The organism is Micromonospora sp. LOL_014 (assembly GCF_048060245.1).
Classification (GTDB): Bacteria; Actinomycetota; Actinomycetes; order Mycobacteriales; family Micromonosporaceae; genus Micromonospora_E.
In genome coordinates this window covers 1-114,421 of sequence record NZ_JBHMIP010000024.1, presented here as the reverse complement: position 1 = coordinate 114,421, position 114,421 = coordinate 1, and the positions used below count along the sequence as shown (strand labels likewise).

Genomic DNA, 114,421 nt, shown 5'->3' with positions numbered 1-114,421 from the left:
CAAGGACATCGCCGGCGCCGCCGAGTACCTCGCCGGCCGGGCCGAGTCGGCGGGCGACACCGTCGGTACGGTCGGCTTCTGCGCTGGCGGTAGCCTGGCGCTCTGGTCGGCCACGCTCACCGGGCGGATCGTCGCCACCGCCGGGTTCTACCCGGCGTTGCCGTGGGAGCGGATGCGTCCCGACTGGGCGGGCTACGCCGGCAAGTCGGCGATGATCCACTGCTCGGAGCAGGACGGCACCTCCGCCGCCGACGGGATCCAGCAGGCCAAGGGCTACATTGAGGCGGCCGGCGGCGGCTGCGTAATCTACGACTACCCTGGCACCCGGCACGCGTTCTTCAATGACGACCGGCCGGAGTCGTACGACGACGACGCGTCGAAGCGTGCCTGGGCGCGGACCTTGGAGATGTTCCGGACCCGACTCGGCTGACGTCACGGCCGGCCGGCCGGTCTCGGTCTCGGTCTCGCGGTGCGCCGTCTGCTGGCCGACCGACGTCGGAAGGAGCCGTGGTGACCGGTACCGCAGCCCACGTGACCAGCGCGGCCCACGTGACCAGCGCGGCGGCGCGGGTGCCGGACCTGCCGACGCTGGACCACACGATTGCCGGCTGCCGGGCCTGCCCGAACCTGGTCGCCTGGCGGGAAGAGGTCGCCGCGACAAAGCGCGCGGCGTTTCGTGACCAGACCTACTGGGGCCGTCCGGTGCCCGGCTTCGGGCCGCCGGACGCCCGGATCGCGATCCTCGGGCTGGCACCGGCGGCGCACGGCGGCAACCGCACCGGCCGGGTCTTCACCGGCGACCGCTCCGGCGACGTGCTGTTCGCCGCCCTGCACCGCGCCGGGCTGGCCAACCAGCCGACCAGCGTCGCTGTCGATGACGGTCTGCGGCTGTCGGACACCCGGGTGGTGGCCGCCGTCCGCTGCGCCCCGCCAGCGAACCGGCCCACCCCGGCCGAACGGGACACCTGTGCGCCCTGGCTGCACCGGGAGATCGCCCTGCTGAGACCGACGCTGCGGGTGGTGGTCGCGCTCGGCGCGTTCGCCTGGGCCGCCTGGTGGCCGGCGATGACCCGGGTGTACGGGCGACGACCGCCCACACCCCGGCCGGTGTTCGGCCATGGGGCACACTGGTCGGGCGGCGGGGCGGTGCCCGACGTGCTGGGCTGCTACCACGTCAGCCAGCAGAACACGTTCACCGGACGGCTCACTCCTGCCATGCTCGACGAGGTGTTCACCGAGGTGAATCGCCTGGCGGGGCGGATTTGACCGGGCCGAGACGACCACTGGAGGACCCGAGGGGGCACCCGCCGGCAATGGATTCCGCGGCTATCCGCAGGCTGTGGCCACTCGCCGCCGTCGCCGTACTTCTCGCGCTGACCGCGGTCGCGGCGGCGAACTCCACCCTGCCGGTCGGCCGCACCGACGCCACCGTCGAACGGGACATCCCCGCGCTGCCGGACTACCAGCAGCCGCAGACGGCGCCGACGTACCAGCCGCCGCCGGACGACTTCGCCGCCGCCGACCAGCAGCAGCTTCCGTCCTGGGTTCCGCTGCTCGCCGGGGCGCTGTGCGGCCTCACCGTGCTGGTTGTCGCCGGCCTGCTGCTGTGGACCCTGCTGCGTGACGTGGTGCGGCGCCGGCCCCGGCCGAACCCGGTCGGTATCCGCCGGCGGAGCACCACAGGGCCCGGCCCGGCCAGCACCGCCGAGGTGGTCGCCGCTGTCGACGCCGGCCTGGTCGAGCTCTCCGCCGCCGACGCCGACCCGCGCCGGGCGGTGATCGCCTGCTGGGTACGGCTGGAGCAGGCCGCCGCCGCAGCCGGCACCCCCCGCCAGATCGGCGACACGTCGACCGACCTGGTCACCCGGCTGCTCGCCGGGCACGAGATCAGCGCCGAGGTGCTGTCGGCGTTCGCGGGCGTCTACCGCGAGGCCCGCTACGCCCGGCACGACGTCGACGAACGGACCCGGGAGCAGGCGCGGTGGGCGCTGCGTCGGTTGCGTACCGAGCTGACCGCCGCGGTCGGCCCCGGCGAAGGCGGGCCGGCCGGTGAGTGACCCGCAGACCAGCATCGACGACCTGCTCTACCACGACGAGGAGGCGCCGCCCCGCGAGCGTCGCGCCCCCGGCCGGGTCCGGTCCTGGCTGACGGCGCTGGCGCTGGCCGCCGCCGGCACCGCTGCCATCCTGCTCGGGCTGCGGCTGTTCGGCCTGACGGTGCCGATCGAGGCGGTCTTCGCTGGCTGCCTCGCGCTGGTGGTGCTGCGCCGCACCGTACGGTCGGTCGCCGCCCCGCCCCCGGTCAAGCTGCGCCGGGTCGGCTCCGACCCGGAGGACGGCAGCTACGTCTTCGGTGGCGAGGACGGCCTGCGGGAGGCGGTCGGCCGGTGGGAGCGCCGGCTGCGGGCCGGTCAGGGCGACGCGGGCCGGTTCGCCGAGGTGACCTTGCCGGTGCTCGGCGAGCTGGTCGACGAGCGGCTACGGCACCGGTACGGGCTGACCCGGGCCACCGACCCACAACGGGCCCGGGAGATCTGCGGGGACGAACTGTGGAACTTCCTGAACACCCCGGCTCGGCGTAAGTCGTCGGCCAAGGACTGCGCGGTGTTCGTCAGCAAATTGGAGAAGATATGAACGACGTGGTGGCAGCCCCGACCACCGAGGTCAGCCGGCTCGCGCACGCCGTACTGGACTCGGTCGGCACCGTGCTGGTCGGCAAGCGGGACGCGCTGGAGTTGGTCCTCGCCGGCATCCTCGCCGGTGGGCACGTGCTGCTGGAGGACCTCCCCGGGCTGGGTAAGACGTTGACCGCCCGGTCGTTCGCCCAGGCGTTGGGGCTGGACTTCCGTCGGCTGCAGTTCACCCCCGACCTGCTGCCGGCCGACGTCACCGGTTCGTTCCTCTACGACCAGCGCAGCGCCGACTTCACTTTCCGGGCCGGTCCACTGTTCACCAATTTGCTGCTCGCCGACGAGATCAACCGGACACCGCCGAAGACCCAGTCGGCGCTGCTGGAGGCGATGCAGGAGAAGCAGGTGTCGGTCGAGGGGGTGACCTACCGGCTGGAGGCGCCGTTCCACGTGCTGGCCACTGCCAACCCGATCGAGTACGAGGGGACCTACCCGCTGCCCGAGGCGCAGCTGGACCGGTTCCTGCTGCGGGTGTCGTTCGGCTACCCCACCCACGAGGAGGAGTGGGAGGTGCTGCGTCGGCGTATCTCCCGCCGCCAGGAGGAGACCGAACTGGCCGCCGTGGTCGACGCGGCCGGGCTGCGGGCCATGCAGGCGGCGCTGGAGAACGTGGTGGTCGAGGACTCCATCGGCCGGTACATCGTGGCCCTCACCGCAGCCACCCGGGACCACCCGTCGGTCCTGGTCGGAGCGTCGCCCCGGGGTTCGCTGGCGCTGCTGCTGCTGGCCCGGGCCAGGGCGGTGCTCGCCGGCCGGGACTTCGTCGTGCCGGAGGACGTCAAGGAGGTCGCCGCCCCCGTACTGGCACACCGGATCACCCTGCGGCCGGAGATGTGGCTGCGCCGGGTGGATCCGTCGTTCGTGGTCGGCGAGGTACTGGCGCAGACCCCGGCCCCGGCCAGCGGCGCGCTGCCCAGCTACGGCGGCGGGTTCGGCCCACCGGGCAACGCGGCGGCCGGCCGCCGCGGGGCACCGTGACCGGCGGCACCTGATGACCGCCACGCGATGGCAGCCGACCCGGGCGCTGGGCCGGGCGGTGCTGATCACCGGGCTGCTGCTGATCACCGGGGTGATCCTCGGTCGGGTCGATCTGGTCGCCCTGGCCACCCCGTTCGCGCTGGGCACCGCGTACGCGCTGCGCCGCCGGCCGGTCGCCGCGCCGGTGCTGGACCTCGGGGCGGTCGACGCCAACCTCGTCGAGGGCGGTCAGGTCGGTGCCCGGGCCGCCACCGCCAACCCGGCCGACGCCGACTACGACCTGGTGGTGGTACGCGCGTTGGTGTCGCCGTGGCTGCGCATCGACGAGGTCGGGGTGCTGGCGCCGATCTCGATCGACCCGTCACCCGGCGGCGGCCAGCTGCTGGTGCTCGAACGGTTGGCGGCGGCCCGACCCCGGCCCAGCGGTGGGGTGCCGGACCGCCCGTTCGGCCTGGCGGTGCCGACCGGCTCGGCGGCCGGTTTCGAACTGTCCGGGGTGGCGCTGCGCTGGGGCCGGCAGCCGGTCGGGCCGGTCGCCGCGCGGGCGATCGCCTGCGACGGGCTACTGTCCTGCCGGCCGGTGGTCGCCGAACCGGTCCGGGTGCCGGTCTACCCGGTGATCGACCCGTTCAACGCCGACGAGGCGATGCCCCGCGCCGCCGGGCTGGTCGGCGGGCACCGGTCCCGCCGGCCGGGGGAGGGCGGTGAACTGGCCGGGGTGCGCATCTTCGGCCCCGGCGACCGGCTGCGCCGCATCGACTGGCGGGTGTCGCTGCGGGCCCGACAGCTGCACGTCGCCGCGACCCTGTCCGACCGTGACGCCGAGGTGGTGCTGCTGCTCGACGTCCTCACCGAGGTCGGCCGCTCCGGTGGGGTGTCCGGCGGTGCGTCGGTGCTGGACACCACGGTCCGGGCGGCGGCCGCGATCGCGGAACACTACCTGCACCGCGGTGACCGGGTCTCGATGCTGGAGTATGGGCCGACGGCCCGCCGGCTCCGCCCGGCCACCGGCCGCCGGCAGTACCTGACGGTTCTGGAGTGGCTGCTCGACGTCGAGGTGCGGCCCACCCCGTACGAACCGTACGACCAGGTCTTCGGCCCGCAGCTGCTCTCCTCTGACGCGCTGGTCGTGGTGCTGACCCCCCTGGTGGACCCGCGTTCGGCGGAGATGCTGGCCCGGATGGCCCGGTCGGGCCGGATCGTCGTCGCCGTCGACACGCTGCCCACCACGGTGGCGCCGCCGCCCCGGCAGGGTCAGTGGACCGAGGTGGCGTACCGGCTGTGGCGGCTGGACCGGGAAAACACCGTCGGGCAGCTGCGCGAACACGGCGTACCGGTGGTGAACTGGGCCGGGGCTGGAAGCCTCGACCAGGTGCTACGGGACGTGGCCCGGCTGGCGTCGGCGCCGAAGGCGGTGCTGCGATGATCACCGCGACCCGGGACCGGGTGGCGGCGGTGCGCACCGGATTCACCCGGGTCACCCTCGCGCCGGTACTGCTGCGGGGCGTGGTGGCGGTCACCGCGCTGCTCGCATTCGGGCTCGCGTACCCGGCCGAAGTCTTCCTCGGCCGGGCCGGGCCGGTGCTGCTCGCCGTTGCGCTGCTGCCGGCGTTGGCGCCGCGCGGGCACGCGCCGACGGTGACGATCCTGGTCGGGATCGGCGGCTGGGTGCTCGCCACCACCTGGTACGGGACCCCGGTGCAGCTGTGGCGGCTGTCAGCGGTCGGCGCGCTGCTGTACCTGACCCACAGTCTCGCCGCGCTGGCCGCCGCCGTGCCGTACGACGTGGTGCTGGCCCCCGAGGTCGTGGTGCGCTGGTCCACCCGGGTGGCGGCGGTGCTGCTCGCCTCGGCGGTGCTGGTGGTGCTGCTGATCACCGCAGCCGGCCGGACCGCCGGCCAGCCTTTCCTGCTCGCGGTGCTGGCCGGCTTGGTGGTGGCGGTCGGCGCGGTCGCCCTGCTCGCCACCCTGGGCCGGCGCCGCTGACGTCCGGCGGCGGCCCAGCCGGCTGGCGTGCGGCGGCTCACACGGGCGTGCTCGGTCACATATCTGGCTTTCGAGGCGGCGTCAAGAGGCAACCGGGAGGAAGATGGGCTATGTGAACAGGCAACGGATTCTTGTCGTCGGTGCCGGGCATGTCGGTCTTTACGCCGCCCTGCGCCTGTCCCGCAAGATGCGCCGGGGCGAGGTCGAGGTGATCGTGGTCGACCCGCAGCCGCACATGACCTACCAGCCGTTCCTGCCGGAGGCGGCGGCCGGCAACATCTCACCCCGACATTCCGTCGTGCCGCTGCGCCGGGAACTGCGCCGCTGCCACGTGATCGCCGGGGCGGTGACCAGGATCGAACACGCCCGTAAGGTCGCCGAGGTGCAACCCATCGTCGGTCCGCCCCGGGAGATCGGCTACGACCATGTGATCGTCGCCCCCGGTTCGGTGTCCCGTACCCTGCCGATCCCCGGCCTGCGGGAGCACGGCATCGGGTTCAAGACCATCGGCGAGGCGATCTACCTGCGCAACCACGTCCTGGAACGGCTCGACGTGGCGGCGGCCACCGCCGACGAACAGGTCCGCCGGACCGCGTTGACGTTCGTCTTCGTCGGCGGCGGCTACGCCGGCATCGAGGCGCTTGCCGAGATGGAGGACATGGCCCGGGACGCGCTGCGCTACTACCCCGAGCTGAAGCCGACGGACATGCGCTGGGTGCTGGTCGAGGCGACCCAGCGGGTGCTGCCCGAGGTCGACCGGGACATGGGCGCCTACACGGTGCAGCAGCTGGTCAAGCGGGGGATGGACATCCGGTTGGACACCCGGCTGGAGTCCTGCGTCGACGGGCTGGTGCGGCTCTCCGACGGCGACAGCTTCCCGGCCGACACGATCGTCTGGACGGCCGGGGTGAAGCCGTCTCCGATGCTCGACGCCACCGATCTGCCCCGCGACGAGCGGCGGCGGATCAGCTGCCGGCCGACGCTGCAGGTCGTCGACGGCGACCGGACGGTCAACGGGGCGTGGAGCGCCGGTGACTGCGCCGCGGTGCCGGACCTGACCGGTCCGCCCGGGGCGTACTGCTCGCCGAGCGCCCAGCACGCGGTGCGCCAGGCCCGGACGATGGCCGACAACATCCTGGCGGTGGTCCGTGGGCGGCAGCCGGTCGAGTACCGGCACAAGCACGCCGGCAGCGTGGCCAGTCTCGGCCTGCACAAGGGCGTCGCCCAGGTGTACGGGATCAAGATGACCGGGCTGCCGGCCTGGTTCATGCACCGTACGTACCACATGAGCCGGATCCCGTCGCTGAACCGTAAGGTGCGGGTGATCGTTGACTGGACACTCGCGCTGGTGCTCAAGCGTGAGGTGGTGGCGCTCGGGCAACTGCACGACCCGCGTGAGGAGTTCCTCGGGGCGACCCCGCAGCTCAACCAGCCAGGTGCCGCGCCGGCCCGGGTCAGCTGACCGGCCAGGTCCAGGCGTCGGCCACCCGCTGGCCCGGCCCGAGCAGGTCCTCGGTGGTCTGCCGCAGCTCGGCGGCGTGCGTGGTGCCGTCCATCAGCACCACGCAGTCGGCACCCCAACGGGTCAGGTCACGACGGGACCGGGCACGTTCCTCGTCGGTGATTTCCGGCACCTCGCCGGTCCGGGCCACCTCGGCGAGGATCTTCGACGTCGGCAGCTTGAACGTGCCCATCGAGGCGTCGCCACCCGGGGCGTACGGGCCGATGAAGAACCCTTCCGGCATGCCGAAGTCGATCGTCGTCGCGGTGGCCCAGGCCATCGGCCACGGCTGCGGCGGGGTGGCGGGCGGCACCGGCACCAGCACGCCGCCGGACGGTACGCAGCTCCGCCAGTGGCCGCCGACGATGAACTCCGGCAACGGGTCGCGGTCCATCGCCGGCAGCGGGGCCGGCACGACCGGGAGCAGCGCCACCGCGACGACGGCTGGGACGGCCAGCCGGGCCGGTCGCCAGCCGAGCCGCAACGCCCGGTCGACGGCGAGGGTCAGGATGACGGCGATCAATGGGATCACCGCGAGGGCGAACCGCATCGGCAGCGCGCCGTCCACCACCGGCATCCCGTCGAGCAGGGCGTACGGCCCCGGTACGCCGGTCTTGGCGCCGTCGACGACGATCCGTGGACCGAGTGAGAGCCCCGCCATCAGCAGCGTCCCGGCGGCGCAGGCGACGACCACCGGCCGCCGGATCAACCAGGCGGTGGCGGCGGCCGTGACCAGCAGCAGCGGCCAGCCGAGGAAGGTGTTGTACTCGGCCGGTCCGGTGGTCAGCTCGGCGGCGGCCGCCGAACCGGCCACCGACAGCTCGGACACCGCCGGCCAGCTGGCCAGATCGGCCGAGAAGTACGCCGGGTCGAACACGCCGTCGGAGACGCTCTGCGGCCCGGCGAACTGGAACCACAGCGGGTACCCGAGCAGCACCACGCCGACGGCCACGGCGACCAGCATCCCGGCGACGAAGTTCGGCAGGATCCGCCACACGTACCGGGGTGCGGTCGCGGCGAACGCCGCCGCCATGATGATCAGCGTGACCGCGGTGAGGAAGAGTACCTCCTCGCCGACGAACACCTGGACCGCGACGACCACCCCGAGCCAGCCGCCGGAGGTGACGATCCGGCGGCGGTCGGGCCGGCCGGCCGGCCCGAGGATCCGCCCGTCGGGTGTCGAGCCGGTCGGATCGGCGGCCCGCATGATCCGGATGAGCAGCCACATCATGACCGGGATCAGCCACAGCGCGGTCATGTGCAGGTGGCTGTTGCTCTGCGAGACCATCCCGGGGGCGAACCCGCAGAACGCGCCGCCGGTAGCGGCGGCCAGCCGGCGAGCGCCGAGGGGCCGGGAGAACAGGAAGTAGAACGCGATCGCGCTGGCGGCCAGGTTGCCGGCGACCAGCAGCGCGAAGCTCACCGGTGCGCCGAAGAGCACGGTGACCGGGGCCATCAGGAAGCCGAGCGCGATGACCGTCGTGTTGGCCATCAGATTCACCCCGTCCGGGGCGTTCAACCGGTCGCTGAGCAGACCGAAGTCGCCGAACAGGACCCGCGCGTCGCTGGCCAGGAACCACTCGTACAGGGTCTGGTCCTCCGGGTTGAAGGCCAGCAGGTGGGCACCGGGCGCGGGCCAGAGCCGGTGGGTCAGCACGCCGGCGAACAGGACGAAGAACAGGCACACCACGGCGTCCACCCGGTGTCCGCGAGCCGCCGCGGCGATCCGGGACCACCGGGAGCCAACCGTCGATGGTCGGCCGGGCCGGGGCGGAACGGGGCCGGTGTCCTGCGCTGCGGTTGCTGAGCGGCTCACGGTTCGCACCCTAGTGCCGTGGGCCGGCCGGGCTGCGTCCGGCTGGGCACGACCCGCTACCGTGACATCTGCCGTCGCGTACCAACGCGTGGCGTGTCGGCGATCGGTCCGACCGGGCGCAGCCCGGCCGACCCGCCGGCCCGGGTGGTGGAATGGCAGACACGGCTGCCTTAAAAGCGGCTGCTGAAAAGCGTGCGGGTTCGATTCCCGCCCCGGGTACCTCGGTGTCCCCTGGCGCCGTTCGGGGCCCAGTGCCAGCGGCCGGAGTCCGCCTGTGACCGGCGGTCCTGCACAGCGTCGATCGAGCCGTCTACCCTTGACCTCACACCATCGTGTGACAACCCCCTGAGGGAGGCTGGACAGTGAAGACATCCAACCCGGTCCTGGCCCGGCTCGGCCAGGCGGCCGAGCGGGAGCGGGCCACCGGGTACGCCCCTGCCGGTCCCTACGGGCAGCCCGGCACCGGGCAGCCATATCCGACGCAGGCCGGCTACCCGGCCGCGCCGCCGACCGTCGCGCCGATGACGGTCGACGACGTCGTCGTCAAGACCGTCACCCTGCTCGGCATCACCGGGCTGTCGGCGGCGGCGGCCTGGATCCTGGTCCCCGACTCGCTGCTGTTCGGCGCCTGGATCGGCGCCGCGATCGTCGGTCTGGTGCTGGGGCTGGTCATCTCGTTCTCCCGGGTCGCGAACCCGGCGCTGGTGGTCACCTACGCCGTCGTCGAGGGTGTCTTCGTCGGCCTGGTCAGCAAGTTCTTCGAGGTGGTTGCCGGCTACCAGGGCATCGTCCTGCAGGCGGTGGTAGCCACCTTCGGCGTCTTCTTCCTGATGGCCGCCCTCTACAAGATGAAGGTCATCCGGGCCACCCCGAAGTTCACCCGTGGCCTGATCGCCGCGATGGTCGGTGTCTTCGCGGTCATGATGATCAATCTGGTGTTGTCGCTCTTCGGCGTCGACACCGGGCTGCGTAGCGGCGGTCCGGTCGCCATCATCTTCAGCCTCATCTGCATCGTGGTCGCCTCGCTGAGCTTCGTGTTGAGCTTCCACGAGGTCGAGGAGGGCGTCCGGCTCGGCCTGCCGCAGCGCTACTCCTGGACCGCGGCGTTCGGCATTCTGGTCAGCCTGATCTGGCTCTACATCGAGATCCTGCGCCTGCTCAGCTTCTTGCAGGGCGACGACTGACCGTCCGTCCGCGCCGCGCCGCGCCGCACTGTCGGCGCGGCGCGGCCGTCGTCGCGGGCACTAGACTGTGGCGGTGGCCGCAGCGCATCTGACCCGCCTGGTCGACCTCCTGGTCCGGCAGGTGGCCCACTGGGAACAGCCCCGATGGGCGGCGGGTGACGGCCACCGAGCGGACGAGTTCCACGACCTGGTGCAGTACCTTGCCGACCTGGGCGCGGCTGCCGAAGGGCGGCCCGGCCGGCAGGTACCCCGGCTGAGCCGGGACACCGCGCTGCCCGACCAGCTGCGGGTGGTCGCCGCCGACCTGATGCGGGCGGCACCTGACCTCGCGGTGCTCGAATCGGCGGCGGCTGCGGCGCAGCGGCTGCGCGGCCGGCTCGAAACGCTCTGACCCGCCACCGGCAACGGCCCGTCGACCGACGCCTGACCCAGGCCGGCACGGCAGTGGTCCGCGGTGGGTCAGCGGTGCGGGGCGGTGTTCGCCGCCGCGAGTACCGCCGGAAGTAGCGCGTGCGCCCAGATCCGGTAGCCGTCGGCCGACGGGTGGTAGCCGTCGTGGCAGTAGGTGTTGGGGTCGGCCCGGAACACCGCCCCGGTTTCGCCGGCCAGGTCGACCACCCTGGCGCCGGCGTCCCGGCCGGCGCGGGCCTGGGCCTGGGCGGTCCGCCGCCCGAGCAGCCCGGCGAGCTGACGCAGCGGCGGCGCGATCGCCCGGGCTGCGCCGAGATCCGGGCAGGTGCCGACCACCACCTCCGTACCGGCGCTACGTAGCCGGCGTACCGCTGCGGCGAGATGAACCGCCGACTCGCCGGGCCGACGCAGCGCGGCCGCGTCATTGGTGCCGATCAGAACGACCGCGACGTCCGGCCGTTCGCCCAGCAGCGCCCGGGCGACCTGGGTGGCCAGGTCCCGTGAGCGGGAGCCGGCCACCCCGACGCTGGACAGCAGGACCCGGCGTCTGGCGACCGCCGATCCGCCCTCGTGCTCGGCGAGCAGCCGGGCCAGCTGGCCACCGACCGTGTCGGCCACCCGGTCCACCCCCACTCCGAGGGTCACCGAGTCGCCGAGCAGCACCAGCCGCAACGGCGCCCCGCCGGCCGGACCGAGCGCCACCCGGACGACCAGGCCCAGCTCCGGCTGGGCGTACCGGCGGTGACGGGCCAGCACCGCCTCCCCGACCAGCAGCGTGGCGCTGCCCACCGCACCGGCGACGAGCGCGGCGGCGGTGACCTGGCCCATCCGTACAGCGATATTTCTCGACGTCACGGCGGTCACCTTCCGTCGGTACGGTTGCGGTCGCGCACGGATCAGTCCTGCGGTCCGGCGGTGGACAGGCCCACCCGCTGATCGGAGGATACGGCCGACTTGCGGTGGTCGCCGTCCCGATCGCCGCCCGGCGGACCGAACAACCAGTTGAGCGCGGCGGTCTGCCAGGATCGGCCGGCGAATCTCGGCCTACGCCGCAGCCGGGCCCAGCGGCCGGCCGGACCGCGTTCCCGGCCGGCCACCCGGGTGCCGCGGACCTCGGTGCCGGCGTGGCGGACGGCCTCGTGCGCGGCCTGGGGCAGCGTCCGCACCTTCTCCCGGCCGGCGACGCCACCACGCGAGGCGGTGCTGGCACCGAGCGCGCCGAGTGCCGCCGGCAGCAGGACGGCGGCGGCCATGGCGTACCCCTCGGCCGAGGGGTGGAACCGGTCCCAGGAGTAGAGCCGGCCCGGTTCGGCGGCGAACCGTGGACCGAGCAGGTCGCCGAGGGAGACCGTCCAGCCGCCCGCCTCGACCACCGCGACGGTCTGCGCTGCGGCGAGTTGTCGGCTCCACCGACGGGCCAGCCAGCGCAGTGGCGGTTTGATCGGCTTGATCGCGCCCAGATCCGGGCAGGTGCCGACGACCACCTCGGCCCCGGCCGCGCGCAGTTGCCGTACCGCGTCGACGAGGTGCCCGACCGCGACCTCCGGCGGGGTGCGGTGGGTGACGTCGTTGCCGCCGATCAGGATGACCGCGAGGTCCGGCCGTAGCTCCAGCGCCGCCTCCACCTGCGGGACCAGGCCGACCGACCGGGCGCCCACCACCGCCAGCCGGTGCAGCCGGACCGGTCGCCGCTGCCGGCGGGAGATGCCGGTGGCCAGCAGCGCGCCGGGGGTCTCCCGGGGGCGGTGCACGCCGTAGCCGGCGGCCGACGAGTCGCCGAGCACCACCAGGGTCAGCGGCGGCCCGGGCAGCCGGGAACCGTACATCCCGTCGCCGCGCGGCGGCGGTGCCTCGGCCAGCGGGATGATCCGCCGGGCCTGCTTTGCCTGCCCGTAGAGGGTGCCGGCGGTGGCCACCGCGGCCGCCGCGGCGGCACCGGCTCCGAACGCCACCAGCCGGAGGGCCCGCGTCGCCACGGTCCAGTCGGTCGGGCGTTTCCCCGCGCCACCCGTGCCCATCGCGCCCCCCGACTGCGACTCGCTGCTGCCGTCGTGCTCGGTCCTTCGAGATTATCTCGGCCCGCGGTTTCGGGCTCAGCCCGATTCTGGCCGGGGTCCACCGGCCTGGGGACGCGTGTCCGGCGACAGTTGCCGATCCCGGGCATCATGGAGGGCAGGGCGCCACGGATCGACGGCCGGGGTACGGTCGGCGGCCGGTGGGCACACACACATCCGGCAGGCCCGGTGACGAGGAGGTGGCCGCGATGGCCAGGACACTCAAGCGGGCGGCGGCGTTCGCGGCGCTGGGGCGGGCACTGACCGCAGGCGCCCGCGGTGGTCCCTCACTGGGGCGGCGGTTGGCGGCGCTGCCCCGGATGATCCGGGCCACGATGCGCGGCGACTACGACGGCGGCCTGCGGCTGGCGTTGATGACCGCTGCCGTGGCCTACGTCGCGTCCCCGTTCGACCTGGTGCCGGAGGCGATGCTGCTGATGCTCGGCATCGTCGACGACGCGCTCGTGGTGACCTGGCTCGCTGGCAGCGTGCTTGCCGAGACCGAACGGTTCCTGGACTGGGAGGCCCGGCGCGAGTCGGTGGTGCCCGGTCAGGTGGTCGGCTGACCGGCCGTGCACCAGTAGGCTGACCCCGACATACTCCACCGCCGGCAGCGGGCTGTTGTCGGCTGACGACCTCAACCCGACGATGGCGCCTCGCCGGCGTCAGTAGAAGGGCACAACGAGGTGCGTTACCACGACAGCGTTGTCGATCTCATCGGCGACACCCCGCTGGTGCGGCTGCGCAACGTCAGTGCGGGGATCTCCGCGACGGTGCTGGCCAAGGTCGAGTACTTCAACCCGGGCGGCTCGGTGAAGGACCGGATCGCGCTGCGGATGGTCGAGGCCGCCGAACAGGCCGGGCTGCTCCGGCCCGGTGGCACGATCGTCGAGCCGACCAGTGGAAACACCGGCGTCGGTCTGGCGCTGGTCGCGCAGCTGCGCGGCTATTCGTGTGTCTTCGTCTGCCCCGACAAGGTCAGCGAGGACAAGCAGAACGTGCTCCGGGCGTACGGTGCCGAGGTGGTCGTCTGCCCGACGGCGGTCGCGCCGGAGGACCCCCGCTCGTACTACCAGGTGTCCGACCGACTGGCGGCGGAGATCCCCGGCGCGTGGAAGCCGGATCAGTACGCGAATCCGGCGAATCCGCAGTCGCACTACGAGGGCACCGGGCCGGAGCTGTGGACACAGACCGAGGGGCGGATCACCCATTTCGTCGCTGGGGTGGGCACCGGAGGGACGATCTCCGGGGTGGGCCGCTACCTGAAGGAGGTGTCCGGCGGCGCGGTGCGGGTGGTCGGCGCCGACCCGGAAGGCTCGGTCTACTCCGGCGGATCAGGGCGGCCGTACCTGGTCGAAGGGGTGGGGGAGGACTTCTGGCCGCAGACCTACGACCGGTCGATCTGTGACGAAATCGTGGAGGTCTCCGACCAGGAGTCGTTCGAGTTGACCCGCCGGCTTGCCCGGGAGGAAGGGTTGCTGGTCGGTGGCTCGTGCGGGATGGCCGTCGCGGCGGCGCTGCGGGTGGCCCGCCGGGCCGGGCCGGACGACGTGGTGGTGGTGCTGCTGCCGGACGGCGGACGTGGCTACCTGTCGAAGATCTTCAACGACGAGTGGATGGCCAGGTACGGGTTCCTGGGGGTCGAGGCGGCTGAACCGACCGTCGGTGATGTGCTGACGGCGAAGCCGGGCGGCCTGCCGGAGCTGGTGCACGTGCACCCGACCGAGACGATCCGCGACGCGGTCGACTACATGCGCGAGTACGGCATCTCACAGCTGCCGGTGCTCAAGGCGGAGCCGCCGGTGGTGACCGGCGAGGTGGCCGGGTCGATCGCCGAACGGGATCTGCTGGACGCGCTGTTCAGCGGCAAGGCGCAGCTGCACGACATGATCGAGCGGCACATGGCGCAGCCGCTGCCCATGGTGGGCGGTGGCCAGCCGGTACGCGAGGCGGTGGCGCTGCTGGCCGGCACCGACGCCGCCCTGGTGCTGGTCGACGGCAAACCGCGTGGGGTGATTACCCGTCAGGACCTGCTGGCACATCTGGGAAAGTCCGGTCGATAGTCGCACAGTGTGTCCGGTTGATCGCTGGTAGCTGGGGTTGACTAGGGTCATGGAAGCGCTGCCCCGGCACGGTTCGCCACCGAGGCAGGCGACCATGGTGCTTCACCACCGCGGTGACCCTGGGCGCCCGCCAGCATCCCGGGGTCCCGCACTGTTGCCCGCCCACGCCGATCAACCGGCACGCCTCCGCCGGTTGAGCGCCTTCGGCCAGGCGTTTTCCCCCGGTTAGGGCGGGCAGTGCCGGGCGAGAGTGCGGGGCTGGACGGAACCCCCGCAGCAGCGGTCCCGTACTCTCGCCCGGCCGTCAGCCCGGTGTGCGGCGCGGCGGTCAGCCCGGTGCAGCGGCCGGTGTCGTCGGCCGAGCTGCGGCGACCGTGAGGTCGCGCGCGTAGCGCAGCTGCGGAGTCGGCACCGGCCCGAGCCAGCCGTCCCGGCCGACCCCGTCCGGGCGCCAGCCACCCGCTTCGTAGAAGTCTCGGGCCCGGTGGTTGGCTGCGTACACCCAGAGCACCGCGCGACGACACCGGCGTTCGCGCATCTTGTCGAGCGCGTCGCGGATCAACGCCCGGCCGACGCCGCGGCCCTGGTGCCCGGGATCGACGTGGATCGCGTACAGCTCACCGGTGGCCGGCTCGCCGTCCTCGTGCGGGCCGACGTAGGTGAACCCGATCAGCAGCCCCTGGTGTTCGGCGACGGTCAGGCGGTGCGTGTCACGTTCGTGGCTCCACCGCTCGATCCACCACCGCGCCGTGACGTCAGCGCCGTAGGTCTCCAGCGCGGCGTCCGGCACGATGCCCTGGTACGCACTGAGCCGGGACCGGTGGTGCAGGTGACCGACCGGGGCGATGTCGTCGAGGATGGCCGTGCGCAGGGTGACCGCCACCCGACCGAGCCTACCGGCATGAAACGACCCCCGGGGCTTCCGCGTCTTTGACGCGGGCCGGCTGGACTGGGCCGGCACCCCGGGGGTCGGGTGGCTGTCGTGGATTCGCCGCACCGCTGCCACACGGTCTCGACGATCGGAGCTGTCAAGGACAGCGGCTAGCGGGCAGCCACCTCACGAGTCCTATAGCTATACAACGCTGGACCACCTCCTTTCCCGTGTACGGCCACGCTAGCCGGCCGCTACAGCCGCCGGCAACGATTTTTCCGCCGCCGGGGCGACGGCGTGGACCCGCCCGGCCGGGGCTGCGGCGTCGCCCCGGCGGCGCGGCTCGCGGGCCAGTCCAGTCGGTGGAACCGGCGGTCGGTCGCACCCGGCTGGCCCACCACCCGAAGGTGACAAATGGTTACCTTGCCATTACTTTGAGTGGTTGATGATAATGATTGATTATGGTCTTAGTTTTGTCCGGCCTCGGGTATCGCGCCACTGGAGATCGGATGAAGTCTGCTCGGACTTGTCCAGCGCGGCCGACATCTGCCATCGTCTTTTCCAGGTGGTGTACCTACCCCTAGAACGTTGGTGTACATGGTGGTCCGTCGCTGGCATGCTGGTCGATGGGCCGCGAGGTCGGCGGGTTGTTACGCCGAATCGGGGTAGGTTCGGTCCAACGCGTCCACGCGCCATCCCCGCGGCCTCTGGTCAAGAGCGTCAGGGGCAGTCGAAGGTCAGGAAAAGCGCGGCTGAGTTTTCAGCAGGTCTTCAATACAGGTGGGCAGGCGGAATATGAGTGACATGGGTGAGACCCTGAGGAAGGCCCGGGAATCCGCTGGTGTCAGCCTGGCGAAAATGGCCGCGCTGAGCCACTTCAGCAAGGGTCATCTGTCGAACGTCGAGGCTGGGCGGCGGACAGCGACGGCCGATGTGGTGACCGCCTACGAACAGGTCTTGGGGGACCATATGCAACGTCGGGGTCTGATCACCGGACTCGCCGCCGCAGTGGTGGCACCGGCAGCCGTCTCCGAACTCATCCACTGCGGCTTCACGGCTGCGCTCGGTGACCCGGCGGCCGAGGACCAATGGCAGGAACGGGCCGCCAATCTCGGCCGGGACTACATGTCGGTAGGCGCCGGTGAGCTGCAGGACCGGATCGCCAGTGACCTCGTCGTGCTGCAACAGCAGCTCGGCACTCCGGTGATGTGGGGGCTGGCCGCCCGTTTCCTCAGCGTCTACGGCAAGACCACCGGGATGGCGCAGGAAGCAGTCCGGTGGTACCGACTTGCTGCGGTCAGCGCGGATCGCAGCGGCGACCGGACCGTGCAAGTCTGGGTCCGGGGCCGCGCCGCGCTGGCCCTCGGCTACGAGGGCGCTGCCCTCACGGCCGCGCAGGACCTGGCCGATCAGGCCCTCGCGTTGACCGACCGACCATCGCTCGGGCGGCTCAACGCGTTGATGGCCAAGGCGCACGTCGCCGGCGTCCGTGGCGACCGGATCAGCGCATTGACGCACCTGGACGAGGCCCGCCGGGTCTTCGACCTGACCGGTTCCGCCGAGCAGATCTCCGACTTCGCCGTGCCCGAGTGGCGGATGGCGATCTTCACCAGCATGCTGCTCTCCCGCCTCGGCGACTCGGCCGCGGTCGACGCCCAGGAGTGGGCGGACCGGACCCGGCCGACCAGCCTGGCCCGGTTCGCCACCCACATCGAGCTGCACCGTGGGCTGATGCTGGTCAAGTCGGGCGACCGCGTCGAAGGGCTGCGGCACGCCCGATCGGCACTGGCGAGTCTGCCACCGGCCAAGCACAGCCAGTCGCTGCGGTTGATGCTGCGGGAGGTGGAGCGGGCCGCCGCCTGATCGGCGACGGCCGGCTCCGGTTCAGTATCGGCGACGGTCGGCTTGTCAGTCGGCGCTCCGGGCGACGCCCACCGGGCAGGTCATCCCGTTCGGCCCGTGGTTGCAGTAGCCGCCGGGATTCTTGTGCAGGTACTGCTGGTGGTGATCCTCGGCGTAGTAGTACTCGCCCAGCGGCCGAATCTCGGTGGTGATCCCGTCCCGGCCGGCCGCGGCCACCACCGGAGCGAACGCCGTCCGGGAATCGGCGGCCTCGGTCGCCTGCTCGGCGTCGGTGGTGTAGATCGTCGACCGGTACTGCGTACCGACGTCGTTGCCCTGGCGCATGCCCTGCGTCGGGTCGTGGTTCTCCCAGAACACCTTCAGCAGGTCGGCGTAGCCGATCCGGGCCGGGTCGTAAACCACCTGAACGACCTCGGCGTGCCCCGTCCCGCCGGAGCACACCTCCTCGTACGTGGGATTCGGCGTCTCGCCGCCGGCGTACCCGACCGAGGTCGACACGACCCCGGGCAGTCGCCAGAACAGCCGTTCGGCCCCCCAGAAGCAGCCCATCCCGAAGACCGCCACCCGGGTACCGGCCGGCCACGGGCCGGTCAGCGGCGTACCGAGCACGGCGTGCCGGTCCGCCACCGGTATCGGCCGGTCCCGGCCGGGCAGGGCCTGCCCAGGTTCAGGCAGATTCGCTTTCATCGGTCGCAGGAACACCGTGCGACTCCTCTCGTTCGTGGCCTCTCGGACAACACCGGCGGGGGCCGGCTCGTTCCCGTCGGGGTACCCGCAGGTCAGGCGGGCATCCGTCCCACCGGCGGTGGCGCTCGGACCGATGGCCTAGCCTCGTGCCATGACATACGGGTTCGACACGGTCGCCATCCACGCCGGGCAGGAGCCGGAGGCCCGGACCGGAGCGGTCGTGCCGCCGATCTACCAGACCAGCACGTACGCTCAGGACGAGGTGGGCGCGCCCCGGGCCGGGTACGAGTACAGCCGGTCGGCCAACCCGACCCGGGACGCGCTGCAGGAATGCCTGGCCGCGATCGAGGGTGGCCGGGTCGGGCTCGCCTTCGCCAGCGGTCTGGCGGCTGAGGACACGCTGCTGCGCACCGTCTGCCGGCCCGGCGATCACGCGATCATCCCGGATGACGCGTACGGCGGCACGTTCCGGCTGTTCGCCAAGGTCGCCGAGCGTTGGGGACTGACCTGGACCGCCGCGCGGATCTCCGACGTCGACGCGGTCCGGGCAGCGGTACAACCCGGCCGTACCCGGATGATCTGGGCGGAGACCCCGACGAATCCGCTGCTCGGCATCGCCGATATCGCCGGGCTGGCCGCCCTGGCCCGTGACGTCGCGGCGCGGCTCGTGGTGGACAACACCTTCGCCTCGCCATACCTGCAGCAGCCGCTGGCGCTCGGCGCCGACGTGGTGGTCCACTCCACCACCAAGTATCTCGGTGGACACTCCGACGTGGTCGGCGGCGCGTTGGTCACCGACGATCCGGAACTCGCCGCCGAGCTGGCCTTCCACCAGAACGCCATGGGCGCGGTCAACGGACCCTTCGACGCCTGGCTTACCCTGCGCGGAATCAAGACCCTGGGCGTACGGATGGAACGGCACTGCGACAACGCCGAGCGGATCGTCGAATTCCTCGACCACCACCCGGCGGTACGCCAGGTGCTCTACCCCGGACAACGCGACCACCCCGGTCACGAGACGGCGGCCAAGCAGATGCGCCGGTTCGGTGGGATGGTCTCGTTCCGGGCGGCCGGTGGTGAGGCGGAAGCGGTGCGAATCTGCAACCGGGCCCGACTGTTCGTACTCGCCGAATCGCTCGGCGGGGTCGAATCGTTGATCGAACATCCTGGACGGATGACCCACGCTAGCGCCGCCGGCTCGCCTCTTGAAGTCCCCGGCGATCTCGTGCGACTGTCTGTCGGAATCGAAACCGTGGACGACCTGCTGGCCGACCTGGATCAGGCGCTCGGCTGAGGATCCGTCGGCGAGATCCGACGGGCGGGCCCACTCCGGGCCGGCCCGACACCCGGGCGGGTCCGGCGACGGGTCCGCACAGCGACGCGAACCGCGTACCGGCTGCCTGGAGGTGCCGTGCACGACATCGTACCGACCTGGGTCGGGACCACCGCCCGGCAGATCGCCCGGGCCGTTCGCCGGGGTGACACCTCGGCGACCCGGGTCGTTGCCGACCATCTCGATTACATCGCCCGGGCCGACCCGGAGCTGTCCGCCTTCCGAGCGGTCCGTGGCGGCGAGGCCATCGTCGAAGCGGAGAAGGTCGATGAACAGGAGGACCTGGCGAACCTGCCGCTGGCCGGGGTGCCGGTGGCCATCAAGGAGAACACCCCGGTCGCCGGGCTGCCGACCTGGCGCGGATCGGCCGCCGCGCGGACCCCGGTCGCCGAACACGACCACGAGATCGTCCGCCGGATGCGCGGTGCCGGCGCGGTCGTCGTCGGGGTCACCCGGATGCCGGAGCTCGGGCTCTGGGCGACCACCGACGACGCCACGGCAATTAGCCGCAACCCCTGGCAGCTGTCGCGTACCCCGGGCGGTTCCTCCGGTGGCGCGGCGGCCGCGGTGGCCAGCGGCATGGTGCCGATCGCACACGGCAACGACGGATTCGGCTCGATCCGGATCCCGGCTGCCTGCTGCGGTCTGCTCGGGCTCAAACCGGGCCGCGACGTGGTTCCGCGACAGCTCGGCACCGAGGACTGGTTCGGCCTCACCGAGCACGGCATCCTGACGACCTGTGTGGCGGACGCCGCGACCGGCTTCGCGGTGCTCGCTGGCCGGCGACCGGAGAAGCTTGTCCAGCCGGGCCGGCTGCGGGTGGCGGTCTCGCTCACCTCGCCGGTGGCCGGGCTGCGGGCAGATGCGGCCAACCGGGACGCGGTGGCGGCGACGTCGCGCCGGCTCACCGAGGCCGGGCACGACGTGGTCGGCACCGCGCTGCACTATCCGGCCTCGCTGGGGCTGCGGGGACTGGCCACCTGGTTCGCCGCCGCGGCCGAGGACGCCGCCGCCGGCCGGGCCGGCGGCCGGGAACTGCAACCACGGACCCGTCGGCACGTCGCGCTCGGCCGGTGGGCACAACGGCGCGGGTGCGTCCGGGAAGCCGACCGCACCGCCTGGCGGGACCGGATGACCGGGTTCTTCACCGACCAGCGCGCCGACGTGCTGCTGACGCCGGCGCTGGCCAGTACCCCGCCGGCCGCGACCAGCTGGGCGCGCCGGTCCTGGACGGCGAACATGTGGAGCTGTGTTCGGTACGCCCCGTACGCCGCGCCGTGGAACATGGCCGGACTGCCCGCGTTGGTGGCGCCGGCCGGGCTGCGCCCGGACGGCTTGCCGGTCGGGGTCCAGCTGGTCGGGCCGCCCGGCTCGGAGCTGCTGCTGCTAGCGGTGGCCGGCCAGCTGGAGATGATGGCGTCGTGGCCCCGGCACGCCCCGTCGTGGCCGAGAGTGGACAGCCCGGTATGACGGAACTGGTCGGACTGCCGGACGTCCTCGCCGCCCGGGACGTTTTGTCGGACGTGGTACGGGTGACTCCGCTGGAGCCGTCCCGCCCGTTGACCGCCCTGCTCGGCGGGCCGGTCTGGTTGAAGTGCGAGAACCTGCAGCGGGCTGGCTCCTACAAGGTACGCGGCGCGTACCTGCGGATCTCCCGGCTGACCGAGCGGCAGCGTCGGCGCGGGGTGGTCGCGGCCAGCGCCGGCAACCACGCCCAGGGCGTGGCGCTCGCCGCCGGGCTGCTGGACATCGGCGCGACGGTGTTCATGCCGACCGGCGCTCCGTTGCCGAAGGTCACCGCGACCAGAGGGTACGGTGCCGAGGTCGAGTTCGCCGGCACCACCGTGGACGAGGCGCTGGAGGCGGCCCGGGAGTTCGCCGACCGGACCGGTGCGGTGCTGATCCACCCGTTCGACCATCCGGACGTCGTCGCCGGCCAGGGCACCGTCGCGCTGGAGATCCTGGAGCAGTGCCCGGAGGTCACCACCATCGTCACTTCGGTGGGTGGCGGCGGGTTGATCTCCGGGATCGCGGTGGTGGTCAAGGCACTGCGCCCGGACGTACGGGTGATCGGTGTGCAGGCGGACAGCGCGGCCGCGTACCCACCGTCGCTGGCCGCCGGTGCCCCGGTGCGGTTGGCCGACTACCGTACGATCGCCGACGGCATCGCCGTGGGACGCCCCGGTGACCTGACGTTCGCGCATGTCAGCAAGTTGGTCGACGAGATCGTGACGGTCTCCGAGGAGGACCTGTCGCGGGCGCTGCTGATGCTGCTGGAGCGGGGCAAGCAGGTGGTTGAACCGGCCGGCTCGGCCGCGGTGGCAGCGCTGTTGTCCGGCGCGGTGCGGCCGGCCACCCCGACGGTCGCGGTGCTCTCCGGCGGCAACATCGATCCGTTGCTGCTGTTGCGGGTGATCGAGTACGGCCTGGCCGCCGCCGGCCGGTACCTGCGGTTCACCGTACGGTGCGGCGATCGGCCCGGTGAGCTGGCCGCGCTGCTGGCGCTGATCGCCGAGCAGCGGGCGAACGTGGTAGACGTCGATCATCAGCGGCGCAACCCGCATCTGCGGTTGGGTGAGGTCCAGGTCGGCCTGTCGGTGGAGACCCGCGGCCCGGAGCACTCGACCGAGCTGGTCGAGGTGCTCCGTGATCGCGGCTACCAGGTAACGTTCGCCGCCGCTGACTGACCCACCGCCGCTGTAGCGGCCGCAAACTCAGCCGGCGAAGGGCTCGAACTTGTCGACAGTGACCTTGATGTCCGCGCCGCTCGGCGCGGTGTAGGTCACCGTCTGACCCTGTCGACTGCCCAGGATGGCCTGGCCGAGCGCGGACTCCGGGCTGTAGACGGTCAGCTCGGTCGTCGAGGAGATCTCCCGGGAGCCGAGCAGGAAGGTCTCGGTGTCGGCGGGGTCGTCGTCAAAGTGGATCGTGACGACCGTGCCGGGCGCGACGCTGTCCGCGTCCGGTGCCTCGCCGACCTTGGCGGTACGCAGCAGCTCCTGCAGGTAGCGGATCCGGGCCTCCTGCTTGCCCTGCTCCTCGCGGGCGGCATGATAGCCGCCGTTCTCCCGCAGGTCGCCTTCCTCCCGACGGGCATTGATCTCGGCGGCCATCGCCGTCCGTCCGGCGATCAGCTCGTTGAGCTCGGCCTGGAGCCGGTCGTAAGCGTCCTGGGACAGCCAGGTGGTGGGCGCCTCGCGGTCGGTCGTGGACACAGACGATCTCCTTGTGGGCTTGCGGGCGGTCGAGGTCGAACTACCAACGTACCAGCGTTCCGCACCGAGGTGCCGGGGTTGCAACGGCTCGGGTGTGCCGGCCGCCGGATCGCCACCCGCATCGGCGGGTGTGGCGAGGGTCACGGTCGGCTGGTCAGTCGGCGGGTCGGCAACGTGGCACCTCGCCCAGGAACGCGACTCGTTCGGTGGCCAGCCGGTACGTGGTGCGGACTTGTCGTTCGCCCGGTTCGGCCCGGACGGTCACCTCGGACCGGCCCACCTCCGCCCCGTCCCGCGACCGGGCCCTGACCAGGCACGTCGTCGCACCGCCGGGGGGCACCGTGACGGCGAAGTCGATGGTGATCCCGTCCTCGGTGGCCTCGGTGTAGGTGATCACCTCGGGCTGGTGCAGCGGATCGCCGTAGAGCGTGTAGAGCCGGCCGGCGATCGCCGTCCCGACCAGCACCGCCACCGCCGTGAGCAGCGCGACGAGCCACGGCCGGCGCGCTCGGGGCGCGCGTCGCCGTCCGTACCGCCCGGGTGGGAACATGACGGCGGTCGGGGCGGTTGTGGCGGACGTGTCGGTCACCCGGGACGGAACTCCTTGGCGGACGTGTCGGTGGGGTCGGCGAGAATGGTTGACGGGCCCCATTGTCGCAGCCGGGCCCGGACGCCGCCGGCAGGGGATGTCAGGCATGGGATGAGGGAGCGTTTTCGTTGGCTGAGCAACTGCGTCTGATGGCGGTGCACGCCCATCCTGACGACGAGTCCAGCAAGGGTGCCGCGACGATGGCCCGGTACGTCGCGGAGGGTGCCCAGGTGCTGGTGGTCACCTGCACCGGCGGGGAGCGGGGCAGTGTGCTGAACCCGAAACTCGACCGGCCGGACGTGTGGGAGAACATCGCCGAGATCCGCCGGGCCGAGATGGACGCCGCCCGGGCGATCCTCGGTGTCGAGCAGGCCTGGCTGGGCTTCGTCGACTCGGGTCTGCCCGAGGGTGATCCGCTGCCGCCGCTGCCGGACGGGTGTTTCGCCCTGGAGCCGATGGAGGAGGCAGCCGGGCCGTTGGTGCGGTTGATGCGGGAGTTCCGTCCGCACGTGGTGACCACCTACGACGAGGACGGCGGTTATCCGCACCCGGACCACATCATGTGCAACCGGGTGAGCGTCGCCGCGTTCGAGGCGGCCGGTGACCCGGCGCGATACCCGGGTGTCGGTGGTGAGCCGTGGCAGCCGTTGAAGCTGTACTACTGCATGAGCTTCACCAGGGCGCGGATTCTCGCGCTGCACGAGGGGATGCTCGCGATCGGTCGGGAGTCGCCGTACCAGGAGTGGATGGACCGGTGGGAGGGGCGCCCGGACAAGGGCGACCGGATCACCACCCGGGTCGACTGCGCCGACTACTTCCCGGTTCGCGATGACGCGTTGCGCGCGCACGCCACCCAGGTCGATCCGGACGGCTTCTGGTTCCAGGTGCCGATGGAGGTGCAGCGGCAGGCCTGGCCGACCGAGGATTTCGAGTTGGTCCGGTCGTTCGTCGATAGCCCAAAGCCGGAATCCGACCTGTTTGCCGGGATTCGCGAGGGGCTCGGCCACTCCTGATCCGCCGGGCGTAACGTGTAGTCGACGTCAGCGACGCAGAGGGGTCCGATCGTGCTGAGTGCTGTCCATGTCCTGGCGGTGAACAACTTCGGGGACACCCGCAGTGGTGGTCTGGCCGGGCCGATGGGGCTGTTCCTGCTCCTGGTGCTCGCCGCCGCGACGGTGTTTCTGATCAGGAACATGAACTCCCGGCTGCGTCGGCTGCCCGAGCGGTTCGACGACGCGGCGCCGGGCAGCGGGTCGGCGGCGGCGGAACGCAATGTCCTTGATCCGACAGAAGGCGACTCGCGTCCCGGATCCCCTTTGTAAGCGCTTACGTGCGCTCTCACCAGGGACTTTTCTCCCCTCCAGCGGGCCTCCGCCGGTAAACCGGCCCAGTGGCCCCTGTTGCCGGAATCGGCTTTGGCTTAGCCTTCCGCCGGGGACCTTCAGTTCCTCCGACCGCGCGCGGAAAGGGGCGACCATGGATCGCACAACTGTCGTCCCTGGTCGTACGGAACGGACGCGAGGGATGCTCATCATGGTCGGTCGTCCGCGCCGGGCGTCGGTCCACGGCCCGGCGGTCACCGGGAGTGATCCGTGACGCCGGCGCGGACGGAACCGGCTGCGACCGCGCACCAGGCGACGATCGAAACCCTGGACGGCGGGGGCCGGTGGCGGCTGCCCGTCTTCACCGTCGCCGTTCTGGTGGCCGCCGTCGCCACCATCGCCATCGGGCTGCTCGCCGGGTCGGCCCCGCAGACGTCGGCGCTCCCGCCCCCGGCCGGATTCGCGATCGTCGCGGCGCTGCTCGGCGTCGCGCAACTCGCCCGACTGCGGTTCCGCATCGGGACCGGCACGGTCAGCTTCACCTGGGGCGAGGCCGCCCTCATCGTCGGGCTCTACGTCCTCCCGGCCGGCTGGCTGCCGGCCGCCGCCGCAGTCGGCGTTGGCATCGCCTGGACCCTGCTGTCGATCTTCTCCGAGCCCCGTACCGTGCCGGAGATCCTCCGGGTCACCGCGTCGTTGACCGTCGCCGTCGCGGCGGCCGGCGTCGCCGCCCGGGCGGTCGCCGACCCGTACGCCCAGCAGCTCACCCCACTGCTCGCCGCCGCCATGCTCCTCGGCGGGCTGGTCTATCTGCTGATCACCGCGGTCCTCGCCACGGTCGCCCTGTCACTGCGGCACGGTCGGCCGTTCGGTGCCACCCTGCTGCACGCGCTGCGCAACAAGCTGCTGATGTTCGTCGGCAACGTCCTGGTCGGGCTGGTCACGGTCGGGATGCTCGGTCACGATCCGCGCTGGCTGCTGCTGCTGCCCCCGGTGCTGTGGCTGCTACAGCAGACCTACGGCCACCGGTTGCGGATCGAGGACGAGCGTCGGGCCTGGCAGGAGTTCGCCCGGGCGACCCGGGCGCTCAACCAGCTCGACGAGCCGGCCGTCGTCGGCGCCGGAGTCGCCGGCGGGCTGGCCCTGTTCGGTGCCGAGCGGGTCGAGATCGACGTCCGGCAGGTCGACGGCAGGCTGTGGCGCTACGTCGGCGACGCCGCCGGCGGGCTGCGCCGGTCGGAGCCACCGGCCGATCCCGTCGACCCCGTCGCGGCGGCAGAGGACGTCGCGGACGACGCAACCGACCAGATGCTCGTCCACCCGCTCACGGTCGGCCGGACCGGCGTCGGTGAACTGCGGATCCACCTGCCGGCCAGCACCATGCCGAGGTCCCGGGACCGCGCCGCGCTCTCCGCCTTCGGTGACGCGCTCGCCGCAGCCCTGCACGACGCGGCGACCGAGCGGGCACTGCGCCACCTCACCGACCGGACCATGCACCGGTCGATGCACGATCCGGTGACCGAGCTGCTCAATCGGGCAGCGCTGCTCACCAAGGGGGACGCCGCTCTGCACCGGCTGGAGCACGATCATCCGGTCGCTCTGCTGCTGCTCGACATCAAGGGCTTCAAAGAGGTCAACGACACCCTGGGCAACGCCGCCGGTGACGAGCTGCTGCAGTCCGCCGCCCGGCGGCTCAGCAACCGACTCCGCCCCGGCGAGCTCCTCGGCCGGCTCGGCAACGACGAGTTCGCCCTGCTCCTGACCTCGCTGAGCCCGGCAGCGGCCGGTTGCGTCGAGCGGACCTCGCCGACCGGGGTGGCGATGCGCCGGGCCCGCGAGTTAATCGCGATGCTGGCCGAGCCGACCGAGGTCGCCGGCGTGCGGATGTCGGTCGAAGGCGCACTCGGCGTGGTGGTCGCCGGTGCCGGCACCGCCGACATCAACGAACTGCTCCGCCGGGCGAACATCGCGATGAGCCAGGCGAAGACGATCGGCGGTAGCGTCGCCGGCTACGACAGCGCGAAGGACGCCGCCAACACCGACCAGTTGGCACTGCTGGCCGAACTGCGCGCCGCGCTGGACGTCGACGACCAGCTCGAGCTGGCCCTGCAACCGGCGGTCGACCTCGCCACCGGCGGGCCGACCGGGGTGGAGGCGCTGATCCGGTGGCGGCATCCGCGACGCGGCCGGCTCACCCCGGTCCACTTCGTCAGAGCGGTCGAGGGCAGTGAACTGCTCGCCCCGTTCACCCGGTACGTCGTCGACCGGGCGTTGTCGGCCGCCGCCGAGTGGGCGGCGCACGGCATCGACGTACCGATCTCGGTCAACATCTCGGCCCGGAGCCTGCTCGACCCGCAGTTGCCGGCCGAGATCGGCGAGCTGCTGCGCCGCCACCAGGTCCCGGCCCACCGGTTGGTGCTGGAGATCACCGAGACGGTGGTGATGAGCGAGCTGGAGATCATTGACGAGGTGCTGGCCAGCCTCCGGGAGGTGGGCGTCCAGCTCGCCGTTGACGACTTCGGCACGGGGTTCTCCTCACTGGCCTTCCTGACCCGGGTCACCGTCGACGAGTTGAAGGTCGACCGGTCCTTCGTGGTCCGGATGGCCGACTCGCCACGCGACGCCGCCATCGTGCGACACACCGTCCGGCTGGGCCGGGAGATGGGCCTGCGGGTGGTCGCCGAGGGGGTGGAGACCGCCGACCAGCGGGCCACCCTGGCCGCCCTCGGCTGCGCCGCCGCCCAGGGCTACCACTTCTTCAAGCCGATGCCCGCCGACAAGGTACTCGCGGTGCTCCGGTCCCTGGCGGACTCCGCGCAGGCCCAGATCTACCCGCTGCGCGCGGACGGTGCATCGTGACCGGCGGGCCCAGCGGTGCCGTCCGGGACTGGCTGGTCTTTGACTACGGTCAGGTCATCTCGCTGCCGCAGCCGTCGGCCGCAGTGGCCGCCATGGCCCAGCTGGCCGGTTTACCGCAGGCCACCTTCGACGAGGGGTACTGGCGGCACCGGGACGCCTACGACGCCGGCTGGCCGGCCGACCGCTACTGGAGCCACGTGGTCGGTCGGCCGCTATCCGCCGACGATCCGCTCGTGGCCGAACTGGACCGGGCCGACATCGCCAGCTGGTCGCAGCTGAATCCGCGTACCGTCGAACTCGTCACCGGCCTTGCCGCCGACGGACACGGCCTGGCGCTGCTGTCCAACGCCCCCGAGTCCATCGCCACGGCGATCGACTCGGCCGACTGGGCGGCGGTGTTCCACCACCGGCTGTTCAGCTGCCGGCTGGCGTTGACCAAACCCGATCCGGCGATCTTCGCGGCGCTGCTGCACCGGCTCGGCGCGCCCGCCGACCGGGTCACCTTCGTCGACGACCGCCCGGAGAACGTCCAGGCCGCCGCCGAGGCGGGCCTCACCGCGCTGCGATACCCGGACGTTCCGGTGCCGACCCGGCGGTGAGCCGCCCACCGACTGGCTATGGTCGGAACGTGCGACCCCCACCGTCGGAGTCGTGCCACGACCCCGAGGAGCGACCCAGCGTGAACCGGCTCGGTGAGGCAACCAGCCCGTACCTGCAGCAGCATGCCGACAACCCGGTCGACTGGTGGCCGTGGTGCCCGGAGGCGTTCGACGAGGCCCGCCGCCGGGACGTGCCGGTGCTGATCTCGGTCGGGTACGCGGCCTGCCACTGGTGCCACGTGATGGCGCACGAGTCGTTCGAGGACGACGCGGTCGGGCAGTTGATCAACGACAACTTCGTCGCGATCAAAGTGGACCGGGAGGAACGCCCCGACGTGGACGCGGTCTATCTGGCCGCGACCCAGGCGATGACCGGTCAGGGCGGCTGGCCGATGACCGTGTTCGCCACCGCCGACGGCACCCCGTTCTTCTGCGGGACCTACGTCCCGCAGGCGAACTTCGTCCGGCTGCTCCACTCGGTCGGTGCCGCCTGGCGCGACCAGCGCGACGCCGTGCTGCGCCAGGGGGCCGCGGTAGCCGAGGCGGTCGGCGGCGCGCAGGCGGTCGGCGGGGCGACCACGCCGTTGACCGCCGACCTGCTCGACACCGCCGCGGCGACGCTGGGCAAGGAGTACGACCCGACGCACGGCGGGTTCGGCGGGGCACCGAAGTTCCCCCCGCATCTCAGCCTGCTCTTCCTGCTGCGGCATCATCAACGCACCGGCGCCGCCGACAGCCTGGAGATCGTCCAGCACACCTGCGAGGCGATGGCCCGGGGCGGCATCTACGACCAACTCGCCGGGGGCTTCGCCCGGTACGCGGTGGATGGCACCTGGACGGTGCCGCACTTCGAGAAGATGCTCTACGACAACGCGCTGCTGCTGCGGGTCTACACGCTGCTGTGGCGGCTCACCGGCGACCGGATGGCCGGTCGGATCGCCCGGGAGACGGTCCGCTTCCTCGCCGAGGCGCTCGCCGTACCCGGTGGCGGGTTCGCCTCCGCGTTGGACGCCGACACCGGCGGGGTCGAAGGCGCCAGCTACGTGTGGACGCCGCAGCAGCTGATCGAGGTCCTCGGCGAGGCCGACGGCCGGTGGGCGGCAGACCTGTACGGGGTGACTGGCGACGGCACCTTCGAACACGGCACCAGCGTGCTTCGGTTGGCCCGCGACGTCGACGACACGCCGCCGGAGCAGCTGGACCGGGTCCGGGCGGCGCTGCGGCGGGCCCGGTCGGGCCGGCCGCAGCCGGCCCGCGACGACAAGGCGGTGACCGCCTGGAACGGCCTGGCCGTCACCGCACTGGTCGAGTTCGCCACCGCCACCGACGCCCTGACTGGTGCCGACGCCCCGGCTGGTGCCGCAGCCGGTACCGACGGCGACGTTGAGCTGGCGGCCGAGCTGGCGGTCGCGACCGGGGCGTATCTGGCCCGTACCCACCTGGTCGGCGGGCGGCTGCGCCGGGTCTCCCGGGACGGTCTGGTCGGCGCGCCAGACGGGGTGCTGGAGGACTACGGCTGCCTCGCCGAGGCGTTCTGCGCGCTGCACCAGCTCACCGGGGAACGCCGATGGCTGGATCTCGCCGGCGAGCTGCTGGACGTCGCGTTGGCCCGGTTCGCCGCCGACAACGGCGGCTTCTACGACACCGCCGACGACGCCGAACAACTGGTCGCCCGGCCGGCGGACCCGACCGACAACGCCACCGCGTCCGGGCTGTCGGCCACCGCCGCCGCGCTCACCGGGTACGCGGCGCTGCGCGGCGCCCCGCAGTACCGGGCCGCCGCCGAGGCCGCGCTGGCCACCGTCGCGCCGGTGGTCGCCCGGCATGCCCGGTTCACCGGCTACGCCGCCGCCGTCGGCGAGGCGTTGCTCTCCGGTCCGTACGAGATCGCCGTGGTCACCGAGGACCCGACCGGTGACCCGCTGCTACGGGCGGCGCGGCGGCACGCGCCGCCCGGTGCGGTGGTGGTGGCCGGCCGTCCCGACCAGGCCGGCGTACCGCTGCTGGCGGACCGGCCGATGATCGGCGGGGCGTCGACCGCGTACGTCTGCCGGGGCTTCGTCTGCGACCGGCCGGTCACCTCCGTCGCGGACCTGGTCGCGCAGCTGGGTTAGGCTGTCGCCGCCATGGATACCCGTACCGGACTGCCCGTCGTCGGCATGGTGGGTGGTGGGCAGCTCGCCCGGATGACCCATCAGGCCGCGATCGCGCTCGGCCAGTCGCTGCGTGTGCTGGCCCGTACGCCGGAGGACGGCGCCGCCCTGGTCGCCGCCGACGTGCAGTACGGCGAGCACACCGACCTCGCCGCGCTGCGTACCTTCGCCAAGGGCTGCGACGTCGTCACCTTCGACCACGAGCACGTGCCGGGTGAGCACATCCGGGCGCTGGCCGCCGACGGGGTGCGGATCCACCCGGGGGCCGACGCGCTGCGGTGTGCCCAGGACAAGGCGGTGATGCGGCAGCGGCTGACCGAGCTGGGTGCCCCGGTGCCGCGCTGGCGGCGGATCGGCTCGGTCGACGAGCTGGCCGAGTTCGGCACCGAGGTCGGCTGGCCGGTGGTGGTCAAGACCGCGCGCGGCGGCTACGACGGCCGCGGGGTGTGGTTGCTGGACACGCCGGACGAGCTGGTCGCCGCCGGGCTCGACCCGGCCGGCCCGTCGGCCGACCCGGCAGTGGAGCTGATCGCCGAGGAGCGGGTGAAGCTGGTCCGCGAGCTGGCGGTACAGGTGGCCCGCTCGCCGTTCGGTCAGCTGGCGGTCTACCCGGTGGCGGAGACCGTGCAACGGGACGGCATCTGTGTCGAGGTGCTGGCGCCCGCTCCGGCCCTGCCGCAGTCGCGCGCTCTGGCCGCCCAGCAGCTGGCTATCGACCTGGCCAGCGCGCTCGGCGTGGTCGGGCTGCTGGCGGTGGAGCTGTTCGAGGTGCCCGGTGGCCTGGTGGTCAACGAGCTGGCGATGCGGCCGCACAATTCCGGGCACTGGACCATCGAGGGGGCCCGTACCTCCCAGTTCGAGCAGCATCTGCGGGCGGTCCTGGACTATCCGATGGGTGACACCGGGCTGACCGCCCCGGCGGTGGTGATGGCCAACGTGCTTGGCGGCGCGGATGGCGGGATGGGCATCGACGAGCGGCTGCACCACCTGTTCGCGACCGACCCCGGCGCCAAGGTCCACCTGTACGGCAAACAGGTCCGGCCGGGCCGCAAGATCGGCCACGTGACGGCGCTCGGCGAGGACCTCACCGACGTCCGGATCCGGGCCGCCCGGGCCGCCCGCTGGTTACAGGAGGGCCGATGATCGGCGTCATCATGGGCAGCGACTCGGACTGGCCGACGATGCGAGCCGCCGCCGAGGCCCTCGCCGAGTTCGACGTCGAGCACGAGGTGCGGGTGATTTCGGCGCACCGTACCCCGCACGGCATGCTCGACTATGCCGGCGCCGCCGCCGACCGTGGCCTCCAGGTGATCATCGCCGGGGCGGGCGGCGCGGCGCACCTGCCGGGCATGGTCGCCTCGGCGACCCCGCTGCCGGTGATCGGGGTGCCGGTGCCGTTGAAGCACCTGGACGGGATGGACTCGCTGCTGTCGATCGTGCAGATGCCGGCGGGCGTGCCGGTGGCCACGGTGTCGATCGGTGGCGCCCGCAACGCCGGTCTGCTGGCGGTACGGATCCTCGCCGCCACCGACCCGGGGCTGCGCGCCCGGATGCTCGCCTACCAGCAGGAGCTGGTCGAGCTGGTCGCCGCGAAGGACGCCGCGCTGCAGGCGCAACGCGGCGGCACCACCTAGCCCCAGCCGAGTCGGCCCGGCCGGGTCTCGGCGGCCGGCCTCAGCGCATGCCGCGCAGGGCGCCCCGCACCCGCTCCTGGGTCTGCCGGCGCCACTCGCTGCTGGCCCCGAGCGCCAGCAGCACCAGCCCGACCGGGATCAGCACCAGCCACGGACCGAAGAAGGTCAACGCGTGCAACGCGGTCACCGCGCTGACCACCGTACCGACCACCACCGGGGCCTGCTGCTGACTCATCGCCCCGACCAGCAGGGTGCCGACCGCACCGAGCAGCAACAGGACCTGCCGGAAACTGTTCTCCCCCGAGCTGATCACCAGTACCAGGGTGGGCAGGAACGCCGCGGCCAGTGCCGGCCCGTACGCCGTCCAACTGCTGAGGTCCGGCCGGTGCCGCAGCTCGAGGACCCCGACCAGCAGGGCGAGGACGGCGAACGGCAAGGTGTACGCCTCGGTGAGCGCCACGTCGGTGATCCGCATCAGCATCCACCAGGCGGTGATCTCGCAGCCGACCGCCAGCCAGAACAGCACCCGGCGCTCCATCGCACGGCGGCCAGGCCGGGTGGCCGTCACCCCGAGCACCGCACCCCAGGCGGCCAGCAGCCCGGCCAGATGCGCGGCCGAGTTGTACGCCAGGGCCAGCGCGAGCAGCGCGGCCGCGTAGCTGCTCCACTCGACCACCGCCGCCTCGCGTACCGCCTCGGGGTGGCTGAGCCGGGGCAGTCGGGTCGCGGACAACAGCAGGCCGGCGCCGACGGCGAGTACGCCGAACGCCGACCAGCTCGGCGGGAAACCGGCGACGAGGCCCATGGTCAGCACGAACATCTGCGCCATCACCGAGGCGAACAGCCAGCCGAGGATCCGGGCCGGCTGGCTGCGTCCGGCGTACGCGGACACCGCTCCGACGCACACCGAGCTGCCCAGCGTGAAGACGGTCAGTTGATCGTTGGCCAGCGCCCCGGCGAGTCCGGCGCCACCGGCGGCGAGGCCGATCAGGAACAGCAGCCGGCGGGCGATGCGCAGCGGCCGGTGCCGCTCGGTGTCCGGCGGCGGTTCGGTCAACGCCAGTCCGACCATGGCGACCGCGAAGACCAGTAGCGCCGCCATGGTGCCCGCCGGCCAGCCGACGCCGAACGACATCGGGGTGATCAGCAGGGTGATCGCCACGCCGGGCAGTACCACCGGAACCGCCTGGCCCGGCTGGCCGGTGTTGAACCCGGTCGCGGCCAGCGCCGCCGCGACGGTGAGCAGCAGCGCCGCGAGCACGTTCGTCGGATCCACGGCGGCGGCCGGCGGGTCGAGCAGCCTGGCCGGTGGCCCCTGCCAGATTGCGGTCAGGGTGCGGTACGGCTCGACCAGTGCGGCGGCCAGCGTCGGCGCCACCGCCGCGACGGCCAGCGCGGTGGGCAGCGCGGCGGCCGCCAACGCTCCCTTGACCGGGCTGATCGCCCACTCCTGGCCGATCTCCAGCGGCCCCGGCTGGCTCCACCGGCCGCCGAGTCCGGACCATCGACGACTCGGCCGGGACAGGTCCACCGGCGGTGGGGTGGCGGCCCGGAGCAGTTCGGCGAGTATGCCGAGCAGTGCGGCTCCGGCGGCGTACATGCCGGTCGGCAGGCTGGTCGGGAGCGAGGCGAGGGCGGTGACCGTCGCGCCGGCGGCCAACCCGACGGTGGCGTACGGCAGGTAGTGCGGGACCCGGCGGCGGACCATGGCCAGCACGGCGACGCCGAGCGCCGAGGCGGCCAACGCCCCGGTCAGCACGATCTCCGTGGTCCAGCCGAGCGCGGCGGCCAGCGCGGCGACCCCTCCGGGCAGTGCCAGCAGCGCGGCCCCGGTCGCCGCGCCACCGATCTTCGCCAGGTGCGCCGGCATCGACTCCCGGTCGGGGACGGGCGGCCCGGTACCTGCCTGGTCGGCCTGGTCGGCCTGAGCAGATCGATCGGCCAGCGTCACGGTGGCGACGACCCGGGCGAGTACCGCCACCACCACGCACGTCAGTACCACGACACCGAGCGCGGCGGCGGTGGTCCACGGACGGACCAGGCTGGCACCGATGGCGTACAGGGCGACCGCCACGGCGACGCCGGCCCGGGCGGTGGCGGCCTGTGGATCGTTGGCGGCCACCGAGACGATCCCGTACCCGATCGCGACCAGGCAGCCGACCACGATCGGCGACCACCAGGGCAGGCCGAGCGCCGCCGGGGTGCCGACGGTGGCGAGCGCGACCAGCACGCCGGCGGCGTGGAACGACCAGGGTCGGGGCAGCGCGACGGCGGCGGCCAGCGCGAGCAGCACCAGGGCCAGCGGCACCTGCCAAGAGTTGGCGGCGACCTCGGTGGACCAGGCGGTCAGGTCCGCCTGCCAGAGCTGGCCCGGAGTGGCCAGTGCCTGGACGCCGCCGGCGACCGCCGTGTAGCCGGCGAGGACGGCGATGACCCCACCGCTGACCGCGGTGCCCAGGACCGGTCCGCGTCGCCAGTGTTCGGGCAGGGCGCGTACGGCGACCGCCACCAGCAGGGTCAGCGCCGCGCTGGCCACCAGTTCGGTGCCGGGTACCACGATCGCGCTGACCCTGGCCAGCGTGCCGACCAGCGCGGCGGTGGCCGCCGCCGCGGCGTAGTCGGGGCCGTCGAGCAGCCGGTCCGCCCGCCGGCCGGCGTCGATCGAAGGCGCCATGAGCAGCAGCCCCGCGGCGACCAGCAGTCCGACGGCGACCCACACGTCGGCGATGGCCGCCCCGGGCGAGCCGAACGCCGCGGCGGTGACCGCGAGCGCCCCCAGCCCGGTGCCGATGGTCAACGGTCGGGGGATCTGCCGTTCCGCCACCTGCGCCAGCGTCGAGTAGCCGAGCGTGCCGCAGACCGCGAGGAAACCGGCGGCCAGGATCGGGGCGGTCGTCTCCTGGACGGCCAGTGCGGTCGGCCCCGGCGGCGGCACCAGAGCGGTGACGAACGCCGCCACCCCACCGGGCAGGGCGAACGCGGCCCCGCCGGCGGCCCAACCCCCGACCGCGTCCCCGGCGGGCCGGCGGCGTACCTCCGGCAGCGTCCCGGCTACGGCGATCAGTACGCCGGCGGCGGCCAGCACCAGCAGGGCGGCAGCGGTGGAGCCGGGTCGGGCCAGCGCAGCGCCCGCACCGGCGGTGCCGAGCACCGCCGCGCAGATCACGTGCACCCGGGCGGCCCGGGTGGTGTCGGTGAGGAAACCGGTGCCGGCCACCGCGACGGCGGCGAGCACCGGCAGCCACGGCGCGGCGTACCAGGGCAGGGCGAAGGACGCCGGTACGGCCAGCGCGGTCAGCGTCACGCCGACGACGGTCGCCTCGCGACGCCAGTCGACGGGCATGGCGACCGCCGCCGCGATGGTGATCAGCAGCGCGGCCAGGGCGAGCTGCCAGTCGGCGGGCCCGGCGTAGTCCACCAGGCTCTGCTGGTACCCGGCCAGGTCGGCCTGCCAGGCGGGTAACGCGGCGCGGACCGGTGCCAGCGCCGCCCGCAGCGCACCACCGGCGACGAGTACGCCGAGCACGGTCAACGCGGCCGCCGCCGCGAGCTGCGGGCCACGGCGGACCTGCTCCGGCAGGGCCCGTACGCCGATCCCGGCGACGGCGACCACGGCAGCGATCAACAACAGCGCCGGGCCCGGCAGGGCGACCGCCGCGACCCGGCTGGCCGCGCCGATGACTGCCAGGGCGAACACGCCGGCGGCCAGGTCCGGCAACGGCGGGTGGCCCAGGGTGAAGCCGCCGACGAGCCCGACCCCGGCGGCGATCAGCAGCACCGCCGCCGCGACCAGCGTGGCGGGCACCGTGTCGGCGCGCAGCACCGCCACCACAGCGAACAGCAGCGCGGCGGTGACGGCCAGCCCGTGCATGGTCCAGATCAGGTCGCGTAGCCAGAGGACGGCCGCCGTGGGTGCCGGCGGCAGCCAGCCCGGCTGTCGGCCACCGTCGCCGCCACCGGGAGGCTCGCCCTCGACGACGGCGTCGGCCTCCTCCGGCGCGCTCTCCGGCCGGTCGGAGCCGGTGCCGGACGGTGCCGGCCCGCTGGCCCGGTCGCCGGGCCGGTTGCCGCCGTCCGGTCCGGCCGGCGCGTCCGGCCGGGGTCGTGCCACCGTTGGCGGCCCGGACCGCCAGCTGGCGCCGAGCTTTCCGGAGCCGCTCAGCAGCCGGACCAGCAGCAGGTCGAGCACGGCGACCGCGGCGAGCGCCGACGCCCACCCGGCCGGCCCTCGGATCAGGTCCTGACCGAGCAGCGGCACGACCGGCTGGATCGCGAGCACCATGCCGTACCGGGGCAGCCGCAGCCCGGTCGTGGCGGCGTATCCGGCGGCGACCAGCGCGGTGACGGCGAAGGTGAGGCCGGCGAACGCCGACGGGCTGACCGGGCCGGCCCGGACGGCGTCGGTCGCCCAGATCGCGTAGCCGTCGATCGGGACTAGGACCAGCGCCACGGCGGCGATCGTCTCCGCGGTGGAGGTGAGCCCGCGGGCGGCGACCGCGGGCGGGGCCGCGAGCAGCAGTAGCGTGCCGGCGAACAGCACGCTCAGCCGGGTGACGTCGGGCAACGCGCTGTTGGCGACGGCGGCGAACACCACCACCGCCATCAACGCGCCGAGGCCGAGCAGGACGTTCTGGATCGACTGGGCGGACGCCTCCGGTCGGGTGCCGTCCGACGACAGGACCTGGGTTGGATCGTCGTCACCGGCGGCCGGCGGGTAGCCGGGCGGGCTGGAGGCGGGACGCTCAGAGCCCGGTGGTGGCCCGGTCGGTGGCGCGTCGTCGTCGGCGGCTAGGTTGGGACTCTGCCGGGGGAACTTCGGCGGGGCGGTACCCTGGTCGGCGGTCGGCGGTCGGCGCCCGGCCCGGCGGCGGACCGAGACCCGGGGCCCCGGGCCACGCCGACCGGCGGCACCGCCGGTGGACAGGATGTCCCGCTGGAAGATCGCCGCCTGCAGATCGCTGGCCATCTGCTTCTGCTCTTTGGCCAGCGCGAGTTCGCGGGCCTTCATCTCGGCGATGGACCGCTCGATGCGGGCCAGGTCCTCAGCGAACTGCGGCTGCTCGGCACCGCACCGCGGGCAGGTCGCCGCCGCCGGCACGGTTCGCCCGCACGAGGCGCAGCGGTACGGCGTACTCATGGCACCCTCCTCCACGCCCGGACCACACTGTGGACCACTTCCTACGAAGCATGCCTAAACCAAGCAACTGTTGAACAGCCCCAGGCGGCGTGGAGATCGGAGAAAAACCGGTCGTGGGTCCGTCACGGCCCCACAACCGGCCGGTTCGGCGCGGGCGGTGCCGGGCTCAGGGGCGGCCCATACCGCGGTACTGCCAGCCGGCGCCGGTCCACAACGTCGAATCGAGGCAGTTCCGGCCGTCGATCACCCGTCGGCCGGCGACCAGCTCACCCAACGCCACCGGGTCGGCGTTACGGAAGTCGGCCCACTCGGTCAGGACGCAGACCAGGTCGGCGTCGCGGACCGCGTCGACCATCGACGGTACGTAGGTCAGGTCCGGCTGGGCCCGCCGGGCGTTCTCCGTGCCTTCGGGGTCGAAGACCCGCACCTGCGCGCCGGTCTTGGCCAGCATCGCAGCCACCGCGAGCGACGGCGCGTCGCGGACGTCGTCGGAGTTGGGTTTGAAGGTCGCCCCGAGCACCGCCACCGTCGTGCCGGACAGATCCGGCCCGGCCGGCCCGGACCAGCGGCCCAGCAGCTCGGCCGCCAGCTGCACCACCCGGGACCGTCGCCGCTGGTTGATCAGATCCACCTCGTGCAGGAACCGCAACGCCTCACCCGCGCCGAGCTCCTGCGCCCGCGCCTGGAACGCCCGGATGTCCTTCGGCAGACAGCCACCACCGAACCCGACCCCGGCTTGCAGGAACCGGTTGCCGATCCGCGGGTCGTAGCCGATCGCCCGGGCCAACTGGGTGACGTCGCCGCCGGCCACCTCACACACCTCGGCCATCGCGTTGATGAACGAGATCTTCGTGGCCAGAAACGCGTTCGCCGCGACCTTCACCAGCTCGGCGGTGGCGAAGTCGGTCACTACCAACGGCACCTCCCGGTCCTCGGTGGCGGCCAGGTCGAACACCCCTTTGTGTGCGGCGTACAGCATGCCGTTGGCCCACTCGCTGCGTACCCCGACCACGATCCGGTTCGGCCGCAGCACGTCCTCGACGGCAAAGCCCTCCTGCAGGAACTCCGGACTCCACGCCACCTCGACGCTCAGGTCGGCCGAGGCGTGCTTGCCGACCAGTTGCTCGATCCACTCGGCGGTGCCGACCGGCACGGTGGACTTGCCGACGATCAACGCCTTACGGGTCAGGTGTTGGGCCAGGCCGGTGACCGCCGCCTCGACGTAGGACAGGTCCGCGCCCATCGCGCCGGCCCGCTGCGGGGTGCCCACACAGATGAAGTGCACGTCGCCGAAATCGGCGGCGGCGGCCATGTCCGTGGTGAACCGCAACCGCCCGGCGGCCAGGCTCCGCTTGAGCAACTCGTCCAGACCCGGCTCGTGGAAGGGCACCTCACCTGCGGACAGCTTGGCAATCTTGTCGGCGTCGACGTCGTAGCCGATCACCTCGTAGCCGAGTTCGGCGAAGCAGATGGCGTAGGTCGCGCCGAGGTAGCCGGTGCCGAGGAAGGTCAGGCGCGGGCGGGGGGCGCCGGACGGCGGGGTCACCGCCGCGATGGCCGGGACGGGCTGGATGTTCGGGTACGGGATGGTCACGCCTTGATTCTCCGCTCGCGCTGGCGGCGCTGTGGTCGCGTCGCACTCGGTGGTCCGGTGCCGGGGGGCTCGACACCAATCATCGTGGTTTTGACGTTCGCGGCATACCGCTTCCGTGGGGACCGACCCGGCTGGGAGCCGCCGATCGGCTGCCCGGCAGACGATAGTCCGTATGTCTGGGTGGGGGCGACCGACGTCGGCGTTACTCGCCGGTATCCTCGCACTCGAGCAGGATATCGAGGGAACACTCCAGGCGAGGGAGGGCGTGATGACGTCCGGGCCGGCGTTCGATGTCTATCAGTTACCAGAGGAGCACACGGCGATCCGGGAAGCGGTTCGGGAGGTGTGCGACGCGAAGGTCGCCCCCAACGCCGCCGAGGCCGACGAGACCGCACAGTTTCCCACCGCGTCCTACGACGCGTTACGGGCGGCGGACTTCCACGCCCCGCACGTCCCGGAGCAGTACGGCGGGGCGGGTGCCGACGCCCTCGCCACCGCGATCGTCATCGAGGAGGTCGCGCGGGCCTGCGCATCCTCATCGTTGATCCCGGCGGTCAACAAGCTCGGCACGATGCCGTTGTTGCTGGCCGGCTCGGAGCAGTTGAAGGAGCGCTATCTGCGGCCGGTGGCGTCCGGGGCGGCGATGTTCTCGTACTGCCTGTCCGAGCCGGAGGCGGGCAGCGACGCGGCGTCGATGACCACCCGCGCGGTGCGCGACGGCGACCACTGGGTGCTCACCGGGGTGAAGCGGTGGATCACCAACGCCGGTGTCTCGGAGTACTACACGGTCTTCGCGGTCACCGAGCCGGGTGCCCGGTCACGGGGGATCTCCGCGTTCGTCGTGGAGAAGTCCGACCCCGGGGTGAGTTTCGGCGCACCGGAGAAGAAACTCGGCATCAAGGGGTCACCGACCTGCGAGGTCTACCTGGACAATGTCCGGATTCCGGCGGACCGGATGATCGGCGAGCCGGGCACCGGGTTTGCCACCGCGATGCGCACCCTGGACCACACCCGGGTGACGATCGCCGCCCAGGCCGTCGGCATCGCGCAGGGCGCGCTCGACTTCGCCCGCGGGTACGTGCGGGAGCGCCAGCAGTTCGGCAAGCCGATCGCCGACTTCCAGGGCGTCCAGTTCATGATCGCGGAGATGGGCATGAAGCTGGAGGCGGCCCGGCAGATCACCTACGCCGCCGCCGCCCGGTCGGAGCGCGCCGACGCCGACCTGACCTTCTTCGGGGCGGCGGCGAAGTGTTTCGCCTCCGACGCGGCCATGGAGATCACCACCGACGCGGTGCAACTGCTCGGCGGGTACGGCTACACCCGGGACTACCCGGTCGAGCGGATGATGCGGGACGCCAAGATCACTCAGATCTATGAGGGCACGAACCAGGTGCAGCGGATCGTGATGGCGCGTCAGCTGCTGACGCCCTGACCTGACCTGAGGCCGGACCTGAGGTTCCGGGTCCGGCCTCAGCTCGGGGACTTCCCGGCATCGCCGGGACGGGCCGGCAGCACCGTCGTGGTCTCGTCGGCCTGGTCGATCCGCTCCGTCTGGTCCGACTGGCTGATCTGGGTGGTCTCGTCCGGGTCGGTGGTGGTCGGCTGGCTGATTCGGGTGGTCTCGTCCGGGTCGGTGCCGGTCCCCGCCGGACGGGGCGGTGCGAACGCCGCCGCCTGGGGCAGTACGACGGTCGGATCGTCTCGCCGGTGCCCCGGTGGGGTCAGCCGCATCGTGTCGTGCTCCGAGTCGGTCCCGGCACCCGTCGCCGATCGGGCTGGCCGCAGCGGCGGGTTGGCGGCAGCCGGGAACGCGATGGTCCGAGCCGGATCGCCGGTCGGCGGCTGGGCCGACCACGGCGACGGTCCGGCGTCGCCGCCGTATCCGCCCGGGTCGCCGTACCCGCCGGGGCCGGGCAGTGGGGCGGTCCGCGTCACGTCCTGCGGTGGTGGTCCGCCGGCATACAGCGCCACCGTCCGCTCACCCCGCCAACGACGCGGGCTGAACACGGTGGCCAACAACGGGACGGCCAGTACCACGGCGAGCCCTTCGGCCGGCGCCGTGAGGACGAAGTCCGTGCCGAGCAGCCGGCGCGGCATCGTGTCGTAGAACCCCACGATGTCGACGGTGGCCCACACCGACACTGCGACGAACGACGCCCCGGCCAGCACCGGCCCGACCGGGGACAAACGGGGTAGCAGCAACAGTGCGTACGACACCCCGCAGACCGCGAGCGCGGCCAACCCGATGAACACGTCGAGCGGTGGTTCGCTGTACGCGTCCCGTCGGGCCAGCGCGTACTCGCTCAGGCCGAGCCCGGCGAGGAACCAGATCACCGGTGCGAGGAGCAGGGACAGGATCAGCGAGCCCAGGTGCCGCATCTGACCTCCTCGCGGGGATGGTGCCTTCCGGCACGGTACCCGCCGGTCGCAACGTCACCGACGATGTTCGGTGGGTCAACTCAGCGGATCAACCGACTGGACCGGGGGATGCGCCGGGCCGGCCGTAGCCCGTCGCCGTCGGGTCGAACGTCTTTGGCCGGCGCGGCCAGTGTCGACTTCGTCTTCGTGGTCAACGACGCCGGCCAACCTGCGTCGGCCCGGTCCGGGCCGGTCGGCGCGCCGGCGGATTCGTCCGACGTCGTGGTGCTGCCGCCCGGCAGTGACCAGAGCGACGGATCGAACTCGCCGAGCGGCCGGACCGGCAACGGCTCCGCCGCCGTCGCATCGGAGCCGGCCTTGTCGCCGGAGGTGCTGTTCGCCGCGGGCCGGGACCGCCACCGCTGCCGGCTCAGCACCGCGGTGCTGAGCAGCACCCCGAGTAACGCGAGAGTGCCGTTCTCCACCGGCTGCAGCAGTACCACCGGTTCACCGAGGAGCCGCCACGGCGTACCGATACCGATCAGGTCGCGGGCACCGAACGGGTCGACGAACATCGCGACGTACGGGGTGGCCAGGGCCAGCCCGGCGGTGAGTGGACCGAGCGGGGAGAACCGTAGCGTGCCCAGCAGCCCGAGCAGCAGCCCGGCGGCGAACACGAACGCGGCCGGTGCCAGCAGGGTCGCCGGGTGGTAAGTGCCGTCGGTCACCCAGCCGGCGATGGTGCGGGCCGATGTCGTCTGGCCGACCGCGATCAGCACCCAGCACAGCGGTGCCACGGCCAGGCCGCTGAGGAGGCTCCAGAGATGACGCATGGGCAAACCGTACCGTTTCGGGCGAGGATGCTTGAGCCGGGGCGCAACGGGCGGCGAACTTTTTCCGGACGCTTCGGTATCCGTCGCAGCCTGTGCCCGTTGCGCTACCTGCCGACGACAGCTTGTGTTCACGGCACGCTCCGTTGCGCCCCGGTTGGCAGGACAATCGATCAGCGGCACCGCCGCCGGCGGCGCGCGACGTGAGCGAGGATGGAAGTGGACGGCCACACGCGGTCCGGCGACGCGGCCGTGACCCGGGGAGGAGTGTCAGTCGTGAGCGAGGTGCTGTGGTGCCCACCGGTGGACGTGCGGCAACGGACCCGGATCGGCGGATACCTGGCGTGGCTGGAGCGCACCAGCGGGCTGCGGTTCGCCGACTACCAGCAGGTGTGGCAGTGGTCGGTCGACGACCTGGCCGGGTTCTGGGGGTCGATCTGGGACTACTTCGAGGTGGTCGGCCATCAGCCGGCGGAGCAGGTGCTCGCCGACCGGCGGATGCCCGGCGCGCGGTGGTTCCCCGGTGCCCGGCTCAACTACGCCGAGCACGTTCTGCGCGCCCCCGGGCTGGCCGAGGACGCCCCGGTGGTGATCGCGCACAGCCAGACCCGAGCGCCGGTCACCCTCACCGTCGGGCAACTGCGCGACGAGGTCCGCCGGGTGCGGGCCGGGCTGCGGCGGCTCGGGGTGGGGCCGGGGGACCGAGTTGCGGCGTACGCGCCGAACATCCCCGAGACGTATGTGCTGATGCTGGCCACCGCCAGCCTGGGCGGGATCTTCTCGTCGTGCGCGCCGGAGTTCGGCACTCGCAGCGTCACCGACCGCTGGCAGCAGATCGAGCCGACGGTGCTGGTCGCGGTCGACGGCTACCGGTACGGCGACAAGGCGGTCGACCGCCGCGCCGAGGTGGCAGCGATCGCGGACGCGTTGCCGTCGGCGCGGCACCGGGTGCTCATCTCGTACCTGTCGGCTGAGCCGTCGGACGCCCCGTCGTGGGCCACCTCGACCTGGGAGGCGCTCGCCGCGCCGACCGACGAGCCGTTGGCGTTCGACGCGGTGCCGTTCGACCAGCCGCTGTACGTGCTCTACTCGTCGGGCACCACCGGGCTGCCCAAGCCGATCGTGCACCGGCACGGCGGCATCCTGCTGGAGCATCTGAAGATGCTGGCGTTGCATCACGATCTGGGGCCGGGGGACCGGTTTTTCTGGTACACCACCACCGGCTGGATGATGTGGAACTACCTTGCCTCCGGGCCGGCGGTGGGTGCGGCCATCGTGCTGTTCGACGGCAACCCGGCGGTGAGCGCCGCCCCGGGCGGCCCGGCCAGCCCGGACCTGGGCACCCTGTGGCGACTGGCCGCCGAGACCGGCGCCACCTACTTCGGCACCTCGGCGCCGTTCCTGCTGGCCTGCCGTAAGGAGAAGCTGGTGCCCCGCCAGATCGCCGACCTGTCCCGGCTGCGCGGGGTCGGCTCGACCGGGGCGCCGCTGCCGGCCGAGGGTTTCACCTGGGTGTACCGGTCGGTCGGCGAGGACCTGCAGTTGACGTCGCTGTCCGGCGGCACCGACGTGTGCACCGGGTTCGTGGGCGGCGTACCACTGTTGCCGGTGCGGGCCGGGGAGATTGCCTGCCGGTGTCTGGGCGCGCGGGTCGAGGCCCGGGCCGCCGACGGCCGGACGGTGGTCGGCGAGCTGGGCGAGCTGGTTATCACCGAGCCGATGCCGAGCATGCCGGTCGGGTTCTGGAACGACCCGGACGGCAGCCGTTACCGGCAGGCGTACTTCGACCGGTACCCGGGGATCTGGTGCCACGGTGACTGGATCACCGTCGCCGAGGACGGGAGCTGCGCGATCACCGGCCGTTCGGATGCCACCCTGAACCGGGGCGGGGTGCGGTTGGGCACCGCCGAGTTCTACTCGGTGGTGGAGGCGTTGCCGGAGGTCGCCGACTCGCTGGTGGTTCACCTGGAGGATCCGCAGGGCGGGGCGGGGGAGCTGCTGCTGTTCGTGGCATTGCGGGCCGGGGTCGGGCTGGACGACGCGCTGCGTACCCGGATCGTGCGTGAGCTGCGCTCGGCGCTGTCACCGCGGCACGTGCCGGACGGGATTCATCAGGTCGCGGCCGTGCCCCGGACGCTGTCCGGCAAGAAGCTGGAGGTGCCGGTGAAGAAGATCCTCACCGGCGTGCCTGCCGGGCAGGCGGCGGCGGCCGGGGCGTTGACCGATCCGGCGGCGTTGGCGCCGTTCATCCGGTTCGCCCAGGACCGGGAAGCGTCGGTGGGTTGACCGATTCCGCCGGGATGGCAACGCAGCGTCAGCGCAGCGCGTCTCACAGGCGTGGGTGTCTACTTCCGTTTGAAGATCACCGACACGCTCGGCGTCCGGGTCGAGGGGGCGCACGCCTTCAACCCGTTGGCCGGGATCACCCGGACGTTCTGGTACCGGCTGCCGACTGACTGGGTGGTGGACGGCGCGGTGCCGCGACAGCGGCGCGAGATGCTGGTCGACCGGCTGTATGGCCCGGGCTGGCGGGACGGCAATCCGGACGGGTCCCGGTACATCATCCTCGGCGTGCAGGAGAAGCTGCTCAGCGACGGTGAGGCGGCGGGCAAGCCGTGGCTGGCCGATCGGGCCGGGTTCTACGTGTGCGCGCCGGACGGCGAACTGCGGGAAGTGGTGCCCCGCGAACTCTGACCGGCCCCGATCGTCCGGCGGTGCCGACGACGACCACTCAGGTCAGGACCAGATCGACCTTTTCGCTGTCCACCCGCCCGTCGAGTCGCTGCCGGTCGAGGTTGCGGCAGAGCACCATGGTCGCCTCGGCGGCCAGCGGCGCCAGCAGCCAGTCGGTCGGGTCCGGGTACCGGTCGCAGTCGACCAGGACCCGGGCCCCGGCCCCGATGCCCAGCTCCGCGCCGCGCCGGCGGGCCCGGCCAGCCAGCTCCGGGTCCTGTCGGTCGACCGCCGGGTACGGGGTGAAATGGTCGCCGTGGCCGCGTACCTCGGTGATGTAGTCGGTCCAGCCGGGCGGCAGTTCCCGGGCGGGTGCCGCCATCGGGGCGAGGCTGAGCAGGTAGCGCTCGCCGGCGGGCCGCCGATCGACCTCGGGCACCGCCGGCGGGCTGGCGAAGAGCACTTCCGCAGCCGGGGTGCCGGGCCCGGCGGCCGGGGCGGTCCGTACCACCAGCGCGGCCGACCAGCAACCGAGCAGGACGCCGGCGGTCTGCCAATGGGCCGGCAACGCGACGTCGGCGTGGTCGCCGGCGGCCGCGCCGGCCCCGTCCACCACCAGGTTGGCGGTCTTGGCCACCCAGTTGGCCAGCGTCGCACCGGACAGCTCGGCCCGGTCGCCGGTCGCGTCGTCGTACCAGGTGAGCAGGGGCCGTGTCGGGTCCGCAGCGACGGCGACCGCGAGCAGCCCGGCCAGGTTGTTGGTCATCGGGGCTGAGCGTAGCGCCGTCACTGTACGTACACGCTGTCACCGGGTGGTCTCGCCCCGCTGATCGTTGGCGGCGCGGTTCGCCGCGCCGCGTTTTCGGTCGCGTCGTCGACACGGCGGACGGCGTCGGGCGGCGTAGTCTTGGCACACGTGTCGTTCTTCACAACCCTCCACCACCCCCTTAGAGGAGTTGCCCAGTGACCGCCGGTCGACCGCCCCGCGTACTCATCGACGCCACGAGCGTGCCCACCGACCGCGGTGGCGTCGGTCGATACGTTGACGGCCTGCTGGGGGCCCTCGGTGCGCTCATCGGCAGCGGCGTCGAGCTCTCCGTCGTAGCGCTGCGTACAGATGTCGAGCGGTACACCCGGATGTTGCCGGCCGCCGACGTGATCGCTGCGCCGGCCGCCGTCGCGCATCGCCCGGCCCGGCTGGCCTGGGAGCAGACCGGGTTGCCGCTGCTCGCCCAGCAGACCGGTGCTGACGTGCTGCACTCGCCGTACTACACCTGTCCGATGCGGGCTGGATGTCCGATAACGGTAACCGTGCACGATGCGACGTTCTTCACTGAACCGGAGCACTACGACAAGTCGCGGCGAACCTTCTTCCGTAGCGCGATCAGGACCTCGCTGCGCCGGGCCAGTCGGGTGATCGTGCCCAGCAAGGCCAGCCGTGACGAGCTGATCCGGCTACTCAACGCCGACCAGGCCCGGATCGACGTGGCGTACCACGGCGTCGACTGCCGCGCCTTCCACGTGCCCAGTGACGAAGAGAAGGCTCGGGTGCGGGCCCGGCTCGGACTGACCGGCACCGACTACATCGCGTTCCTCGGTGCCAAGGAGCCGCGTAAGAACGTGCCCAACCTGATCCGGGGTTGGGTTCGCGCGGTGCAGGACCGGCCCGAGCCGCCCGCGCTCGTGGTCGCCGGCGGGCAGGGCCACGACGACGAGATCGACCGTGCCGTCACCGACGTCCCCGCCCACCTGCGGCTGCTGCGTCCCGGCTACCTGCGCTACGCCGACCTGCCCGGTTTCCTCGGCGGTGCCCTCGTCGCCGCCTACCCGTCCTACGGGGAGGGCTTCGGCCTGCCGATCCTGGAGGCGATGGCCTGCGGTACTCCGGTGCTGACCACGCCCCGGCTGTCGCTGCCCGAGGTCGGCGGTGACGCGGTCGCCTACACCAGCGAGGATCCGGACCGGATCGCCGCCGACCTGGTGGCGTTGCTCGACGACGAGTCCCGCCGGCACGCGTTGGCCAAGGCCGGGGTGGACCGGGCCAAGGAGTTCACCTGGGCATCCAGCGCCGAGGTGCACGTGGCGGCGTGGAGCCGGGCCGCCAGCATGAACCGGGTCGCCTGGTGACCCGACCACTACCTACCGGTACGGGTAGGTTTCCGCCATCTCGTCGGGTGGCGTGCCCGTGCCGGGCATGATGTGCTGATGCTCTTCGCCGTTATTCCGGCGGGTGGCAGCGGCACCCGACTGTGGCCGCTGTCCCGCGCCGGTAACCCTAAATTCCTGCACCCCCTCACCGGCACCACCGCCTCACTGCTGCAGGCGACCGTCGCACGGCTGGCGCCGCTGACCGATCCGGAACGGATACTGGTGGTGACCGGTGCGGCGCACGCCGCAGCGGTCGCCCGGCAGTTGGCGACGGTGCCGGAGGAGAACGTGCTCGTCGAGCCGTCGCCCCGGGACTCCTGCGCGGCGATCGCCCTCGCCGCCGCGGTCGTCGCCCGGCGTGAACCCCAGGGCGTGATGGGTTCGTTCGCGGCCGACCATCTGATCGGCGACACCGACCGGTTCGTGGAGACGATTCGTCAGGCGGTGGACGGAGCCCGTACCGGCCTGCTGATGACCGTCGGTGTCACCCCCACCCGGCCGGAGACCGGCTACGGCTACCTGGCCTGCGGCGACACCATCGGTTCCGGGCCGGTCCGCCGGGTCGAGCAGTTCACCGAGAAGCCAGGGCTGGCGGTTGCCGAGAAGTACCTGCGCTCCGGCCGGCATCTCTGGAACGCCAGCATGTTCGTCTGGCGGGTCGACGCGTTCCTCACCGAGTTGGCCCGCCAACAGCCCGAGCTGCACTCCGGCCTGACCCGGATCGCGGCCAGGTGGGACAGCCCCGACCGGGACGAGGTGCTCGGCGAGATCTGGCCGACACTGCCCCGCATCTCCGTCGACTACGCGGTGATGGAGGGCGCGGCCGCCGCCGGGCGGGTCGGCACCGTCCCCGGCGACTTCGGCTGGAACGACGTCGGGGACTTCCACACCCTCGGCGACGTGCTGCCCGCCGATCCGGACGGCAACGTCGTCCTCGGCGCCTCGGCGGCCGAGGAGAAGCCGGGGGTGCTGCTGCGGGACAGCAGCGGCCTGGTGGTGGTGCCGCACTCCAACCGGCTGGTCGCGGCGCTCGGCGTACGGGACCTGATCGTGGTGGACACCCCGGACGCGGTAATGGTCTGCCCGCGCGATCGGGCGCAGGACGTCAAGCGGCTGGTGGACGCGCTCAAGGAGCGCGGCGAGGACGGCTACGTGTAGGCCACCGGGTCCGTCACGGCGGCGCGACGAGCCCGAGTGCGACGACGGTACCGTCGGGGCCGGCGACGGTCCCTAGCTCGGCGCTGGCGACCCCGTCGGCCGCCAGCGCCGCCCGTAGCCGGTGCAGGTCGGCGCCGAAGCGCACCAGGTCCGGCGGCGTATCGCCGGGCGGCCGGCAGCGCAGCAACACCGGGTACGCTGCGTCGGCCGGCAGACCGTCGGTCGCGGTCCGCTGATCGTCGGCGTCGGCCAGTTCGAAGCGGGTGCCGGGTGCCACCACCTCGGACACCAGCCGGACCGCTCGGGCCACGGTCTCGCCGTCGACCGGACGGCGATCGTCGACTCCGACGGCCGGAGCACCCGCCGGTCCGGCCGGGGCCGCTACCGGCCCGGCCGGTGGCAGGGTTGCCGCCGCGAGCAGCCCGGCCCGCCGGGCCTCCGCCGTACCCAGCGTGAACAGGTCCTGACCTGGTTCGCGGATCAGTGGGCGCACGCCCGGCCCGTCGGGACCGGCCGGCCCCGCCGGCGGGGCCGGCCGCCACGGATAGCCGCGGACCACCGCCACCGGCACCTGCTCCGACTTGCCCTTCACCAGGTCCCCGGCAGCGGCCATCTCGTCGACCACCGCCATCTGGGTCAGCCGTAGCTCGTTGCCGTACCGGTCGGTCTGGCCGCAGTAGTCGCGCACCGGGTCGATGCCGGCGGCCCCGAGCGCGACGTCGGTCAGGCCGTTGCGCCACGGCCGTCCCATGGTGTCCGACACGACGACCGCCAGATCGAGCCCCAGCCGGGCGTGCAACCCGGCCCGCAGTTGTCGGGCCGACCGGTCCGGGTCGACCGGTAACAGCACCAGCTGGGTGGGAGCCACGTTCGAGTTGTCGATCCCGGCGGCCGCCATCACGAACCCGTGCCGGGTGCGGACGATTCGGGTCGCCCCACGCCGCGCCACCACCTCGACGGTCTCGGCGGCCAGTACCTCGTCGCGGACCCGGCTGCGGTCCGGATCGTCGGCCGGCAGGTCCGCCAGCCGGCCCTCGGCCTTGGAGACAATCTTGCTGGTCACCACGAGGACGTCGCCGTCGCGCAGCCACGGCGCGGCGTCCCCGATCAGCGCCGCCAGGTCGTCACCGGGGAGCACCTCGCCGATCCCGGTGACCGGCAGGATCTCCAGCCTCATCCGGTCACCCCGGTCGGCCGACCGGCCAGTTCGATCGCGGCGCCGACCATCGCGGCCGTCGCCGCCTCGTCGGACATCCACAGCGGTACGGCCCGCACCTCGATCCCGTCCACCCGGGTGGCCTCGTCCACCGGGTCGACCAGCCAGCCGTCCAACAGCCCACCGGCGCGCCGGGCACCGTAGAGCGCCGCCACACCCGCCGCCGTGCACGGTTCGCCCAGCACCGCGAGACACCGGTCGGCCATGCCGCGTACCGGTGCGTCGCCGATGATCGGCGACACCCCGACCACCGGGGCCGGGTTGCCGGCGAGTGCCTCGCGGATCCCGGGTACGGCGAGTACCGGTGCGATGCTCACCACCGGGTTGCTCGGTGCGATCAGCACGACGTCGGCGGCGGCCAGTGCGTCCAGTACGCCGGCAGCCGGCTTGGCCTGTGCCGCGCCGACGAAGACGAACCGGTGGGTGGGCAGCGCGCCCCGATGGCGTACCCACCATTCCTGGAAATGGATGGCCCGCTCGCCGCCGGCATCGGGCCCCGGCCCCGACTCCGAGCCCGGCCCCGACTCCGGGTCCGAGACGACGACGTGGGTCTCCAGCCGGTCGTCGGTGGCCGGCAGCAGCCGCACCCCCGGCCGCCAGCGGGCGCAGAGCGCCTCGGTGACCGCCGACAGCGGATAGCCGGCGTTGAGCATGGTGGTGCGGACCAGATGGGTGGCGACGTCCCGGTCACCGAGCCCGAACCAGGTGGGTTCCGCCTGGTACGCGGCCAGCTCGTTCTTCACCGCCCAGGTCTCGCCGACCCGGCCCCAGCCACGCTCCGGATCCGCGCCGCCGCCGAGTGTGTACATCACGCTGTCCAGGTCCGGGCTGATCCGCAACCCGTGCAGGATCACGTCGTCACCGACGTTGACCACGGCAGTCAGCTCGGCTTCGGTGCGTCGGGCGTACTCTCGCGCGCCGACCAGGAACTTCGCGCCGCCGATCCCGCCGGTCAGTACCACGATCCGCATGCCGTCCATCCTCGTCCATCGGCGGAGCACTACGCTCACCGGCATCGACCGCCGCCACCTGCGAGCACCGGGAGAAACGCGTGACCACCCAACCAGAGGCTGGGCCCGGCGACCGGCCGCCAGCCAGAGATCTCACCATGCCGCTGCGGGAGCTCGCCGCCGCCGTCCTGCTCGGTGCCACCGCAGTGTTCCTGTTCACCGCGTTGCTGGACCTGCTCGTGCCGGACCGGCTCGGCTTCGGGCCGGGGTTCGCCCGCCGCTCGGCGGACAGTTTCGGCAGCTTCGTCAACCTGGCCACGGTCAGCTTCCCATTGCTGGCGGTGCTGCTCGCCACGCACCTCACCCCGGAGCTGGGCCGGGCTCGGCTGATGACCCTGGTCGCCCTCGTCGAGTACGCGGTCGCTGCGGTGTTCGGTGGTCTGTTCGGGCTGCTGGTCGGCTTCGTCGTGCTGGTCGACGACACCATCCGCGGCGGCTTTCAGGCGCTGCTGACCCGGGCGGCGTGGCTGGCGGTGCTCGGCGTCGCCGGGTACGCGCTGTGGCGGATCTGGCAGGGGCGCTACCAGGTGGTGCCACCGAAGCCGCCGGCACCGGACGGCTACGGCCCACCGCCCAGCTACGGCCCAGCAGGGCAGTACGGCCAGCCCGGTCCGTACGGCCCACCGCCGCCCGGCTACGGCCAGCCGGGTCAATACGGCCAGCCGGGTCAGTACGGCCAGCCGGGCCCGTACCACCCGTACCACCAGCCCGGTCAGCCCGGACCGGCGTACCCGCCACCGCCACCACCGCAGAGCGGCCCGCATCCGATGTACGCGCCGCCTGTGCCGACGGCGCCGTCTTCCGGGCCGCCGGCTCCGCCCGGGGACAAGCCAGGGCCGGCTGGGAACGAGCCCGCTCCGCAGGAGCCGGGACCGGACGGGCCGACCCAGCGAATCTCCTAAGTGGCTCCGGTCGTCGGCGGCTCAGCTCCGGTCGCCGGTGACCGCTGTGGCGAGCGCCACCGGCCGGCGCAAGCCCGAGGGCCTAGTCTGCACTGGTGGCCGAGCACACCGAATCCGTCGTCGCCCGGGTGACCGGGGCCGCCCCGGCGGGACAGCCCACCACCGCAAGTGTCCGGCGGGCGCTGCGTCGTGCCGCGACCGGCCGCAGTCTCGACTTGGACGAGGCGGTCGCGCTGCTGGCCGCCACCGAAGACGAGTTCGACGAACTGCTCGACCTCGCCGGTTCGCTGCGCGACGCGGGGCTACGGGACGCCGGCCGGCCGGGCGTGATCACGTACTCGCGGAAGGTCTTCGTCCCGTTGACCCGGCTCTGCCGGGACCGCTGCCACTACTGCACCTTCGCCACCGTGCCCGGCCGGCTGCCCGCCGCGTACCTGGACCGCGACGAGGTGCTGGCGATCGCCCGAGCCGGTGCCGCGCAGGGCTGCAAGGAGGCGTTGTTCACCCTCGGCGACCGGCCCGAGGACCGCTGGCCGGCGGCCCGGCGGTGGCTGGACGAGCGGGGCTACGACTCTACCGTCGACTATCTGCGGGCCTGCGCGATCGCCGTACTGGAGGAGACCGGTCTGCTGCCGCACCTCAACCCGGGGGTGCTGAGCTGGGCCGAGCTGCAACGGCTCAAGCCGGTGGCGCCCAGCATGGGGATGATGCTGGAGACCACCGCGACCCGGCTGTGGTCCGAGCCGGGCGGCCCGCACCACGGCTCGCCGGACAAGGAACCGGCGGTGCGGCTGCGGGCGATCGCCGACGCCGGTCGGGTCGGCGTGCCGTACACCACCGGCCTGCTGATCGGCATCGGCGAAACTCCCCGGGAACGGGTCGAGTCGCTGTTCGCGATCCGGTCGGCGGCCCGCGAGTACGGTCACATCCAGGAGGTGATCCTGCAGAACTTCCGTGCCAAGCCGGACACGGCGATGCGTGGCATGCCGGACGCCGAACTGCGTGACCTGGCCGCGACGGTGGCCGTCGGCCGCCTCCTGCTCGGGCCTGGTGCCCGCATCCAGGCCCCGCCGAACCTGGTCGAGGGGGAGTACGCGCTGCTGCTGCGGGCCGGCATCGACGACTGGGGCGGGGTGTCGCCGGTGACTCCGGACCACGTCAACCCGGAGCGGCCCTGGCCGCAGATCGACGAGCTGACCCGGCGTACTGCCGCCGCCGGGTTCACCCTGCGGGAACGGCTGACCGTCTACCCCGAGTATGTGCGGCGCGGCGAGGCGTGGCTGGACCCGCGGCTGGCCGCGCACGTGTCGGCGCTCGCCGAGCCGGGCACCGGTCTGGCCGACGAGTCGGCGATGCCGGTCGGCCGCCCCTGGCAGGAGCCGGAGGAGCTGTTCGCCCCGGTCGGCCGGACCGATCTGCACACCACGATCGACACCACTGGGCGGACCGGGAACCGGCGGGGCGACTTCGACCGGGTGTACGGCGACTGGGCCGAGGTCGCCGGCCGGATCAGCGTACCGACCGGTGCCGGCACCAACGGCGACGGCGCTGGCGACGCGAATCTGCGGGCCGGGCTGCGGCTGGCCGCCGACGATCCGGCGGCGCTGCTGCAACCACGGCACACCGACGCGGCGCTCGCCCTGTTCAACGCCGATGGCGCGGCGCTGGACCAGGTCTGCCGGATCGCCGACGAGGTACGCCGGGACACCGTCGGCGACGACGTCACCTACGTGGTCAACCGCAACATCAACTTCTCCAACGTCTGCTACGTCGGCTGCCGATTCTGCGCGTTCGCCCAGCGGGAACGGGACGCCGACGCGTTCCGGCTCTCCGCCGAGCAGGTGGCGGACCGGGCCGAGGAGGCGTGGCGGGCCGGTGCCTCCGAGGTCTGCATGCAGGGCGGCATCGATCCCAAGCTGCCGGTGACCGCGTACGCCGAGTTGGTCCGGGCGGTCAAACGACGGGTGCCGCAGCTGCATGTGCACGCCTTCTCCCCGATGGAGATCGTCACCGCCGCCGCGAAGGCGGGCATGCCGGTCCGGGACTGGCTGCTGATGCTGCGCGAGGCGGGACTGGACACCATCCCGGGAACTGCGGCGGAGATCCTCGACGACGACGTGCGGTGGGTGCTGACCAAGGGCAAACTGCCGGCCGCCACCTGGGTCGAGGTGGTGACCACCGCGCACGAGCTGGGGCTGCGGTCCAGCTCGACGATGATGTACGGGCACGTGGACCATCCCGGTCAGTGGCTGGCGCATTTCCGGGTGCTGGCCGGGGTGCAGGACCGCACCGGCGGCTTCACCGAGTTCGTCGCGTTGCCATTTGTGCACACTAACGCGCCGATCTACCTCGCCGGGCTGGCCCGGCCGGGGCCGACATGGCGGGAGAACCGAGCCGTGCACGCCATGGCCCGGCTGTTGCTGCACGGCCGGGTACACAACATCCAGTGCTCCTGGGTGAAGCTCGGCGACGAGGGCACCGTCGCGATGCTGCGCGGCGGGTGCAACGATCTCGGCGGGACGCTGATGGAGGAGACGATCTCGCGGATGGCCGGGTCGGCCAACGGCTCGGCGCGTACCGAAGCGCAGCTGCAGTCGATCGCGGCCGCCGCCGGCCGTCCAGCGGTCCGCCGGTCCACCGCGTACCAGCGCTGACGGCCGGCCGGCGCACTGCGGTGGCGTACCCGACAAAAGTCGATTCGCGGATGATCGAACCCACCGGCGTCGTCGGCCGTATGGATAGGTGCCGGCGACTGCGGGTGACGGATGGGCCGCGCCGGCTCTGGTCCCATCGCGACAGTGGGTCACCCCCTGACCCACCAGAAGGGTTGTCCATGAGAACTCGCCAGCGGAACCGACCGAAGTTCAAGATCTCCCGCCGCCAGGTGCTGACCGTGGCGGCGAGCGCGGGTGTCGGCGCGGCCGCAGTCAGCGTCAGCGGCCTGTCGTCGGCCGTGGACAGCCGGCTCTCCGGAGCTGCCTCGGAGGACGAGGCGATCGTCGTCCATCTACGGGATCCGTCCAACGGCACGCTGGACGTCTTCGTCGGCACGTCGCGGATCGAGGTACGGGACAAGGGTCTTGCCGCCCGGTTGCAGCGCGCCGCCAGCCAGGGCTGATTACGCCATACGGGCACGTTTCACCTGACGCGTACCGCATCGATCACCGATTCATCCAGGCTATGTGAGGTAGGTTAGCCATGTCTTCGCACCGTGAAGCGCCGGAGATATCCAAGGACCCGGTTGCCGACAGCACCGACCTTTACGCGTTCGTGAGTCCGGACCGCCCCGACACGGTGACTCTCATCGCCAACTATCTGCCTTTACAGGTGCCGTCGGGCGGGCCGAACTTCTTCGAGTTCGGCGATGACGTGCTCTACGAGATCCACGTGGACAACAACGGCGACGGTCATCCGGACATCACCTACCAGTTCCGGTTCCACACGGAGATCACCAACGAGAACACTTTTCTCTACAACACCGGACCGATCGAGGCGCTGGACAGCGAGAACTGGAACCGGCGCCAGTTCTACAGTGTTACCAAGGTGGACGCGCACGGCAAGGCGCAGTTGCTGGCCCGTAATGTGCCCTGCCCGCCGTGCAACATCGGTCCGCTGTCCACCCCCGACTACGTGGGGCTGGCCAATGACGCCACGTTCCAGCTCAAGAGCGGTGAACGGGTCTTCGCCGGGCAGCGGGCCGAGGGGTTCTTCGTTGACCTGGGTGCCATCTTCGACCTGGGTAACCTGCGGCCCTTCCAGCAGCTGCACGTGGTCGGCAAGGACATCTTCAACGTGGCGGACGAGCCGGTGAACGCCACCGACCGGCTGAACGTCTCCAGCATCGCGCTGCAGGTCCCGATCACCGACCTGGTCAGTGGCGGCGGCCAGTACGGCGTGAACGACCAGCGTTCGGTGATCGGGGTCTGGACCTCGGCCGGGCGTCAGCAGGTACGGATGCTGGGCAATGCCAAGGCTGCTGACGTCAACGTCGGACCGACGGTTCAGGTGTCGCGACTCGGTAATCCGCTGTTCAACGAGGTCATTGTGCCGATGGCGCAGAAGGACCTGTGGAACACCTTGCCCCCGGCGGAGGACAAGCGCTTCGCAGGCCTGGTGGAGAAGCCCGAACTGGCGCAGCTGCTGCCGGTGCTCTACCCGGACGTCTTCCCCAACCTGGCCGAGCTCAACGAGTCCGGCGTGGCCCGAGCCGATCTGGTGGCGATCCTACTGACCGGGATTCCGGCCGGGCTGATCGACGGCTTCCAGAACAACACCGGCGATCTGCAGGCGGACATGCTGCGGCTGAACACCGCGATCCCCCCGGCGGACCAGCCGAATCGGTTCGGTCTGCTCGGCGGCGACCTGGCCGGCTTCCCGAACGGCCGACGGACGACCGACGACGTGGTCACCATTTCGCTGCGGGCTATCGCCGGATTGACGTTCCCGCTGATTGACAACAACTTCACCCCGGACGACGCGGCCGGCGCGGTGACTCATGGGCTGAGCGCTGCCGACGTGACCGCCCCGTTCCTGAACCAGTTCCCGTACCTCGGCGTGCCGTACGACGGGTTCAACAACCCGTCCTGACCGGCCCGTCCGTCCCGTCCGGGCCGGCCCCGGCAGATCCAAAGAAGGTGGGGAGCATGCACGAGCACAGTCTGGCCCCGTCGGAGACCGGCGGCGTCGTCCTCGACATCGGCGGCGATATGGGTGCCCTGATCATCTACACCGGACAGGAGTTCCACGGCCGGGAGATCGAGATCAGCCCGACCGCCGGTCCGGACCAGCCGGATCCGGCCCCGCGTACCCATGCGGCGGTCCGGGAGCGGCAGGTACGCGACGGAGTCTTTTTCAGCGCCGTCTACACCGATCTGCCGGCGGGTTCCTACACCGTGTGGCGCTTCGACGAGGTGCCCGCCGGTCAGGTGACGATCACCGGCGGGGCGGTGACCGAGTTCGTCTGGCCGCAGCACGCCACCGCTGGGCGGCTGATCCCCAAGGCAGGGTGACGGGACTCCCGCACGACAGTGTGACGAGATCGATGCACTAGGCGCGATCGGCTTCCGGGCCGTAGGCGTGACGGACCCTGGGGAGGAAAGTAGGGCAAGTGAGGTAGACCGGTCGTCCGACCGGACATCGAGCCGGTGCCGCGTGAGCGGCACCGGCTCGATGTCGTCTGCGGACAGCGTCGTCGCCGCTGGGATTCGCCGGTCAGGCCGGGCAGGGTGGTGCGACTCGCCGGTCCCGCGTTACCCGGTGGGGGTCTGAATCGATAGGGCAGGTTGCGGGCCGGATGACAACGGGGAGGGCGGGTGACCGGTGCGCGACGGCAAGCCCATTTACCAGGTTCGTCTTGACGACGCACGCATTACACGCGTGTAATTTCAACGGGGTCGCTCGGACGGGCTGCATCAAAACCGGATCGTACGGGCAAGATGGACACGCCTTCCGCGTGGGGGGTTGCGCCGGCCGGGTGGGGCGGCGCGCGAAAGGAGGCACGCGTATGGATGGTCGGCTGGAGGTCGCGGACCTGCTCGGTAACGCCCCGGAGTGGCAGGAGCGGGCGCTGTGCTCGCAGACCGATCCGGAGGCGTTCTTCCCGGAGAAGGGCGGATCCACCCGCGAGGCCAAGCGGATCTGCTCTCGCTGCGAGGTGAAGTCCGAGTGCCTGGAGTACGCACTCGGTCACGACGAGCGGTTCGGCATCTGGGGCGGACTGTCCGAGCGGGAACGACGCAAGCTCAAGCGCAGGGTCGCCTGACCTGCCGCTGTCGACCCGGACGAGTCGCCAACTCAGGCCAGCTCGTCCGGGTCGACGCCGAGCAGATTCGCCACCTGCTCGATGATCACGTCGTGCACCAGGTCGGCGAGATCCTCCCGGTTCAACGCCCGGAACTCCAGCGGACGCCGGTAGAGCACGATCCGCGGCGGCATCTCCTGACGCCCCGGCCGGCCGGGCAGCAGCCGGGCCAGCGGCACCTCACCGTCCTCCAGCACGTCGGAGTCGTACACGTTCAGATCAGGTGGGACGTCCTCGACGGCGAATTCGACGCCGGCCAGCTCCTTCGCGAAGCGCCGCTCCAGCGTCTCGACCGTGTCCAGGACCAGCTCGTCGAAGACCTCGGCCTTGGTCCGGGCCAACGGTACCGTCGCCGGCACCAGCCGACCGCGCAGCCCACGCCCGTGCCGGTCCCGGCGATCCCGACGCGCCCGGCGAGGTGTCTGCGCGCTGCCGGGCACGGGGATGGTCACTGGGATCCTCCGGTCACCTGCCCAGCGTAGTCCGGATCGGCCCCTTCCGGGCGTGCGGATCAGGAGTCCCGGCGTGTCGCGTCGGCAAACTGGTAGTCGAGCCGGTATTAGAGATAACGTGCCGCCGTGAGGTCACCACGGCGCTGCTCCCGTAACGGCTGCCCCCGCCAGGCCGTCGCCACGTTGACCTATGTCTACAACGAGTCGACCGCGGTGGTCGGCCCGCTCGCCGCGTTCGCCGAACCGCACACCTACGACCTCTGCGAGCAGCACGCCCGTAGCCTGACCGCGCCCCGTGGCTGGCAGGTCGTCCGGCACGAGGGTGAGTTCGACCCGCCCCCACCGACCACCGACGATCTGGTGGCGCTCGCCGAGGCGGTCCGGGAGGCGGCCCGCCCGGCCCCGCCACCGCGACCGGGCGACCCGGAGGCCGTCGACATCGACATCAACCCGTCGACCGGCCGCCGTGGCCACCTCCGGGTGATCCCGCCGGCCTGACCTCGGGCGATCCGCCCCCGACCCCGCCGAGCCGACCGAGGATCAGGTCGGCGAGGGTACGGCCGGCCAGGTTGGCGGTGCCCACCCCGTCGCCGAGCACCGGGAACATGCCGTAGAAGTACCCGTCGCCCCGGATGTCCCCGACGATCGGCAGGTCGTACAGCTTTTCCAGAGTGCCCCGGAAAGCGCTTTCGTTGGCCCGTACGTGCCCGGTCAGCTCCTCCCGGGCGGAGATCTCCAGGTTGGCCAGCGCCACCGCGCAGGAGACCGGATGTCCGCCGAAGGTGATCCCGTGACCGAACGACTCGGTGCCGTGCAGGAACGGTTCGATCAGCCGGTCCGACGCGACCATCGCGCCGAGCGGGGAGTAGCCGGAGGTCAGCGCCTTGGCAGCGGTGATGATGTCCGGCTGGTAGCCGTACCGCTGGGTGCCGAAGTACTCGCCGAGCCGGCCCCACGAGCAGATCACCTCGTCGGAGACGAGCAGCACGTCGTACGCGTCGCAGATCTCACGTACCCGCTCGAAGTAACCCGGCGGCGGCGGGAAACAGCCGCCGGCGTTCTGCACCGGCTCCAGAAAGACGGCGGCGACCCACCGCAGCGCCGGCACCTGACGGCGGTGGCGCTCGGCATGGACCCCGTCTAGCTGCAACGCCGCTCGGTTAAGCCGTTGCGGCGGCGGTCAATGGTGTGTCGGTCGGACATGGGAAAGCGGAGTTCCCTGTAACGAGGTGGGTCACTCCAAGACGCCTCGAGACCAGGATCTCCGCTTTGGTCGATCCGTGCCAATGTCGGTCCACTGTCGAACTTTGGTCCGTCGGTCTGCGACGTTCTTGCGGCCAGTCAACTCCCGTGTACCGGTGTTACGCATCGGATACCCTATGTAGGCGCTGGTGCGGCCGGGACCTGCGTGATCAAATCAAAGCTCGATGCGGTGACGCCGGCCGACCTGATTGAGGAGAGCTAGGCTGAAAACGACAACATCTGGTGGGTTGAATCCACACAACAGTCGCACGGTTCCTTCGACGGTCTGTCGGCGTGCCTGCGCCACTTGGGGATTGCGGCGGAATCTTGTTATTGCGGTCTCGAACGCGGCCCGGGTGGCCGGGTCGTTGTACAGCGCCAGCCAGTCGTACTTCTGCGCCTCGGTGGTCATCGCCCGCTGCAACGGGTGGCCGATGTAGAACCGCAGCATCTCCAGCCAGCGATCAGTGATCTGTCCGTCGCCGTCGACCATCGGCTGGAACTTCAACCCGATCTCCTCGTGGAACTCCCGCAGCATCCCGCCCTCGTCTTCGCACGAGGTGTCCAGGTGGAACGTCAACCCGCCGGAGACGGTCAGCTCCTGGTTGTCCTTGGAGACCACGATGAACGGTGGGGACTCGGAGCCCTCGCTGCCGGTGAAATCGAAGGTACGCTGACCGGCCGGGTAGACGTAGTACTTCTCGCCCGGCCCGTACCCCAGGTATCGGCTGCCGGTGCGGCCGGCTTGCGGCCGCACCGTGCCGTCCTGGGCGGGCTAGAAGCAGTACGGGACTGTGATCGAGGTGAAGTACGCGGTGGATTCGCCCGTCAGATACTTGTAGTTGCCATCTGGGCACCGGAAGTGGTAGCCGATGCCGACCTCGGTGGCGTGGCTGCTGTCCGAATAGTAGTAGTAAATGACGGTGTGGTAGTCGGGCGGGGCGCTTTGCGCCGGAGTGGCCGTCAGCGCGAGGCTGGTAGCCACTGCTAGTAGTGTTCCCGCCAAGGCGCTGCGAAGATACTTGAGCACGGCTGGTGCCTTTCTGTTCAGCTACCATCGGTAGCTGAACAGTAGCAACAAGTTGTGACCCCTGTGGACCTCGGTGAACAATCGACATATGTTGCACCGGTACCCGTCACGGTCATGTCGGTGGCAGTGCTGAGACGCGTCAGGCCGTACCCCCGGCCCGCACCCTTCCGGTCCTTCGGACCGGCACCACTCCAGGAGCCGTCCATGCGCAGTCGCCTCCGCCCCCCACCGTCCGCGCCGGCCGCCGCACTGCTCGCGGCCCTCGGCATGCGCCGTACCCTCACCCGGCGAGCCCTGGTACGCGGCGCCGCCACCTCCGGTGGGCTGCTGCTCGCCGGCGGCGCGCTCGCCGCATGTGGCACCCCGGCCGCCCAGCAGACCGAGGAGAGCTGCGTCAGCGAGGATCTGTCCGACAGCGAACAGGTGATCAACTTCTCGAACTGGCCGCAGTACATCGACGTCGACGCCGACGACGAGAGCCGCCGACCCACCCTGGAGGCGTTCCAGCAGACCTCCGGCATCACGGTCACGTACACCGAGGACATCAACGACAACAACGAGTTCTTCGGCAAGGTGCAGAACCAGCTGTCGGCGTGCCAGCCCACCGGACGCGACATCATGGTGCTCACCGACTGGCTGGCCGCCCGCATGATCCGGCTCGGCTGGGTGCAGTCCCTCGACAAGGCGAACCTGCCCAACGTCACGGCCAACCTGCTGCCGTCGCTGAGGGCCCGCCCGTTCGACCCGGATGACTCGTACGCCGTACCGTGGCAGTCCGGACTGACCGGCATCGCCTACAACGGCACCGTCACCAGCGAGGTCCGCACCATCGACGAGCTGCTCACCCGGGCCGACCTCAAGGGCCGGGTAACCGCGTTGACCGAGATGCGCGACACCATGGGTCTGCTGCTGCAGTCGAACGGGCACGACCCGGCCGACTTCACCGACGCCCAGTTCGACGACGCTCTGGAGAAGCTGCACCAAGCGGTCGCCGACGGGCAGATCCGCCGGTTCACCGGCAACGACTACGCCGCCGACCTGGCCCGGGGCGACGTCGCCGCCTGCATCGGCTGGTCCGGCGACGTGATCCAGCTGGCCGCCGAGGACCCGAACATCGTCTTCCAGGCACCGGAGTCCGGGCTGATCCTGTTCTCCGACAACATGCAGGTGCCGAACCAGGCCACCCACAAGACCAACGCCGAGAAGCTGATGGACCACTACTACGACCCGGCGGTCGCCGCCGAGGTCGCCGCGTACGTCAACTTCATCTGTCCGGTTGCCGGTGCCCAGGAGGCGATGACCGCCGTCGACCCGGAGCTGGCCGCCAACCCGCTGATCTTCCCCGACGAGGCGCTGCTCGCCCGGTCGGCCGTGTTCATGGCGCTGACCGAGGAGCAGGAACGCACGTACGAGCAGAAGTTCCAGCAGGTCATCGGGGCCTGAGGCGGCAACCGATGGCAACCGACCCGACCGGCGGCGGCCCACGCCCAGCCGACCCACCCGCCGGTGACCTGCAGCTGACCGACCTGACCAAGCAGTTCGGCCCGTTCACCGCCGTGGACGGACTCGACCTGACCATCCCGCAGGGGGCGTTCTTCGCCCTGCTCGGCGCCTCCGGTTGCGGCAAGACCACCACGCTGCGGATGGTCGCCGGGCTGGAACAGCCCACCAGCGGCCGGCTGCTGCTCGGCGGGCGGGACATCACCCGGCTGCGGCCGTACCGGCGGCCGGTGAACACCGTCTTCCAGAGCTATGCGCTGTTTCCGCATCTCAGTGTGGCCGACAACGTCGCGTTCGGACTTCGGCGGCGTGGCATCCGCGACGTGCGCCCGCAGGTCGAGCAGATGCTCGCCCTGGTGCAGCTGGACGGCTTCGGCCCGCGCCGCCCACAGCAGCTCTCCGGCGGGCAGCAGCAGCGGGTCGCCCTGGCCCGCGCGTTGATCAACCACCCACAGGTGCTGCTGCTCGACGAACCGCTCGGCGCGCTCGACCTCAAACTGCGCCGACAGATGCAGGCCGAGCTGAAACGCATCCAGACCGAGGTCGGCATCACCTTCGTGTACGTCACCCACGACCAGGAGGAGGCCATGACGATGGCCGACACGGTCGCGGTGATGAACGCCGGCCGGATCGAGCAGCTCGGCCCACCCGCGCAGATGTACGAGTTCCCGGCGACCGCGTTCGTGGCGAACTTCCTCGGCCAGTCGAACCTGCTGGCCGGCGAGGCCACCGGCCGATCCGGCGACGACGTGCTGGTCACCGCGTACGGCTCGCGGTTCACCGTGCCCGCGGCCCGGTCCCGGTCCGTCGACGGTCCGGTCCATCTGGGGGTACGCCCGGAAAAGCTCGCCCTGACCCGGGACGCCGACGGCGTACCGGCCGGGGCGCAGTCGGTCACCGGCGTGGTCACCGAGCTGGCGTACCTCGGGGTCAGCACCCAGTACCAGGTGCGTACCGGCTGGGGCACCGAGCTGAGCGTGTTCAGCCCGAACAGCGGGGACGGAGCTCTGCTGCCGGTCGGTGCCGACGTGGTCGCCTACTGGCAGCCGGCGCACGCCTTCCTGCTGGCCCGCGAGCCGGGCGCCGGCGGCCAGACCGCCCCGCTGCTCGACGACGCCGTACCTGCGTCATGAGCATCCTGGCCCACGTCGGCGGGGGAGCGGGAAAGCCCCCCGCCCCGGTGCCGGCCGCCCGGCGGCGCAGCCGGCTGCTGCCGTACCTGCTGCTGTTGCCGGGCGGGGCGTGGCTGACCCTGTTCTTTGCGGTGCCGGCGGTGCAGCTCGCCGCGACCAGCCTGTACGACCCGACCGGTTCGCTGGCCACCGGGTACGCGATGACCTGGTCGTTCGGCAACTACCCGGACGCGCTGTCGGCGTACTGGACGCAGTTCGGTCGCGGCTTCCTCTTCGCCGGCATCGCCACCGTGATCGCGGTGCTGCTCGGCTACCCACTGGCGTACGCGATCGCCCGGCGGGCCGGCCGGTGGAAGAACCTGATGCTGATCTGCGTCGTCGCCCCGATGTTCACCAGTTTCCTGGTACGTACCCTGGCCTGGAAGACGATCCTGTCGGAGAACGGCTGGCTGGTCGGCGTACTGCGGGATCTGCACCTGCTCGCGCCGGACGGCCGCCTGCTGTTCACCCCGGTCGCGGTGGTGCTCGGGCTGACGTACAACTTCCTGCCGTTCATGGTGCTGCCGCTGTACGCGAGCCTGGACCGGCTCGATTCCCGGCTGCTGGAGGCGGCCAGCGACCTGTACGCGAGCCCGGCGCGGGCCTTCTGGCGGGTGACCCTGCCGTTGTCGGCGCCCGGCCTGGTCGCCGGTACCCTGCTGACCTTCATCCCGGCCTCCGGTGACTACATCAACGCCCGGCTGCTCGGCACCCCCAACGAGTACATGATCGGCAACGTGATCGACTCGGCGTTCCTGGTGCGGCTGGACTATCCGCAGGCGGCGGCGCTGTCGTTCCTGCTGATGGCGGCGATCCTGATCATCGTGTCGGTCTACGTCCGGCGCACCGGCACCGAGGAGGTGCTGTGACGGGCCCGGGTACGACGGGGACCGGCGTCCGACTGGCCCGGTGGCTGGTCGACCGCTGGGTGTTCGGCGTGGGTCTGCTGGTGCTCGGCTACCTGCTGCTGCCGGTCGCGGTGGTCGCCGGGTTGTCGTTCAACCGGCCGTCCAGCCGGCTGTCCTACGACTTCAACGAGTTCACGTTGGACAACTGGCGGCAGCCGTGCGCCAGCGCCGAGATGTGCGACGCGGTGCTGCGCAGCGTGCAGATCGGGTTCCTGGCCACCGCCGGGGCGACGGTCCTCGGCACGCTGATGGCGTTCGCGCTGGTCCGGCACCGGTTCCGCGGCCGCTCCGCAGTCAACCTGCTGATCTTCCTGCCGATGGCCACGCCGGAGCTGGTGATGGGTTCGTCGCTGCTGACCCTGTTCGTGGCCGGGGCGGTGCCGCTGGGCTTCTGGACCGTGGTGACCGCCCACGTGATGTTCTGCCTGAGTTTCGTCGTGGTCACCGTGAAGGCGCGGCTGGCCGGCATGGACACCCGCCTGGAGGAGGCGGCGATGGACCTGTACGCCTCCGAATGGCAGACGTTCCGCCTGGTCACCCTGCCGCTGGTGCTGCCCGGCATCGTGGCCGCCGCGCTGCTGGCCTTCTCGCTGTCGTTCGACGACTTCATCGTGACGGACTTCAACTCCGGCACCACGGTGACCTTCCCGATGTACGTCTGGGGCGCTGCCCAGCGTGGCATCCCGCCGCAGGTCAACGTGATCGGCACGGCGATGTTCGCGGTGGCGCTGCTGCTGGTGGTGCTCGGCGGTGCGGTCAGCCGCCGGCGGGGCCAGGTCAGTGCTCGATCGCGTGCGTGACGTGCTTGAGCCGGGTGTAGTCCTCCAGCCCGCTGGTGACGACGCGGGTGCCGCTGCCCTGCTGCCGGCCGAGCGGGTCTATCCGTTGCCGGCCGGGGTTGCGGCGTCATCGGCGCCGACCTGACACCGGCGACGACCTGCTGATACCGCAGGACGGGAATCGAGCGGCGGCTCCGGAGCCGGCGAATTCAGTCGGTCGACCGTCGCAATATCGAAGCGATGCAGGTCGGAGGTCGTCATGCGGCGGTGGCTCGCCAGTCGCGTCCCAATCCCGTTGTCAGGCGCAGGTAGCGGCCAAGGTGTCGAGAGAAGAAGATGTGGTCTGCCTCATGCCTTTTCAAGCACGATGAAGTGGTACTCCAGCCAACGCCGCGACAATCCAACTTGCAGCGCCGACCCGCCAATCATGTTGGCCCAAAAGGGGATCTCAACAAGACGGTTGCGAAGCCGTGGAACTGCGGCTGTGGCGCCGACAGCCATCTTGACCACGCGGTCGCGTGGCCGCCCGAGACGCAAATATGCAGTAAGATCTAGGTCTTCGACCAGGTGTAAGCCGGCGCGTCCGGACATGGCTACCAACTCCGCCACAGTATGCAAACTTCCGATACGCCACCCGGCGCGGAACTGGTCGAGACAGAGTTCACGAGCGGCGAGCCCACGATCCTTGTCGGTCATCCAGTCGTCGCACAAGATAAGGCGACCTCCAGGGCGCAGCCGCTCAGCCAGGGACGGGAGTAGGCTCTCCAGCGACGGCGAGTGGACGACTGCCTCAACGGCGACCATGGCGTCGTAGTGTGGTTCTGCGGGCAGTTCGGCAAAATCGGCACAGAATACGTGACAGCGGTCGCTCAGTCCTTCGCGGGCGAACCGTTTCGCTGCGATCTCGGCCTGCACTCGGCTGATGGTCACGCCGGAAATGATCCCGTCCACCTCGCGGGCCAAGCGCACCATCGTCCCACCGACGCCACAGCCAAGGTCAAGCACCCTTGCGTTCGCCGAAGGAGCCTGCCCGCGCAAGCGCTCGATCATTAGGCGGTTTACGGTGTCCACAGCCTGAGTCGCATTCGTGACATCCGGCGTCCATACCCCACGGTGTATTGCGTCACTGCCTGGGCTCTCGGCAACCAAAAGGAACCGACGCGTGTTGTCGTCGTAGTAGTCGGCGACGCGATCAACGTGACCAAGTCCAGACGCTGCACGCTCCGATGTCGAGCTCATCGACGCAGGTTATCACAGGCCAGTTGCTGGATCTTGTCGCCGGAGTTCAGCACCTCGTCGAGCGCCTGTGCGGTGCCCTCCTTCGGCACCAGCCGACCGGTCTCGAAGCTGGCTATCGGGGACTTCGACTTCGACACCCGCAGCGCCTTTGCCAGCTGCGTCTGGTTCATGCGCCGGGTCAGTCGGAGCCGTCGAAGCTCTGTCGTGAGTTCACTCATGATTATCACCTCGAATGCCCAGACGTGGTAGCGGGTTCAACGAAGTCCATCTTCTAACGACACTGACTGATAGTCCAGCGTGGAAGTAGACCACCGGTTGGATTGCCGTGGATGCTGGAATCGGAGCGCTTCTCGCAGCAGCGCTTTTGATCAAGGAGTGGGGGCGAGCAGCTCGTCGATCTGGTTGATCGCCGAGGTGGAGCCCTCCACCACGCCCATGTCCAGCACCTGTTGCAGCGCCTCGGCGGACTCATATCTGCTGACGTAGGTCGCCCGGGTGCCGCCGTTGTGCTCGGCGAAGGTGTAGGTGTTGCGGGAGGCCGGCAACTCCGACAGTGGCTTGAAGTCCAGGTCCGCGAAGCCGTCGTCGAAGGAAAAGCTCGTCGGCTCGTCCACGGCGGTAAGCAGCCAGTACCCGGCATGCTTGTCGCCCTGCGGGCCGGTCATGAAGTAGGTCATGCGTCCGCCGGGCGTGAGGTCGTGGTCGACCACGGTCGCCGGGTACGTCGGCGGTCCCCACACCTTCTCCAGTTGGCGAGGGTCGGCGTAGACCTGCCAGACCCGCGCCACCGGAGCGGCGAAGTCCGCCGTGATGGTCAGGGTCAGGTTGTCAAGGTCCTGCTGGACGTCGGTCACGGGCATTGTTCGGTCCTTCCGTCGGAATCGTTGACTACCCATCCGGATCAGCTGCAATCAGCGCGTCGATGCGTGCGATGCGGCCACGCCAGATGTGTTCGAGCTCGGCGAGCATGGCTGCCACCGAACGCACCGCCTGCACGTCGCCGCTGGCCAGTTGCTCGCGACCACTGCGTCGCTTGGTCAGCAGACCAGCCTTCTCCAGCACGGTGACGTGTTTCTGTACGGCGGCGAAGCTCATGTCGTACTTGGCGGCGAGGGTGGAGACGGAGTGCTCCCCGGCCAGCACCCGGCGCAGGATGTCGCGCCGGGTGCGGTCGGCGAGCGCGTGGAACATGGCGTCCGTCCGGTCCGCACTCTCCTCGATCACGGGACCAATATACAACCGATCGGTTGTACGTTGTCAAGGCCATCGAGTGCCTCGGTCACTGGCTTTAGGCTGGCCGGATGGATCACCCCGACCCGACCCCGCGTACGCCGTTCTGGCTGGCTGGCGAGCCGGCGCACGGTGACGCGCCACTGGCCGTGCACCACCCGTACGACGGGCGGCTCGTCGGGCAAACCAGCTACGCCACGCCCGACCAGGTCGAGCAGGCGGTCGCCGCCGCGCACCGGGTCGCACCGCAGGCCGCCGCGCTGCCCGCGTACCGCCGGGCGGCCGCACTGGACCACATCAGTGCCCGGCTCGCGCAGCGGGCCGACGAGATCGCCCGGCTGATCACCGCCGAGAACGGCAAACCGGTCAAGTGGGCGCGCGCCGAGGTGGCCCGCGCCGTCTCCACGTTCCGCTGGGCGGCGGAGGAGGCCCGGCGGTTCTCCGGCGACCTGCAGCGCCTGGACACCGACCCGGCCGCCGCCGGCCGAATGGCGGTGGTCCGCCGGGTGCCGCGCGGGCCGGTGCTGGGCATCTCGCCGTTCAATTTTCCGCTGAACCTGGTGGCACACAAGGTCGCCCCGGCGATCGCGGTCGGCGCACCGATCATCGTCAAGCCGGCACCGGCGACCCCGCTGACCGCGCTGCTGCTCGGCGAACTGATCGCCGAGGTCACCGAGCCGGCCGATCCGGCCGCCGCGCCGGGCAGTGGATCAGGCACCGGCTTGCCCGCCGGGATGGTCTCGGTCCTGCCGGTGCCGAACGACCGGGCCGGCGACCTGGTCGCCGACCCACGCCTGCCGGTGGTGTCGTTCACCGGCTCCGGGCCGGTCGGCGCGCTGATCCGTCGCTCAGTGCCGGACAAGCACGTCACCCTGGAACTGGGCGGCAACGCCGCCGCGGTGATCTGCGAGGACTGGACCGGCGACGAGGAACTGACCCGGGCGGCACAGCGGATCGCCACCTTCGCCAACTACCAGGCCGGGCAGAGCTGCATCGCGGTGCAACGGGTGTACGTGCACGAATGGCTCTACGACGGCTTCCTGCCCCGGCTCGTCGCCGCCGTACAGGCGCTGCGGGCCGGTGACCCGGCCGACGAGGCGACCGACGTCGGGCCGCTGATCAACGAGGACGCCGCGATACGCGTCGAGTCCTGGGTGGACGAGGCGGTGGCCGCCGGGGCGACGATCGAGGTCGGCGGCCGGCGCGACGGCGCGACGTACCCGCCGACGGTGCTGACCGGGGTGCCGGCCGGCGCGAAGGTGCTCACCGAGGAGGTCTTCGGCCCGGTGCTCGTCGTGGACCGGGTGGAGAACGACGACGCCGGGTTCGCGGCGGTCAATGACTCGGCGTACGGGCTGCAGGCCGGCGTGTTCACCCACAACCTGCAGACCGCGTTCACCGCGCACCGCACGCTCGCCGTCGGCGGGGTGATCGTCGGTGACGTGCCGTCGTACCGGGCCGACCAGATGCCGTACGGCGGGGTCAAGGGCAGCGGTGTGGGCCGCGAAGGAGTCCGCAGCGCGATGGACGACTACACCGATCCCCGGGTGATGGTCCTCACCGGACTCGACCTCTGACCTGTCACCTCGCAGGTTAGGCGACGGCCAGCAGGTCGGCACCGATCAGCGGTGCCCAGAACCGACTCGCCGACTCGATGTCGTTGCACCAGGTCATTCCGTCGCGGCTGCCGTCGCTGTGCACGATCAGCACCTTGCCGTCCGGCATGGCGAACGCCCAGCCGACGACGTCGTCGATCGCTCCGCCGGTGTCGACCGCTTCGTCCGCGTCGGGCAACTCGTCGTAGTCGTCGTCGAAGCGGCACAGGGCGAACACTTTCGGTGCCCGGTCGAGCAGGACCGCCTCCAGACGGATCGCGGTGGTTGCCGTGCGGGTCTGGTCGCTCACAGTCGTCCTCGATTCGGTACGCAGTGACGTGTGGTGATGTCATCGTGTTCCGTGGTCACCAGTCATGCAAGTGCATCGAGTAGCACTATCTGAACTACTGGTAGCTGACTTCGTGCTTCCGGTAAGCGAGACTGGCATCCATGCATCAATGTTCAGGAGGTGTCTGATGGTCGTCGGATCGCCGCCGACGGTGCGACGCCGGCAGCTCGGTCGCGAGCTGCGCGCCCTGCGGGAGACATCCGGCCTGCTCGCCGAGCAGGTCGCCACCGAGTTGCGCTGCTCGACCGCCCGGATCAGCCGGATCGAGACGGCCCGGGTCAGGATCTCGCCCGGCACCGTCCACGAGCTGCTCGATGTCTACGGCATCGAGGGCCCCGAGCGGCAGCGGCTGGTCGCCCTGGCCCGCCAGGCGCAGGAGACCGGCTGGTGGCAGGAGTACAGCGAACGTCTCACCTGGGAATACTCCACGCTGATCGCGCTGGAGAACGACGCCGCCGAGCTGCGCTGGTTCGAGCCGTCCGTGCTGCCCGGCTTGGTGCAGACCGAGGAGTACGCCCGGACGGTCATCCGCAAGACTCTGCCCGGCCACAGCGCCGAGACCATCGAGGAGAAGGTCGGCGTCCGGATGGCCCGGCAGCGGGTGCTGACCCGCGACACCGACCCGGTGCGGCTCTGGGCGGTCCTCGACGAGGCGGTGCTGCGCCGGTTGGTCGGTGGGCCGGAGTTGATGCGCCGGCAGCTGCGTCACCTGGTCGAGCTGTCCACTTTGTCGACCGTACGGCTGCAGGTCCTGCCGTTCGCACGTGGTGCCTCAGCCTGCATCACCGGGCCGTTCACCGTGCTGACCTTCCCGGAGACCGCCGACGCCGACGTGGCCTACGTCGAGAACGAGGCCGGCGACCTCTACGTGGAGAAGCCGGCCGGCGTCGCCCGGTATAACCTGGTCTTCGACGACCTGCGGGCGGATGCGCTCGGCTGCGACGACTCCCGGGCGTTCATCGCCGAGGTCGCCGACGGGCTGATCTGACGCGTCGCTGACAAGGAGCACCGCATGTCCACAGCAGATTTCACCGGGGCGGGCTGGCGCAAGAGCAGCTACAGCGGCGGCAACGGCAGCTGCGTCGAGGTCGCCGTCGTCGGCGGGACCGTCGGCGTACGGGACTCCAAGGACCCGGCCAGCCCGGTGCTCGCCTTCACCGCTACGGACTTCGGGCGGTTCGTCGCCGATGTCCGGGGCGGCGCGCTGCGCGGTCCGGCCGCGTAGCCGGAGCGCGGTAGCCTGTCGCGCGGTGGCGTCCGAAGCGCGGGTGCCGGCGACGTGGGAGGCGAGGCGGAGATGTCGGTACGGCGTGGCGCGGCTCGACTGGCGACGGTGCTCGCACTGACCGTCGGCACAGCGGCACTCGCCGCGGCCCCCGCGTACGGTCAGGACGAGCGGGTGCGGATTGATCTGCCGAGCAAGTTCGCGGTCGGCGAGAAGGCCGGTGGGGTGACCGTGAAGGTGACCAAACGCACCGACGGGTGCGTGGCGGTGCGTACCGCGCTGGCGATCCGGCTGCCCGGTGTCACTCCCGACCAGGTCGGCCTGCAGGCCCGGATCGACGACGACTGGGTGACCGTGCCGCTGTGGGACAACGGCGACGGGCTGTTGCTGACCGAGCACACCGCGCCGGAGGAGGACGAGCTGTGCAAGGGCAAGAGCCGCTCGGTCCGCTACCGGATGGCGTTCCGGGCCGGTGCGCCCGCCGGAGTCGCGCACATCGTCGGTGAGGCGTACACGGCCGGTGGGGTCCTGCTCGGCCGGGAAGCCGGGGCCAAACAGGTCGGCGGCCGGCTCGCCGGCACCTACCAGCCGGGTCCGCCGACCCCGTCGCCGACCCCGTCGCCAAGTGCGGAACCGACCCCGGAACCGACGGTCGACGGCGCGACCGCCGAGCCGAGCGACGCGCCGGCCGTACTGTCGGACCAGGATCTGCTCGCCGCGGCCGGTACCGCCGGTGGGCCGGGCGGTGACGACGGTTCCGATGTCGGCACCGGTGTGATGGCCGCCGGGGTCGGCATGGTCGCTGTCGGCATCGCCCTGCTGGTGCTGCTGATCCGCAGGCTGCGCCCGGCCCGGTCGGCCCCCGTCGGTACGGGTGGTCCCGGTGGGAGCGCTGGGGACGGTGGGGCGACCATGCTGTTGCCCCGGATCCGGCGCTGACCAGCGGCTGGGCGCTCGCGGCAGCGGCGTACCCGGCCGGAGGGTGAACATCGTACGGCCGGAGGATGGACCGTCAGCCTTGACCGAAGGCGTTGCGCACCGCTCCGTTACCCTCACTCGTGTTGGCATCGGCACGGCTGAGGAGCGAGACCTTGTCTGACTTGTCCAAAATCGTCAAGGCCTACGACGTCCGTGGCACCACTCCAGACCAGCTGAACGAGACCGTGGCCCGGGCCATCGGCACCGCGTTCGTGCAGGTCCTGGCCGAGCGCGGCGACAAGGCCGACCGGATCGTCATCGCCCACGACATGCGTGAGTCGTCGCCGCCGCTGGCCGACGCGTTCGCCGCCGGGGCCACCGCCGCCGGGGCCGAGGTGCTGCACGCCGGGCTGGCCTCCACCGACCTGCTCTACTACGCCTCCGGCGCGCTGGAGTTGCCCGGTGCGATGTTCACCGCCAGCCACAACCCGGCCCAGTACAACGGCATCAAGATGTGCCGGGCCGGGGCCGCGCCGATCGGCCAGGACTCCGGGCTGACCGACATCCGGGACCGGGCCCAGGCGTTGATCGACAGCGGCGAGGTGCCGTCCGGCGGAGACCAGGTCGAGCGGCGTGAACTGCTCGCCGACTACGCCGCGCATCTGCGTACCCTGGTCGACCTGTCCGCGATCCGGCCGCTCAAGGTGGTCGTCGACGCCGGTAACGGGATGGGCGGCTACACGGTGCCGGCGGTGCTCGGTGACACGGTGCTGCCGGCCCTGCCGCTGGACATCGTGCCGATGTACTTCGAGCTGGACGGCTCGTTCCCGAACCACGAGGCGAATCCGCTCAACCCGGAGAACATCGTCGACCTGCAGAAGGCGGTCCGGGAGCACAACGCCGACCTGGGGCTGGCGTTCGACGGCGACGCCGACCGCTGCTTCGTCGTCGACGAGCGTGGCGAGCCGGTCTCGCCGTCGGCGATCACCGCCCTGGTCGCCACCCGGGAGCTGGCCAAACACCCCGGCGAGACGGTCATCCACAACCTGATCACCTCCAGCGCGGTGCCGGAGATCGTCCGGGAGAACGGCGGCGAGCCGGTGCGCTCCCGGGTCGGCCACTCGTTCATCAAGGCCGAGATGGCCCGGACCAACGCGGTCTTCGGCGGTGAGCACTCGGCGCACTACTACTTCCGGGACTTCTGGTTCGCCGACACCGGAATGCTGGCCGCGATGCACATGCTGGCTGCGCTCGGCGAGCAGGACAAGCCGCTGTCCGAGCTGGCCCACGAGTTCGAGCGGTACGTCGCCTCCGGTGAGATCAACTCGACGGTCACCGATCAGCAGGCCAAGCTTGCCGAGATCAAGGCGGCGTACGCCGACGCCGACACCGACGAGCTGGACGGGCTGACCGTCCGCTTCGACGACGGTGCCTGGATCAACATCCGTGCCTCGAACACCGAGCCGTTGCTGCGGCTCAACGTGGAGGCACCGACCGTCGAGCGGATGGCCGAACTGCGCGACGGGGTGCTCGCGCTGGTTCGCGGCTAGGATCTTCACCGGAAGGCGCACCCCGGGACGGGGTCCGTCGGCGAGACACGTGGAAGGAGCCATCCGATGGCCCTGGATTCGCAGCTGCTGGAGATCCTCGCCTGCCCGGACACGCACCACACGCCGTTGACCTACGACGCTGCCGCGTCGACCCTCACCTGTCCGGAGTGCTCGCGGGTCTTCGAGGTGCGGGACGGGATTCCGGTGCTGCTGCTGGATGAGGCCCGCCGGCCCGGCGAGGCCGGCTGATGGCGGTTCCGATCGACGGCACGTCCGGGGTGGTGGGTCGACGGGTCGCCGACGAGGCGTTGCTCGACGACGTGGACGGGCTCAACTCGACCGATCCCGGCGGCATGCTGCGGTTCACCGCGTCGGCCGGTGCCCAGGTGCGCGAGTCGGCGGCGCTGGCCGCCGAGGCAAACCTCGGGGTGCTCACCGACGAGGGGCGGCCCCGGGCGGTGGTCATCGCCGGTATCGGTACCGCCGGGCGGACCGGTGACGTGCTGGCCACTGTGGCCGGCCCGCGCTGTCCCGTACCGGTGATTCCGCACCGCAGCGCCGGTGTGCCCGGCTGGGTCGGCGCGGCCGACGTGGTCATCGCGGTCAGCGCCTCGGGGCGCAGCCCGGAGGCGCTGGGTGCGGCTCAGGCCGCGGCCCGGCGCGGTGCCCGACTGGTCGCCGTCGGGCCGCCCGACTCGCAGCTGCAGTCGGTCGCCGAAGGGGTACGCGCCCCGTTCGTCCCGGTGCCACGGCGCGCTCCGGCCCGGGCCAGCCTCTGGGCGTTGACCGTGCCGGTGCTGCTGGCCGCGCGGGCGTTGGGCCTGGTCAAGGTCAACGAGGCGGATCTGGCGGAGACGGCGGCCCGGCTGGACGCCGACGCCGAGCGGTGCCGCCCGGCCGCCGAGTCGTTCGTCAACCCGGCGAAGGCCCTCGCTCTCGGGCTGGCCGGCTCGGTGCCGATCGTCTGGGGCTCGTCGCCGGTGGCGTCGGTCGCCGCCCGCCGGTTCGGCGACACGCTGTCCACGAACGCCCGCTACCCGGTGGTCACCGGGGCGCTCGGCGAGGCCGGCCGGGGTCGGGTAGGGCTGCTCGACGGGGTCTTCGGCGGCCTGGGGGAGTCGACCCGGGACATTTTTGCCGACCCGGACGACGACGATGACCAGTCCGAGTCGCCGACCCGGCTGCGTCTGGTGCTGCTGCGCGACGGTGGGCTGAACCCGGAGGACGACGCCGACGAACCCTTCGTGGTCGAGGAGCGCCGGGCCGAGGCGGTGCAGACCCTGGCGGACCGGCGCGGTGTGCGGTGCGACGTGATCACCGCGGAGGGCGGTTCGGCGCTGGAACGGCTCGCCTCGTTGATCTCGGTCCCCGACTTCGCCTCCGTCTACCTGGCGTTGGCGCACCATCTGGACCCGATGGCGGTGCCGGCGGTGAGCGAGATGAAGGAACTCTCCACCACCTGAGGCGGGCGTCGTGGAACTGTTGACCGGCCGGATCCGGGACTACGCCTGGGGGTCGCGGACCGTCATCGCGCAGCTGCAGGGGCGCCCGGCTCCGGCACCCGGGCCGGAGGCGGAGCTCTGGCTGGGTGCCCACCCCGGCGCGCCGTCCCAGGTGCGGCGGGGCGGGGCGCTGGTCGGGCTGCCGGAGCTGATCGACCAGGATCCGGTGGGCTGGCTGGGCGCGCCGACTGCGACCCGGTTCGACGGGCGGCTGCCGTACCTGATGAAGGTGCTGGCCGCCGAGACACCGCTGTCGTTGCAGGCGCATCCGGACGCGGCGCAGGCCCGCGCCGGGTACGCCGCGCAGTCGAAGCTGCCGTCCACCTCGGCGGGGCGCAACTACGTCGACCCGCACCACAAGCCGGAGCTGTTGGTGGCGCTCAGCGAGTTCGATGCGCTCTGCGGCTTCCGGGCACCGCAGCAATCCGCCGAGGTGCTGGCGGAGTTGGGCGTCGACGAGATGGAGCCGGTGATCAAGGCGTTGCGGGTCGGACCGGGCGGGCTGCCGGAGGCGATGGAGCGGTTGCTGCGATGGCCGGGGCCGCAACGGCCGGCTCTGGTCGCGGCGGCGGTGGCGGGCGCCGACCGGCTGCCGACGCGGTACGCCGCCGACGCGGCGCTGCTGCGCCGGCTGGCCGGGCACTATCCGGCCGACCCCGGGGTGCTGGTGGCGTTGCTGCTCAACCAGGTCACCCTGGCTCCAGGAGAGGCGATCTGGATGCCGGCCGGCAACCTGCACGCGTACCTGCGGGGTGCCGGCGTGGAGGTCATGGCGGCCAGTGACAACGTGCTGCGCGGTGGGTTGACCCCCAAGCATGTCGACGTCGCGGAGCTGCTGCGGGTGTTGCGCTTCGAGGTGCTCGACGACCCGGTGGTACGCATCCAGCGGGTCGCTTCCGGGGTGGTCACCTGGCCGGTGCCGGTCGCCGAGTTCGTGCTGCACCGGGTTGTGCTCGACACTGACGTGCGGCGGGTGTCGGTGCCGGTCGAAGGCCCCCGGGTGGTGCTCTGTGTCGCCGGTGAGGTCACCGTCGACGACGATGTGGCGGCGGTGTCGGTCCGGGCCGGGCAGGCGGCGGTGGGGCCGGCCGGCGGGACGCCATTGGCGGTCTCCGGCACTGGGACGGCCTTCGTCGCCTCGGTCGATCCGTCGATCGACTAGCCGGCTGCTGGCGGACAAGCACGCGGGGCGGCCGGGTGAGCGTCCGCTCCGCTCACCGACAGCCGCCCCGCGCATCCCCCCGGTTTGGTTCCCCCGCGCGTCAGCGTGACGATCATCGTGACGCGACGTAGCCATAGACTCGCAGCGAGTAGTCAGACTGTCAAGCTAATCCGGAAATTACCGACTCGTGGCGTGCCGGCGAGGTCAACCCTGGGAGCGGCTGCCCGGTCGGACCCAGGTCCAGATGCAGTACGCCAGCCAACCGAGGGCCAGCGCAGTGGCCAATGGGCGCAACCCGACCGCGTTCAACAGGATCACCAGGGCAAGGACGACCAACCACGGGAGGAATGCCTTCACGGCACCGATGCTGCCACACCTGGCCAGTCGTAAGCCGGTTCACGACAGTGCGGATCCGGGCGGCCGCTCTCGGTCGGATCGTGCGCCGGCAGTGCGCAGCGTGCTGGCGACCGGTGGACGGCGCACCCCGGTCCAGTCCGGCTGCTCCGCCGTCGGGCCCAGCCACGGTGGCCGCGGCCAGCTGCCGCGTGGCCAGTCCGGTCCATCCCGCTGCGTCGGCGCGACCGACTCTGGCGCGGCGGCCCGGACCGGCGCCGTCGGACGCGGGGCGCTTGTGCGCGCCGGACTCACCGCAGCGAGTTCCGGCCAGAGCGCGGCGGTCACCGCCCTGGTCCGGGCCAGCCGCTGCGCCGACCGGCGACGGCGTTCGGCGAGAACCGCCGCCAGGTAGGCCCAGTCCGGAACACCGGCCGGCGGCGGGGGAGTGACCACCGCCGCGACCTGTTCGGTCACCAACCGGACCAGGTCGGAGCGGGTTGGTTCGGCGAATCCGTGCCCCCGGGCGAGCAGATGCCGTACGTCCAGCGCGAGGTCGTCGTCGAGACGGCTCAGATCGAGGGTACGGGCCCAACCGGCGAGCACCGGCGGCATGTCCGGCACCCACCCCCAGGCCGCCGGGGCCCGATCGTGCACCACGACCGTGCCGGCGGCCAGGTCGCCGAGGCGTTTGCCGTCCCGGTTGATTGCCAAGGTCACCAGGCTGGCCAGCCAGGTGAGCGGCGGCAGCAGCAGACCGGGCCACTCGGCGGCCACGCCGACCAGGGCACGGGTCAGCGAGTGCCGGAAACGTGGCGGGCTGCCGTCGTCGCGTACCACCCGGATGCCGACCGCCAGTTTGCCGACGGTACGGCCGGCGTTCAACGTCTCGCACAGCACCGGGTAGCCGACGAGCACCACGACGGCGCCGACCGTGAGTAGGGCCTGCCCGAGCGCCTCGTCGACCTCGATGGACGCGCGCATCGATGCGAGCAGCAGCCCGGCCAGGACCGCCAGCACCACCGCGATCAGCGCCTGCACGACGAGGTCGACGAGCAGGGCCAGCAGCCGCGAGCCGAGCCGGGCCAGCCGTACCTCCACCTCGACAGCTTCGCCGCTGACCAGCCTGCCGCCCCCGGTTGTCTGCATGGCCACCCTGCCAGTGAACACTATGGGACGGGAGGTGACCGTGGACCTCGACGCGTACGTGGCGGAGCACGAGCCCCAGTGGCGACGACTGGAACAGCTCGTGCGTGCCCGGCGACTAACCGTCGCCGAGGTGGACGAGCTGGTCGCGCTCTACCAGCGGACCGCCACCCACCTGTCGGCGGTCCGCAGCCGCTCGCCGGACCCGGCGCTGGTCGCCCGGCTGTCCCGGCTGGTGCTGGCGGCCCGCGCTCGGCTCACCCGGGGTCGGGGATTCTCCTGGGCCCGGGTAGGCCGGTTCTTCAGCGTCGGGTTCCCCCGGGCGGTGTTCCAGGCGGCGCCCTGGTGGGCGGCGGTGGCCGTCGCCTTCTGCACGCTCACCGGCTTTCTGATGTGGTGGGTGGCCGGCAATCCGGACAGCGCCCGGCTGCTGATCGGTGACCAGGCCGCCGCTGAGCTCGCCGAGTCGAGCTTCGCCGGCTACTACACCCGGTACGCGGCACCGAACTTCGCCGCCCAGTTGTGGGCGCACAACGCCTGGCTCGCCGCGCAGTGCCTGGCCGCCGGCATACTGGTGGCCCCGGTGCTCTACCTACTCTGGGTGAACGCGCTGAACCTCGGGGTCACCGGTGGGGTGATGATCTCGTACGACCGGGCCGATGTCTTCTTCGGGCTGGTCACGCCGCACGGTCTGCTGGAATTGACCGGCGTCTTCATCGCTGCCGGCGTGGGGCTGCGGATCGGCGGGGCGTGGATCGCGCCGCCGGCGCACCTGACCCGGGGCCGGGCGGTCGCCGAGGCCGGGCTCTCCGGCGTACTGGTGGCGCTCGGGCTGGTGTTGCTGTTCGCGGTGGCTGGGCTGATCGAGGCCTTCGTCACCCCGGCACCGCTGCCGACCTGGCTGCGGGTCGCCATCGGGGTCGCCGCCTGGCTCGCTTTCCTCGGCTACGTCCTCATCCTCGGCTCCCGGCACCCCGCTGATCCGGCCCGGCGCCCCGCCGACCCGGTTCAGAGCCGGCCGAGCAGTTTCAGCTGAAGGTAGAGGTCGGCGAGCCGGCCGGCGAATCCCGGCGCGGCCGCGTCCAGCACCGGGACGCCGTGCCGACGCAGCGCACCACCGACCCGGTCCCGCTCGGCCGTGGTCTGTGCTGCGGAGGCGGCCAGGTATGCGTCGGCGACGTCGCGCACCGGCCCGTTGACGACGGCCGGCACTGCCGGATCCCCGACCGCGGCCACCACCACCTGGTGCCGGGCGACGAGTCGGGGCAGCACCGGCAGCAGTCCGTCGCCGAGCGCCGCCGGCTCCAGTGCGGTGCAGAGCACCACCAGGGACCGGCGAGTCTCCCGGCGGAGCAGCTCACCGACCATCAGTTCGTGGTCCGTTTCCACCAGCGTCGGTTGCAGCACCGCCAGTTCGGCGACCAACCGGGGCAGCAGGGTCTGTCGGCTTGCGCCCCAGATCCGGGCTCGGACCTTCGTGTCCACCGCCAGCAGGTCGAACCGGTCGCCGGCCCGGTGTGCCAGCGTGGCCAGCAGCAGCGCGGCGTCGATCGCCACGTCCAGCCGGGGCTGGTCGCCGACGCGGACCGCCGACGTGCGCCCGGTGTCCAGGACGAACACCACCCGCCGGTCCCGCTCCGGACGCCAGGTCCGGACCAGTACGTCGGAGCGCCGGGCGCTGGCTCGCCAGTCGATCGACCGTACGTCGTCGCCGACCACGTACTCGCGCAGGTTGTCGAACTCGGTGCCCTGCCCCCGTCCCCGGGCCGCCCGCATGCCGTCGATCACCCGCAGCCGGGCCAGTTTCTCCGGCAACAGCCGCCGGGAGTCGAAGCGGGGCAGCACCCGCAGCGTCCACTGCGGGGTGGCCGGCCGTCGGCGTCGTTGCCGGAACGCCAGCCCGAGTGGGCCGGTGGACCGGACGGTCACCTCGACGGCGCGGCGGTCGCCGCGACGGGTCGGGCTGAGTGCGGCGGGTAGTGCGGCGGTAGCTCCCGGTGCCAGCCGTACCCGCCAGATGGGTCCACCGCCGACGGTGCCGGCGGGGTAAGTGGCGGTGCCGGCGCGATCGGCTGGATCGGTGCCGGCGCTCTCGGCGGGGGCGGCGCCGGCCGACGGGGTCCAGGCGTCGCGGACCTCGGCCCGCAGCCGCCGTCGGGAGCCGTTGCGCAGCCGCAACGTCACTGTCGCCGTAGTGCCGAACCAACTGGTCCGGTCGCCGTCGCGGCGCAGCTCCAGGGCGCTCAGCGGGGCGGCCCACGCCAGGTCGATCAGCGCGAACAGGGCCACCGATCCGGTGACGATCACCAAACCCAGCCATGGCCGCGGCCACCACGGCAGGGTCACCGCGCCGGCCCCGAGCAGCACCGCCGCCCGCCAGGTCAGCACGGCGGCTGTCCGGCCCCGGCCGGCGGCGCCACCAGCCCGGTCACCGCGCCGTCAGGCCCGGTCACCGTGGCGTCGGGACGGCGCCGAGCACCGATTCGAGTACGGCGTCCTCGGTGACCCCCTCCAACTCCGCCTCCGGCCGGAGCCGGATCCGGTGCCGCAGGGTGGCCCGGGTGACCGCCTTCACATCGTCCGGTGTGACGTAGTCGCGGCCGGCCAGCCACCCCCACGCCTTGGCTGTGTTGAGCAGCGCGGTGGTGCCCCGCGGTGAGGCACCGAGCGCCAGCGCGGGAGCCGTCCGGGTGGCCCGGCACAGGTCCACGATGTAGCCGAACACCTCTTCGCTGACCCGTACCTGCCCGATTGCCCGGCGGGCTGCGGCCAGGTCGGCCGCCCCGGCGACCGGGCGCACCCCGGCGGCGGCCAGGTCCGCCGGATCGAAGCCAGCGTGGTGGGCCCGCAGCACGCCCAGTTCCTCGTTCCGGGTGGGCAGCGGTACGGACAACTTGAGCAGGAATCGGTCGAGTTGTGCCTCCGGCAACGGGTAGGTGCCCTCGTACTCGATCGGGTTCTGGGTGGCGGCCACGATGAACGGTGCCGGCAGCGGCCGGCGGACCCCTTCCACCGAGACCTGATGCTCCTCCATCACCTCGAGCAGGGCCGACTGCGTCTTCGGTGGTGTCCGGTTGATTTCGTCGGCGAGTAGCAGGTTGGTGAAGACCGGGCCTTCCCGGAAGGTGAACGCGGCACTTCGTGGATCGAAGATGAGTGACCCGGTGACGTCGCCCGGCATCAGGTCCGGGGTGAACTGCACCCGCTTGGCGTCCAGATCCAGCGCTGCGGCGAACGCGCGTACCAGCAGGGTCTTGGCGACGCCGGGGACGCCTTCCAGCAGCACGTGCCCGCGGCAGAGCAGCGCGATGACCAGACCGGTGACCACGGCGTCCTGCCCGACCACGGCCTTGGCGACCTCGGCTCGCAGCCGGCGCAGCGCGTCGCGGGCGGCGTCGTGGCCGGCGAGGTCGGCGTCGATGTCGGCGGTCACGCTGGGTCGGGTCACCAGGGTTCTCCTTCGATCGCGGATGGGGACCGGGGTGCCGGAGCCACCGGCCCGCCGGACGGTGTCCGTTCCGCTTCATTTGCCGGGTTGATGCGGTTGGCCGGATCGGCGACCTCGGTGGGCAGGGCGGCCAGCCGCCGGGCCAGGTGCAGCAGGTCGCCGTCGGTGGTGGGCGGCGGCCCGTACAGCAACGCGTCGATCTGCTCGGCGGACGCCCCGGTCCGGTCGGCGACCGCCGCCACGACGTCCGCCGGTTGAGGTTGATCCGGCAGATCCAGCATCGGGACAAGCCGGGCCAGTGCGGCGGTACGCAGGATACCCGTGGTGGGGGCCCGTTCCCGGGACCGCCGGTAGAGCTGCCCTCGGCCCAGCATCGTCTCGGCAACCGGAACCGTCACCGGCAGCGCCTCGGACACCGGTGGACCGAACCGGCGGGCCCGCCACAGCACCAGTACCAGGGCGGCGACGGCCAGCTGGGCGAGCAACGCCCAGAACCACGGCGGAAAAGCGTCCAGCAGGGTGTCCTGCGGTGGCCGGACCTCGCTGGCCACCGGTCCGTGTGGTTGCCCGGTCGGCTGGGCGCTGACCTGCGGGCCGGCGCCGGGGTCGTCCTCGCCGAGGTGGATCGACGGCTGCTGCACCGGCTCCCCGGGTTCCGGTGGGGTGTCCGGGCGGGCGAGGTCGAGCCAGACCACCTGCGCACGGGTGCCGAGCAGTTGGGCGGCGAACCGAGCGTTGCGGTGCTCGTCGAACCGGTCGTTGCGGAACGGGTCGCTCGCCCCGACCACCACCAGCTCGGCCTGCCCCCAGTCGAGCCGGGCCAGGCCGGCATCGAAGCACAGGTCGAACCGGTCCGGGTCGATTCCGGGCGGGGCAGCGTAACGCTGCCGTACGGCCGCCGCCGGTCCGGTGTCGGCCACCTCGGGCAGTGCGCACCGCCGGTCGTCGTGGTCCGGATCGTCGACCTGGGCCGCCCAGCGCCGGGTGCGGCGCTCGACCGGCAGCGGCTCGCCACGTAGCAGCCGGGCCGGCGGGTCGACCAGCAGCACCCGGGTCCCGGCCGGCATCCGACCGAGCGCCTGCAGGTAGTCCCGATGAACCAGGGTGGGTGCGGGAACGAACAGCGTGGTGGGTCCGGTCAGCGCGGCGCGGATCGCGTCGACGGTCCCGTCAACGGAGTGGACGGTGATGCCGTCGTCGCGCAACGCGGCGGCGAGGTCGCTGCCGCCGTCCGGGCCGTGGTTGGTCGGGGAGAGGAAGCCGGGCCGGGTCGGGTCCGGGTGGGTCAGCTGGTACGCCACGGCGGTGCCGACGAGCAGGACGCCGACCACCGTGAACGGGATCGCGATCCGCAGCCACCGCCGCCGCCGTGGCAGCCCTTGGCGGCGAGCACCGGGCCGGGTCACCGTCGCCGGCCCGGTCGCTGGCCGGCGGGCCGACGGTCCTGGTCGAGTGCGTGACGCAGCTGGCCGGCGAGTTCGCGCATCCGCCGGTCGTGGCCGGGCAGTGCCGGCTGTTCGCCGTACCACACGTCGCTGAAGATGCCGCCGGCCTCGGTCAGCACGGGGTGGGCGGCCGGCTCGGCCCGCCCGGCCACATCGGCGAGTTCGGTGACGGTCCAGCTGGGGCGGTCGGTGAGCACCCCGTGGTCGGCGATCTCCACGACCATCGCGCGCAGCCGTTCCCGGATTGCCTCGGCGTACCGGCCCTGGTCGGCGTACCGGTCGGCGAGTGCGGCCGGAACGTCGGTCGACCGGGGCGGCGGCACCGGCGAACCACCGGGGCGGCCGTCGGCGGCCGCCGCCCGCCGGCGGCGCCAGCGGCGTGGATCGAGCGCGGCCAGCCAGCGGGGCAGGCCGGGTGGTGCCGGCCAGCCCCATGGACCGGGCCGGCGCCGTGGCCACCAGCGGGGCCAGTGGAACCATCCGAGGGCGGCCAACGCGGCGCCGGCCATCAGCAGCACTGTGGCAAGGGGCAGCGGGACGACGTCGCCGACGGCGGCGACGAACTCGGTCCACCAGCGGCTCACGGTCGTGATCACCTGCCGGCCACCGGTAAACCGGCGTCCGGTCTCACCGACGCTGCGGCCCGGGAGGCGGCCGTCGGGATCGACGCCCGCCGTAGGCGGATGTCCAGTCCTTCGGTGCGCATCCGCGTCTCCACGTGCAGGACGGCGTCCAGGCAGGCGAGTGCCGGGTAGCCGACCGCGTTGAGAAGTGTCCAGCCGGCGACGGTCGCGACGGCGAGCCACGCCGCGTCCCGGTCGACCAGGTTCACCGCGCCGATCGCCAGGCCGGCGCGGATGACGAACCAGATCAGGTAGCCCAGGACGCGGATCAGCCCGGCGCGCAGCCCGGCGCGGGTGGTGAGCGCGGCGGACCGGGCCAGCGACTGCCAGACCGGCACCCGGTCCAGCACCACGGCCGGGACCGCCAGCCCGAGGACCGCGTACCCGATGAACCAGACCGGTCCGGCGAGCGCGGCGGCGAACATGATGGTCCCGGCCGCCCAGGCGACCAGCACGACCGCGGCGAACCGGCCGCCGCGCGGGTCGAGCAGCCGGGCCCCGGTGATGTGCCGACCGGACAGCGCCCCTCCGGCCGCCCGCGAGGTGAGGCCGCCGAGCATGGCGATCGCCGTCGCTTCGAGGGCCGCCCCGGCGGCGAGCAGCAGCCAGTAGAGGCCGAGCCGGTTCCAGCTCGGCAGGTATCCGGGGGCGGTGGTTCCGGCCGCCTCGCGCAGTGGGAGCAGCAGCAGTTGCTCACCGAGAGCGAGTACGGCGCCGACGGTCAACAGGACGGGTGCGTGGCCGCGGAGCAGACCAACGGCTGCGTCCAGCAATTCGCCCGTGGTGAGCGGGCGCAGCGGCAGCACGTCGGGCAGGCCGGCGTGATCCACGCGGACTCCTGGTGACGAGGTGGCCGATGGTTCGGACGGGACGCTGGCCTACCATCGTGGCACGCGGATCGCCGTCAGCCGCTGTAGGGCGGCGCGATGTCCGGAATGTCGTGACCGGGCGGGGATGTCATGACCGTGCCGCAGTGCTGTGACCGGTCCGGCCGGTGGCGGTGCCCCGCCGATGGAACCGGGATGGAATATTGGTCACATGAGAGCCCGCGTGCTGGTTGTCGATGACGATCCCGCCCTGGCGGAGATGATGGGTATCGTGCTGCGCAGCGAGGGCTTCCTGCCGTCGTTCGTTGCCGACGGTGAGCGGGCGCTCGCCGCTTTCCGGGACAATCGGCCGGACATCGTCCTGCTCGACCTGATGCTGCCCGGGATGAGCGGGATCGACGTCTGCCGGGCGATCCGCTCCGAATCGGGCATCCCGATCGTCATGCTCACCGCCAAGAGCGACACCGTCGACGTCGTGCTCGGCCTGGAGTCCGGCGCCGACGACTACGTGGTGAAGCCGTTCAAGCCCAAGGAGCTGGTCGCCCGGATGCGGGCCCGGCTGCGCCGGGGCGAGGACGTCGCGCCCGAACTGCTCACCATCGGGCCACCGGGGAACCAGATCACCATCGACGTGCCGGCGCACACCGTCAGCCGCGACGGTGCGGAGGTGAAGCTGACACCGTTGGAGTTCGACCTGCTGGTCGCGCTGGCCCGTAAGCCGCGCCAGGTGTTCACCCGTGAGGTGCTACTGGAGCAGGTCTGGGGTTACCGGCACGCGGCCGACACCCGGCTGGTGAACGTGCACGTGCAGCGGTTGCGCGCCAAGATCGAGCCGGATCCGGAGCGACCCGAAATCATCCTCACCGTTCGGGGCGTGGGCTACAAGGCGGGCACCGGCTAGCCTGGTCGGTACTGTGGCTGGCCGATCCCGCACCGTGTCCGACCTGATTTCCCGTGTCAGTGGCGCACTGCGCCCGGCACGGGAGCTGCTGCTGGCCCGGACCCGGCCGGTGACCAGCGGCGCCCAGCGGATGTGGCGCAGGTCCCTGCAGCTGCGGGTGGTGACCATCACGCTGGTCGCGTCCGGTCTGCTGGTCGGCGGGTTCGCGTACATGGTGGCGTCGCAGAGCACCAACATTCTGCTGGACCGGGCCCGGGAGGACGTGCAGCGGCGGCTGACCCACGGGCGGGACTACGCCGCCGAGCAGATGAGCGTGCATCCGCAGTACTTCGACCCGCAGGTCCGGGTGACCTTCGAGCTGACCGTCAGCAACCTGGCCGGGGGCGACCCCGACCAGGTGGGTGGGGTGGTCGTGGTGATGGCGGCGAGCGGCTATCCACTGATCCAGTCGGCGACATCGCCGGCGGTGGACGCGTCCGGCATGATCAGCGACGAGCTGGCCCGGCACGTCGGCTCCGGTGCCCAGGCGCATCAGATCCGCACCGGTGACCTCGGCGAGGGGCGGCTCAAGTATCTGGTCTACGGCTCCCCGGTGCCGACCAAGTTCGGTCAGGTCGAGCTCTACTACCTGGTGCCGCTGACCACCCAGGATCAGGCCGCCAACCAGATCCGGGCGACCGTGCTCATCACCGGACTGGCCCTGGTGATGCTGCTCGGCCTGCTGGCCGCGCTGGTCACCAGGCTGGTCGTCACACCGGTACGGGTAGCCGCGCGCACCGCGCAGCGACTCTCCGCCGGGCTGCTGGACCAACGGATGGTGGTCGACGGCGAGGACGACCTGGCCATGCTGGCCGCCTCGTTCAACCAGATGGCGACCAACCTGCAGCGGCAGATCACCCGGCTGGAGGAGATGTCCCGGCTGCAGCGTCGGTTCACCTCCGACGTGTCGCACGAGCTGCGCACCCCACTGACCACCGTACGGATGGCCGCCGATCTGCTCTTCGCCGAGCGGGACGGCTTCGACCCGGCGGCGGCCCGCAGCGCCGAGCTGTTGCAGACCGAGCTGGACCGGTTCGAGAGCCTGCTCACCGACCTGCTGGAGATCAGCCGGTTCGACGCCGGGTTCGCGGTGCTGGACTCCGAGCCGACCGACCTGGTGCCGGTGGTCCGCCGGGTCGCCGACCGGCTCGACGGGCTGGCCGCACGGCTCGGCGTGCGGATCGAGCTGCGACTGCCCCCGACGCCGGTTATCGCCGAGGTGGATCCCCGGCGGGTCGAGCGGGTGCTGCGCAACCTGGTCGGCAACGCCGTCGAGCACGGCGAGGGCCGGCCGGTGGTGGTCACTCTCGGCGTCGACGACGCGGCGGTCGCGGTGACCGTACGCGATCATGGGGTCGGCCTGCGGGCCGGGGAGGACAAGTTGGTGTTCAACCGCTTCTGGCGGGCGGATCCGTCCCGTGCCCGGCAGACCGGTGGGACCGGTCTCGGCCTGTCGATCAGCGTGGAGGACGCCCGGCTGCATGGCGGCTGGCTCGAAGCGTGGGGTGCGCCCGGTGAGGGTGCCCAGTTCCGGCTCACCCTGCCGGCCCGGGCCGGTGACCGGCTCACCTCGTCACCGCTGCGGCTGGTACCGGGGGACCGCCGGCCGCCGCCCGGCGGGTCGGGCGGTGCCGATCCGGACGAGCCGTGGCGGGCGCCGACGCAGCCCGCACCCTCGGCCGCCGAACCGGTCGGCAGGATGGTGGTCCTCCCGGAGCAGAGCACCGGCTCCGGCGGCCGGGCCAGTGACGGCGTGGCCGCGACCGGAGCGGCACCGTGATCCGCCGGTGGCGTCGACTGGCGCTGCTGTCGGTGCTCGCCGGGGTACTGGCCGCCGGGTGCGGCATTCCGGAGAACACTGAGGTGCGGGTCGACGGGCAGGGTCCGGCACCCGGCCTGCCGACCGGTGGCAGCGGTGCCCAGACGCCGGCCTCGCGGCTCGACGAACGCAACAACACCGAGGCGTTCGTCGTCAACTTCCTGCAGGCCGCCGCCGTGGAGGCGGAACGGGCAGTGGAACAGGTACGCGAGTACGTCGCGCCGCAGGACCGTGCGGACATTCGCGACCCCAATCCCGAGGTCGCGCTGACCGTGGTTCGACTGCGTGAACGTCCGCAGATCACTCGGGCCGAGGCCGGGGTGGAGGAGGTGGCGCTCGACGTCCAGCAGCTCGGCCTGCTGCGGCCGAACGGCGCGTTGGAGCCGCTGCCCGCCCAGGAGCCGGAGTTCACCGAGTACACCTTCCAGGTCGGGTCGGTGGCCGGTGAGACGGGCAAGTTCGTCCTCAACCCGCCGGCGGCGCTGCTGCTCAGCGTGGACGCGTTGAACACGTTTTACCTGCAGCGCACCATCTACTTCTGGGACACCAGCCAACGGGCGCTGGTGCCGGATCTGCGTTACCTGCCGGTGGCGGTGCCGTTGGAGCGTCAGCGCACCGTTCTGCTGGAGATGCTGATCAGCGGGCCGTCGAACTGGCTCGCCTCGGCGGTGCAGGCGCTGCCGAGCGGCATCCGCTCGGGTGGCAACGTGCCCGACACCGGAGACCGGCTTAAGGTCACGTTGATCGCCGACGCGACTCCGTTCGCCGACGACCGCGAACTCGACCGATTGGCCGCCCAGCTGATGTGGTCGCTGTGGCCGGAGTTCGACAACGACCTGGAGTTGACCATCCAGGGGCAGACTCCGAAGGTGTACCCGGGTGCCGACCTGCTGGCGATGAACGGCACTCAGGCGCTGCCCGAGACGCCCGAACGGTTCACCGTCTACCAGGGCCGGGTGCACCGATTGCGCAGCTCGGCGCGCTCCGGCGAGCCGATCCCGGTGCTCACCGAGGAGGTCAACCAGAACGTGGTCACCGCCGGCTTCACCCAGGTCGGTGGCGGCACGTACGCGGCCCTCGCGGTGGCCGACGGCGGCGCCGAGCGGCTGATCGTCGGCGCGGCGACCGGGGCGGGCACCAGCTTCGACGCCAGCACCCGGACCTTCGACGACATCGGCCGGCCGGTCTGGCTCAAGGCACCAGGTGACGTGGGACTCGTCGTCGCGGACGGCGGGCTGTACTCGTTCCGGGTCGGCAGCGGTGCGGTCGAGCAGATCACGCTGCCCGGGGTGACGGGCGAGGTGCAGTCGGTCGGTGCGGCCCCGGACGGTCACCGGATCGCGCTGGTGGTCGACGGTCGGCTGTACGTGGCCGCGCTGAACCGGGGCGGCAAGGTCGAGGTGCTGCCACCCCGTCGGGTGCCGACCTCGCTGTCCGACCTCACCCAGGTCGACTGGGTGGCCGAGACGCTGCTGGTGGCGGCCGGCACGAACCCAGACGGGCGGGTCAGCCTGTACGACGTGACGGTGGACGGCGCGATCGAGACCAGTTCGCTGCGGGACCTCGGCGGGGCGAGCGTGACCCACCTGGCCGGCTATCCGGCGAACCCGGTCAGCGGCGGCACGGTCGGTGCCCGGATGTACGTCGCCAACGGTGTGCCGTACGACCTGTTCGAGCCGAGCGAGCAGATCCGGCCGGAGGAGATCGAAGGGGTGGAGCCGGGCGAGACCGAGGAGCCGGAGAACCCGGTTACCAATCCGACCGCCCCGTTCTTCCTGTACTGACTGACCTGCGGTGGTGGTGGGCGACATCTGGTCGGCACTGGCCGACCTGGTGCTGCCGGCGGAGTGCGCCGGTTGCCGCCGCACCGCCGGCCGGCTGCGGTTCGGCGTGTGCGGCCGGTGCGCCGACGAGGTGCAGCGGCTGCGCCCCCGGCCGGTACGCCCCGAGCCGGCCCCGCCCGACCTGCCACCCTGCGTGGCGTTGGGCGAGTACGCCGGGGTACTGCGGGAGCTGCTGCTGGCGTACAAGGAGCGGGGCCGGCACGGGCTGGGTCGGCCACTGGGCCGGCTGCTCGGCGACGCGGTCGCCGCCGCGGTCGGCACCGGTGGGGACCGGCCGGTGCTGCTGGTCCCGGTGCCGAGCACCGCTGCGGCGGCGCGGGCCCGGCACGGTGATCATCTCGCCCGGCTGACCCGGTACGCGGCGGCCCGGTTGCGGGTCGACGGCCGGCGGGTCGCGGTGGCGCGGCCGCTGCGGGCCCGGACCCGTCCGGACTCGGCCGGGTTGGACAGCGCGGCGCGGCTGGCGTCCGCCCGGACGGCGTTTCGACCCCGGCGGTTCGGACTTGACATCTCGCTGCGGGTGGATCCGCGACTGCGGGTGATCGTGGTGGACGACATCGTCACCACCGGTGCGACGCTGGCCGCTGTGCACCGGCTCCTTGTCGCGCAGGGACTGCCGGTGTACGCCGCCGTGGTGCTCGCAGCGACGCGACGCCGTTACCTGCGGTAGTCACTGTCTAGCGTCCTTTGTCAGGGTTTGTTCATAATCTGGGAATCTTCGTGCACCGGTCTCTGCCGAACTGATGACGCGCCGCCGTCGGCGAGTTAGCGTAGGCACATCAGGGGTATGGCCGGTGGTTGAATAACCACCTGAGGTGTCCCGGAGGGAGGTGTATTCCGCTACCCGGCCGGTTGACGCCGACCACTCTTGGTTCGCTGACCGGTCCCGAATTCTTTCGCAGCGACACCGATCGTTGAGATCGTTCCAGGGAGGTCACGCGTGGACATCGTGGTGAAAGGCCGTAACGTAGAGGTCCCCGACCACTACCGGGCCCATGTAGCCGAGAAGTTGGCCAAGGTCGAACGGTACGACCACAAGCTGATGCGCGTCGACGTCGAGTTGTTTCACGAGCGCAATCCCCGTCAGTCGGACCACTGCCAGCGGGTCGAACTCACCTGTGTCTCGCGCGGGCCGGTGATCCGGGCGGAAGCGTGCGCCAAGGATTTCTACAGCGCCCTCGACGCCGCCATCAGTAAGTTGGACACCCGGCTGCGCCGCGCCGCCGACCGGCGCCGGGTACACCGCGGCCGGCACGCGCCGGTCTCGGTGGCCGAGGCGACCTCCGGGCTGCCGACCGCCGGGCTGAACGGATTCGCCCCGTTGCCGCCGTCCCAGCCGACCGAGGAGCCGGCGACATCGGTCGCGGTACTCGACCGCACCGCGCAGGATTTCACCGACGATGGGTACGAAGACGTTGCCGACGAGTACGACGACCAGCCCTGGCACATCGTCCGGGAGAAGGAGCACCCGGGCGATCCGATGACGGTCGACGACGCGTTGTTCCAGATGGAACTGGTCGGGCACGACTTCTATCTTTTCCTGGACAAGGAGTCCGGCCGGCCGAGCGTGGTCTACCGCCGCAAAGGCTACGACTACGGTGTCATCGCGCTGGCTGAACCGACCGTCACCGCCTAATCGACCACCATTTTGACAATTCGTGGTCGACCGGTCGGATACCGTTGGCCGTCGCCGCCAAACGGGCGGCCGTCGATGGTATCCGACCGGCCTGCGCGGCTCACGCTTTGTCGAGGTCGGCCGGTAGCAGCGAGTACTGGACACTGTCGTGGCGGCTGGCGTCCGCGCCGGGCAACTGGGCCCGGTTCTGCCCTTCGCGCTGAAAGCCGGCCCGCTTCAGTACCCGCTGGGACGCGACGTTGCTAGGCAGCGCACCGGCGGCCAACCGGGCGACGGCCGTGTTGGCGAAGATCCACCGGGCGAGCAGCCGTACCGCCCGAGCGGTGTAGCCGCGCCCGCGCCACTGGGGCAGCAGCGAATAGCCGATCATCGCCTCGCCGAGTTCCGGACTCAGATAGCTGAGCCCGATCCGCCCGGCCGGCGTACCGCTGGCCGCGTCGCAGACGACCACGTCGATTCGCTGGCCGGCCAGCCACCTCCCCGGTGCCTTGGCGCACTGCGCCTCGATCAGGGCGCGGGTCGGCACCACCGGTGGGACCGAGGTCGCGGCGACGTCGGGCAGCGACTCCAGGTGGTACGCGAAGTCGGCGTCGGCCGGGCCGAGCGGGCGCAGCCGGACCACCCCGTCGGTCAACCCGTCGCCGGGCAGGTCCGGCAGGGTGCGTGGGGTCGGTCCCGGTGGGTCGCCGGCCAGTCGGGTCCAGACCATCAGGTCCTGCCGGTCGACGGTTGGCAGTCGGCCGGGCTGGCTGGCGGCGCCTCGGCGTACCCCCTCGTAGCTGAAGCCGGCGGCCAGCGCCACCCGCTGGCTGACCGCGTTGGCCGCGTCGGTGAGCAACTCGACCCGGCCGAACCCGGAGCGCACCGCGTGGCCGGTGGCGGCGATGGCGGCCGCGGTGGCCGCTCCTTTGCCCCGGGCCCGGGGCGTGATCCAGTAGCCGACCTCGATCTGGGCCCGCTCGGGTACCGCCCGGCTGAGCCCGACGCAGCCGAGCAGCTCGTCGCTGCCCGGGTCGGCGATCGCCCAGGCTGCGCCGCCGCCGGCCCAGGCGGCGGTGGACCCCTTGGTGATCCAGTGCAGTGCGTCGGCGACCGTGTATGGCCGGGGCAGGTCGGGGATGAACCGCTGGGTGGTCGGATCGCCGCAGGCCTCGGCGACCGCAGGGGCGTCGTCGGGCAGAAACATCCGAAGCCGGACGCCGCCCTCGGTGAGTTCGACGGGTTCCACCGGCCCATCCTGACGCAGCTTTCGCGCAGTGCATAACGCATATGCCGGGCGTACCACGTCGACGTGGTCCGTTATGTCGGAATATCCGGTGCTGGATGCGGGCTGCGACTGCCGCCGTACCGATTGATGCGCCTACGATGGTGGGGCACACCGTCTAGGGGAGCGTTGATCCGTGTCGATTCTTGAGAAGGTCCTCCGCGCCGGCGAGGGCCGCATGTTGCGTCGGCTCAAGGCGGTCGCCACGGCCGTCAACTCGATCGAGGACGACTACGTCGACCTCACCGACGCGGAGCTGCGGGAGCTGACCGACCAGTACCGTCAGCGGTACGCCGACGGCGAGTCCCTCGACGACCTCCTCCCAGAGGCGTTCGCCACCGCCCGGGAGGCCGCCGCCCGGGTGCTCGGCCAGCGGCACTACGACGTGCAGATCATGGGCGGCGCGGCGCTGCACTTCGGCAACATCGCCGAGATGAAGACCGGTGAGGGCAAGACGCTCACCTCGGTACTACCGGCGTACCTCAACGCGTTGTCCGGCAAAGGCGTGCACATCGTAACCGTCAACGACTACCTGGCCGAGCGGGACGCCGCCTGGATGGGCCGGGTGCACGAGTTCCTCGGGCTCACCGTCGGCGTGATCCTGCCCAACCGGCCCTCGGCCGACCACCGGGCCGCGTACCAGGCGGACATCACCTACGGCACCAACAACGAGTTCGGCTTCGACTACCTGCGCGACAACATGGCCTGGTCAAAGGACGACCTGGTGCAGCGCGGGCACAACTTCGCCATCGTCGACGAGGTCGACTCGATCCTGATCGACGAGGCGCGGACACCGCTGATCATCTCCGGTCCGGCCGAGCATTCCGCCCGCTGGTACGGCGAGTTCGCCGCCGTGGTCAAGCGGATGCAGGTCGGCAAGGACGGCGAGGGCGACTACGAGATCGACTACGCCAAGCGCACCGTCGCGGTGACCGAACGGGGCGTCGCCAAGGTCGAGGACCGACTGGGCATCGACAACCTGTACGAGTCGGTGAACACCCCGTTGGTCGGCTACCTGAACAACGCCATCAAGGCCAAGGAGCTCTACAAGCGGGACAAGGACTACATCGTCAACGACGGCGAGGTCCTGATCGTCGACGAGTTCACCGGCCGGATCCTGCACGGCCGCCGCTACAACGAGGGCATGCACCAGGCGATCGAGGCCAAGGAAGGCGTCGAGATCAAGCAGGAGAACCAGACCCTCGCCACCATCACCCTGCAGAACTACTTCCGGCTCTACAGCAAGCTGGCCGGGATGACCGGTACGGCGCAGACCGAGGCCGGCGAGTTCAACAAGGTCTACGACGTCGGCGTGGTGACCATCCCGACCCACCGGGAGATGGTCCGGATGGACCGGGCGGACGTCATCTACAAGACGGAGAAGGCCAAGTTCAACGCCGCCGTCGAGGACATCGCCGAGCGGCACGCGGTGGGCCAGCCGGTGCTGGTCGGCACGGTGTCGGTGGAGAACTCGGAGATCCTCTCCCAGCTGCTGCGTCGCCGGGGCATCCCGCACGCGGTGCTCAACGCGAAGTTCCACGCCAAGGAAGCCGAGATCATCGCGCAGGCCGGCCGTAAGGGCGCGGTCACCGTGGCGACCAACATGGCCGGCCGCGGCACGGACATTCTGCTCGGCGGCAACCCGGACTACCTCGCCGCGGCCCAGCTGCGCCAGCGTGGGCTCGACCCGGTCGAGCACGCCGAGGAGTACGACAAGGCGCTGGAAGACATCATGCCGCAGGTCAAGCAGGCCTGCGCCGCCGAGGCCGAGGAGGTCTCCGCGGTCGGCGGCCTCTACGTGCTCGGCACCGAGCGGCACGAGTCCCGCCGGATCGACAACCAGCTGCGCGGTCGCTCCGGCCGGCAGGGCGACCCGGGTGAGTCCCGGTTCTACCTGTCGCTGCAGGACGAGCTGATGCGGCGGTTCCGGGCCGGGGCGGTCGAAGCGGTGATGGAGCGCTTCAACATCCCCGAGGACGTGCCGATCGAGTCCAAGATGGTGACCCGGCAGATCAAGAACGCCCAGGCGCAGATCGAGGGCCAGAACGCCGAGACCCGTAAGAACGTCCTCAAGTACGACGAGGTGCTCAACAAGCAGCGCCAGGTGATCTACGCCGAGCGGCTGCGGGTGCTCAACGGCGAGGACCTGCACGACCAGGTCACCAAGATGATCGACGACGTGGTCGGCGCGTACGTCGACGGGGCGACGGTCGAGGGCTACGCCGAGGACTGGGACTTCGACCAGCTCTGGTCCAGCCTCAAGCAGCTCTACCCGGTGGGGATCACCGTCGACGAGCTGATCGAGGAGGCCGGCGGCGAACGCAGCGCGGTGGACGCCGACTTCCTCCGGGCGCAGGTACTGGAGGACGCCCACGCGGCGTACCAGCGCCGTGAGGAGGAGCTCGGCACCGACGCGTTGCGGCAGCTGGAGCGGATGGTCCTGCTGCAGGTGATCGACCGCAAGTGGCGCGAGCACCTCTACGAGATGGACTACCTCAAGGAGGGCATCAGCCTGCGGGCCTACGCCCAGCGTGACCCGCTGGTCGAGTACCAGCGTGAGGGCTACGCGATGTTCGCCACCATGATGGACGGCATCAAGGAGGAGACGGTCGGCTTCCTGTTCAACGTCGAGGTGCAGGTGCAGCAGCCGGGGGCCCCGGCTGACGGTGCCGGCGCGCCGGCGGGGGAGCGGCCCGGACCCCGGATTCCGGTGCCCGATGGTGGCGCCGGAGTCCAGGTGAGTGCCAAGGGCCTTGGCGCGGCACCGCGTCCGCAGGGCCTGCAGTACGTCTCGCCCACCATCGACGGTGCCGACAGCGGGGTGCAGGTGCAGCAGGCACCGGCGTTGGGCGTCGGCGGCCCACCGGCCGGGCGTGCGGGCCAGGGCGGTCAGGGCCAAGGCCAGCGTGCGGGGCAGGGCCGCCCGCCCGCCGCCAGCCGACCGGCGGCCGGTCCGCCGGTGCCGGCGGCCGCCGGCCGCCGAGCCGCCCCCGGCCAGGCCGTCAGCAGCAACGGGCCGTCACGCAACGCGCCCTGCCCGTGCGGGTCTGGCAAGAAGTACAAGCGCTGCCACGGCGCTCCCGGAGCCTGATCCCGGCGGTACCTGATCCCGGCGGGTTGCCCGGTCACACGACGTCGACCGTGGTGCTCAACCAGCCGGTTGGCCGGCGTTCCAGCCGGAAGGCGAGCGCCCAGCTGCGTTCGTCGGTGCCGAGCACCGCGACGGCCTCCGCGACGCCGCTGACCGGCTCGCAGATCCGCAGCTGACGGACCCGGAGCAGCTCGACGGGGCGCCGCCCACCGCGGACGATCGGCGTCGGATGCGGCGATGCCGGCCCGCGTCGGGCCCGGCCCGGTTCGTCCGGTCTCCGGGCCCGGTCGACGGCGACGGCCAGCTGCGCGCCGACCGCGAGCGCCTGTGCCGGGTCGGCGAGCCGGCGGATGTGGCCGGCCGGGCGGAACCCGTTGATGATCTCCAGGCTCGCGGCCAGGAACCGGTGCGCGGCCCGGCGGGCCTCCGGTGACGCGCCGGCGAGCGCGCCCGGCGGCAGCCCTCCGTGGCCACCGGCCGACCCGTTGGCCGGTCGGCCGACGGTGGTCGCGGACCGGTCGGCGACCACCGCGCCGGGTGCCGCCCCGGCCAGGTCGAGCGCCAGCTGTACGCCGGGACCGGGACGCATGTCGAACTGAGCCGGCTCGTCGGTGAACGGCGGGTCCAGCGGTGGGGCGGGTCGCAGTCGGACGGGGGGACGTCGGATCCGGGTCGCGACAGTCATCCGAGCTCCTGTTGATCTTGCGTTTGCCTTCGTTTGCCTTCGGCAGACCAATTTGAAGCCAGCATGACGCCGTCCGTCAACGTCTGTCGATGACGGTGTTCGGACAACCAGTAGGCGCCGGACTACTCCGGCTCGCGCTCGATCAGCGGGTTGCTCTGCACCCACTGCGCCGTCTCGGCGTACTTGCGCTGGATGTACTTCTCCAGCTGGGCGCGTTCCACCCGCCACTGTCCGCGTCCGCCGATCTTGATCGCGGGCAACTCGCCACTGCGAACCATGTGATAGACCTGCGAGTCGGATACGTTGAGTTCGGCGGCGACGTCGGACAACTGCAGGAACCTCGGCTCCACGGTGACTCCCGGCTCGTCTACGTCGGTCGGTTCAGTGTGCCACCGTGGCCCCGCAGGGCCGCTCGGCGGCGTACATTGCATCAGCGACGACATCTGTGGGGGGCGAGCGTGTCCGACAACCTGCTCCGGGTCTACGTCCCGGCCACCCTGCCGGCGCTCGCCGGGCTCCGCGACACCGGCCAACTCGCCGCCGACGTCGCGCACACGGTGACCCCCGCACTGCGGGAGTGGTACGTCGAAGGTGACGAAGAGGAGCTGGAGTACGTCGCGTTCACCCGCGCCGCCCAGGAGTCACTGCGCCACCTGCGCGACGATGCGGCCGCCCCGCGCCGGCGGGTGGTGATCGCCGTCGACCTGCCGGCGGACGCGCTGAAACGGTCGGTCGCCGAGCTCGGCTCCAGCACCGTGACGCTGGCCGGCCCGATCGCCTTCGCCTCGGTCGCCGCGGTGCACGTCGACGGCGACGAGGCGGTCGACGATGTAGCGGCGGCGGTGGCCGCCGTGTCGCAGGCCGCCGTCGGTGACCCCGACGCCCAGTTCGTCGTGGACGGTGCCGAGGACCATGAGCTGGAGTGGTACGACGTGTCCGAGCTGGAGACGCTGCTGTGACCGGGCCGGCCCGCCCGGCTCAGCCCATGTGCGGGTAGCGGTGGTCGACCGGCGGCACGAACGTCTCCTTGACCGTGCGCGGCGACGTCCAGCGCAGCAGGTTGTGCTTCGACCCGGCCTTGTCGTTGGTGCCGCTGCCCCGGGCGCCGCCGAACGGCTGCTGCCCGACGACCGCCCCGGTCGGCTTGTCGTTGACGTAGAAGTTGCCGGCCGCGTACCGCAGCATGGCGCCGGCCCGGTCGATCACCCGCCGGTCGGTCGCGAAGACCGACCCGGTCAACGCGTACGGAGCGATCTCCTCGGCCTGGGCCACCACGTCCCAGAACTGGTCGTCGTCATAGACCGACACGGCCAGGATCGGGCCGAAGTACTCGGTGCTGAACACCTCATGCCCGGGATCGGTGCAGGTCAACAGGGTGGGCCGGACGAACCAGCCGACGCTGTCGTCGACCGTGCCACCGGCCAGCACCTGACACGACGGGTCGTTGCGGACCCGGTCCAGCACGGCCGCGTGCCGGGCGAACGCCCGGTCGTCGATCACCGCGCCGCCGAAGTTGGTGAAGTCGGTCACGTCGCCGTAGGGCAGTGACTCGACCGTCGCGACCAGTCGGTCCCGCAGCCCGGCCGTCCACAGCGACTTCGGCAGGTACGCCCGGGACGCCGCCGAGCACTTCTGTCCCTGGTACTCGTATGCGCCCCGGACCAGGGCGGTGTGCAGCGCTGCCGGGTCGGCGCTGGGATGCGCCACGATGAAGTCCTTGCCGCCGGTCTCGCCGACCAGCCGGGGGTACGAGCGGTACCGGCCGATGTTCTCCCCGACGGTCCGCCACAGCTGCTGGAACACCCGGGTGGAGCCGGTGAAGTGGATGCCGGCCAGGTCCCGGTCGGCCAGCGCCACCTCGGACACCGCCAGCCCGTCCCCGGTGACCAGGTTGATCACCCCCGGCGGCAGCCCGGCGGCCTCGAACAGCCGCATGGTGAAGTGGGCGGCGAACTGCTGCGTCGGGGACGGCTTCCAGACCACCGTGTTGCCCATCAGCGCCGGCGCGGACGGCAGGTTGCCGGCGATCGCGGTGAAGTTGAACGGGGTGATCGCGTAGACGAAGCCCTCCAACGGTCGGTGGTCGAACCGGTTCCACACCCCGGGTGCGGATCGGGGCTGCTCGGCCAGCACCTGTTGACCGAAGTGCACGTTGAACCGTAGGAAGTCGATCAGCTCGCAGGCCGAGTCGATCTCCGCCTGGTAGGCGGTCTTGGACTGACCGAGCATGGTGGCCGCGTTCACCGTGTCCCGCCACGGGCCGGCCAGCAGGTCGGCGGCGCGCAGGAAGACCGCGGCCCGTTCGGCGTACGGCAGGTTGCGCCAGCCCGGTGCGGCCTGCTTCGCCGCTGCCACCGCGGCTTCGGCGTCGGCCGGCTCGGCGTTACCGGTCACCCCGAGAACGTGCCGGTGCCGGTGCGGCATCACCACCTCGATCGGCGCGCCCGCCGCCATCCGCTGCCGGCCGCCGATCGTCATCGGCAGCTCGATCCGGTCGGCCGACAACTCGGTGAGCCGGCGGCTCAGGTCGGCCCGCTCGGCGCTGCCCGGCGCGTAGTCGCGGATCGGTTCGTTGCGGGGGTCGGGGGTGGCGGGAACGGCGTCCATCACAGGCTCCTGGCGTGATCTCGACAACGTCGGCGAAAGACGGACCCGTCGGGGCACCCGGTGGGGCGGCCACGGCGACGCGGTCCGGGGCCCATCGTCGCACGCCCGGCTGACCCGCACGCCGATCCGCGTACGCTGGTCGGCACCGGACGACAGCACGCCGACGACCAGGAGGGCACCAGCGATGACCAGCCAACCCGCAGTCGCCCCCGACGCCGAGTCGGGCCCGGCCGGCTCGGTCGGCGCGGCAGTCGTTCTCGGCCTGCTCAGCCTCGCCTGGGTGACCCTGCTGATCGTCTCCGTGTTGAGCACCCTGGGGTCGTCCACCGACGGGGTGCTCGCGGTGACCGAGACCGCGTACGGGCTCCCGGCGGTGATCTTCGCGGCGCTGATCGCCGGAGCGGGTGTCGCCCAGGCGGCCCGCCGACTGGCGGACCGGTGGCTGGGCGCGGCAGCGGTGCCGAGACTGCTTGTCGCCCTCGGCTGCGGAGCGTCGACCGGCGTCGGTGCCGCCGCCGCCGTCGTGTTCGGCGACGGCCGGGGCGGGTCGGCCGTCGAGATCCTCGGCTGGGCGCTGTTCGCCGGCGCCACGGTCGGCGGCGCGTTGACGGGTCTGCACCGCCGGGCCGGCCTGCTGACGGCGGCGGCCGCCGCCGGCGCGCTGGCGGTCGCCGGCACGACGACCGCCAGGGAACTTGCCAAGGGGCCGTTGCTGGAGCTGTTCGGAGCCGCCGACACCGCCGGATCCGTGCTGGCCGCGCAGTCCCGGCTGGTCTGGGCCACCGCCCTGCTGGCCGGCGCCCTCGCCGGGCTGGTGACCTTCGGCTACCTGCACCGGGCGGTACGCCGGTCCGGCCGGCCGCTGCCCTGGCCGGGATACCTGGTCGCCGGGGCCGGTCCCGGCTTGCTGTTGGTGATCGCCGAGGTGGTCACCCGGGTCGGTGGTGCCCAGTTGCTCGATCTGGCCCGGTCGTTCAGTGAAAGCGACCAGGCCTTCCAGACCATGGCCGACGGGGCCCGGATCAACTCGGCGCTGATCGTCCTGTTCACTGCGGCGTTCACCGCGTTGATCTGCCTCGGCCGGACGTTGCCCGGCCAGCCGGATCCGGAGCCGGCCGCAGATGCCGCGCCGACTGCGGATGCCGAGCCGGCGGTGGGTCCCGAACCTGCTGTCGGCTCCGAGCCGGCGGTGGGTTCCGAGCCGGCGGTGGGCTCGGCCGGCACCCGCTGACGTCCACGGTCGGACAACTTCCCGTCACAGTGACGCGGATCCCTCCCAGGTTCGTGCCAAGCGTCGCTTTGGTGACCGTCGTGCCTCAGCCGCACACCTACCGTCGACGGAGTGGACGGGCAGTACGGCACGCGACAGGCGCTCGACGGGCGGTACCGGCTGGGGGCGCAGTTCTCCCGTGGGGCGGTTGGCGCGGTGCACCACGGGCACGATCTGCGCGACGACGTGCCGGTGGCGGTGAAGGTGCTCCGGTCGGACGCCGCCGAGTATCCCGATCTGGTGGAGGGCTTCCACACCGAGGCTGCTCTGCTGTCCCGGCTGGACCATCCGAACGTGATCCGGCTCCGGGCCCGGACCGCCGTGGGCGACCTGCCCGCCCTGGTTCTGGACCTGGTCGACGGCGACGACCTGCGCCACCGGGTCCGCCGGGACGGTCCGCTGCCCCCGGCTGTCGCGGTCGCCGTCGCCGCGCAGGTCGCCACTGCTCTGTCGTACCTGCACGAACGGGACATCGCGCACGGCGATGTCAAACCGGCGAACCTGCTGGCGCCGGCGGACGGCGGCCGGGTGCGGCTGATCGACTTTGGTGCCGCCCGGACCGGGCCCGCGTCGGCGCCGGACCGGGCCACCCTGGCCACCCCGGAGTACGCCGCGCCGGAGATTGCCAGCGGCGGTCCGCCGACCTGGTCGTCGGACGTCTACGCGCTGGGCATCGTGCTGTTCGAGTTGCTGTGCGGCCGTACGCCGTACCGGGGCGGGAGCGCCGACGAGGTCCTCGCCCGGCACCGGCGGTGTGTGCCGGTACCACCGCCCGGGCTGCCACCGGCGGTGTGGCCGGTGATCGAGCAGTGCCTGGCGGCACGGCCGGCCGACCGGCCGACCGCCTGGTCGCTCGTCGCCCGGCTGCGTGGTCTGGAACCGGCGCTCGACGGCTGGCCGGCGTTGCCGGCGTTGCCGGCGGATACGGTCACCTGGTGGCCCCGGGACGTTGCGGCCGCTTCCGCGGCTCCGGTGGGAGCGCGGCCACGACGCCGGGCGCTGCAGTTCGGCGGATTGGCCGGAGCGGGGCTCGCGTTGTCGGCGTTGGTAACGGGTCTCACCCTGGCGGCCGGACAGGGGGCCGGCTCGCAGCCGGGCCGGCTCAGTGGCCCGATCGGCCCGGTCGGCGCGGCGGTGCCGTCGGCACCGCCGGCTGCGGAGTCATTGCCGAGGTCGGTTCCCCCGGGCGATCAGCAGGGCGGGACGCCGTCGGGGAGCCCGGTTGGTCCCACCGGCCAGGTAGGTTCGAGCGGGACGGCTGGGTCTGGTGTGGCCATCGGGACGCCGCAACCGTCCGATCCGGGACAGCTACCAGGCTTTCCGGAGGATATGCCCGGTGACCTGGGGCTCCGGATCGGGGACCCGGTGCCACAGTGGCCGATGTCCGGGGTGGCCGGACCGGACACTCCGAACTAGTCAGACGAAGTAGACTTCATGCCTCAAACTTCACTAATGATTCCTGTGCCTAGGCATGTTGCTGCGGGTAACATATTCTTTGTCCGTTTTGCTGCCTGATGGTAAATATTGATCTTCCTTACCGGACCGTCGTCCACAGACAGTGCACTTTAGAACACGGTTGGTCGCGGATCGCGCCAAATCCTGGACGTAGAGGCGACAAAGTGGCAGCGTAGAGGGCATGGCGGATGTACGAATCAATCCCACGGCGGCAGCCCTTCTCGGACTGCTCCATGAAGGACCCATGACAGGCGGGCAGCTGATGGCTGAAGCTGACCGTCGACTTGGCGCTTACTGGTCGATGACCAGAAGCCAGGTGTACCGGGAGCTACCGGTGCTTGCCGAGCAGGGCCTGGTCCGGCTCGGCAAGCCCGGGCCGCGGTCGAGCCAGCCGTACGCGATCACCGCAGCCGGCAAGCGGGCGTTTCTCAAGTGGTTGGCCGACGCCCCGGGTCGCGACTCGGTGCGCAACCCGATCGCGTTGCGGGTGGCGTTCGGTGAGCACCACACGGCCGACCAGTTGAAGACGGTCTACGCGGACGCGAGCGAGCACCACACCGAAGCGCTGGCCGCGGCCCGCGAGCAGGCCCGCGAGGCGAAGAAGAACGGCGACACCTTCGGGGCCGCCGCGCTCGAGTTCGCCGTCGCCTACCACAAGGCCGCACTCTCCTGGCTGAAGACCGCACCGGTGGGCTGACCACCGGCGGCGGTCGTCGGTGGTCACGACGTATTGTTGTCGGTTGTGACCACTGCCGACTATGCCGACCAGCTAAAAGATCTTGACGCCACGCTTCGCCGGATCGAGGCGGTCATCGACATTGATCGACTGCGCCGCGACCGGGCGGAGCTGGAGGAGGCTGCCTCTGCCCCCGACCTCTGGAACGACCAGGCGAGGGCACAGCAGGTCACCTCCCGGCTGTCGTACGCGAACGCGGAGATCGCCAAGCTGGAGTCGTTGCGCACCCGGCTGGACGACGCGGCCTTGCTGCTGGAGATGGCGCAGGCGGAGGAGGACGCCGGCACGGTTGCTGAAGTCGGCACCGAGCTGGCCGGGTTGCACAAGGCGATCGAGGAGTTGGAGGTGCGCACGCTGCTCTCCGGGGAGTACGACTCCCGGGAGGCGCTGGTGGCGATCCGGGCCGGGGCCGGCGGTGTCGACGCCGCCGACTTCGCCGAGATGCTACTGCGCATGTACCTGCGGTGGGCGGAGCGGCACGGCTACCCCACCGAGGTCTACGAGACGTCGTACGCGGAGGAGGCCGGTCTCAAGTCGGCCACCTTCACGGTCAAGGCGCCGTACGCGTTCGGCACCCTCAGCGTTGAGTCCGGAACGCACCGTTTGGTGCGGATCAGCCCATTCGACAACCAGGGTCGGCGGCAGACCAGCTTCGCCGGCGTCGAGGTGCTGCCGGTGGTCGAGCAGACCGATCACATCGACATCCCGGAAAACGAGATCCGGGTGGACGTCTACCGGTCCTCGGGGCCGGGCGGGCAGAGTGTGAACACCACCGACTCGGCCGTACGGCTCACCCATATCCCCACCGGCATCGTGGTCACCTGCCAGAACGAGAAGTCCCAGCTGCAGAACAAGGCGGCCGCGCTGCGCGTGCTGCAGGCCCGGCTGCTGGAGCGCAAGCGGCAGGAGGAGCAGGCCAAGATGGCCGGGCTCAAGACCGACGCCGCCGGCTCGTGGGGCGACCAGATGCGGTCGTACGTGCTGCATCCGTACCAGATGGTGAAGGATCTGCGGACCGAGCAGGAGACCGGCAACCCCACCGCGGTGCTCGACGGCGACCTGGACGCCTTCATCGAGGCTGGCATCCGCTGGCGCAAGCAACAGGAACTCGCCGAGGACTGATACTGGCGGCAGTTGCCCAACTACTATTCGTATCCAAGTCTCATGTACGGCCTGTGACTGAGCCCATCATTTCGGGTGGTGTCGGTTCGGTCCAGACGGCTGATTTCCTGGGTTTCGCGGGGATTTGCTGGTACGAAACCTCGCGCATTACCGACATAGGAGACATCTACCATCAGGCTGGACTTGGCGTAGCCGTTACACCGCGTAGACTCACCACCCGTGATTGCGCTCGAGCAAGTGACGAAGACGTACCCGAAGGCGTCCCGGCCCTCGCTGGACAACGTGTCGGTTGCGATCGAGAAGGGCGAGTTCGTCTTCTTCATCGGTCCGTCCGGCTCCGGCAAGTCCACGATCATCAAGCTGCTGCTGCACGAGGTGACCCCCAACCAGGGCAAGGTCATCGTCAACAGCAAGGACGTCACGACCATGCGCTCCTGGAAGATCCCCAACTTCCGGCGCTCCATCGGTTGCGTGTTCCAGGACTTCCGGCTGCTGCCCAACCGCACCGCGTACGAGAACGTCGCCTTCGCCCTCGAGGTGATCGGCAAGACCAAGGCGGTCGCCCGGCGGGTCGTCCCGGAGGTGCTGGAGCTGGTCGGCCTGGGCGGCAAGGAGCACCGCTACCCGCACGAACTTTCCGGTGGTGAGCAGCAGCGCGTCGCGGTGGCCCGGGCGTTCGTCAACCGGCCGCTGGTGCTGCTCGCCGACGAGCCGACCGGAAACCTCGATCCGGACACCTCGATCGAGATCATGCGGCTGCTGGACCGGATCAACCGCACCGGTACCACGGTTGTGATGGTCACCCACGACTCGAACATCGTCAACCAGATGCGGCGGCGGGTCATCGAGATCGAGGCCGGCCGGATCGTCCGCGACCAGGCTCGCGGCGTCTACGGCTAACCAGCCACCACGGCTCCACCGGGGCCTGTGTCGGCCGGCACCGGCACGTGGCGGCCTGGTACCACCATCCAGCGGCAGATCCGGAAGAGGAACCCGATGCGCGCGAAATACGTCCTGTCCGAGGTGATGGTCGGGCTGTGGCGCAACGTGACGATGACCGTCGCCATGATCATCACCATGGCGGTGTCGCTCACCATGCTGGGCGCGAGTGGCCTGATGTACCTGCAGGTCAACTCGATGAAGGACTTCTACTACGATCAGATCGAGGTCTCGATCTTCCTGGTGTCCGACGTCTCTGACGAGCAACGCGACAGCCTGCAGAGCTCGCTCGACGCCGACCCGTTGATCTTTAACGTCACGTACGAGTCCAAGGATGAAGCGTACAACCGCTTCCAGACGCTCTACGCCGACGCCCCGGACCTGGTCAATGCGGTCGAGCCGGACCAACTGCCCGAATCGTTCCGGATCAAGCTGGTCGATCCGGAGGAATACCAGGCGATCTTCGACAAGTACAACGGCACCGAGGGCATCGACGAGATCGTTGACCAGCGCAGGCTGCTCGACAAGATCTTCAACATCCTCGGCTCGGTGCAGAGCATGGCGCTGATCGCCGCATCGATCATGGCGGTGGCGGCTCTGCTGCTGGTCGGCAACACGATCCAGGTCGCGGCGTACAGCAAGCGGCGCGAGGTCGCCGTGATGCGGCTGGTCGGCGCCTCAAACTGGTTCATCCAGGCCCCGTTCGTACTCGAAGCCGTCGTCGCCGGCCTGTTCGGCTCGCTGCTGGGCTTCGGCGCCCTGGTGCTGGGCAAGATGTTCCTGCTCGACGGCTCGCTGCGCGACCTCACCGAACTGCTGACCCCGATCGAGTGGAGCAGCGTACTGCTGATGTTCCCGGTGATGGCCGGCGTCGGTGGCCTGGTCAGCGCGATCACCGCCTGGGTGACGCTGCGCTTCTACCTGCGGGTCTGACGCTCGACCCGATCGACTCGATCTGCCGCCGCGCGCCGGCCGGTACCGGGAAAACCGGTACCGGCCGGCGCGTCGTCGCGGGGTAACATGGCGCGGTTGTCCGTCGGCGCCGCGTCTGCGCAGCAGCGCCTGGGTCCGGAGAGGAGGCAGCCATGCCGCGGGAGAAAGGGCGCAAAGTCGTCGCTTCGAACCGCAAGGCCCGGCACGACTACGCCATCAGCGACGTGTACGAGGCCGGCATGGCGCTGACCGGCACCGAGGTCAAGTCGCTGCGGTCCGGCCGGGCCTCGCTGGTGGACGCCTTCGCCCAGGAACGGCAGGGCGAGATCTTCCTGTACGGCATGCACATCCCGGAGTACGACCAGGGCACCTGGACCAATCACGAGCCCCGCCGGACCCGCAAGCTGCTGCTGCACCGCACCGAGATCGACCGGCTGCTCGGCAAGCTGCGGGAGGGCGGTCTGACCCTGGTCCCGCTCTCGGTGTACTTCTCCGACGGCTGGGCCAAGGTCGAGCTGGCACTCGCGCGCGGCAAGAAGTCCTACGACAAGCGACAGGACCTGGCCAAGCGGGACGCCGACCGGGAGATCCAGCGGGCAGTGGGCCGGCGCGGCAAGGGGATGGGCTGACCGGGTAGCACCTTCTGCCCGTAGCCGGCTCAAGCCTTCTGGCCGTAACCGGGATGAAGCCCGGGGCCGGAGGCGTTAGGATCGGTACGGGCGCGGACCACCTCCGGGCCGCGCCGCACACCAGGGGGTGACTGGTTTCGACTTCGTACGTTGCGGCAGGGGAAGCGAGCCGAGGAAGCCGACGTCGTCTCGTGAATCGGTCGTCGGAAACCAATAAGCGCCAACTCTAAGCGCGCTGACTTCGCTCTCGCCGCCTGAGGCGAGTAGCAAGTCTGTCGGTCTGGGACTGCCTTCGGCCCAGTAACCGGCATCAGTGAGAGGGCTGGCCTAGCGAACCCGGTCGCGGGGTTCGTGCGGCGAGATCAAACGCGACTGGGCCCGTCACATCGACTCGCTCGCGTGATCGATGGGGCCGAGTAGAGGCACAGCGAGCTGCGCTCGGAGAAGCCCTGGCAAGACGCCGAAGGACCCGGGTTCGATTCCCGGCACCTCCACGGACAACAGCCGGCCCACCGCCACCAGGCGGTGGGCCGGCTGTCGTTGTATGGCCAGCTCACTATATGTAGTCAATCGCCTAGTTGGTCCGGGAACCCGCTGCCAACCTGGTGCGTCTGACCCGACATGCGCCGTTTCACCGCCCTGTTGGGCATACCACTGATCCTGATCGCAGGTTGCGCGCCGACCGACGGGACCGCACCCGGCGGTCCAGGAGGCTCCGCCGACGAACGTTGGGAGAGCTTCCAGCAGCGCGCCGACGAGGTCGCCGAGGCGTGGCGCACCGCCAGCGGACGGCAGGAGTGGCTGGCCGGCTACGCGCCACTGCAGAGCCCTACCGTGCTCCCCGCCGAGCCCGGATTCACCCCGGAAACCGAACAGGCGTTCCACGCCGGGTGGTACCGGGCCGAGTTGACCGTACCGACCGAGACACCCGCCGACGGCACCGTCGACTTCCCCGACGGGACGCTGAGCGTACCGCTGGTCAGCGCCGCCGACGCGTACGCGGAACTACGCCAGGGCGACCCGCCGCAGTGCGACGCGGCCCGACCCGGCCCCGACCCGACCGGCAGCGCCACCGACCTGGGCGGCACACCCGGCCCGGACGACAGCGTCACCCACTCCGGTGAGCTCGGCTGCCAGGCGCTGACCGTCACGGCCGCCACGCTCGGCACCGTCGACCTGCTGACCAGCCGGGGCACGGCACAGGTGCCCGCCTGGCTGTTCGACGTCGCCGAACTCGACGGTCCGGTCGCCCGGGTCGCCGTCGACGAATCGGTCGCCGTACCGGCCCCCGAACCGCAGGTGCCGGAGCCGGCCGGGATGACCACGTTCGTCACCGCGCAGAACCTCACCGGCGTCGACGGCACCGAGTTGGCGTACCAGCTCGGCGTCGGAGCCTGCGACAGCGACATCACCCCGTTCGTGCAGGAGTACGCGGACGCCGTGGTGGTCGCCGGCGGTGTGACCCGCACCGCGCAGGAATGCACCGACCAACTGCTGTTCCATCCGGTCACCGTGACCCTCGACGAGGCGCTTGGGGCCCGTACGGTGCTCGACGCGCTCACCGGTCGCCCACTGCACATCGCTGCGGTCGGCTGAGCCATGCCGCAGCCGTACGGCCCGGGTCAGGAACCGGACGACACCGCCGTGACCATGTCCCAACTGCTCGACCGGGGCCTGCCCGGGCAACGCCAACCGGCCGGAGCCTGGAACCTGCCCGCCGGGGAGGCGGTGATCCTGGCCGGTGACGCGGCGACCGGCAACCGGATCCGGATGTGCCTCGACGTCGCCGGGATCAGCGCTGCGGTGGTGGTGCTGGCACCGTCAGGGCAGCTCGAGGGGCAGGGTGATGCCGTCGAGTGACCGCGGGCACGGGCAGTCCCGCTCCATCGGCCAGGTCTCCAGCGCGGCCAGCAGCAGCGCGCGTAGCCGGGCGGTGTTCTCGCCGAACACCCGGAACACCTCTTCCTGGGTCACCGCGTGCCCACCCTCGACGCCCGCGTCCAGATCGGTCACCAGGGCGATCGACGTGTAGCACAGCGCCAGCTCCCGGGCGAGAACCGCCTCCGGGTGGCCGGTCATGTTGACCACCGCGCCGCCGATCGCGGTGAACCATCGGGACTCCGCCCGGGTGGAGAACCGTGGCCCCTCGACCACCACCACCGCACCGCCGTCGCGTGGCTGCAGGCCCTGCTCGGCGCCGACCCGCAGCAGCACCGACCGCCCGGTCGGGCAGTACGGGTCAGCGAAGCTGACGTGCACCGCACCCTGGTCGTAGAAGGTCTGCACCCGCCCACTGGTCCGGTCGATCAGCTGGTCGGGCACCACGAACGTGCCCGGGCCGAGCTCCGGGCGCAGCCCGCCGACCGCGCACGGCGCCAGCACCTGGCGTACGCCGAGCGAGCGCAACGCCCACAGGTTGGCCCGGTACGGGATCCGGTGCGGCGGATGCCGGTGGTCCCGGCCGTGTCGGGGCAGGAACGCGACCCGCCGTCCGCCGACGTCGGCGACGGTGATCGAATCGGACGGTTCACCGTACGGCGTCGGCACCCGGTGCTCCGTCGCGTTGTCCAGCAACGCGTACAGCCCGGATCCGCCGATCACCGCCAGCTCTGCCTGCGCCTGCATCAGGTCCCTCCCGGTTTCGGGCAGGGTGGCCGGAAACGCCCGTGCCACGCCCGCGCGGTTAGACCTTAACCGGGCGCTGTCGAGCAAGCTATGGTGCCAGGCATGGCTTTCACTGCACCCGTGGCGGATCGGCGCCGCGCCGTCCGCGCGGACCGTGGGGGTCGTGACTGCGCCGTGTGGGCAGGTACGGGAGGTCGAGGTGCACGGTGAAGGTCAGCGGATCGGGGGACGGTCGATGGCGTCGATGACCGGCCAACTGCTGGTCGCGACGCCCACGCTCAAGGATCCCAACTTCGACCGTACGGTCGTGCTGCTGGTCGCCCACGAGGCCGGAGGAGCGCTCGGGGTGGTGCTGAACCGGGCCACCGAGGTGCCGGTCGCCGAGGTGCTGGGTGGCTGGAGCAGTCTCGCCCGGGAGCCGTCGGTGCTGTTCGAGGGCGGCCCGGTGCAGCCCGAGTCGGCGATCTGCCTGGCCCGTACCCGCACCCAGACCGGCCGGGTGAAGGGTTTCCACCGCATCGCCGGCCCGCTCGGCACCGTCGACCTGTCGACCGACCCGGGGCCGCTCGCCGAGTCGATCTCCGGGATCCGGGTCTTCGCCGGCTACTCGGGCTGGTCGGCCGGGCAGCTGGAGGAGGAGATCAACGCCGGCTCCTGGTTCGTGCTGGAGGGCCTGCCGGACGATCCGTTCATGGCCCGCCCGGACGATCTGTGGCCGATGGTGCTGCGCCGCCAGCGCGGCATGATGGCCGCGGTGGCCCACTTCCCGGCCGACGTCTCGATGAACTGACCTCGCGCATCGCTGAGCCGACCCGGACGTCGGCGAGCCGACCCCGCGAGATGACCGCGCGGGGCGGCGTGTGTAGTATTGCCGGGTGCCCGGGAGATCCGGGCCGACCGGGGGCCGTGGCGCAGCTGGTAGCGCACCACACTGGCAGTGTGGGGGTCAGGGGTTCGAGTCCCCTCGGCTCCACCGACCGCACCATTGTGCGAACCGGTGGTTGTTCCTCGTGAGTGCCCCCGTCCGGGTTGGGCGGGGGCATCGTCGTGTCGGTGGGGATCTTGAACACGGGGATGACTCCCTGGTCGGTGAGTTGGACTTCGGCGATGAGGGTTTCGATGGCGGCTTTGCGTTCGGTGTCGCTGCCGCTGGTCATGATCGTGCTGAGGTAGTCGCGGATCGTGGTGATGGTTCCGGGTGCTGGTGGGGCGGGTTGGGCGGCGAGTTCGGTGTCGAGTTCGGTGTGCCGGGTGTGGAGTTGGGCCAGTCGTTGGCGGAGTTCGCGGATGCGGGGTCCGGCGGTGGCGTCGTCCATGGTGCCGTTCTCGAACGCGGTGTGATACCTGGCGAGGCTGGCTTCGGTGGTGGTGATCTGGTTGGCGAGGGCGGTGAGTTCGGCGCTGCGGTCGTCGGTGGTGGTGTGGCGTTGGGTGTGGGCGCGTTCGATCATGGCGACGAGGACGGGTTCGGCGGTGGTGTAGAAGTCGTAGAGGGCCTGCAGGACGGCGTTGTCGAGTTCGTCGGCGGGTAGGCGGGGTGCGGTGCAGGTGGCGTGTTTGCCGTAGCGGGTGCGGGTGAAGCAGGTGTAGTAGCGGTAGCGGCGGGTGCGTCCGTTGGCGGACGTGCCGATGTAGCGATGTCCGCAGCGTGGACATGTGAGCAGGCCGGTGAGGTAGTAGTCCGAGTCGGACATGGCCCGCTGGGTTTGGGCGTCGCCGCGGGCGGCGGCGATGTCCTGGGCGCGTTGGAAGGTGTCGCGGTCGATGAGGGGGTCGTGGGCGTCGGGGACGTAGACGTCGCGGTAGGCGATGTCTCCGACGTAGGCGGGGTTGTCCAGGATTCGGTTGATGGTGTGTCCGGACCACTTCTTGCCGGTCCGGTTGGGGACGCCGCGTTCGTTGAGGGTGGTGGCGATGGCGCGGGTGCCGACGCGGTCGCGGGTGTAGAGGCGGAAGATGTCGCGGAGGATGGGTGCCTCGTCGGGTGTGGGACGAGGCGGTGGTCGGGGTTGACGAGGTAGCCGTAGGGGCGGGTGCCGCCGGCCCATTTTCCTTTGCTGGCTTTCGCTGTCATGCCACTTTTCACTCGGTCGATGATGATGTTGCGTTCGAATTCGGCGAATACGGCGAGGAGTTGGAGCATCATGCGGCCGAAGGGTCCGCCGGTGTCGATGGGTTCGGTGGCGGAGGAGAAGCGGACGTTTGATGCTTCGAGGATGGTGACGAGGTCGAGGAGGTCGGTGACGCTGCGGCTGAATCGGTCGAGTCGGTAGACGAGTAGGACGTCGTAGAGGCCGGCTTTGGCGGCGTGGAGTGCTCTTTTGAGTCCGGGGCGTTCGGTGGTGGGGGTCTGTCAAGTTAACGGTGTAACTGGGGTTGGTTGATCTTCTACTTGCGGCCGGCGGACAGGCGTCCGTCGAAGGTGATGTCGAAGGCGTTGAGTGCGCTCTTCCAGCGGGTGGCCCAGCGTTTGCGGCCTTGCCCGGTCGGGTCGAGGCTCATCACGGCGAGGTAGACGCACTTGAGGGCGGCCTGCTCGTTGGGGAAGTGGCCGCGGGCGCGGACCGCGCGGCGGATGCGGGCGTTGACGCTTTCGATGGCGTTGGTGGAGCAGATGATCCGGCGGATCTCGGCGTCGAAGGCCAGGAACGGCACGAACTCGGCCCAAGCGTTCTCCCACAGCTTCACGATCGCCGGATACCGGCCGCCCCAGGTCTCGGCGAACTCCAGGAACCGTTCGGTGGCGGCGGCCTCGGTCGGTGCGGTGTAGACCGGTTTGAGGGCCTTGGCGATGGCGTCCCAGTGCTGGCGGGCCGCGTAGCGGAAGGAGTTGCGCAGCAGGTGCACCTTATGCCGATATCGGCATAAGGTGCATTACTCCGAGGTCGCGGTTATGCCGATGCCGCGGCGTATGCCGGTGCGGCTGTTCAGGTCCGTTCTGGTGTTGTCGGCATAATCGCGGCGGGTTGACGCTGGCCTCTCCTTTGATTGGAGGGGTTGGTGGTGATGGATCTTCTGGGAGCCCGGGTGGTCGGGCCTTTGGAGTCGCACGCGGCGGGGTACGCCGCGCATCTTGAGCAGCGCGGCTACACCTTCGCGACGCGGCGTAACTGGATGACGCTGGTGGCGCACCTGAGCCGGTGGCTGGCGGGTGAAGGGCTGGGTGCGGCGGGGTTGACGGGGCAGGTGGCGCGTCGTTACGTCGCGGCTCGTGCGGCGGCCGGCTACCGTGCCTGCCGTTCATCCCGGTCACTGGACCCGTTGCTGTCGTACCTGCGTGACGTGCAGGCGGCGCCGGCCGAGCCGCCTGCCGCTGTGTCGGCTGGCGATGCGCTGGTGGAGCGGTTCCGGGCGTACTTGCTGGCGGAACGCGGGGTGAAGCCTGACGTCGCCGAGTTCTACGTCGTGTCTGTGCGACCGTTCGTGTCCACGGTGATGGTCGACGACGGCGTTGACGCGGCGAGGCTGTCGGCGCGGACGGTGACGGCGTACCTGTCCGGGTTGACCCGTTCGTTGGCGCCCAAGACCGTTCAGGGTCGCGCGTCGGCGTTGCGGGCGCTGCTGCGGTTCTGGTTCCTCGACGGCGTCGCCGACACCGATCTGTCGGTGTCCGTGCCGAAGGTCGCGCACCGCGCGTCGGGTCTGCCCAAAGGGCTACCCGCAGAGCAGGTCACGGCACTGCTCGCGTCGTGCGACACGCACAGCGTGAACGGGCTGCGGGACCGGGCAATCCTGACCATGTTGGCCCGTATGGGCCTGCGGGCCGGTGAGGTCGCGGGGCTGCAGCTCGACGATCTGGACTGGAGGCAGGGCGAGGTCGTGGTGCGCGGCAAGGGCGGCCACCGTGACCGCCTGCCGCTGCCGGTCGACGTCGGGCAGGCCTTGGTCGACTATCTCGAAGCGGGTCGGCCTGCGGGCGCGCTGGACCGGTGCGTGTTCGTCCGGGTGAAGGCCCCGCGTCGTGGACTGACCAGCATCGGCGTGACGCAGGTGGTCAACGCGGCCGGGCACCGCGCCGGGCTGGGCACTGTTTACGCCCATCGGCTGCGGCACAGCGCGGCGACCGCGATGCTGGCCGCGGGGGCGCCGCTGACCGAGATCGGCCAAGTGCTGCGTCACCGCAGCGTGTTGACCACGGCCATCTACGCCAAGGTCGACATCGCGGCGCTGCGCAGCCTGGCGATGCCTTGGCCGCAGGAGGTGACTCGATGACCACCGATCTGCGGGCCGCGCTGGCCGACTACCTGAAGCTGCGGCGCGGGCTGGGCTATGGGCTACGCCGCGATGAGAAGCTGATCGTGCAGTTCCTCGACTATCTCGACGACCTCGGCCGCACCGCGTTCACCGTCGATGATGCGTTGGCCTGGGCGAAGCTGCCGGAGCCGGCCAGCCCGGGCTGGCTGGGAATGCGGCTGTCCGTGGTGCGCAGCTTCGCCGCCTACCTGCACACCCTGGACCCGACGGTGCCGGTCGTCCCGCCCGGACTCCTGCCAAGCCGGGGACGCCGGGCGGTGCCTTACCTCTACTCCGACGCCGACCTGGCCGCCCTGTTACAGCAGACCGAGTCGCTGAAGACACCGCTGCGCACCGCTACCATGCGCACGCTCATCGGGCTGCTCGCGGTCACCGGCATGCGTCTGGGCGAGGCGCTGGCCGCCGATGACAGCGACCTCGACGCCGACGCCGGTGTCCTGGTGGTGCGGCACGCCAAGTTCGGCAAGCAGCGCCTGCTGCCGCTGCACGACAGCACCGTCGCCGCGCTGACCGCCTACCGCGCGATCCGCCACGCGTGGTTCCCCACCCCGGTCAGCCCCGCCCTGCTTGTGTCGCAGGCAGGCACCCGCCTGCTCGTCTTCAACGTCGGCGTGACCTTCGCCCGGCTCGCCCGCCGGGCCGGGCTGGCCCCACGCTCGCCGTCATGCCGTCCCCGGCCGCACGACCTACGCCACACGTTCGCGGTCCGCACCCTGCTGGGCTGGTATCGCGACGGCGCCGACATCGACACCCGGCTACCTCTGCTGTCGACCTACCTAGGGCACGTGTCGCCGAAGAACATGTACTGGTACCTCGACGCCGCGCCCGAGCTGATGGCCGAGGCCGCCCAAAGGCTGCGATCGGCGTCAGGACCACGGCCGTGACCGCCGTCGCGACCACGGTGCAGGCCTTCATCACCAACCGACTGATCGCGCAGCGGCAGGCCAGTCCGCACACCGTCGCCGCCTACCGCGACGCCATCCGCATGCTGCTGCAGTTCGCCAGCACCAGGACCGCCAAGCCCTTGTCCAAGCTGGACTTCGCCGACCTGGACGCGACCACAGTCGCCGCGTTCCTGGATCACCTGGAACGACAGCGGGCCAACAGCGTCCGCAGCCGCAACGCCCGCCTCGCCGCGATCCACTCCCTGTTCGCCTTCGCCGCGCTGCACCACCCCGAGCACAGCGACGACATCACCCGAGTGTTGGCCATCCCCGCCAAACGAGGCGATCACCGCATCATCGAGTTCCTCACCGACGAGGAAACCAACGAACTGCTCGACCAGCCCGACCGCGCCACCCGCACCGGCCGCCGCGACCACACCATGCTGCACCTGGCCGTCCAGACAGGGCTTCGCGCCGGCGAACTGACCGCGCTGCGTCGCCGGGACACCCATCTCGGCGCAGGACCCCATGTCAGCTGCCTTGGCAAGGGCCGCAAGCGGCGCGCCACCCCGCTGACCACCGACACCGTCAACCTGCTCCGAACCTGGATGGCCGAACGCGGCGGCGAACCCGACGACGTGTTGTTCCCGACCAACCGCGGCGGCGCACTCAGCCACGACGCACTCGCCCAACGGCTCGCCGTCTACGTCGCGCGATGCCCCCGACTGACCGCAAGAACCATCACCCCACACGTCCTGCGGCACACCGCCGCCATGCGCCTGCTGCACGCCGGCGTCGACATCACCGTCATCGCGCTCTGGCTCGGCCACGAAAGCGTCGCCACGACTCAGATCTACCTACGTGCGGACATGGAACTCAAGCAGCGAGCCCTCGACCGAACAACTCCGACCGGCACACAACCCGGCCGCTACCGCACGCCCGACCGCCTGCTCGCCTTCCTCGAAGCCCTGTGATTATGCCGACCCGACGACCACGAGCACCGCCACTGAACAGCGCCGGAGCACCCGGCATCGGCATAACCGCGACCTCGGAGTAATGCACCTTATGCCGATATCGGCATAAGGTGCACCTCATCCGGGCCGCGACGAAGTTCGTGTCCTACAAGGACCGACGGGCGATGGCCGCCGCGTTGAAGGACATCTACACCGCCCCGACGGTGGAGGCGGCCGAGACCGCGATGCTCGGCTTCGCCGACAGCCCGCTCGGCCGACGCTACCCGGCCGCGGTCGCGGTCTGGGAACGGGCGTGGGAACGGTTCACTCCGTTCCTGGCGTTCCCTCCCGAGGTCCGCCGGATCATCTACACCACCAACGCGATCGAGAGCTTCAACTACCAGATCCGGAAGATCATCAAGAACCGTGGGCATTTCCCCACCGACGACGCCGTGATCAAGCTGATCTGGCTCGCGATCGCCGACATCGAGGACAAACGCGCCCGGCAACGCGCCGCCGAGGCCGGTAAACCCGCGAACTCCCGCACCGCGCCGCCACGGCTGGTCGAAGGCGCCGGCGTGCACGGCTGGAAACAGGCCCTCAACGCGTTGGACCTGTTCTTCCCGAACCGTATCCCCATCGATGCCCGATAGTTGGACAGGATAGGGCGTTACACAGAAATTCGGACAGGCTCTCTCGCCGACCAGTTCCAGGCGTTCCAGATTACGGATCGCACCGAGGACATGGGTTGAATCGGTTCGCGTTCGTCCGCCCGCCGCCAGCAGATCCGCCGCTCTGAGCCGATCGAGCACCGCCTCGAACACCAGCGCCTCGGCGGATCCGGACTCGACCAGGCGGCCACGGAACTCCGACAGGACCGAGGCGTCGAACCCCTGGTCGGTCAGATCCAGTCCCAGAAGGTACTTCCAGTCGAGCCGGCCACGGACCGCGTCGGCCGCCTGGGCGTCGGAGAGTCCTTCGGTGAACTGCAGGACGCTGACGATCGCCAGCGTCGCCGGCGAGGCGGCTGGCCGTCCACGTGCGGGGAACAGGCTCGCGAACGCTTCGTCACTGAACAGCGGGCCGAGCACGTCACGTAGCCGCATGCAGAACGTCGTCTTCGGGAACGCCGCCCTGGCCACCCGCACGGTCTGCGCGGGGATCGCATCATCCGCACGCGGGCACAACGACATCGCCACCACTCCCAACCATCAGCTCCGTCACCACCAGACAACAGCCTGAGCAACCACGCCCGACCCGCCTGGCAGCGACACACAGCGAATTTGCCAGCGGAGTCCGAACAGGCCGCCCTCAAGTGCGTCTACCTCGCCGTGATGAGCCTCGACCCGACCGGGCAAGGCCGCAAACGCTGGGCCACCCGCTGGAAGAGCGCACTCAACGCCTTCGACATCACCTTCGACGGACGCCTGTCCGCCGGCCGCAAGTAGAAGATCAACCAACCCCAGTTACACCGTTAACTTGACAGACCCGAGATAGGCTAAACCCGCATTACCGGCAAAATACGTGAATCAGACGCCCTCTGAGGTCTTCCGCGTCGACCCACTCCGACAACTCCGGCACCCAGAACGGATGATCGTCCGTGGCCGTGATCACCGACCGATCGCCACCACCGGTGGCGACCGACACCTCCACAAGCTCCTTGTCACCACCACCGGTAATGGCAGGCTCGACCCGCTTGGCCGCCGTCTCACCGGACTCCGAATCAGTGGTGAGGCCTCCCTCCCCTCCCCTCCCGCCTTTTGACACCTCGGAAAGCTCATTCCGGGCACCTCAATAGGTTTCTACAGGCTCTCACCAATCCGTCGAACGATGCTTGACATTCCCTCCACAGCAGCTCTCAACGCACGGTCAAGCGCAGCAAGATATTCCACTCGATTCTGATCATAAGAGCCAGAGGACACCTTTTGCCACACATCCCGATAAGCATCCTCAAGATCAAGAACCTCTTCGACAAGTTCTGCCCGCTGGTCGAATGAAAGACCAACCCTACCCTGCAAAAGCATGCTCAGTTCAGCCCTGGTAGAAATAACTTCCCCGACGAGGCGAATATGCGCTAGACCAACCCTCTTACTTAAGAGGATCTCCGCAAGAACAGCATCATGATGTTCTCCTTGACCTAGCAACGCAACCCCTAGCCGAGAGTCCTTCTGAGCGCAATCATTCCTCGCGCTCCTGCCGGTATATCCACGCCACCATCTCGCAAAATCGACACACAGTATGTTACGCAACTATTGTGAATTCCATCGTAGCCACCCAGGTTCGCTCCAATTGAGTCTTGCTGGGCCCGCATGGCGGCTCCCGTATCAGGAACATCGAAGGTTCGCTCAATAACGTTTGGACCTAGTAGGGCAGCCGTACTTCGTGACCTGACCGGTGCGGTGGGGTATGGACGGACAGGATGTGCG

The 114,421-nt window shown here is 71.2% G+C and carries 104 protein-coding genes, 2 tRNA genes, 1 other RNA gene and 7 pseudogenes (1 of these 114 cut by a window edge); 74 read left to right on the top strand and 40 right to left on the bottom strand.

All coding sequences use genetic code 11. The annotated features are described in order from the left end of the window. The 8 genes from ACFHW1_RS20955 to ACFHW1_RS20920 form a co-directional block, all read left to right on the top strand. Window positions 1–430, top strand: partial view of a dienelactone hydrolase family protein gene (locus ACFHW1_RS20955; RefSeq protein ID WP_416556002.1) — the 3' portion only. Its footprint begins 278 nt before the window's first position; 430 of the gene's 708 nt are visible here — the last part of the coding sequence; the start codon falls outside the window, past its left edge; it ends in the stop codon at window positions 428–430. Window positions 431–510: 80 nt separating this feature from the next. Continuing rightward, window positions 511–1,266, top strand: a complete 756-nt coding sequence (locus tag ACFHW1_RS20950; protein ID WP_416556003.1) for a uracil-DNA glycosylase — start codon at window positions 511–513, stop codon at window positions 1,264–1,266. Between the two features lie 47 nt (window positions 1,267–1,313). Next, window positions 1,314–2,057: a DUF4129 domain-containing protein gene (locus tag ACFHW1_RS20945; RefSeq protein WP_416556004.1), complete on the top strand. Its 744-nt coding sequence runs from the start codon at window positions 1,314–1,316 to the stop codon at window positions 2,055–2,057. Then, window positions 2,050–2,634: a hypothetical protein gene (locus ACFHW1_RS20940; protein ID WP_416567445.1), complete on the top strand. Its 585-nt coding sequence runs from the start codon at window positions 2,050–2,052 to the stop codon at window positions 2,632–2,634. Before ACFHW1_RS20945 ends, ACFHW1_RS20940 begins: the two co-directional genes overlap by 8 nt. Beyond that, window positions 2,631–3,668, top strand: a complete 1,038-nt coding sequence (locus ACFHW1_RS20935; protein WP_416556006.1) for an AAA family ATPase — start codon at window positions 2,631–2,633, stop codon at window positions 3,666–3,668. The genes ACFHW1_RS20940 and ACFHW1_RS20935 overlap by 4 nt, the downstream gene beginning before the upstream one ends. 13 nt (window positions 3,669–3,681) lie before the next feature. After that, window positions 3,682–5,094 (top strand): DUF58 domain-containing protein, encoded by a 1,413-nt coding sequence (locus ACFHW1_RS20930; RefSeq protein WP_416556007.1) that lies wholly within the window; start codon window positions 3,682–3,684, stop codon window positions 5,092–5,094. Further along, window positions 5,091–5,654, top strand: coding sequence for a hypothetical protein (locus ACFHW1_RS20925; protein ID WP_416556008.1), 564 nt, complete (start codon window positions 5,091–5,093; stop codon window positions 5,652–5,654). Before ACFHW1_RS20930 ends, ACFHW1_RS20925 begins: the two co-directional genes overlap by 4 nt. A 112-nt stretch (window positions 5,655–5,766) precedes the next feature. Beyond that, window positions 5,767–7,116, top strand: coding sequence for an NAD(P)/FAD-dependent oxidoreductase (locus ACFHW1_RS20920; RefSeq protein WP_416556009.1), 1,350 nt, complete (start codon window positions 5,767–5,769; stop codon window positions 7,114–7,116). Here the strand turns inward: ACFHW1_RS20920 and ACFHW1_RS20915 are convergent. Continuing rightward, entirely contained in the window at window positions 7,109–8,971 is a 1,863-nt protein-coding gene (locus tag ACFHW1_RS20915) for a hypothetical protein (RefSeq protein WP_416556010.1), read from the bottom strand. The two genes, ACFHW1_RS20920 and ACFHW1_RS20915, sit on opposite strands and share 8 nt — an antisense overlap. 138 nt (window positions 8,972–9,109) lie before the next feature. On the opposite strand from ACFHW1_RS20915, the gene ACFHW1_RS20910 reads away from it, so the two are divergent. From ACFHW1_RS20910 to ACFHW1_RS20900, 3 genes are all read left to right on the top strand, one after another. Further along, a tRNA-Leu gene (locus tag ACFHW1_RS20910) sits at window positions 9,110–9,190 on the top strand. Between the two features lie 143 nt (window positions 9,191–9,333). After that, window positions 9,334–10,155, top strand: coding sequence for a Bax inhibitor-1/YccA family protein (locus tag ACFHW1_RS20905; RefSeq protein ID WP_278173889.1), 822 nt, complete (start codon window positions 9,334–9,336; stop codon window positions 10,153–10,155). 73 nt (window positions 10,156–10,228) lie between these two features. Next, window positions 10,229–10,546: a hypothetical protein gene (locus ACFHW1_RS20900; protein WP_416556011.1), complete on the top strand. Its 318-nt coding sequence runs from the start codon at window positions 10,229–10,231 to the stop codon at window positions 10,544–10,546. A 68-nt stretch (window positions 10,547–10,614) separates the two neighbouring features. On the opposite strand, the gene ACFHW1_RS20895 is transcribed toward ACFHW1_RS20900, so the two are convergent. Then, window positions 10,615–11,421 carry an SGNH/GDSL hydrolase family protein gene (locus ACFHW1_RS20895; RefSeq protein WP_416615946.1) on the bottom strand — a complete coding sequence of 269 codons (807 nt, stop codon included), beginning with the start codon at window positions 11,419–11,421 and terminating at the stop codon, window positions 10,615–10,617. 41 nt (window positions 11,422–11,462) lie between these two features. Further along, window positions 11,463–12,584: an SGNH/GDSL hydrolase family protein gene (locus tag ACFHW1_RS20890; protein WP_416556013.1), complete on the bottom strand. Its 1,122-nt coding sequence runs from the start codon at window positions 12,582–12,584 to the stop codon at window positions 11,463–11,465. A 245-nt stretch (window positions 12,585–12,829) separates the two neighbouring features. On the opposite strand from ACFHW1_RS20890, the gene ACFHW1_RS20885 reads away from it, so the two are divergent. Then, the gene (locus tag ACFHW1_RS20885) at window positions 12,830–13,186 is read left to right on the top strand and encodes a YkvA family protein (RefSeq protein ID WP_416556109.1); all 357 of its coding nucleotides are present in this window, start codon (window positions 12,830–12,832) and stop codon (window positions 13,184–13,186) included. A 120-nt stretch (window positions 13,187–13,306) separates the two neighbouring features. Further along, complete coding sequence (locus ACFHW1_RS20880) at window positions 13,307–14,683, top strand: cystathionine beta-synthase (RefSeq protein WP_416556014.1); 1,377 nt, start codon at window positions 13,307–13,309, stop codon at window positions 14,681–14,683. Window positions 14,684–15,011: 328 nt separating this feature from the next. Here the strand turns inward: ACFHW1_RS20880 and ACFHW1_RS20875 are convergent, their stop codons facing one another. Then, window positions 15,012–15,566 (bottom strand): GNAT family N-acetyltransferase, encoded by a 555-nt coding sequence (locus ACFHW1_RS20875; protein WP_416556015.1) that lies wholly within the window; start codon window positions 15,564–15,566, stop codon window positions 15,012–15,014. A 783-nt stretch (window positions 15,567–16,349) separates the two neighbouring features. Here ACFHW1_RS20875 and ACFHW1_RS20870 point away from each other — a divergent pair. Further along, the gene (locus ACFHW1_RS20870) at window positions 16,350–17,417 is read left to right on the top strand and encodes a helix-turn-helix domain-containing protein (RefSeq protein WP_416556016.1); all 1,068 of its coding nucleotides are present in this window, start codon (window positions 16,350–16,352) and stop codon (window positions 17,415–17,417) included. Between the two features lie 45 nt (window positions 17,418–17,462). Here the strand turns inward: ACFHW1_RS20870 and msrA are convergent, their stop codons facing one another. Then, entirely contained in the window at window positions 17,463–18,119 is a 657-nt protein-coding gene (msrA, locus tag ACFHW1_RS20865; RefSeq protein ID WP_416556017.1) for a peptide-methionine (S)-S-oxide reductase MsrA, read from the bottom strand. Between the two features lie 136 nt (window positions 18,120–18,255). Here msrA and ACFHW1_RS20860 point away from each other — a divergent pair, with 136 nt between their 5' ends. From ACFHW1_RS20860 to ilvA, 3 genes are all read left to right on the top strand, one after another. Beyond that, the gene (locus ACFHW1_RS20860) at window positions 18,256–19,398 is read left to right on the top strand and encodes a cystathionine gamma-synthase (protein WP_416556018.1); all 1,143 of its coding nucleotides are present in this window, start codon (window positions 18,256–18,258) and stop codon (window positions 19,396–19,398) included. A gap of 117 nt (window positions 19,399–19,515) precedes the next feature. Then, window positions 19,516–20,907, top strand: coding sequence for an amidase (locus tag ACFHW1_RS20855; protein ID WP_416556019.1), 1,392 nt, complete (start codon window positions 19,516–19,518; stop codon window positions 20,905–20,907). Next, on the top strand, window positions 20,904–22,124 hold the full coding sequence (ilvA, locus tag ACFHW1_RS20850) for a threonine ammonia-lyase (RefSeq protein WP_416556021.1): 1,221 nt from the start codon (window positions 20,904–20,906) through the stop codon (window positions 22,122–22,124). Before ACFHW1_RS20855 ends, ilvA begins: the two co-directional genes overlap by 4 nt. A gap of 27 nt (window positions 22,125–22,151) precedes the next feature. On the opposite strand, the gene greA is transcribed toward ilvA, so the two are convergent. Beyond that, on the bottom strand, window positions 22,152–22,652 hold the full coding sequence (greA, locus tag ACFHW1_RS20845) for a transcription elongation factor GreA (protein ID WP_278173899.1): 501 nt from the start codon (window positions 22,650–22,652) through the stop codon (window positions 22,152–22,154). A 154-nt stretch (window positions 22,653–22,806) separates the two neighbouring features. Then, window positions 22,807–23,241: a DUF4307 domain-containing protein gene (locus ACFHW1_RS20840; RefSeq protein ID WP_416556023.1), complete on the bottom strand. Its 435-nt coding sequence runs from the start codon at window positions 23,239–23,241 to the stop codon at window positions 22,807–22,809. 128 nt (window positions 23,242–23,369) lie between these two features. Here ACFHW1_RS20840 and mca point away from each other — a divergent pair, with 128 nt between their 5' ends. The 7 genes from mca to purE all read left to right on the top strand — a co-directional run bounded on the left by mca (window position 23,370) and on the right by purE (window position 31,808). Next, on the top strand, window positions 23,370–24,254 hold the full coding sequence (gene mca / locus ACFHW1_RS20835; protein ID WP_416556025.1) for a mycothiol conjugate amidase Mca: 885 nt from the start codon (window positions 23,370–23,372) through the stop codon (window positions 24,252–24,254). A 51-nt stretch (window positions 24,255–24,305) separates the two neighbouring features. Next, the gene (locus ACFHW1_RS20830) at window positions 24,306–24,563 is read left to right on the top strand and encodes a hypothetical protein (protein WP_416556027.1); all 258 of its coding nucleotides are present in this window, start codon (window positions 24,306–24,308) and stop codon (window positions 24,561–24,563) included. A gap of 327 nt (window positions 24,564–24,890) precedes the next feature. Beyond that, on the top strand, window positions 24,891–27,422 hold the full coding sequence (locus ACFHW1_RS20825; protein WP_416615953.1) for a putative bifunctional diguanylate cyclase/phosphodiesterase: 2,532 nt from the start codon (window positions 24,891–24,893) through the stop codon (window positions 27,420–27,422). Next, on the top strand, window positions 27,419–28,021 hold the full coding sequence (locus ACFHW1_RS20820; RefSeq protein WP_278173904.1) for an HAD-IA family hydrolase: 603 nt from the start codon (window positions 27,419–27,421) through the stop codon (window positions 28,019–28,021). Before ACFHW1_RS20825 ends, ACFHW1_RS20820 begins: the two co-directional genes overlap by 4 nt. A gap of 80 nt (window positions 28,022–28,101) precedes the next feature. Continuing rightward, the gene (locus ACFHW1_RS20815; protein WP_416556111.1) at window positions 28,102–30,135 is read left to right on the top strand and encodes a thioredoxin domain-containing protein; all 2,034 of its coding nucleotides are present in this window, start codon (window positions 28,102–28,104) and stop codon (window positions 30,133–30,135) included. Window positions 30,136–30,147: 12 nt separating this feature from the next. After that, window positions 30,148–31,317 (top strand): 5-(carboxyamino)imidazole ribonucleotide synthase, encoded by a 1,170-nt coding sequence (locus ACFHW1_RS20810; protein WP_416556029.1) that lies wholly within the window; start codon window positions 30,148–30,150, stop codon window positions 31,315–31,317. Beyond that, a complete protein-coding gene (purE, locus tag ACFHW1_RS20805) occupies window positions 31,314–31,808 on the top strand; it encodes a 5-(carboxyamino)imidazole ribonucleotide mutase (protein WP_416556031.1) in 495 nt (164 codons plus the stop codon). The genes ACFHW1_RS20810 and purE overlap by 4 nt, the downstream gene beginning before the upstream one ends. A gap of 40 nt (window positions 31,809–31,848) precedes the next feature. Here the strand turns inward: purE and ACFHW1_RS20800 are convergent, their stop codons facing one another. Both ACFHW1_RS20800 and ACFHW1_RS20795 read right to left on the bottom strand, forming a co-directional pair. Further along, a complete protein-coding gene (locus ACFHW1_RS20800; protein ID WP_416615945.1) occupies window positions 31,849–36,945 on the bottom strand; it encodes an SCO7613 C-terminal domain-containing membrane protein in 5,097 nt (1,698 codons plus the stop codon). Window positions 36,946–37,111: 166 nt separating this feature from the next. Then, the gene (locus ACFHW1_RS20795; RefSeq protein ID WP_416567452.1) at window positions 37,112–38,539 is read right to left on the bottom strand and encodes a UDP-glucose dehydrogenase family protein; all 1,428 of its coding nucleotides are present in this window, start codon (window positions 38,537–38,539) and stop codon (window positions 37,112–37,114) included. 268 nt (window positions 38,540–38,807) lie between these two features. Here ACFHW1_RS20795 and ACFHW1_RS20790 point away from each other — a divergent pair, with 268 nt between their 5' ends. After that, window positions 38,808–39,971: an acyl-CoA dehydrogenase family protein gene (locus ACFHW1_RS20790; protein ID WP_416556037.1), complete on the top strand. Its 1,164-nt coding sequence runs from the start codon at window positions 38,808–38,810 to the stop codon at window positions 39,969–39,971. Between the two features lie 38 nt (window positions 39,972–40,009). Here the strand turns inward: ACFHW1_RS20790 and ACFHW1_RS20785 are convergent, their stop codons facing one another. Together ACFHW1_RS20785 and ACFHW1_RS20780 are read right to left on the bottom strand one after the other, a co-directional pair. Beyond that, window positions 40,010–40,918, bottom strand: a complete 909-nt coding sequence (locus ACFHW1_RS20785; RefSeq protein ID WP_416556039.1) for a hypothetical protein — start codon at window positions 40,916–40,918, stop codon at window positions 40,010–40,012. An 80-nt stretch (window positions 40,919–40,998) separates the two neighbouring features. Then, entirely contained in the window at window positions 40,999–41,730 is a 732-nt protein-coding gene (locus ACFHW1_RS20780; RefSeq protein ID WP_416556041.1) for a hypothetical protein, read from the bottom strand. A 273-nt stretch (window positions 41,731–42,003) separates the two neighbouring features. On the opposite strand from ACFHW1_RS20780, the gene ACFHW1_RS20775 reads away from it, so the two are divergent. Together ACFHW1_RS20775 and ACFHW1_RS20770 are read left to right on the top strand one after the other, a co-directional pair. After that, window positions 42,004–44,013, top strand: a complete 2,010-nt coding sequence (locus ACFHW1_RS20775) for an acetoacetate--CoA ligase (RefSeq protein WP_416615944.1) — start codon at window positions 42,004–42,006, stop codon at window positions 44,011–44,013. A gap of 51 nt (window positions 44,014–44,064) precedes the next feature. Next, on the top strand, window positions 44,065–44,421 hold the full coding sequence (locus ACFHW1_RS20770) for a hypothetical protein (protein ID WP_278173914.1): 357 nt from the start codon (window positions 44,065–44,067) through the stop codon (window positions 44,419–44,421). Window positions 44,422–44,458: 37 nt separating this feature from the next. Here ACFHW1_RS20770 and ACFHW1_RS20765 read toward each other — a convergent pair whose 3' ends face one another. Then, window positions 44,459–45,166, bottom strand: coding sequence for a TIGR03089 family protein (locus ACFHW1_RS20765; RefSeq protein WP_416556045.1), 708 nt, complete (start codon window positions 45,164–45,166; stop codon window positions 44,459–44,461). A 197-nt stretch (window positions 45,167–45,363) separates the two neighbouring features. Here ACFHW1_RS20765 and ACFHW1_RS20760 point away from each other — a divergent pair, with 197 nt between their 5' ends. Both ACFHW1_RS20760 and ACFHW1_RS20755 read left to right on the top strand, forming a co-directional pair. Continuing rightward, window positions 45,364–46,527 carry a glycosyltransferase family 4 protein gene (locus tag ACFHW1_RS20760; protein WP_416556047.1) on the top strand — a complete coding sequence of 388 codons (1,164 nt, stop codon included), beginning with the start codon at window positions 45,364–45,366 and terminating at the stop codon, window positions 46,525–46,527. Between the two features lie 78 nt (window positions 46,528–46,605). Then, complete coding sequence (locus tag ACFHW1_RS20755) at window positions 46,606–47,706, top strand: mannose-1-phosphate guanylyltransferase (RefSeq protein WP_416567455.1); 1,101 nt, start codon at window positions 46,606–46,608, stop codon at window positions 47,704–47,706. 13 nt (window positions 47,707–47,719) lie between these two features. Here the strand turns inward: ACFHW1_RS20755 and ACFHW1_RS20750 are convergent, their stop codons facing one another. Further along, entirely contained in the window at window positions 47,720–48,883 is a 1,164-nt protein-coding gene (locus ACFHW1_RS20750; RefSeq protein ID WP_416556051.1) for a coenzyme F420-0:L-glutamate ligase, read from the bottom strand. Then, window positions 48,880–49,893 (bottom strand): 2-phospho-L-lactate transferase, encoded by a 1,014-nt coding sequence (gene cofD / locus ACFHW1_RS20745; RefSeq protein WP_416556052.1) that lies wholly within the window; start codon window positions 49,891–49,893, stop codon window positions 48,880–48,882. Before cofD ends, ACFHW1_RS20750 begins: the two co-directional genes overlap by 4 nt. Before the next feature lie 80 nt (window positions 49,894–49,973). On the opposite strand from cofD, the gene ACFHW1_RS20740 reads away from it, so the two are divergent. The 6 genes from ACFHW1_RS20740 (at window position 49,974) to ACFHW1_RS20715 (ending at window position 56,595) form a co-directional block, all read left to right on the top strand. Continuing rightward, complete coding sequence (locus ACFHW1_RS20740) at window positions 49,974–50,834, top strand: hypothetical protein (protein WP_416615943.1); 861 nt, start codon at window positions 49,974–49,976, stop codon at window positions 50,832–50,834. A gap of 128 nt (window positions 50,835–50,962) precedes the next feature. Further along, the gene (locus ACFHW1_RS20735) at window positions 50,963–53,488 is read left to right on the top strand and encodes a bifunctional FO biosynthesis protein CofGH (RefSeq protein ID WP_416615952.1); all 2,526 of its coding nucleotides are present in this window, start codon (window positions 50,963–50,965) and stop codon (window positions 53,486–53,488) included. A gap of 179 nt (window positions 53,489–53,667) precedes the next feature. Continuing rightward, complete coding sequence (locus ACFHW1_RS20730; RefSeq protein WP_416556056.1) at window positions 53,668–53,952, top strand: hypothetical protein; 285 nt, start codon at window positions 53,668–53,670, stop codon at window positions 53,950–53,952. An 80-nt stretch (window positions 53,953–54,032) separates the two neighbouring features. Further along, entirely contained in the window at window positions 54,033–55,421 is a 1,389-nt protein-coding gene (locus ACFHW1_RS20725) for a DUF4331 domain-containing protein (protein WP_416556058.1), read from the top strand. Between the two features lie 56 nt (window positions 55,422–55,477). After that, window positions 55,478–55,843, top strand: coding sequence for a phospholipase (locus ACFHW1_RS20720; RefSeq protein ID WP_416556060.1), 366 nt, complete (start codon window positions 55,478–55,480; stop codon window positions 55,841–55,843). Window positions 55,844–56,337: 494 nt separating this feature from the next. After that, window positions 56,338–56,595: a WhiB family transcriptional regulator gene (locus ACFHW1_RS20715; RefSeq protein ID WP_123605977.1), complete on the top strand. Its 258-nt coding sequence runs from the start codon at window positions 56,338–56,340 to the stop codon at window positions 56,593–56,595. A gap of 32 nt (window positions 56,596–56,627) precedes the next feature. Here ACFHW1_RS20715 and ACFHW1_RS20710 read toward each other — a convergent pair whose 3' ends face one another. Continuing rightward, a complete protein-coding gene (locus tag ACFHW1_RS20710; protein ID WP_233606708.1) occupies window positions 56,628–56,993 on the bottom strand; it encodes a metallopeptidase family protein in 366 nt (121 codons plus the stop codon). Between the two features lie 219 nt (window positions 56,994–57,212). Between ACFHW1_RS20710 and ACFHW1_RS20705 the strand changes: the two genes are divergently transcribed. Continuing rightward, window positions 57,213–57,584 carry a DUF3499 domain-containing protein gene (locus tag ACFHW1_RS20705; protein ID WP_416556061.1) on the top strand — a complete coding sequence of 124 codons (372 nt, stop codon included), beginning with the start codon at window positions 57,213–57,215 and terminating at the stop codon, window positions 57,582–57,584. A gap of 106 nt (window positions 57,585–57,690) precedes the next feature. Here the strand turns inward: ACFHW1_RS20705 and ACFHW1_RS20700 are convergent. The 3 genes and pseudogenes from ACFHW1_RS20700 to ACFHW1_RS20690 all read right to left on the bottom strand — a co-directional run. Continuing rightward, a pseudogene (locus tag ACFHW1_RS20700) lies at window positions 57,691–58,176 on the bottom strand (aminotransferase class III-fold pyridoxal phosphate-dependent enzyme); the annotation flags it as partial. 327 nt (window positions 58,177–58,503) lie between these two features. Then, entirely contained in the window at window positions 58,504–59,085 is a 582-nt protein-coding gene (locus ACFHW1_RS20695) for a hypothetical protein (protein ID WP_416615942.1), read from the bottom strand. An 18-nt stretch (window positions 59,086–59,103) separates the two neighbouring features. Next, window positions 59,104–59,313, bottom strand: a complete 210-nt coding sequence (locus ACFHW1_RS20690; RefSeq protein WP_416556064.1) for a hypothetical protein — start codon at window positions 59,311–59,313, stop codon at window positions 59,104–59,106. Window positions 59,314–59,562: 249 nt separating this feature from the next. Here ACFHW1_RS20690 and ACFHW1_RS20685 point away from each other — a divergent pair, with 249 nt between their 5' ends. From ACFHW1_RS20685 to ACFHW1_RS20670, 4 genes are read left to right on the top strand one after another with little or no spacing between them, the layout of a single operon-like run. Beyond that, window positions 59,563–60,801 (top strand): polyamine ABC transporter substrate-binding protein, encoded by a 1,239-nt coding sequence (locus ACFHW1_RS20685; RefSeq protein WP_416615941.1) that lies wholly within the window; start codon window positions 59,563–59,565, stop codon window positions 60,799–60,801. An 11-nt stretch (window positions 60,802–60,812) separates the two neighbouring features. After that, window positions 60,813–61,991, top strand: a complete 1,179-nt coding sequence (locus ACFHW1_RS20680; protein WP_416556066.1) for an ABC transporter ATP-binding protein — start codon at window positions 60,813–60,815, stop codon at window positions 61,989–61,991. Continuing rightward, window positions 61,988–62,899, top strand: a complete 912-nt coding sequence (locus ACFHW1_RS20675) for an ABC transporter permease (RefSeq protein WP_416556067.1) — start codon at window positions 61,988–61,990, stop codon at window positions 62,897–62,899. Before ACFHW1_RS20680 ends, ACFHW1_RS20675 begins: the two co-directional genes overlap by 4 nt. After that, window positions 62,896–63,738, top strand: coding sequence for an ABC transporter permease (locus tag ACFHW1_RS20670; protein WP_416556068.1), 843 nt, complete (start codon window positions 62,896–62,898; stop codon window positions 63,736–63,738). Before ACFHW1_RS20675 ends, ACFHW1_RS20670 begins: the two co-directional genes overlap by 4 nt. A 327-nt stretch (window positions 63,739–64,065) precedes the next feature. On the opposite strand, the gene ACFHW1_RS20665 is transcribed toward ACFHW1_RS20670, so the two are convergent. From ACFHW1_RS20665 to ACFHW1_RS20650, 4 genes are all read right to left on the bottom strand, one after another. After that, window positions 64,066–64,956, bottom strand: a complete 891-nt coding sequence (locus ACFHW1_RS20665) for an SAM-dependent methyltransferase (RefSeq protein ID WP_416556069.1) — start codon at window positions 64,954–64,956, stop codon at window positions 64,066–64,068. Further along, entirely contained in the window at window positions 64,953–65,174 is a 222-nt protein-coding gene (locus ACFHW1_RS20660) for a helix-turn-helix domain-containing protein (RefSeq protein WP_416556070.1), read from the bottom strand. The genes ACFHW1_RS20665 and ACFHW1_RS20660 overlap by 4 nt, the downstream gene beginning before the upstream one ends. 150 nt (window positions 65,175–65,324) lie before the next feature. Beyond that, entirely contained in the window at window positions 65,325–65,816 is a 492-nt protein-coding gene (locus ACFHW1_RS20655; RefSeq protein ID WP_416567460.1) for an SRPBCC family protein, read from the bottom strand. A gap of 28 nt (window positions 65,817–65,844) precedes the next feature. Next, the gene (locus ACFHW1_RS20650; RefSeq protein WP_416567461.1) at window positions 65,845–66,180 is read right to left on the bottom strand and encodes an ArsR/SmtB family transcription factor; all 336 of its coding nucleotides are present in this window, start codon (window positions 66,178–66,180) and stop codon (window positions 65,845–65,847) included. A 77-nt stretch (window positions 66,181–66,257) separates the two neighbouring features. On the opposite strand from ACFHW1_RS20650, the gene ACFHW1_RS20645 reads away from it, so the two are divergent. Next, complete coding sequence (locus ACFHW1_RS20645; RefSeq protein ID WP_416567462.1) at window positions 66,258–67,763, top strand: aldehyde dehydrogenase family protein; 1,506 nt, start codon at window positions 66,258–66,260, stop codon at window positions 67,761–67,763. Window positions 67,764–67,779: 16 nt separating this feature from the next. Here the strand turns inward: ACFHW1_RS20645 and ACFHW1_RS20640 are convergent, their stop codons facing one another. Next, window positions 67,780–68,091 (bottom strand): hypothetical protein, encoded by a 312-nt coding sequence (locus ACFHW1_RS20640; protein ID WP_416615940.1) that lies wholly within the window; start codon window positions 68,089–68,091, stop codon window positions 67,780–67,782. A gap of 166 nt (window positions 68,092–68,257) precedes the next feature. Here ACFHW1_RS20640 and ACFHW1_RS20635 point away from each other — a divergent pair, with 166 nt between their 5' ends. The 7 genes from ACFHW1_RS20635 (at window position 68,258) to manA (ending at window position 74,487) form a co-directional block, all read left to right on the top strand. Next, window positions 68,258–69,118, top strand: coding sequence for a helix-turn-helix domain-containing protein (locus ACFHW1_RS20635; RefSeq protein ID WP_416556077.1), 861 nt, complete (start codon window positions 68,258–68,260; stop codon window positions 69,116–69,118). A 24-nt stretch (window positions 69,119–69,142) separates the two neighbouring features. Then, window positions 69,143–69,355 carry a DUF397 domain-containing protein gene (locus ACFHW1_RS20630; protein WP_416567464.1) on the top strand — a complete coding sequence of 71 codons (213 nt, stop codon included), beginning with the start codon at window positions 69,143–69,145 and terminating at the stop codon, window positions 69,353–69,355. Window positions 69,356–69,409: 54 nt separating this feature from the next. Further along, the gene (locus ACFHW1_RS20625) at window positions 69,410–70,294 is read left to right on the top strand and encodes a hypothetical protein (protein ID WP_416615939.1); all 885 of its coding nucleotides are present in this window, start codon (window positions 69,410–69,412) and stop codon (window positions 70,292–70,294) included. Window positions 70,295–70,446: 152 nt separating this feature from the next. Beyond that, window positions 70,447–71,823, top strand: a complete 1,377-nt coding sequence (locus tag ACFHW1_RS20620) for a phosphomannomutase/phosphoglucomutase (RefSeq protein WP_416615938.1) — start codon at window positions 70,447–70,449, stop codon at window positions 71,821–71,823. 66 nt (window positions 71,824–71,889) lie between these two features. After that, on the top strand, window positions 71,890–72,072 hold the full coding sequence (locus tag ACFHW1_RS20615) for a Trm112 family protein (RefSeq protein WP_416556083.1): 183 nt from the start codon (window positions 71,890–71,892) through the stop codon (window positions 72,070–72,072). After that, window positions 72,072–73,286 (top strand): SIS domain-containing protein, encoded by a 1,215-nt coding sequence (locus ACFHW1_RS20610; protein WP_416556084.1) that lies wholly within the window; start codon window positions 72,072–72,074, stop codon window positions 73,284–73,286. The genes ACFHW1_RS20615 and ACFHW1_RS20610 overlap by 1 nt, the downstream gene beginning before the upstream one ends. A 10-nt stretch (window positions 73,287–73,296) precedes the next feature. Beyond that, complete coding sequence (gene manA / locus ACFHW1_RS20605; protein WP_416591463.1) at window positions 73,297–74,487, top strand: mannose-6-phosphate isomerase, class I; 1,191 nt, start codon at window positions 73,297–73,299, stop codon at window positions 74,485–74,487. A gap of 204 nt (window positions 74,488–74,691) precedes the next feature. On the opposite strand, the gene ACFHW1_RS20600 is transcribed toward manA, so the two are convergent. Together ACFHW1_RS20600 and ACFHW1_RS20595 are read right to left on the bottom strand one after the other, a co-directional pair. Continuing rightward, window positions 74,692–74,844 (bottom strand): hypothetical protein, encoded by a 153-nt coding sequence (locus ACFHW1_RS20600; protein WP_278173964.1) that lies wholly within the window; start codon window positions 74,842–74,844, stop codon window positions 74,692–74,694. 39 nt (window positions 74,845–74,883) lie between these two features. After that, window positions 74,884–75,969 carry an RDD family protein gene (locus ACFHW1_RS20595; RefSeq protein ID WP_416556113.1) on the bottom strand — a complete coding sequence of 362 codons (1,086 nt, stop codon included), beginning with the start codon at window positions 75,967–75,969 and terminating at the stop codon, window positions 74,884–74,886. Between the two features lie 22 nt (window positions 75,970–75,991). On the opposite strand from ACFHW1_RS20595, the gene ACFHW1_RS20590 reads away from it, so the two are divergent. Next, window positions 75,992–77,002 (top strand): stage II sporulation protein M, encoded by a 1,011-nt coding sequence (locus tag ACFHW1_RS20590; protein WP_416615950.1) that lies wholly within the window; start codon window positions 75,992–75,994, stop codon window positions 77,000–77,002. Here the strand turns inward: ACFHW1_RS20590 and ACFHW1_RS20585 are convergent. From ACFHW1_RS20585 to ACFHW1_RS20565, 5 genes are all read right to left on the bottom strand, one after another. Then, window positions 76,975–78,351, bottom strand: a complete 1,377-nt coding sequence (locus tag ACFHW1_RS20585; RefSeq protein WP_416556114.1) for a DUF58 domain-containing protein — start codon at window positions 78,349–78,351, stop codon at window positions 76,975–76,977. The two genes, ACFHW1_RS20590 and ACFHW1_RS20585, sit on opposite strands and share 28 nt — an antisense overlap. Before the next feature lie 64 nt (window positions 78,352–78,415). Further along, window positions 78,416–79,417, bottom strand: coding sequence for an AAA family ATPase (locus ACFHW1_RS20580; RefSeq protein ID WP_416556115.1), 1,002 nt, complete (start codon window positions 79,415–79,417; stop codon window positions 78,416–78,418). Then, window positions 79,411–80,820, bottom strand: coding sequence for a DUF4350 domain-containing protein (locus ACFHW1_RS20575; RefSeq protein ID WP_416556089.1), 1,410 nt, complete (start codon window positions 80,818–80,820; stop codon window positions 79,411–79,413). Before ACFHW1_RS20575 ends, ACFHW1_RS20580 begins: the two co-directional genes overlap by 7 nt. Continuing rightward, the gene (locus ACFHW1_RS20570) at window positions 80,817–81,455 is read right to left on the bottom strand and encodes a DUF4129 domain-containing protein (protein WP_416556090.1); all 639 of its coding nucleotides are present in this window, start codon (window positions 81,453–81,455) and stop codon (window positions 80,817–80,819) included. The genes ACFHW1_RS20575 and ACFHW1_RS20570 overlap by 4 nt, the downstream gene beginning before the upstream one ends. Next, window positions 81,452–82,312, bottom strand: a complete 861-nt coding sequence (locus ACFHW1_RS20565; protein ID WP_416615937.1) for a hypothetical protein — start codon at window positions 82,310–82,312, stop codon at window positions 81,452–81,454. Before ACFHW1_RS20565 ends, ACFHW1_RS20570 begins: the two co-directional genes overlap by 4 nt. 208 nt (window positions 82,313–82,520) lie before the next feature. On the opposite strand from ACFHW1_RS20565, the gene mtrA reads away from it, so the two are divergent. The 5 genes from mtrA to hpf all read left to right on the top strand — a co-directional run bounded on the left by mtrA (window position 82,521) and on the right by hpf (window position 88,548). Continuing rightward, window positions 82,521–83,210 (top strand): MtrAB system response regulator MtrA, encoded by a 690-nt coding sequence (gene mtrA / locus ACFHW1_RS20560; protein WP_281551702.1) that lies wholly within the window; start codon window positions 82,521–82,523, stop codon window positions 83,208–83,210. Window positions 83,211–83,340: 130 nt separating this feature from the next. Then, complete coding sequence (gene mtrB, locus ACFHW1_RS20555) at window positions 83,341–85,029, top strand: MtrAB system histidine kinase MtrB (RefSeq protein WP_416615948.1); 1,689 nt, start codon at window positions 83,341–83,343, stop codon at window positions 85,027–85,029. After that, the gene (locus ACFHW1_RS20550) at window positions 85,026–86,852 is read left to right on the top strand and encodes an LpqB family beta-propeller domain-containing protein (protein WP_416556092.1); all 1,827 of its coding nucleotides are present in this window, start codon (window positions 85,026–85,028) and stop codon (window positions 86,850–86,852) included. The genes mtrB and ACFHW1_RS20550 overlap by 4 nt, the downstream gene beginning before the upstream one ends. Before the next feature lie 13 nt (window positions 86,853–86,865). Further along, window positions 86,866–87,582: a ComF family protein gene (locus ACFHW1_RS20545; RefSeq protein WP_416556093.1), complete on the top strand. Its 717-nt coding sequence runs from the start codon at window positions 86,866–86,868 to the stop codon at window positions 87,580–87,582. 270 nt (window positions 87,583–87,852) lie between these two features. Then, a complete protein-coding gene (gene hpf / locus ACFHW1_RS20540; RefSeq protein WP_416556094.1) occupies window positions 87,853–88,548 on the top strand; it encodes a ribosome hibernation-promoting factor, HPF/YfiA family in 696 nt (231 codons plus the stop codon). Window positions 88,549–88,648: 100 nt separating this feature from the next. On the opposite strand, the gene ACFHW1_RS20535 is transcribed toward hpf, so the two are convergent. Then, entirely contained in the window at window positions 88,649–89,776 is a 1,128-nt protein-coding gene (locus ACFHW1_RS20535; RefSeq protein WP_416556095.1) for a GNAT family N-acetyltransferase, read from the bottom strand. Between the two features lie 172 nt (window positions 89,777–89,948). Between ACFHW1_RS20535 and secA the strand changes: the two genes are divergently transcribed. Beyond that, window positions 89,949–92,903, top strand: coding sequence for a preprotein translocase subunit SecA (gene secA / locus ACFHW1_RS20530; RefSeq protein WP_416556096.1), 2,955 nt, complete (start codon window positions 89,949–89,951; stop codon window positions 92,901–92,903). 34 nt (window positions 92,904–92,937) lie between these two features. Here secA and ACFHW1_RS20525 read toward each other — a convergent pair whose 3' ends face one another. Both ACFHW1_RS20525 and ACFHW1_RS20520 read right to left on the bottom strand, forming a co-directional pair. Then, window positions 92,938–93,588, bottom strand: coding sequence for an Rv3235 family protein (locus tag ACFHW1_RS20525; protein ID WP_416556097.1), 651 nt, complete (start codon window positions 93,586–93,588; stop codon window positions 92,938–92,940). 122 nt (window positions 93,589–93,710) lie between these two features. Further along, on the bottom strand, window positions 93,711–93,938 hold the full coding sequence (locus ACFHW1_RS20520) for a helix-turn-helix transcriptional regulator (RefSeq protein WP_416556098.1): 228 nt from the start codon (window positions 93,936–93,938) through the stop codon (window positions 93,711–93,713). A 108-nt stretch (window positions 93,939–94,046) separates the two neighbouring features. Between ACFHW1_RS20520 and ACFHW1_RS20515 the strand changes: the two genes are divergently transcribed. Beyond that, window positions 94,047–94,547 (top strand): DUF6912 family protein, encoded by a 501-nt coding sequence (locus ACFHW1_RS20515; RefSeq protein ID WP_416556099.1) that lies wholly within the window; start codon window positions 94,047–94,049, stop codon window positions 94,545–94,547. Window positions 94,548–94,566: 19 nt separating this feature from the next. Here ACFHW1_RS20515 and pruA read toward each other — a convergent pair whose 3' ends face one another. Continuing rightward, window positions 94,567–96,195 carry an L-glutamate gamma-semialdehyde dehydrogenase gene (gene pruA, locus ACFHW1_RS20510; RefSeq protein WP_416556100.1) on the bottom strand — a complete coding sequence of 543 codons (1,629 nt, stop codon included), beginning with the start codon at window positions 96,193–96,195 and terminating at the stop codon, window positions 94,567–94,569. A gap of 184 nt (window positions 96,196–96,379) precedes the next feature. On the opposite strand from pruA, the gene ACFHW1_RS20505 reads away from it, so the two are divergent. From ACFHW1_RS20505 to ACFHW1_RS20460, 10 genes are all read left to right on the top strand, one after another. After that, window positions 96,380–97,426 carry a hypothetical protein gene (locus tag ACFHW1_RS20505; RefSeq protein WP_416591459.1) on the top strand — a complete coding sequence of 349 codons (1,047 nt, stop codon included), beginning with the start codon at window positions 96,380–96,382 and terminating at the stop codon, window positions 97,424–97,426. Between the two features lie 111 nt (window positions 97,427–97,537). Then, window positions 97,538–98,881, top strand: coding sequence for a serine/threonine-protein kinase (locus ACFHW1_RS20500; RefSeq protein ID WP_416556102.1), 1,344 nt, complete (start codon window positions 97,538–97,540; stop codon window positions 98,879–98,881). Window positions 98,882–99,101: 220 nt separating this feature from the next. Beyond that, window positions 99,102–99,617: a PadR family transcriptional regulator gene (locus tag ACFHW1_RS20495; protein ID WP_123603708.1), complete on the top strand. Its 516-nt coding sequence runs from the start codon at window positions 99,102–99,104 to the stop codon at window positions 99,615–99,617. 45 nt (window positions 99,618–99,662) lie between these two features. Continuing rightward, on the top strand, window positions 99,663–100,778 hold the full coding sequence (gene prfB / locus ACFHW1_RS20490; RefSeq protein ID WP_282233698.1) for a peptide chain release factor 2: 1,116 nt from the start codon (window positions 99,663–99,665) through the stop codon (window positions 100,776–100,778). Between the two features lie 219 nt (window positions 100,779–100,997). Next, window positions 100,998–101,678: a cell division ATP-binding protein FtsE gene (gene ftsE / locus ACFHW1_RS20485; protein WP_123603706.1), complete on the top strand. Its 681-nt coding sequence runs from the start codon at window positions 100,998–101,000 to the stop codon at window positions 101,676–101,678. Window positions 101,679–101,774: 96 nt separating this feature from the next. Further along, a complete protein-coding gene (gene ftsX, locus ACFHW1_RS20480; RefSeq protein WP_416556103.1) occupies window positions 101,775–102,650 on the top strand; it encodes a permease-like cell division protein FtsX in 876 nt (291 codons plus the stop codon). Window positions 102,651–102,802: 152 nt separating this feature from the next. Further along, window positions 102,803–103,279 carry an SsrA-binding protein SmpB gene (gene smpB / locus ACFHW1_RS20475; RefSeq protein ID WP_416556104.1) on the top strand — a complete coding sequence of 159 codons (477 nt, stop codon included), beginning with the start codon at window positions 102,803–102,805 and terminating at the stop codon, window positions 103,277–103,279. A 123-nt stretch (window positions 103,280–103,402) separates the two neighbouring features. Further along, window positions 103,403–103,776: a transfer-messenger RNA gene (ssrA, locus tag ACFHW1_RS20470) on the top strand. Window positions 103,777–103,900: 124 nt separating this feature from the next. Beyond that, the gene (locus ACFHW1_RS20465; RefSeq protein WP_416556105.1) at window positions 103,901–104,875 is read left to right on the top strand and encodes a hypothetical protein; all 975 of its coding nucleotides are present in this window, start codon (window positions 103,901–103,903) and stop codon (window positions 104,873–104,875) included. Window positions 104,876–104,878: 3 nt separating this feature from the next. Then, a complete protein-coding gene (locus tag ACFHW1_RS20460) occupies window positions 104,879–105,139 on the top strand; it encodes a hypothetical protein (protein WP_416556106.1) in 261 nt (86 codons plus the stop codon). Here the strand turns inward: ACFHW1_RS20460 and ACFHW1_RS20455 are convergent. After that, window positions 105,101–105,904 (bottom strand): S-methyl-5'-thioadenosine phosphorylase, encoded by an 804-nt coding sequence (locus tag ACFHW1_RS20455; RefSeq protein WP_416556107.1) that lies wholly within the window; start codon window positions 105,902–105,904, stop codon window positions 105,101–105,103. The two genes, ACFHW1_RS20460 and ACFHW1_RS20455, sit on opposite strands and share 39 nt — an antisense overlap. Before the next feature lie 235 nt (window positions 105,905–106,139). Here ACFHW1_RS20455 and ACFHW1_RS20450 point away from each other — a divergent pair, with 235 nt between their 5' ends. The 3 genes from ACFHW1_RS20450 to ACFHW1_RS20440 all read left to right on the top strand — a co-directional run bounded on the left by ACFHW1_RS20450 (window position 106,140) and on the right by ACFHW1_RS20440 (window position 107,436). After that, entirely contained in the window at window positions 106,140–106,694 is a 555-nt protein-coding gene (locus ACFHW1_RS20450; protein ID WP_123605053.1) for a YqgE/AlgH family protein, read from the top strand. A 110-nt stretch (window positions 106,695–106,804) separates the two neighbouring features. After that, window positions 106,805–106,877: transfer RNA gene (locus tag ACFHW1_RS20445), tRNA-Ala, on the top strand. A 121-nt stretch (window positions 106,878–106,998) separates the two neighbouring features. Beyond that, a complete protein-coding gene (locus ACFHW1_RS20440; RefSeq protein ID WP_416615935.1) occupies window positions 106,999–107,436 on the top strand; it encodes a hypothetical protein in 438 nt (145 codons plus the stop codon). 18 nt (window positions 107,437–107,454) lie between these two features. On the opposite strand, the pseudogene ACFHW1_RS20435 reads toward ACFHW1_RS20440, so the two are convergent. From ACFHW1_RS20435 to ACFHW1_RS20425, 3 pseudogenes are all read right to left on the bottom strand, one after another. Further along, a pseudogene (locus ACFHW1_RS20435) lies at window positions 107,455–107,952 on the bottom strand (recombinase family protein); the annotation flags it as partial. Between the two features lie 56 nt (window positions 107,953–108,008). Further along, window positions 108,009–108,188: pseudogene (locus tag ACFHW1_RS20430) on the bottom strand (recombinase family protein); the annotation flags it as partial. A 104-nt stretch (window positions 108,189–108,292) separates the two neighbouring features. After that, window positions 108,293–108,751: pseudogene (locus ACFHW1_RS20425) on the bottom strand (transposase); the annotation flags it as partial. A gap of 159 nt (window positions 108,752–108,910) precedes the next feature. Here ACFHW1_RS20425 and ACFHW1_RS20420 point away from each other — a divergent pair. The 4 genes and pseudogenes from ACFHW1_RS20420 to ACFHW1_RS20405 all read left to right on the top strand — a co-directional run. After that, a complete protein-coding gene (locus ACFHW1_RS20420) occupies window positions 108,911–110,116 on the top strand; it encodes a tyrosine-type recombinase/integrase (protein ID WP_416557623.1) in 1,206 nt (401 codons plus the stop codon). Continuing rightward, the gene (locus ACFHW1_RS20415; RefSeq protein WP_416615934.1) at window positions 110,113–111,042 is read left to right on the top strand and encodes a tyrosine-type recombinase/integrase; all 930 of its coding nucleotides are present in this window, start codon (window positions 110,113–110,115) and stop codon (window positions 111,040–111,042) included. The genes ACFHW1_RS20420 and ACFHW1_RS20415 overlap by 4 nt, the downstream gene beginning before the upstream one ends. Further along, entirely contained in the window at window positions 111,039–112,016 is a 978-nt protein-coding gene (locus ACFHW1_RS20410; protein ID WP_416615933.1) for a tyrosine-type recombinase/integrase, read from the top strand. Before ACFHW1_RS20415 ends, ACFHW1_RS20410 begins: the two co-directional genes overlap by 4 nt. 110 nt (window positions 112,017–112,126) lie before the next feature. Next, window positions 112,127–112,648: pseudogene (locus tag ACFHW1_RS20405) on the top strand (transposase); the annotation flags it as partial. Window positions 112,649–112,834: 186 nt separating this feature from the next. On the opposite strand, the pseudogene ACFHW1_RS20400 reads toward ACFHW1_RS20405, so the two are convergent. Continuing rightward, a pseudogene (locus ACFHW1_RS20400) lies at window positions 112,835–113,101 on the bottom strand (transposase); the annotation flags it as partial. Between the two features lie 189 nt (window positions 113,102–113,290). Between ACFHW1_RS20400 and ACFHW1_RS20395 the strand changes: the two are divergent. Beyond that, window positions 113,291–113,443, top strand: a pseudogene (locus tag ACFHW1_RS20395) (IS256 family transposase); the annotation flags it as partial. Between the two features lie 61 nt (window positions 113,444–113,504). Here ACFHW1_RS20395 and ACFHW1_RS20390 read toward each other — a convergent pair. Continuing rightward, the gene (locus tag ACFHW1_RS20390; RefSeq protein WP_416557657.1) at window positions 113,505–113,762 is read right to left on the bottom strand and encodes a polymorphic toxin-type HINT domain-containing protein; all 258 of its coding nucleotides are present in this window, start codon (window positions 113,760–113,762) and stop codon (window positions 113,505–113,507) included. Window positions 113,763–114,421: the final 659 nt, after the last annotated feature.

Coding starts and splice junctions, on each gene's coding strand:
- ACFHW1_RS20660 (WP_416556070.1), bottom strand. CDS start 65,174: ATGAGTGAACTCACGACAGAGCTTCGACGGCTCCGACTGACCCGGCGC.
- ACFHW1_RS20635 (WP_416556077.1), top strand. CDS start 68,258: ATGGTCGTCGGATCGCCGCCGACGGTGCGACGCCGGCAGCTCGGTCGC.
- ACFHW1_RS20420 (WP_416557623.1), top strand. CDS start 108,911: ATGGATCTTCTGGGAGCCCGGGTGGTCGGGCCTTTGGAGTCGCACGCG.
- ACFHW1_RS20675 (WP_416556067.1), top strand. CDS start 61,988: ATGAGCATCCTGGCCCACGTCGGCGGGGGAGCGGGAAAGCCCCCCGCC.
- ACFHW1_RS20505 (WP_416591459.1), top strand. CDS start 96,380: ATGACCAGCCAACCCGCAGTCGCCCCCGACGCCGAGTCGGGCCCGGCC.
- ACFHW1_RS20595 (WP_416556113.1), bottom strand. CDS start 75,969: ATGCAGACAACCGGGGGCGGCAGGCTGGTCAGCGGCGAAGCTGTCGAG.
- ACFHW1_RS20860 (WP_416556018.1), top strand. CDS start 18,256: ATGACATACGGGTTCGACACGGTCGCCATCCACGCCGGGCAGGAGCCG.
- ACFHW1_RS20785 (WP_416556039.1), bottom strand. CDS start 40,918: ATGCGGCACCTGGGCTCGCTGATCCTGTCCCTGCTCCTCGCACCGGTG.
- ACFHW1_RS20590 (WP_416615950.1), top strand. CDS start 75,992: ATGGGACGGGAGGTGACCGTGGACCTCGACGCGTACGTGGCGGAGCAC.
- ACFHW1_RS20945 (WP_416556004.1), top strand. CDS start 1,314: ATGGATTCCGCGGCTATCCGCAGGCTGTGGCCACTCGCCGCCGTCGCC.
- ACFHW1_RS20890 (WP_416556013.1), bottom strand. CDS start 12,584: ATGGGCACGGGTGGCGCGGGGAAACGCCCGACCGACTGGACCGTGGCG.
- ACFHW1_RS20790 (WP_416556037.1), top strand. CDS start 38,808: ATGACGTCCGGGCCGGCGTTCGATGTCTATCAGTTACCAGAGGAGCAC.
- ACFHW1_RS20680 (WP_416556066.1), top strand. CDS start 60,813: ATGGCAACCGACCCGACCGGCGGCGGCCCACGCCCAGCCGACCCACCC.
- ACFHW1_RS20525 (WP_416556097.1), bottom strand. CDS start 93,588: ATGACTGTCGCGACCCGGATCCGACGTCCCCCCGTCCGACTGCGACCC.
- ACFHW1_RS20925 (WP_416556008.1), top strand. CDS start 5,091: ATGATCACCGCGACCCGGGACCGGGTGGCGGCGGTGCGCACCGGATTC.
- ACFHW1_RS20870 (WP_416556016.1), top strand. CDS start 16,350: ATGAGTGACATGGGTGAGACCCTGAGGAAGGCCCGGGAATCCGCTGGT.
- ACFHW1_RS20715 (WP_123605977.1), top strand. CDS start 56,338: ATGGATGGTCGGCTGGAGGTCGCGGACCTGCTCGGTAACGCCCCGGAG.
- ftsX (WP_416556103.1), top strand. CDS start 101,775: ATGCGCGCGAAATACGTCCTGTCCGAGGTGATGGTCGGGCTGTGGCGC.
- ACFHW1_RS20730 (WP_416556056.1), top strand. CDS start 53,668: ATGAGAACTCGCCAGCGGAACCGACCGAAGTTCAAGATCTCCCGCCGC.
- ACFHW1_RS20750 (WP_416556051.1), bottom strand. CDS start 48,883: ATGAGGCTGGAGATCCTGCCGGTCACCGGGATCGGCGAGGTGCTCCCC.
- ACFHW1_RS20725 (WP_416556058.1), top strand. CDS start 54,033: ATGTCTTCGCACCGTGAAGCGCCGGAGATATCCAAGGACCCGGTTGCC.
- mtrA (WP_281551702.1), top strand. CDS start 82,521: ATGAGAGCCCGCGTGCTGGTTGTCGATGACGATCCCGCCCTGGCGGAG.
- ACFHW1_RS20665 (WP_416556069.1), bottom strand. CDS start 64,956: ATGAGCTCGACATCGGAGCGTGCAGCGTCTGGACTTGGTCACGTTGAT.
- ACFHW1_RS20495 (WP_123603708.1), top strand. CDS start 99,102: ATGGCGGATGTACGAATCAATCCCACGGCGGCAGCCCTTCTCGGACTG.
- smpB (WP_416556104.1), top strand. CDS start 102,803: ATGCCGCGGGAGAAAGGGCGCAAAGTCGTCGCTTCGAACCGCAAGGCC.
- ACFHW1_RS20755 (WP_416567455.1), top strand. CDS start 46,606: ATGCTCTTCGCCGTTATTCCGGCGGGTGGCAGCGGCACCCGACTGTGG.
- ACFHW1_RS20685 (WP_416615941.1), top strand. CDS start 59,563: ATGCGCAGTCGCCTCCGCCCCCCACCGTCCGCGCCGGCCGCCGCACTG.
- ACFHW1_RS20885 (WP_416556109.1), top strand. CDS start 12,830: ATGGCCAGGACACTCAAGCGGGCGGCGGCGTTCGCGGCGCTGGGGCGG.
- ACFHW1_RS20465 (WP_416556105.1), top strand. CDS start 103,901: ATGCGCCGTTTCACCGCCCTGTTGGGCATACCACTGATCCTGATCGCA.
- ACFHW1_RS20655 (WP_416567460.1), bottom strand. CDS start 65,816: ATGCCCGTGACCGACGTCCAGCAGGACCTTGACAACCTGACCCTGACC.
- ACFHW1_RS20615 (WP_416556083.1), top strand. CDS start 71,890: ATGGCCCTGGATTCGCAGCTGCTGGAGATCCTCGCCTGCCCGGACACG.
- purE (WP_416556031.1), top strand. CDS start 31,314: ATGATCGGCGTCATCATGGGCAGCGACTCGGACTGGCCGACGATGCGA.
- ACFHW1_RS20450 (WP_123605053.1), top strand. CDS start 106,140: ATGGCGTCGATGACCGGCCAACTGCTGGTCGCGACGCCCACGCTCAAG.
- ACFHW1_RS20930 (WP_416556007.1), top strand. CDS start 3,682: ATGACCGCCACGCGATGGCAGCCGACCCGGGCGCTGGGCCGGGCGGTG.
- ACFHW1_RS20765 (WP_416556045.1), bottom strand. CDS start 45,166: ATGACCAACAACCTGGCCGGGCTGCTCGCGGTCGCCGTCGCTGCGGAC.
- cofD (WP_416556052.1), bottom strand. CDS start 49,893: ATGCGGATCGTGGTACTGACCGGCGGGATCGGCGGCGCGAAGTTCCTG.
- ACFHW1_RS20810 (WP_416556029.1), top strand. CDS start 30,148: ATGGATACCCGTACCGGACTGCCCGTCGTCGGCATGGTGGGTGGTGGG.
- ACFHW1_RS20935 (WP_416556006.1), top strand. CDS start 2,631: ATGAACGACGTGGTGGCAGCCCCGACCACCGAGGTCAGCCGGCTCGCG.
- ACFHW1_RS20630 (WP_416567464.1), top strand. CDS start 69,143: ATGTCCACAGCAGATTTCACCGGGGCGGGCTGGCGCAAGAGCAGCTAC.
- ACFHW1_RS20460 (WP_416556106.1), top strand. CDS start 104,879: ATGCCGCAGCCGTACGGCCCGGGTCAGGAACCGGACGACACCGCCGTG.
- ACFHW1_RS20645 (WP_416567462.1), top strand. CDS start 66,258: ATGGATCACCCCGACCCGACCCCGCGTACGCCGTTCTGGCTGGCTGGC.
- ACFHW1_RS20610 (WP_416556084.1), top strand. CDS start 72,072: ATGGCGGTTCCGATCGACGGCACGTCCGGGGTGGTGGGTCGACGGGTC.
- ACFHW1_RS20455 (WP_416556107.1), bottom strand. CDS start 105,904: ATGCAGGCGCAGGCAGAGCTGGCGGTGATCGGCGGATCCGGGCTGTAC.
- ACFHW1_RS20800 (WP_416615945.1), bottom strand. CDS start 36,945: ATGAGTACGCCGTACCGCTGCGCCTCGTGCGGGCGAACCGTGCCGGCG.
- ACFHW1_RS20720 (WP_416556060.1), top strand. CDS start 55,478: ATGCACGAGCACAGTCTGGCCCCGTCGGAGACCGGCGGCGTCGTCCTC.
- ACFHW1_RS20780 (WP_416556041.1), bottom strand. CDS start 41,730: ATGCGTCATCTCTGGAGCCTCCTCAGCGGCCTGGCCGTGGCACCGCTG.
- ACFHW1_RS20415 (WP_416615934.1), top strand. CDS start 110,113: ATGACCACCGATCTGCGGGCCGCGCTGGCCGACTACCTGAAGCTGCGG.
- mtrB (WP_416615948.1), top strand. CDS start 83,341: ATGTGGCGCAGGTCCCTGCAGCTGCGGGTGGTGACCATCACGCTGGTC.
- ilvA (WP_416556021.1), top strand. CDS start 20,904: ATGACGGAACTGGTCGGACTGCCGGACGTCCTCGCCGCCCGGGACGTT.
- pruA (WP_416556100.1), bottom strand. CDS start 96,195: ATGGACGCCGTTCCCGCCACCCCCGACCCCCGCAACGAACCGATCCGC.